The 113,141-nt window shown below is 67.0% G+C and carries 101 protein-coding genes and 8 tRNA genes (1 of these 109 running past the window's edge); 42 read left to right on the top strand and 67 right to left on the bottom strand.

The annotated features are described in order from the left end of the window. The 5 genes from map to G3A44_RS13585 all read left to right on the top strand — a co-directional run. Positions 1 to 549, top strand: partial view of a type I methionyl aminopeptidase gene (map, locus tag G3A44_RS13605; protein ID WP_163458064.1) — the 3' portion only. 261 nt of this gene lie to the left of the window's left edge; only the last 549 of its 810 coding nucleotides appear in the window; its start codon lies off the left edge, out of view; the stop codon is at positions 547 to 549. A gap of 73 nt (positions 550 to 622) precedes the next feature. Beyond that, on the top strand, positions 623 to 3,247 hold the full coding sequence (locus G3A44_RS13600; protein ID WP_163458063.1) for a [protein-PII] uridylyltransferase: 2,625 nt from the start codon (positions 623 to 625) through the stop codon (positions 3,245 to 3,247). Between the two features lie 172 nt (positions 3,248 to 3,419). Beyond that, positions 3,420 to 4,217 (top strand): DUF2189 domain-containing protein, encoded by a 798-nt coding sequence (locus tag G3A44_RS13595; protein ID WP_163458062.1) that lies wholly within the window; start codon positions 3,420 to 3,422, stop codon positions 4,215 to 4,217. A gap of 9 nt (positions 4,218 to 4,226) precedes the next feature. Then, the gene (locus tag G3A44_RS13590; RefSeq protein ID WP_163458061.1) at positions 4,227 to 4,442 is read left to right on the top strand and encodes a DUF2788 domain-containing protein; all 216 of its coding nucleotides are present in this window, start codon (positions 4,227 to 4,229) and stop codon (positions 4,440 to 4,442) included. Beyond that, positions 4,439 to 5,071, top strand: a complete 633-nt coding sequence (locus tag G3A44_RS13585) for a YitT family protein (RefSeq protein ID WP_163458060.1) — start codon at positions 4,439 to 4,441, stop codon at positions 5,069 to 5,071. Before G3A44_RS13590 ends, G3A44_RS13585 begins: the two co-directional genes overlap by 4 nt. Positions 5,072 to 5,166: 95 nt before the next feature. Here the strand turns inward: G3A44_RS13585 and phbB are convergent, their stop codons facing one another. The 3 genes from phbB to phaC form a co-directional block, all read right to left on the bottom strand. Continuing rightward, positions 5,167 to 5,904 carry an acetoacetyl-CoA reductase gene (gene phbB, locus G3A44_RS13580; protein WP_163458059.1) on the bottom strand — a complete coding sequence of 246 codons (738 nt, stop codon included), beginning with the start codon at positions 5,902 to 5,904 and terminating at the stop codon, positions 5,167 to 5,169. Between the two features lie 167 nt (positions 5,905 to 6,071). Next, entirely contained in the window at positions 6,072 to 7,250 is a 1,179-nt protein-coding gene (locus G3A44_RS13575; RefSeq protein WP_163458058.1) for an acetyl-CoA C-acetyltransferase, read from the bottom strand. An 83-nt stretch (positions 7,251 to 7,333) separates the two neighbouring features. Further along, positions 7,334 to 9,007 carry a class I poly(R)-hydroxyalkanoic acid synthase gene (gene phaC / locus G3A44_RS13570; RefSeq protein ID WP_375138661.1) on the bottom strand — a complete coding sequence of 558 codons (1,674 nt, stop codon included), beginning with the start codon at positions 9,005 to 9,007 and terminating at the stop codon, positions 7,334 to 7,336. 151 nt (positions 9,008 to 9,158) lie between these two features. On the opposite strand from phaC, the gene G3A44_RS13565 reads away from it, so the two are divergent. Beyond that, positions 9,159 to 9,458 carry a hypothetical protein gene (locus G3A44_RS13565; RefSeq protein ID WP_163458056.1) on the top strand — a complete coding sequence of 100 codons (300 nt, stop codon included), beginning with the start codon at positions 9,159 to 9,161 and terminating at the stop codon, positions 9,456 to 9,458. Here G3A44_RS13565 and pgeF read toward each other — a convergent pair. The 3 genes from pgeF to G3A44_RS13550 form a co-directional block, all read right to left on the bottom strand. Then, positions 9,387 to 10,193: a peptidoglycan editing factor PgeF gene (pgeF, locus tag G3A44_RS13560; protein ID WP_163458055.1), complete on the bottom strand. Its 807-nt coding sequence runs from the start codon at positions 10,191 to 10,193 to the stop codon at positions 9,387 to 9,389. The genes G3A44_RS13565 and pgeF overlap by 72 nt on opposite strands. Then, positions 10,183 to 10,815, bottom strand: coding sequence for a maleylacetoacetate isomerase (maiA, locus tag G3A44_RS13555; RefSeq protein WP_163458054.1), 633 nt, complete (start codon positions 10,813 to 10,815; stop codon positions 10,183 to 10,185). Before maiA ends, pgeF begins: the two co-directional genes overlap by 11 nt. Before the next feature lie 119 nt (positions 10,816 to 10,934). After that, positions 10,935 to 11,633 (bottom strand): fumarylacetoacetate hydrolase family protein, encoded by a 699-nt coding sequence (locus tag G3A44_RS13550; protein ID WP_163458053.1) that lies wholly within the window; start codon positions 11,631 to 11,633, stop codon positions 10,935 to 10,937. Between the two features lie 163 nt (positions 11,634 to 11,796). Here G3A44_RS13550 and G3A44_RS13545 point away from each other — a divergent pair, with 163 nt between their 5' ends. Continuing rightward, entirely contained in the window at positions 11,797 to 12,342 is a 546-nt protein-coding gene (locus G3A44_RS13545; protein ID WP_163458052.1) for an NUDIX hydrolase, read from the top strand. 62 nt (positions 12,343 to 12,404) lie between these two features. Here G3A44_RS13545 and G3A44_RS13540 read toward each other — a convergent pair whose 3' ends face one another. The 4 genes from G3A44_RS13540 to aceE all read right to left on the bottom strand — a co-directional run bounded on the left by G3A44_RS13540 (position 12,405) and on the right by aceE (position 20,822). After that, positions 12,405 to 14,270 carry an EAL domain-containing protein gene (locus G3A44_RS13540; protein ID WP_163458051.1) on the bottom strand — a complete coding sequence of 622 codons (1,866 nt, stop codon included), beginning with the start codon at positions 14,268 to 14,270 and terminating at the stop codon, positions 12,405 to 12,407. A gap of 249 nt (positions 14,271 to 14,519) precedes the next feature. Then, entirely contained in the window at positions 14,520 to 16,349 is a 1,830-nt protein-coding gene (lpdA, locus tag G3A44_RS13535) for a dihydrolipoyl dehydrogenase (RefSeq protein ID WP_163458050.1), read from the bottom strand. 16 nt (positions 16,350 to 16,365) lie between these two features. After that, the gene (aceF, locus tag G3A44_RS13530) at positions 16,366 to 18,021 is read right to left on the bottom strand and encodes a dihydrolipoyllysine-residue acetyltransferase (protein ID WP_163458049.1); all 1,656 of its coding nucleotides are present in this window, start codon (positions 18,019 to 18,021) and stop codon (positions 16,366 to 16,368) included. 95 nt (positions 18,022 to 18,116) lie between these two features. Then, the gene (gene aceE / locus G3A44_RS13525) at positions 18,117 to 20,822 is read right to left on the bottom strand and encodes a pyruvate dehydrogenase (acetyl-transferring), homodimeric type (RefSeq protein ID WP_163458048.1); all 2,706 of its coding nucleotides are present in this window, start codon (positions 20,820 to 20,822) and stop codon (positions 18,117 to 18,119) included. 173 nt (positions 20,823 to 20,995) lie between these two features. Here aceE and G3A44_RS13520 point away from each other — a divergent pair, with 173 nt between their 5' ends. The 5 genes from G3A44_RS13520 (at position 20,996) to G3A44_RS13500 (ending at position 27,924) form a co-directional block, all read left to right on the top strand. Continuing rightward, positions 20,996 to 23,560 (top strand): PAS domain-containing sensor histidine kinase, encoded by a 2,565-nt coding sequence (locus G3A44_RS13520; protein WP_163458047.1) that lies wholly within the window; start codon positions 20,996 to 20,998, stop codon positions 23,558 to 23,560. After that, positions 23,557 to 24,183, top strand: coding sequence for a response regulator transcription factor (locus G3A44_RS13515; RefSeq protein WP_163458046.1), 627 nt, complete (start codon positions 23,557 to 23,559; stop codon positions 24,181 to 24,183). The genes G3A44_RS13520 and G3A44_RS13515 overlap by 4 nt, the downstream gene beginning before the upstream one ends. Before the next feature lie 77 nt (positions 24,184 to 24,260). Next, the gene (folD, locus tag G3A44_RS13510) at positions 24,261 to 25,115 is read left to right on the top strand and encodes a bifunctional methylenetetrahydrofolate dehydrogenase/methenyltetrahydrofolate cyclohydrolase FolD (RefSeq protein ID WP_163458045.1); all 855 of its coding nucleotides are present in this window, start codon (positions 24,261 to 24,263) and stop codon (positions 25,113 to 25,115) included. A 49-nt stretch (positions 25,116 to 25,164) separates the two neighbouring features. Next, positions 25,165 to 27,189 (top strand): M3 family metallopeptidase, encoded by a 2,025-nt coding sequence (locus G3A44_RS13505; protein WP_163458044.1) that lies wholly within the window; start codon positions 25,165 to 25,167, stop codon positions 27,187 to 27,189. A gap of 96 nt (positions 27,190 to 27,285) precedes the next feature. Next, positions 27,286 to 27,924 carry a DUF4124 domain-containing protein gene (locus G3A44_RS13500; RefSeq protein WP_163458043.1) on the top strand — a complete coding sequence of 213 codons (639 nt, stop codon included), beginning with the start codon at positions 27,286 to 27,288 and terminating at the stop codon, positions 27,922 to 27,924. 97 nt (positions 27,925 to 28,021) lie between these two features. Here G3A44_RS13500 and G3A44_RS13495 read toward each other — a convergent pair whose 3' ends face one another. The 6 genes from G3A44_RS13495 to G3A44_RS13470 form a co-directional block, all read right to left on the bottom strand. Continuing rightward, the gene (locus G3A44_RS13495; RefSeq protein WP_163458042.1) at positions 28,022 to 29,305 is read right to left on the bottom strand and encodes a DNA recombination protein RmuC; all 1,284 of its coding nucleotides are present in this window, start codon (positions 29,303 to 29,305) and stop codon (positions 28,022 to 28,024) included. A 3-nt stretch (positions 29,306 to 29,308) separates the two neighbouring features. Beyond that, a complete protein-coding gene (locus G3A44_RS13490) occupies positions 29,309 to 30,343 on the bottom strand; it encodes a 2-hydroxyacid dehydrogenase (protein WP_163458041.1) in 1,035 nt (344 codons plus the stop codon). Positions 30,344 to 30,345: 2 nt separating this feature from the next. Then, positions 30,346 to 31,758 carry a sodium:proton antiporter gene (locus G3A44_RS13485; RefSeq protein ID WP_375138659.1) on the bottom strand — a complete coding sequence of 471 codons (1,413 nt, stop codon included), beginning with the start codon at positions 31,756 to 31,758 and terminating at the stop codon, positions 30,346 to 30,348. A gap of 99 nt (positions 31,759 to 31,857) precedes the next feature. Continuing rightward, entirely contained in the window at positions 31,858 to 32,556 is a 699-nt protein-coding gene (locus G3A44_RS13480; RefSeq protein ID WP_163458040.1) for a nitroreductase, read from the bottom strand. Positions 32,557 to 32,607: 51 nt separating this feature from the next. After that, a complete protein-coding gene (locus tag G3A44_RS13475) occupies positions 32,608 to 33,066 on the bottom strand; it encodes an acyl-CoA thioesterase (RefSeq protein ID WP_163458039.1) in 459 nt (152 codons plus the stop codon). A 95-nt stretch (positions 33,067 to 33,161) separates the two neighbouring features. Then, positions 33,162 to 34,130 carry a histone deacetylase family protein gene (locus tag G3A44_RS13470; protein WP_163458038.1) on the bottom strand — a complete coding sequence of 323 codons (969 nt, stop codon included), beginning with the start codon at positions 34,128 to 34,130 and terminating at the stop codon, positions 33,162 to 33,164. A gap of 253 nt (positions 34,131 to 34,383) precedes the next feature. Here G3A44_RS13470 and G3A44_RS13465 point away from each other — a divergent pair, with 253 nt between their 5' ends. The 8 genes from G3A44_RS13465 to G3A44_RS13430 all read left to right on the top strand — a co-directional run bounded on the left by G3A44_RS13465 (position 34,384) and on the right by G3A44_RS13430 (position 39,716). Continuing rightward, a complete protein-coding gene (locus G3A44_RS13465; RefSeq protein WP_163458037.1) occupies positions 34,384 to 34,926 on the top strand; it encodes a phasin family protein in 543 nt (180 codons plus the stop codon). Positions 34,927 to 35,209: 283 nt separating this feature from the next. Further along, positions 35,210 to 36,922 carry a nitrite/sulfite reductase gene (locus G3A44_RS13460; protein ID WP_163458083.1) on the top strand — a complete coding sequence of 571 codons (1,713 nt, stop codon included), beginning with the start codon at positions 35,210 to 35,212 and terminating at the stop codon, positions 36,920 to 36,922. A 20-nt stretch (positions 36,923 to 36,942) separates the two neighbouring features. Further along, on the top strand, positions 36,943 to 37,431 hold the full coding sequence (locus tag G3A44_RS13455) for a DUF934 domain-containing protein (protein WP_163458036.1): 489 nt from the start codon (positions 36,943 to 36,945) through the stop codon (positions 37,429 to 37,431). Further along, complete coding sequence (locus G3A44_RS13450) at positions 37,428 to 38,219, top strand: phosphoadenylyl-sulfate reductase (RefSeq protein WP_163458035.1); 792 nt, start codon at positions 37,428 to 37,430, stop codon at positions 38,217 to 38,219. The genes G3A44_RS13455 and G3A44_RS13450 overlap by 4 nt, the downstream gene beginning before the upstream one ends. 4 nt (positions 38,220 to 38,223) lie before the next feature. Then, entirely contained in the window at positions 38,224 to 38,991 is a 768-nt protein-coding gene (cobA, locus tag G3A44_RS13445) for a uroporphyrinogen-III C-methyltransferase (protein WP_239061870.1), read from the top strand. 96 nt (positions 38,992 to 39,087) lie between these two features. Next, a complete protein-coding gene (gene fdxA, locus G3A44_RS13440) occupies positions 39,088 to 39,411 on the top strand; it encodes a ferredoxin FdxA (RefSeq protein WP_163458033.1) in 324 nt (107 codons plus the stop codon). A gap of 93 nt (positions 39,412 to 39,504) precedes the next feature. Beyond that, a tRNA-Asn gene (locus tag G3A44_RS13435) sits at positions 39,505 to 39,580 on the top strand. Between the two features lie 60 nt (positions 39,581 to 39,640). Then, positions 39,641 to 39,716, top strand: a tRNA-Asn gene (locus G3A44_RS13430). A gap of 86 nt (positions 39,717 to 39,802) precedes the next feature. Here the strand turns inward: G3A44_RS13430 and G3A44_RS13425 are convergent. The 7 genes from G3A44_RS13425 to G3A44_RS13395 all read right to left on the bottom strand — a co-directional run bounded on the left by G3A44_RS13425 (position 39,803) and on the right by G3A44_RS13395 (position 46,283). Then, complete coding sequence (locus G3A44_RS13425) at positions 39,803 to 40,822, bottom strand: IS30 family transposase (RefSeq protein ID WP_375138658.1); 1,020 nt, start codon at positions 40,820 to 40,822, stop codon at positions 39,803 to 39,805. A gap of 144 nt (positions 40,823 to 40,966) precedes the next feature. Beyond that, positions 40,967 to 42,145 (bottom strand): ABC transporter substrate-binding protein, encoded by a 1,179-nt coding sequence (locus G3A44_RS13420; RefSeq protein WP_163458032.1) that lies wholly within the window; start codon positions 42,143 to 42,145, stop codon positions 40,967 to 40,969. A gap of 118 nt (positions 42,146 to 42,263) precedes the next feature. Beyond that, positions 42,264 to 42,866 (bottom strand): TetR/AcrR family transcriptional regulator, encoded by a 603-nt coding sequence (locus tag G3A44_RS13415; RefSeq protein ID WP_163458031.1) that lies wholly within the window; start codon positions 42,864 to 42,866, stop codon positions 42,264 to 42,266. Between the two features lie 23 nt (positions 42,867 to 42,889). Beyond that, positions 42,890 to 44,197 carry a phenylacetate--CoA ligase PaaK gene (paaK, locus tag G3A44_RS13410; protein ID WP_163458030.1) on the bottom strand — a complete coding sequence of 436 codons (1,308 nt, stop codon included), beginning with the start codon at positions 44,195 to 44,197 and terminating at the stop codon, positions 42,890 to 42,892. Between the two features lie 73 nt (positions 44,198 to 44,270). Continuing rightward, the gene (gene paaI, locus G3A44_RS13405; RefSeq protein WP_163458029.1) at positions 44,271 to 44,735 is read right to left on the bottom strand and encodes a hydroxyphenylacetyl-CoA thioesterase PaaI; all 465 of its coding nucleotides are present in this window, start codon (positions 44,733 to 44,735) and stop codon (positions 44,271 to 44,273) included. A 39-nt stretch (positions 44,736 to 44,774) separates the two neighbouring features. Further along, positions 44,775 to 45,620 (bottom strand): enoyl-CoA hydratase-related protein, encoded by an 846-nt coding sequence (locus G3A44_RS13400; RefSeq protein ID WP_163458028.1) that lies wholly within the window; start codon positions 45,618 to 45,620, stop codon positions 44,775 to 44,777. 210 nt (positions 45,621 to 45,830) lie between these two features. Next, positions 45,831 to 46,283: a c-type cytochrome gene (locus G3A44_RS13395; protein WP_163458027.1), complete on the bottom strand. Its 453-nt coding sequence runs from the start codon at positions 46,281 to 46,283 to the stop codon at positions 45,831 to 45,833. A 192-nt stretch (positions 46,284 to 46,475) separates the two neighbouring features. Here G3A44_RS13395 and G3A44_RS13390 point away from each other — a divergent pair, with 192 nt between their 5' ends. The 3 genes from G3A44_RS13390 to G3A44_RS13380 all read left to right on the top strand — a co-directional run bounded on the left by G3A44_RS13390 (position 46,476) and on the right by G3A44_RS13380 (position 48,718). Next, positions 46,476 to 47,183, top strand: coding sequence for a cytochrome b/b6 domain-containing protein (locus G3A44_RS13390; protein ID WP_163458026.1), 708 nt, complete (start codon positions 46,476 to 46,478; stop codon positions 47,181 to 47,183). 84 nt (positions 47,184 to 47,267) lie between these two features. Next, positions 47,268 to 47,756, top strand: a complete 489-nt coding sequence (locus tag G3A44_RS13385; RefSeq protein ID WP_163458025.1) for a GNAT family N-acetyltransferase — start codon at positions 47,268 to 47,270, stop codon at positions 47,754 to 47,756. Positions 47,757 to 47,788: 32 nt separating this feature from the next. Then, entirely contained in the window at positions 47,789 to 48,718 is a 930-nt protein-coding gene (locus G3A44_RS13380; protein WP_163458081.1) for a LysR substrate-binding domain-containing protein, read from the top strand. 9 nt (positions 48,719 to 48,727) lie between these two features. Here G3A44_RS13380 and G3A44_RS13375 read toward each other — a convergent pair whose 3' ends face one another. Continuing rightward, on the bottom strand, positions 48,728 to 49,291 hold the full coding sequence (locus G3A44_RS13375; protein WP_163458080.1) for a GspH/FimT family pseudopilin: 564 nt from the start codon (positions 49,289 to 49,291) through the stop codon (positions 48,728 to 48,730). Between the two features lie 245 nt (positions 49,292 to 49,536). Between G3A44_RS13375 and ribD the strand changes: the two genes are divergently transcribed. After that, positions 49,537 to 50,694: a bifunctional diaminohydroxyphosphoribosylaminopyrimidine deaminase/5-amino-6-(5-phosphoribosylamino)uracil reductase RibD gene (gene ribD / locus G3A44_RS13370; RefSeq protein ID WP_239061867.1), complete on the top strand. Its 1,158-nt coding sequence runs from the start codon at positions 49,537 to 49,539 to the stop codon at positions 50,692 to 50,694. A gap of 126 nt (positions 50,695 to 50,820) precedes the next feature. Then, positions 50,821 to 52,680: a dihydroxy-acid dehydratase gene (gene ilvD / locus G3A44_RS13365; RefSeq protein WP_163458024.1), complete on the top strand. Its 1,860-nt coding sequence runs from the start codon at positions 50,821 to 50,823 to the stop codon at positions 52,678 to 52,680. A gap of 10 nt (positions 52,681 to 52,690) precedes the next feature. Here the strand turns inward: ilvD and G3A44_RS13360 are convergent, their stop codons facing one another. Further along, complete coding sequence (locus G3A44_RS13360) at positions 52,691 to 52,978, bottom strand: TIGR04438 family Trp-rich protein (RefSeq protein WP_239061876.1); 288 nt, start codon at positions 52,976 to 52,978, stop codon at positions 52,691 to 52,693. A gap of 126 nt (positions 52,979 to 53,104) precedes the next feature. On the opposite strand from G3A44_RS13360, the gene G3A44_RS13355 reads away from it, so the two are divergent. Next, positions 53,105 to 53,404, top strand: coding sequence for a c-type cytochrome (locus G3A44_RS13355; RefSeq protein WP_163458022.1), 300 nt, complete (start codon positions 53,105 to 53,107; stop codon positions 53,402 to 53,404). A 225-nt stretch (positions 53,405 to 53,629) separates the two neighbouring features. On the opposite strand, the gene G3A44_RS13350 is transcribed toward G3A44_RS13355, so the two are convergent. The 3 genes from G3A44_RS13350 to G3A44_RS13340 form a co-directional block, all read right to left on the bottom strand. Then, complete coding sequence (locus G3A44_RS13350) at positions 53,630 to 54,772, bottom strand: branched-chain amino acid ABC transporter substrate-binding protein (RefSeq protein ID WP_163458021.1); 1,143 nt, start codon at positions 54,770 to 54,772, stop codon at positions 53,630 to 53,632. A gap of 247 nt (positions 54,773 to 55,019) precedes the next feature. Then, positions 55,020 to 55,466, bottom strand: coding sequence for a DNA polymerase III subunit chi (locus G3A44_RS13345; RefSeq protein WP_163458020.1), 447 nt, complete (start codon positions 55,464 to 55,466; stop codon positions 55,020 to 55,022). Between the two features lie 8 nt (positions 55,467 to 55,474). Continuing rightward, positions 55,475 to 56,944, bottom strand: a complete 1,470-nt coding sequence (locus G3A44_RS13340) for a leucyl aminopeptidase (RefSeq protein ID WP_163458019.1) — start codon at positions 56,942 to 56,944, stop codon at positions 55,475 to 55,477. Positions 56,945 to 56,974: 30 nt separating this feature from the next. Here G3A44_RS13340 and lptF point away from each other — a divergent pair, with 30 nt between their 5' ends. Genes lptF through G3A44_RS13315 form a run of 5 tightly spaced genes read left to right on the top strand, consistent with a single transcriptional unit; the run spans position 56,975 to position 61,757 of the window. Next, a complete protein-coding gene (gene lptF / locus G3A44_RS13335) occupies positions 56,975 to 58,117 on the top strand; it encodes an LPS export ABC transporter permease LptF (RefSeq protein WP_163458018.1) in 1,143 nt (380 codons plus the stop codon). Next, positions 58,114 to 59,250, top strand: coding sequence for an LPS export ABC transporter permease LptG (lptG, locus tag G3A44_RS13330; RefSeq protein ID WP_163458017.1), 1,137 nt, complete (start codon positions 58,114 to 58,116; stop codon positions 59,248 to 59,250). Before lptF ends, lptG begins: the two co-directional genes overlap by 4 nt. A 2-nt stretch (positions 59,251 to 59,252) precedes the next feature. Continuing rightward, entirely contained in the window at positions 59,253 to 59,645 is a 393-nt protein-coding gene (locus G3A44_RS13325) for a sirohydrochlorin chelatase (RefSeq protein WP_163458016.1), read from the top strand. Beyond that, entirely contained in the window at positions 59,642 to 60,586 is a 945-nt protein-coding gene (locus G3A44_RS13320) for a CysB family HTH-type transcriptional regulator (RefSeq protein WP_163458015.1), read from the top strand. The genes G3A44_RS13325 and G3A44_RS13320 overlap by 4 nt, the downstream gene beginning before the upstream one ends. Further along, complete coding sequence (locus G3A44_RS13315; protein ID WP_163458014.1) at positions 60,576 to 61,757, top strand: methionine aminotransferase; 1,182 nt, start codon at positions 60,576 to 60,578, stop codon at positions 61,755 to 61,757. Before G3A44_RS13320 ends, G3A44_RS13315 begins: the two co-directional genes overlap by 11 nt. 75 nt (positions 61,758 to 61,832) lie before the next feature. Here the strand turns inward: G3A44_RS13315 and hemN are convergent, their stop codons facing one another. Continuing rightward, positions 61,833 to 63,242 carry an oxygen-independent coproporphyrinogen III oxidase gene (hemN, locus tag G3A44_RS13310; protein WP_163458013.1) on the bottom strand — a complete coding sequence of 470 codons (1,410 nt, stop codon included), beginning with the start codon at positions 63,240 to 63,242 and terminating at the stop codon, positions 61,833 to 61,835. Positions 63,243 to 63,412: 170 nt separating this feature from the next. Between hemN and fnr the strand changes: the two genes are divergently transcribed. Further along, on the top strand, positions 63,413 to 64,147 hold the full coding sequence (fnr, locus tag G3A44_RS13305; protein ID WP_375138660.1) for a fumarate/nitrate reduction transcriptional regulator Fnr: 735 nt from the start codon (positions 63,413 to 63,415) through the stop codon (positions 64,145 to 64,147). Between the two features lie 126 nt (positions 64,148 to 64,273). Here fnr and G3A44_RS13300 read toward each other — a convergent pair whose 3' ends face one another. The 8 genes from G3A44_RS13300 to G3A44_RS13265 all read right to left on the bottom strand — a co-directional run bounded on the left by G3A44_RS13300 (position 64,274) and on the right by G3A44_RS13265 (position 71,869). After that, complete coding sequence (locus tag G3A44_RS13300; protein WP_203561410.1) at positions 64,274 to 64,522, bottom strand: hypothetical protein; 249 nt, start codon at positions 64,520 to 64,522, stop codon at positions 64,274 to 64,276. 68 nt (positions 64,523 to 64,590) lie between these two features. Further along, entirely contained in the window at positions 64,591 to 66,027 is a 1,437-nt protein-coding gene (gene ccoG / locus G3A44_RS13295; protein WP_163458012.1) for a cytochrome c oxidase accessory protein CcoG, read from the bottom strand. Between the two features lie 49 nt (positions 66,028 to 66,076). Beyond that, on the bottom strand, positions 66,077 to 66,991 hold the full coding sequence (gene ccoP / locus G3A44_RS13290; protein ID WP_163458011.1) for a cytochrome-c oxidase, cbb3-type subunit III: 915 nt from the start codon (positions 66,989 to 66,991) through the stop codon (positions 66,077 to 66,079). Between the two features lie 47 nt (positions 66,992 to 67,038). Further along, positions 67,039 to 67,230 carry a cbb3-type cytochrome oxidase subunit 3 gene (locus tag G3A44_RS13285; RefSeq protein ID WP_310734374.1) on the bottom strand — a complete coding sequence of 64 codons (192 nt, stop codon included), beginning with the start codon at positions 67,228 to 67,230 and terminating at the stop codon, positions 67,039 to 67,041. A gap of 18 nt (positions 67,231 to 67,248) precedes the next feature. Beyond that, complete coding sequence (gene ccoO, locus G3A44_RS13280) at positions 67,249 to 67,869, bottom strand: cytochrome-c oxidase, cbb3-type subunit II (protein ID WP_163458010.1); 621 nt, start codon at positions 67,867 to 67,869, stop codon at positions 67,249 to 67,251. A gap of 19 nt (positions 67,870 to 67,888) precedes the next feature. Then, positions 67,889 to 69,328, bottom strand: a complete 1,440-nt coding sequence (gene ccoN, locus G3A44_RS13275) for a cytochrome-c oxidase, cbb3-type subunit I (RefSeq protein WP_163458009.1) — start codon at positions 69,326 to 69,328, stop codon at positions 67,889 to 67,891. Then, positions 69,318 to 69,551: a cbb3-type cytochrome oxidase assembly protein CcoS gene (gene ccoS / locus G3A44_RS13270; protein ID WP_239061866.1), complete on the bottom strand. Its 234-nt coding sequence runs from the start codon at positions 69,549 to 69,551 to the stop codon at positions 69,318 to 69,320. Before ccoS ends, ccoN begins: the two co-directional genes overlap by 11 nt. 26 nt (positions 69,552 to 69,577) lie before the next feature. Next, positions 69,578 to 71,869 carry a heavy metal translocating P-type ATPase gene (locus G3A44_RS13265; protein WP_163458007.1) on the bottom strand — a complete coding sequence of 764 codons (2,292 nt, stop codon included), beginning with the start codon at positions 71,867 to 71,869 and terminating at the stop codon, positions 69,578 to 69,580. Between the two features lie 103 nt (positions 71,870 to 71,972). On the opposite strand from G3A44_RS13265, the gene G3A44_RS13260 reads away from it, so the two are divergent. Then, a complete protein-coding gene (locus G3A44_RS13260; protein ID WP_375138657.1) occupies positions 71,973 to 72,401 on the top strand; it encodes a DUF192 domain-containing protein in 429 nt (142 codons plus the stop codon). Positions 72,402 to 72,425: 24 nt separating this feature from the next. Here G3A44_RS13260 and G3A44_RS13255 read toward each other — a convergent pair whose 3' ends face one another. Both G3A44_RS13255 and G3A44_RS13250 read right to left on the bottom strand, forming a co-directional pair. Next, complete coding sequence (locus G3A44_RS13255) at positions 72,426 to 73,874, bottom strand: sensor histidine kinase (protein ID WP_163458005.1); 1,449 nt, start codon at positions 73,872 to 73,874, stop codon at positions 72,426 to 72,428. After that, positions 73,855 to 74,556: a response regulator gene (locus tag G3A44_RS13250; protein ID WP_163458004.1), complete on the bottom strand. Its 702-nt coding sequence runs from the start codon at positions 74,554 to 74,556 to the stop codon at positions 73,855 to 73,857. The genes G3A44_RS13255 and G3A44_RS13250 overlap by 20 nt, the downstream gene beginning before the upstream one ends. 238 nt (positions 74,557 to 74,794) lie before the next feature. Between G3A44_RS13250 and G3A44_RS13245 the strand changes: the two genes are divergently transcribed. Next, positions 74,795 to 77,212, top strand: a complete 2,418-nt coding sequence (locus G3A44_RS13245) for a methyl-accepting chemotaxis protein (RefSeq protein WP_163458003.1) — start codon at positions 74,795 to 74,797, stop codon at positions 77,210 to 77,212. An 8-nt stretch (positions 77,213 to 77,220) separates the two neighbouring features. Here the strand turns inward: G3A44_RS13245 and aroC are convergent, their stop codons facing one another. Beyond that, positions 77,221 to 78,330: a chorismate synthase gene (gene aroC, locus G3A44_RS13240; protein WP_163458002.1), complete on the bottom strand. Its 1,110-nt coding sequence runs from the start codon at positions 78,328 to 78,330 to the stop codon at positions 77,221 to 77,223. 163 nt (positions 78,331 to 78,493) lie between these two features. Beyond that, entirely contained in the window at positions 78,494 to 78,955 is a 462-nt protein-coding gene (locus tag G3A44_RS13235; protein WP_163458001.1) for a CBS domain-containing protein, read from the bottom strand. A gap of 90 nt (positions 78,956 to 79,045) precedes the next feature. Between G3A44_RS13235 and G3A44_RS13230 the strand changes: the two genes are divergently transcribed. After that, positions 79,046 to 80,362 (top strand): O-acetylhomoserine aminocarboxypropyltransferase, encoded by a 1,317-nt coding sequence (locus G3A44_RS13230; protein WP_163458075.1) that lies wholly within the window; start codon positions 79,046 to 79,048, stop codon positions 80,360 to 80,362. 2 nt (positions 80,363 to 80,364) lie between these two features. Next, positions 80,365 to 81,183, top strand: coding sequence for an alpha/beta fold hydrolase (locus G3A44_RS13225; protein WP_163458000.1), 819 nt, complete (start codon positions 80,365 to 80,367; stop codon positions 81,181 to 81,183). Between the two features lie 37 nt (positions 81,184 to 81,220). On the opposite strand, the gene G3A44_RS13220 is transcribed toward G3A44_RS13225, so the two are convergent. From G3A44_RS13220 to G3A44_RS13105, 24 genes are all read right to left on the bottom strand, one after another. Further along, complete coding sequence (locus G3A44_RS13220) at positions 81,221 to 82,537, bottom strand: 3-deoxy-D-manno-octulosonic acid transferase (protein WP_163457999.1); 1,317 nt, start codon at positions 82,535 to 82,537, stop codon at positions 81,221 to 81,223. Between the two features lie 18 nt (positions 82,538 to 82,555). After that, positions 82,556 to 83,944, bottom strand: a complete 1,389-nt coding sequence (locus G3A44_RS13215) for a phosphomannomutase/phosphoglucomutase (RefSeq protein WP_163457998.1) — start codon at positions 83,942 to 83,944, stop codon at positions 82,556 to 82,558. A gap of 165 nt (positions 83,945 to 84,109) precedes the next feature. Further along, positions 84,110 to 84,186 (bottom strand) — tRNA-Asp (locus G3A44_RS13210). Between the two features lie 73 nt (positions 84,187 to 84,259). Further along, positions 84,260 to 84,335 (bottom strand) — tRNA-Glu (locus G3A44_RS13205). Between the two features lie 7 nt (positions 84,336 to 84,342). Continuing rightward, positions 84,343 to 84,418: transfer RNA gene (locus G3A44_RS13200), tRNA-Ala, on the bottom strand. A 4-nt stretch (positions 84,419 to 84,422) separates the two neighbouring features. Then, positions 84,423 to 84,499: transfer RNA gene (locus G3A44_RS13195), tRNA-Asp, on the bottom strand. A 73-nt stretch (positions 84,500 to 84,572) separates the two neighbouring features. Next, positions 84,573 to 84,648 (bottom strand) — tRNA-Glu (locus tag G3A44_RS13190). A 28-nt stretch (positions 84,649 to 84,676) separates the two neighbouring features. Next, positions 84,677 to 84,752: transfer RNA gene (locus G3A44_RS13185), tRNA-Ala, on the bottom strand. A gap of 76 nt (positions 84,753 to 84,828) precedes the next feature. Then, complete coding sequence (gene gltX / locus G3A44_RS13180; protein WP_163457997.1) at positions 84,829 to 86,220, bottom strand: glutamate--tRNA ligase; 1,392 nt, start codon at positions 86,218 to 86,220, stop codon at positions 84,829 to 84,831. A 21-nt stretch (positions 86,221 to 86,241) separates the two neighbouring features. Continuing rightward, entirely contained in the window at positions 86,242 to 87,771 is a 1,530-nt protein-coding gene (gene purF, locus G3A44_RS13175; protein ID WP_163457996.1) for an amidophosphoribosyltransferase, read from the bottom strand. Positions 87,772 to 87,786: 15 nt separating this feature from the next. Beyond that, complete coding sequence (locus tag G3A44_RS13170) at positions 87,787 to 88,305, bottom strand: CvpA family protein (protein ID WP_163457995.1); 519 nt, start codon at positions 88,303 to 88,305, stop codon at positions 87,787 to 87,789. Continuing rightward, positions 88,302 to 89,243 (bottom strand): SPOR domain-containing protein, encoded by a 942-nt coding sequence (locus G3A44_RS13165; RefSeq protein ID WP_163457994.1) that lies wholly within the window; start codon positions 89,241 to 89,243, stop codon positions 88,302 to 88,304. Before G3A44_RS13165 ends, G3A44_RS13170 begins: the two co-directional genes overlap by 4 nt. A gap of 169 nt (positions 89,244 to 89,412) precedes the next feature. Beyond that, positions 89,413 to 90,711, bottom strand: a complete 1,299-nt coding sequence (folC, locus tag G3A44_RS13160) for a bifunctional tetrahydrofolate synthase/dihydrofolate synthase (RefSeq protein ID WP_163457993.1) — start codon at positions 90,709 to 90,711, stop codon at positions 89,413 to 89,415. 61 nt (positions 90,712 to 90,772) lie between these two features. Continuing rightward, positions 90,773 to 91,645 carry an acetyl-CoA carboxylase, carboxyltransferase subunit beta gene (accD, locus tag G3A44_RS13155; RefSeq protein WP_163457992.1) on the bottom strand — a complete coding sequence of 291 codons (873 nt, stop codon included), beginning with the start codon at positions 91,643 to 91,645 and terminating at the stop codon, positions 90,773 to 90,775. 62 nt (positions 91,646 to 91,707) lie between these two features. Next, the gene (trpA, locus tag G3A44_RS13150; protein WP_163457991.1) at positions 91,708 to 92,520 is read right to left on the bottom strand and encodes a tryptophan synthase subunit alpha; all 813 of its coding nucleotides are present in this window, start codon (positions 92,518 to 92,520) and stop codon (positions 91,708 to 91,710) included. Then, positions 92,517 to 93,791 carry a tryptophan synthase subunit beta gene (gene trpB, locus G3A44_RS13145; RefSeq protein WP_163457990.1) on the bottom strand — a complete coding sequence of 425 codons (1,275 nt, stop codon included), beginning with the start codon at positions 93,789 to 93,791 and terminating at the stop codon, positions 92,517 to 92,519. The genes trpA and trpB overlap by 4 nt, the downstream gene beginning before the upstream one ends. Positions 93,792 to 93,807: 16 nt before the next feature. Further along, the gene (locus G3A44_RS13140) at positions 93,808 to 94,464 is read right to left on the bottom strand and encodes a phosphoribosylanthranilate isomerase (RefSeq protein ID WP_163457989.1); all 657 of its coding nucleotides are present in this window, start codon (positions 94,462 to 94,464) and stop codon (positions 93,808 to 93,810) included. Between the two features lie 59 nt (positions 94,465 to 94,523). After that, on the bottom strand, positions 94,524 to 95,342 hold the full coding sequence (gene truA, locus G3A44_RS13135) for a tRNA pseudouridine(38-40) synthase TruA (RefSeq protein ID WP_163457988.1): 819 nt from the start codon (positions 95,340 to 95,342) through the stop codon (positions 94,524 to 94,526). Further along, positions 95,329 to 98,133 (bottom strand): motility hub landmark protein FimV, encoded by a 2,805-nt coding sequence (locus tag G3A44_RS13130; RefSeq protein WP_239061864.1) that lies wholly within the window; start codon positions 98,131 to 98,133, stop codon positions 95,329 to 95,331. The genes truA and G3A44_RS13130 overlap by 14 nt, the downstream gene beginning before the upstream one ends. A 255-nt stretch (positions 98,134 to 98,388) precedes the next feature. Beyond that, entirely contained in the window at positions 98,389 to 99,516 is a 1,128-nt protein-coding gene (asd, locus tag G3A44_RS13125; RefSeq protein WP_163457987.1) for an aspartate-semialdehyde dehydrogenase, read from the bottom strand. Between the two features lie 96 nt (positions 99,517 to 99,612). After that, complete coding sequence (leuB, locus tag G3A44_RS13120) at positions 99,613 to 100,701, bottom strand: 3-isopropylmalate dehydrogenase (RefSeq protein WP_163458073.1); 1,089 nt, start codon at positions 100,699 to 100,701, stop codon at positions 99,613 to 99,615. A gap of 86 nt (positions 100,702 to 100,787) precedes the next feature. Continuing rightward, entirely contained in the window at positions 100,788 to 101,438 is a 651-nt protein-coding gene (gene leuD, locus G3A44_RS13115) for a 3-isopropylmalate dehydratase small subunit (protein ID WP_163457986.1), read from the bottom strand. Between the two features lie 21 nt (positions 101,439 to 101,459). Continuing rightward, positions 101,460 to 102,884, bottom strand: a complete 1,425-nt coding sequence (gene leuC, locus G3A44_RS13110; RefSeq protein ID WP_163457985.1) for a 3-isopropylmalate dehydratase large subunit — start codon at positions 102,882 to 102,884, stop codon at positions 101,460 to 101,462. A 65-nt stretch (positions 102,885 to 102,949) separates the two neighbouring features. Then, on the bottom strand, positions 102,950 to 103,879 hold the full coding sequence (locus G3A44_RS13105) for a LysR family transcriptional regulator (protein WP_163457984.1): 930 nt from the start codon (positions 103,877 to 103,879) through the stop codon (positions 102,950 to 102,952). A gap of 353 nt (positions 103,880 to 104,232) precedes the next feature. Between G3A44_RS13105 and G3A44_RS13100 the strand changes: the two genes are divergently transcribed. The 6 genes from G3A44_RS13100 to G3A44_RS13075 all read left to right on the top strand — a co-directional run bounded on the left by G3A44_RS13100 (position 104,233) and on the right by G3A44_RS13075 (position 109,986). Continuing rightward, a complete protein-coding gene (locus G3A44_RS13100) occupies positions 104,233 to 104,700 on the top strand; it encodes a spore coat protein U domain-containing protein (protein WP_163457983.1) in 468 nt (155 codons plus the stop codon). 188 nt (positions 104,701 to 104,888) lie between these two features. Then, positions 104,889 to 105,347 (top strand): spore coat protein U domain-containing protein, encoded by a 459-nt coding sequence (locus G3A44_RS13095; protein ID WP_163457982.1) that lies wholly within the window; start codon positions 104,889 to 104,891, stop codon positions 105,345 to 105,347. A 181-nt stretch (positions 105,348 to 105,528) separates the two neighbouring features. Continuing rightward, complete coding sequence (locus G3A44_RS13090) at positions 105,529 to 106,233, top strand: fimbrial biogenesis chaperone (RefSeq protein WP_163457981.1); 705 nt, start codon at positions 105,529 to 105,531, stop codon at positions 106,231 to 106,233. Between the two features lie 347 nt (positions 106,234 to 106,580). Beyond that, entirely contained in the window at positions 106,581 to 108,872 is a 2,292-nt protein-coding gene (locus G3A44_RS13085; protein ID WP_163457980.1) for a fimbria/pilus outer membrane usher protein, read from the top strand. Further along, positions 108,853 to 109,341: a Csu type fimbrial protein gene (locus tag G3A44_RS13080; RefSeq protein ID WP_163457979.1), complete on the top strand. Its 489-nt coding sequence runs from the start codon at positions 108,853 to 108,855 to the stop codon at positions 109,339 to 109,341. The genes G3A44_RS13085 and G3A44_RS13080 overlap by 20 nt, the downstream gene beginning before the upstream one ends. A gap of 87 nt (positions 109,342 to 109,428) precedes the next feature. Then, entirely contained in the window at positions 109,429 to 109,986 is a 558-nt protein-coding gene (locus tag G3A44_RS13075; protein ID WP_163457978.1) for a spore coat protein U domain-containing protein, read from the top strand. Here G3A44_RS13075 and recD read toward each other — a convergent pair. Together recD and G3A44_RS13065 are read right to left on the bottom strand one after the other, a co-directional pair. Next, a complete protein-coding gene (recD, locus tag G3A44_RS13070) occupies positions 109,970 to 112,285 on the bottom strand; it encodes an exodeoxyribonuclease V subunit alpha (protein ID WP_163457977.1) in 2,316 nt (771 codons plus the stop codon). The genes G3A44_RS13075 and recD overlap by 17 nt on opposite strands. A gap of 2 nt (positions 112,286 to 112,287) precedes the next feature. Then, positions 112,288 to 113,141, bottom strand: an 854-nt coding sequence (locus tag G3A44_RS13065) for a PD-(D/E)XK nuclease family protein (RefSeq protein WP_203561408.1), incomplete at its 5' end; no start/stop codon positions are given.

Below are 113,141 nucleotides of genomic sequence, written 5' to 3'. Positions count from 1 at the left end.
AATGACCGGCCCCTGAAGAACGGCGACATCGTCAACATCGACGTCACGGTCATCAAGGACGGCTGGCATGGTGACTCCAGCCGCATGTATGTAGTGGGGGAAGGCTCCATCGCGGCCAAGCGCCTGTGCCAGGTCACCTACGAGGCCATGTGGAAGGGCATCCAGAAGGTGCGTCCCGGCGCGCGGCTGGGCGACATCGGCCACGTGATCCAGCAGTTTGCCGAAGCGCAGGGCTTCTCCATCGTGCGCGAGTTCTGCGGCCATGGCATTGGCCAGAAGTTCCACGAAGAGCCGCAGATCCTGCACTACGGCCGCCCGGGCACCGGCGAGGTGCTGCAGAAGGGCATGGTCTTCACCATTGAGCCGATGATCAACGCCGGGCGGCGCGAGATCAAGGAACTGGGCGACGGCTGGACCATCGTCACCAAGGACCGATCGCTCTCGGCCCAGTGGGAACACACCATCGTCGTGACCGACGACGGCTACGAGGTGCTGACGGTGTCGGCCGGCACGCCGCCCCCGCCGGCTTTTGTCACCGGCGCCGCCTGAATGGCGCCCCGGACCTGCCGCCCTCGCTGGCGGCGGGTCCGCTCCTCCGACACGCTCCCTGCCCCGCTCCGCCATGCTCGACCCCATCCAGCCCCCCGCACCGCCGACCGGCGTCGTGCCCATCACGGAGCTGCGGCAGCGGTTCCGGCAAGGCAAGCAGGCGCTGCTGGAGCGCTTCTCCGAGGCCCGCCCCACCGCCCCCAGCGCGGCGCGGCTGATGCGCGAGCTGGCACGCCATGTGGACAGCACCCTGGCGCAGCTGTGGCACCAGTGCGGCATGCCGGCCGACGGCGCCCTGGTGGCCGTCGGCGGCTACGGCCGCGGGGAACTCTTCCCCTACTCCGACGTGGACGTGCTGGTGCTGCTGCCCGGCGAGCAGACCGACGCGGCCCTGCAGGAGGTGGTGTCCTCCTTCATCACCGCCTGTTGGGACATCGGTCTGGAGATCGGCTCCTCGGTGCGCACCGTGCCCGAGTGCGTCACCGAGGCCCGCGGCGACGTGACGGTGCAGACAGCGCTGCTGGAGTCGCGCTTCCTCATCGGTCGCAAGCGGCTGTTCGCCCAGTTTGTGAAGGCCACGCAGGAGGCCATGGACCCGGTGGCCTTCCTGCGGGCCAAGACGCTGGAGATGCGCCAGCGCCACGTGAAATACGAGGACACGCCCTACTCGCTGGAGCCCAACAGCAAGGAGAGCCCCGGGGGGCTGCGTGACCTGCAGGTGGTGATGTGGGTGGCCCGCGCCGCCGGGCTGGGCAGGACCTGGAACGAGCTGGCCGCCAGCGGCCTCATCACGCCCTTCGAGGTCAACCAGCTGCATCGCCACGAAGGCACCCTGCGCCTGATCCGCTGCCGCCTGCACCAGGTTGCGGGCCGCCGCGAGGACCGCCTGGTCTTCGACCTGCAGACCGCCGTGGCCGAGAGCTTCGGCTACGTCAGCACCAAGGCACTGCGGGCCTCCGAAGTGCTGATGCACCGGTACTACTGGGCGGCCAAGGCGGTCACGCAGCTCAACCAGATCCTGATGCTCAACATCGAAGAGCGGATCAACGCCTCGGAGGACGCGCCGATGCGGCCGATCAACGGCCGCTTCTACGATCGCGGGGGCATGCTGGAAGTGGCCCACGACCACCTCTACCAGGAGAACCCGCACGCCATCCTGGAGACCTTCCTGGTCTACCAGCAGACCCCGGGCATCAAGGGCCTGTCGGCCCGCACGCTGCGTGCGCTCTACAACACCCGGCGGGTGATGAACGCGCATTTCCGCCAGGACCCGGCCAACCGCGAGATGTTCATGGACATCCTGCGTCAGCCCGAAGGCCAGACCCACGCCTTCCGGCTGATGAACCAGACCTCGGTGCTGGGCCGCTACCTCTGGGTGTTCCGGCGCATCGTCGGGCGCATGCAGCACGACCTGTTCCACGTGTACACCGTGGACCAGCACATCCTGATGGTGCTGCGCAACGTGCGCCGCTTCTTCATTCCCGAGCATGCCCATGAGTACCCCTTCTGCAGCCAGCTGGCCGCGCAGTGGGACAAGCCCTGGCTGCTCTACGTCGCCGCCCTTTTCCACGATGTGGCCAAGGGCCGTGGCGGCGACCACTCCGACCTGGGCGCCGTGGAGGTTCGGCGCTTCTGCCGCGACCACGGCCTGGCGCGGGACGAGGCCGCCTTGGTGGAGTTCCTGGTCAAGAACCACCTGCAGATGAGCCACGTGGCGCAGAAGGAGGACCTCTCGGACCCCGAGGTCATCGGCGCCTTCGCCCGCAAGATGGGTTCGGCCCGCTACCTCACCGGCCTGTACCTGCTGACGGTGGCCGACGTGCGGGGCACCAGTCCCAAGGTCTGGAACGCCTGGAAGGGCAAGCTGCTGGAGGACCTGTACCGCCAGACCCTGCGCGCGCTGGGAGGCACTCCGCCCAACGGCGACGCCGAGATTGAGGCCCGCCGCACGGAAGCCCGCCAGATCCTGGCCTTGCACTCGGCCTTGCCCGGCACGGAGGAGCCGCTGTGGAAAACCCTGGACGTCAGCTACTTCGCGCGGCATGACCCGACGGAGATCGCCTGGCACGCCCGGGTGCTGTGGCGCCACCTGCAAACCAGCGAGCCGGTGGTGCGGGTGCGCCCCTCCCCCATCGGCGAAGGCCTGCAGGTGCTGGTCTTCGCCCCGGACCGGCCCGATCTCTTCGCCCGCATCTGCGGCTACTTCGATGGCGCCGGCTTCTCCATTCAGGACGCCAGGGTGCACACCACGCGGGCGGGCTTCGCGCTGGACACCTTTCAGGTCGTCTCCAGTGTGGTGGAGGACCCCAGCGCCGCCGACTACCGCGACATGATCGTCATGGTGGAGACCCAGGCCGCCGCCGCCCTGGCCAGCCAAGGCCCGCTGCCGGAGCCCAGCCGCGGCCGCGTCTCGCGTCGGGTCAAGCACTTCCCGGTCAAGCCGCGCGTCTCGCTGCGGCCCGACGAAAAGGCGCAGCGCTGGCTGCTGTCGGTCAGCGCCAGCGACCGCTCCGGCCTGCTCTACGCGGTGGCGCGGGTGTTCGCCGCCCGTGGCATCAGCCTGCAGCTCGCCAAGATCACCACCCTGGGTGAGCGGGTGGAAGACACCTTCTTGGTCAGCGGTCCGGCCCTGCAACAGAACAAGCTGCAACTGCAAGTGGAGACGGAACTGCTGGACGTGCTGGGCGCTGGTGCCTGACAAGGCATCACGCCCCTTGCGCGCCCGCGGGATTGGCATCCACCCGGATTAGCAGCACTGCGGCCGCGGGGCATCATGGACCCGCCCGGAGACCGCCACGGCGGTGCCCGAGCCCACGCCGCTTGCGACTTGTCAGGTCCAGGCGCCCCTACCGCTGTCAGGATATCGCCCCATGTCGAACCGTCTGGCCGAGAAGGCTCTGCAGGACTCCCGCAGTTTCGGCGTTCGTCGCATCCCCTTGTTGCGCCCCGTGGGCTGGCTGGCCCGGGGCTGGTCGGATTTTCTGGCCTGCCCCCTGCCCGGACTGGTGCACGGCCTGCTGCTCGCGCTGTTCGGCGCCGGCCTGGCCTGGTTGTCGCGGGCCCATTTCTTCCTCATGGCGGGTGCGGTGTCGGCCTTTCTGCTGGTGGCGCCCATCCTGGTGACGGGCCTTTACGCCGTGAGCCGCAGCCTGGCGCGCGGTGAACCTGCCACCCTGGGGACCGCGGTGGCGGCCTGGAAGCCCAACGACACCCGGCTCGTGGTCTTTGGGGTGCTGCTGGCACTGGCGGGACTGGGTTGGGTGATGACCTCTGCCTCACTCATTGTGGGCTGGTCAGCGCAGCCGGTACGCACGCCCCTGGACTTCATCCGCCATGTGGTGCTCGCCCCGCACGGCATGCTCTTTGAATATTGGCTGGGACTGGGGGCCCTGCTGGCCGCCCCCGTGTTCGCGTCCACCGTGGTGGCCATTCCGCTGCTGGTGGACAGGCAGATCGGCGTCATGGGCGCCGTCTTCACCAGTTGGCGGGTGGTGCTGGAACATCCGGCGCCCATGGCCCTGTGGGCGGCCCTGATCCTGGGGCTGACCCTGGTGGGCATGGCCACCCTGATGGCCGGTTTGGTGGTGGTCGTGCCCTGGTTGGCCCATGCCAGCTGGCACGCTTACCGCGACACGGTGGACACCGCCGGGCTGGCGCAACGCAGTTGACAACTCAAGATGGATTTCACGGAAGAACAGATCGCCTGGTTCGGCATGACCTTCGGGGTCACGGCCTTCATGCTGTACATGGTGTTCATCATCCTGCAGCTGGCCCGTGAGTCCAAGGCTGGCAAGTTCGGCACCTTTGTGTTGCTGCTGGGGCTGGGTGTGGGGCTGCTGGGCTTTGCCGCCAAGGGACTGATCAAGTTCTTCATGGCAGGTATCGTGGAATGAGCGCGCCGACCGTGACCGCCCCACCGCAGGCCTCCCCGCAGCGCCACACTCTCTTCGAGGACCTGCAGGGATTGCTGACCGGCACGCTGTTCGTGGCCCTGGGCCTGCTGCTGTTCCGCCACGCCGGCCTGGTGACCGGCGGCACCGTGGGCCTGGCCTTCCTGGCGCACTATGCGTCGGGCCTGCCTTTCGGCGCCCTGTTCTTCGCGCTCAACCTGCCCTTCTACTGGCTGGCCTTCCGGCGCATGGGGGCGCGCTTCACCCTCAAGACCCTGGCCGCGGTGACCCTGCTGTCGGCCCTGACCGAAACCCTGCCGCGCTGGATGCACCTGGATGCCCTGAACCCGGTTTTTGCCGCCGTGGCGGGCGGTCTGCTGGTGGGCGCTGGCTTCATCATCCTGTTCCGTCATCGCGCCAGCCTGGGTGGGCTCAATGTGCTGGTGCTCTGGCTGCAAGACCGTTTCGGCTGGCGTGCGGGCGTCGTGCAATTCCTGTTCGACGCCACCATCCTGCTGGCCTCCGCCCCTTGGGTGGACCTGCAGCGCATGGCGCTCTCGGTGCTGGCCGCCGCGGCCATGAACTTCGCCCTGGCCGTCAACCACAAGCCCGGGCGCTACATCGCCTACTGAAATGCAAAAAGCCGGCATCGCCGGCTTTCTGACTCTACGGGCCGCCCTGGCGGACGGCCCCTAGCGGCCTGTGAGGGGCACTCCGCCCCAGGGCCTCAGCCCATGTGCAGGCCGCCGTTGCAGGAGAAGTTGGCGCCGGTGGTGAAACCGGAATCTTCACCGGCCAGCCAGCCGACGATGGAGCCGATCTCCTCCGGCGTGCCCAGGCGCTTGACCGGGATGGTGGCCACGATCTTCTCCAGGATCTCCGGCTTGATGGCGCGGACCATGTCGGTGCCGATGTAGCCCGGGCTCACGGTGTTGACCGTCACGCCCTTGCTGGCCAGCTCCTGGGCCAGGGCCATGGCAAAGCCGTGCATGCCGGCCTTGGCGGCCGAATAGTTGGTCTGGCCGGCCTGACCCTTCTCACCGTTGACCGACGAGATCTGGATGATGCGACCGAAGCCCCGCTCGGCCATGTCACCGACCACCTGCTTGGTGACGTTGAACATAGACGTCAGGTTGGTGGAGATCACCGCATCCCAGTCTTCCTTGGTCATCTTCAGGAACATGCGGTCCTTGGTGATGCCCGCGTTGTTCACCAGCACGTCAATCGGGCCATGCTCGGCCTTGGCCTTGGCAAAGGCCTCAACGGTGGAGTCCCAATCGGCCACATTGCCGACCGAGGCGTGGAAGCTGTAGCCCAGGGCCTTCTGCTCGTCCAGCCACTTCTGGAAGTCGCGGCTGGGGCCGCAGCCGGCGATGACCTTGAAGCCGTCCTTGTGCAGGCGCTGGCAGATGGCGGTACCGATGCCACCCATGCCGCCGGTGACGTAAGCAACTTTCTGGCTCATGGAATTGTTCTCCTCAAGTTCCATCGATGAAGTCATATGACCTGCTCATCATCAGGCTGGTGACCCCGGCCAACGCGACGGGCTAACCCTGCCGCGTTGCCCGCGGGCCACACTGGGGTTGAACCGGGCTTGGCGCCCGGCCCATGGGACGAAGGTTCGACGCGTGATCAGCGTTCGACGGTCAGGGCCACGCCCATGCCACCGCCGATGCACAGCGAGGCGATGCCCTTCTTGGCGTCGCGGCGCTGCATCTCGTGCAGCAGGGTCACCAGGATGCGGCAGCCGGAGGCACCGATCGGGTGGCCAATGGCAATGGCGCCCCCGTTGACGTTGACCTTGCTGGTGTCCCAGCCCATCTCCTTGTGCACGGCACAGGCCTGGGCGGCAAAGGCTTCGTTGATTTCCAGCAGGTCCAGGTCGGCGGCGGCCCAGCCGGCACGCTCCAGCGCCTTGCGGGCGGCGGGCACCGGGCCCATGCCCATGATGGACGGGTCCAGACCGGCGCTGGCGTAGCTGGCGATGCGGGCCAGGGGCTTGAGGCCCAGGGCCGCCGCCTTGGCGGCACTCATCACCATCACGGCGGCGGCACCGTCGTTGATGCCCGAGGCATTGCCGGCGGTGACCGAGCCGGCCTTGTCGAAGGCCGGACGCAGGCCGGCCAGGGCGTCGAGGTTGGTCTTGCGGTTGAGGAACTCGTCGGTGTTAAACACCAGCGCGTCGCCCTTCTTCTGCGGGATCACCACATCGACGATTTCGTCCTTGAACTTGCCGGCGTCCTGGGCAGCCGCGGCCTTCTGCTGCGAGGCCAGGGCCAGGGCGTCCTGGTCGGCACGGCTGATGCCGTACTGCTTGGCCACGTTCTCGGCGGTGATGCCCATGTGGTACTGGTTGTACACATCCCACAGGCCGTCGTTGATCATGGTGTCGACCAGCTTCCAGTCGCCCATGCGGGCGCCGTTGCGGCTGTTGGGCAGCACATGCGGGGAGGCGCTCATGTTCTCCTGGCCGCCGGCGATGACAATCTCGGAGTCGCCGTCGCGGATGGCCTGGGCAGCCAGCATCACGGCCTTCAGGCCCGAACCGCAGACCTTGTTGATGGTCATGGCCGGCACACCGGCGGGCAGGCCGGCCTTGATGACCGACTGGCGGGCAGGGTTCTGGCCAGAGCCGGCGGTCAGCACCTGGCCCAGGATGACCTCGCCGATCTGCTCACCCGACAGGCCGGTTTGGGCCATCAGGCCCTTGATGACGGTGGCGCCGAGCTCAGGGGCGGCCACACCGGCCAGAGAACCACCAAACTTGCCCACGGCGGTGCGGGCGGCGGCGACGATGACGATGTCGGTCATGAAATGAAGTCTCCTGTGCGAGGGCTGTGATGACGCCGGCACCGCCTCGTGGAGCGCCGGCCTGTTGGCAAAGGCGTTGAGGCTCAGGCCTTCTGCTTGACGTAGCGGCCCGGGGCCGGCTCGATGGCCGGATGCTGGCGGCTGCCGGGGGACTTGGGCGCGGTCACCTGACGGCCGGCATGGCCCTTGAGCCAGTCCGCCCAATCGGTCCACCAGCTGCCCGGCTTCTCGGTGGCGCCCGTCAGCCATTCGTCGGCGGTGGCGGGCAGCTGCTCGTTGACCCAATGGCTGCGCTTGCCGGCCTTGGGCGGGTTGATCACGCCGGCGATGTGGCCCGACGCCCCCAGCATGAACCGCTTGGGGCCCTTGAAGATGCGGGTGGACGCATAGGCTCCCTGCCACGGCACGATGTGGTCCTCGCGCGAGGCGTAGAGGTAAACCGGCGCCTCGATGCGCGAGAGGTCGAGCTTCTCGCCGCAGACGGTGAGCTTGCCCGGGACCTTGAGGTTGTTCTCCAGATAGGTGTTGCGCAGGTACCAGCAGTACATGGGACCCGGCAGGTTGGTGGAGTCCCCGTTCCAGTACAACAGGTCGAAAGGTGGCGGCGCCTCGCCCTTGAGGTAGTTGCCCACCACGTAGTTCCAGACCAGATCGTTCGGCCGCAGGAAGCTGAAGGTGGTGGCCAGCTCCTGGCCCTTGAGCATGCCGGGGCCACCGGGGGCCTGCGCACCGATGGTCATCTCGCGCACCTGGACCATGGTCTCGTCCACGAAGATGTCCAGGATGCCGGTGTCGGCGAAATCGACAAAGGTGGTCAGCAGCGTGACCGATGCGGCCGGCTGCTGGCCGCGCGCGGCCAGCACGCCCAGGGCGGTCGACAACAGGGTGCCACCCACGCAGAAGCCCAGGGTGTTGATCGTCTTGGCGCCGGCAATCTCCTGCACCACCCGGATGGCCTCGATCGGCCCCTGCTCGATGTAGTCGTCCCAGGTCTTGGCGACCAGGCTGTCGTCCGGATTGCGCCAGCTCACCACAAACATGCGGTGGCCTTGCTCCACGCAATAGCGGATGAGCGAGTTGCCCGGCTGCAGGTCCAGGATGTAGTACTTGTTGATGCAAGGCGGCACGAAGAGCATGGGCCGCTCGTGGACCTTGTCGGTCAGCGGCTTGTACTCGATGAGCTGGAACAGCTCGTTCTCGTGGACCACGGTGCCTTCGGTGGTGGCCACATTGCGACCCACCTCGAAGACGCTCTCGTCGGTCTGGGAGACATGGCCCTGCTGCAGGTCATGCATCAGCAGTTTCATGCCCTGCGCCAGGCTCTCGCCCTTGGTCTCCAACGCTTTGCGCTGGGCTTCCGGGTTGAGGGCCAGGAAGTTGCTGGGGCTCACTGCATCGACCCACTGCTGCACCGCAAAGCGCACCCGGGCCTTGGTCTTGGCATCACCCTGCACCGCCTCAGCCAACTGCATCAGCGTGCGGGCGTTGAGCAGATACATCTGCGCGGTGTAGACCGACTGCGGCTGGGCCAGCCAGTCCTTGCCTGCAAAACGCCGATCTCCGATCTTGGCGCCCTCGCCCGCGGTGGCGCCCTGCAGGGCGTCGTTCCAGATGCGCGTGGCCTCCTTGAGGTACTCCCCCTGCACCGCCGCCAGGGCGTTCTGCGGCACGTTCAGGCCGGAGAGGGACTTCAGGATGTCGCTCACGGCAGTGCCGAAAGCCTCGGCCTGGCCAAAAGGCGGCAGGGATTGGTTCATCATGTGGGCTGTCTCCTCAGGACGTCCTGGCCAGCGGGGCCAGGGCTGCGGCCGGCCAGCCGGCCGGATGCCTCGGGTTTGTATGTGGGTTAGCTTACCCGATGATGACTAATTTTTTCGTTAAGTGATATCAGATCTCATCATATAAAACATGCACGTCGTCCCTATCGCCTGGATGTTTGTCGTGGTGCTGATGACCGCGGCCGAGGCCACGTCCCCGCAGGGCACCCTGCTGGGGGCCCTGATCACCTTCTTGTTCTACGGGCTGCTGCCGCTGGCGGTGGTCATGTACATCCTGGGCACCCCGGCTCGGCGACGCGCCCGGGCCCGCGCCGCGCGGGCCGAGCAGGCCGCCGCCACGCCCACCGCCCCGTCGCCATCAGGCGCGCCGCCAGATGGCCGCGGCCTGCCGCCCGGTGACACGATCGCGCCGGAACGAAAAGAACCTTGAAGGGTGGCTCAGCGTGCACCACTGCCCGCCGCCCAGCCCTACCACCCCCACACCCGCCAGGCGCCAGCGCGCCAGTGCCGGCAGGTCTGCCCACCATTTGCCCGGCTGCCGTCCCGGTGCGAAGCAGGCCGCCGGCGCCGCGGCAAAGGCCTCGCGCACGTCCTCACCCACCTCAAAAGCCTGAGGCCCAATGCAGGCGCCCAGCCAGCCCTGTACCTCGGCACCCGGGTGGCCCGCCAGCTGGCGAAGGGCCTCGACAGTGGCCTCCAGCACGCCGCCCGCCAAGCCGCGCCAGCCCGCATGCGCGGCCCCCACCACCCGACCGTCGGCCGTCCACAACAGCACGGGCAGGCAGTCGGCCACCAAGGCCAGGCAGGCCACGCCGGGCTGATCGGTCACGCAGGCATCGGCGCGCTGTCCCTGCGCGGCGTCGACGTCCTCGGTCCGGCGTACCACCACCACCTCCCGGCCATGGACCTGGTCCAGCCAGACCGGACGCGCGCCCTGCAGCGCCGAGACAAAGCGCGCCTGATTGCGGCGCACATCGGCAGCGACGTCCAGGCCTGTGCCCGGCAACTCGGGCGGTCGCAGGTTCAGACCCGCCCAGGGCCCCTGGCTCACGCCGCCAGCCCGGGTGCTCATCACAGCGCCGATGCCTGGCGGCAGCCCCTCGGGCTGCAGCCAATCCGGGTGGGCACAGGCCTGGCCGTCGGCGGGGAGGTGGTCACTCGGCATCCGGGCACTTCTCCGGTCGGGTGGAATCGAAGGCCGGCAAGGCCATGCAGGCGTCAAAGACCCGCATCACCTGGGGCACATGGTCCAGCCGGCACTGAAAACGCTGGGCGTTGAAGATCTGGGGCACCAGCAGGCAATCGGCCATCGTGGGCCGCTCACCATGGCAGAAGGTCGACGGCTGCGCCGCCAGCTGGCGCTCCACCACCTCCAGCCCCGTCTCCACCCAGTGGCGATACCAGCGGTTCTTGGCCTCGTCGTCCACCCCCATGGGGCCCACCAGGTAGCGCAGCACGCGCAGGTTGTTGAGCGGATGGATCTCGCAGGCAATATCGAGCGCCAACGCACGCACGCGGGCCCGGCCCAGCGGATCGGCCGGCAGCAGCGGCGGCTCAGGATGGATCTCGTCGAGGTACTCCAGAATGGCCAGGGACTGGTGGACGCTGGCCTCCCCGTCCTGCAGCAGCGGCACCAGACGGGCAGGAGAAACGCTGCCGTAGCGCTCGGTGAGCTGCTCATTGCGGGCCAGGTGAACCGGCACGTAGTCGTAGGACAAGCCCTTGAGCGCCAGGGCGATGCGCACGCGGTAGGAGGCCGAGGAGCGGAAATAGTTGTAAAGCTGCATGTGTAGGGTGCCGGGGCGCCTGTACGGCGCCGGGCGGCAGGATGTCGGTTCGGTCGGTGGGTTCACCCGCACGCCGTGAGAGATGCGGACTCGGGTGTGAGGAATGGCAGCGGGCGGCTTCAGCCTGCCGGATCGATATCCAGCAGCAGCTCGCCCAGCCCCTCAATGGTGGCCGTGATCCGGTCACCCGGCACCACCGGCCCCACACCGGCCGGGGTCCCGGTGTAGATCAGGTCGCCGGGCGCCAAGGTCCAGCCGCGGCTGAGCTCGGCGATGGTCTCGGCCACGTTCCAGATCAGGTCGGACAGCTTGCCCGTCTGGCGCCGCTGTCCGTTGACGTCCAGCGTGATGGCCTGACCGGCCGGCGCAAAGTCGGTGGCCGGCACCAGCGGCCCCAAGGGCGCGGAGGCCTCGAAGGCCTTGCCAATGGCCCAAGGCCGCCCTTGCTTCTTCATGTCGTTCTGCAGATCGCGCCGGGTCATGTCCAGACCCACCGCATAGCCCCAGACCAGGTCCAGCGCCCGGGCCACGGGGATGTCACGGCCGCCCTGCCCCAACGCCACCACCAGCTCCACCTCGTGGTGGAGGTTGCGGGTGAGCCCCGGATAGGCCATGCGACCGGCGGCACCGGCCGCCACCGGCACCACGCAGTCGGCCGGCTTGAGGAAGAAGAACGGCGGCTCACGACCCGTGGCCCCCATCTCCACCGCATGCTCGGCGTAATTGCGTCCCACGCAGTAGACGCGGTGGACGGGAAAGCCGCGGCCATCGGCAGTGGGCACGACAACGGCGGGCGCAGGGGCGAAGACGGGAATCATGGTCTGTCGTTTCCAGAAGAAGATCTTGCCGAACCCGACCGTCAGCCCCCGCAGGGGGCCAGACGCCGGCGCTTGGCGGGAGTCTGATCCGGCCCATGATGCCACGCCGCCCGTGCCTGCCGTCCCCGGTATGCACCCGGACCAGTGGCTACACTTGCGCCCCATGCTGGACGACCGCACCATCCATTTCTGCCGCGCCTGTGGCACGGCGGTCCGCCACGAGATCCCGCCAGAGGACAACCGTCCCCGGGCGATGTGCCCGGCCTGCGGCACGATCCATTATGTGAACCCGCTCAACGTGGTGGGCACCCTGCCGGTGTGGGGCGATCAGGTGCTGCTGTGCAGGCGCAATATTGAGCCGCGCAAGGGGCTGTGGACCCTGCCGGCCGGCTTCATGGAATTGGGTGAGACCACCGCCGAAGGCGCGCTGCGAGAGACCGAGGAAGAAGCGGGCGCCCATGTGGCGCTGGAGGGCCTGTTGACCGTGCTGAACGTCGCACGGGTCGGCCAGGTGCACTTCTTCTACCGCGCCCGCATGCTGGACACCCACCTGGCACCCGGCCCGGAGACGCAGGAGGCCCGCCTGTTCAGCGAGGCCGAGATCCCCTGGGAGGAGCTGGCCTTCCGGACCGTGCGCGAGACGCTGCAGCACTATTTCCGGGTGCGCGGCCAAGGCGACACCGGCGTGCACTGCATCGACATCGCCTGACCCGCTGGCCTGGCCTCCAAGGCGCGCGCACAGGCGCCTGAGATCACGCCATCGGTGCAGGATCAAGCCGCGGTGACCAGCGGCCCGGTGATGCCATCCACCCCGCAGCGCCAGAGCGCGTCGGCGTCGGCCTGGGTGACCACGCCTTCGGCGTAAACCTTGACGCCAATGCCGCGCAGCATGTGAACCACACCATCCATGTGCTGGAGGCCGGCATGGTTGGCGGCCACCCCCTCGGTCAGGCTGGCGTCGAGCTTGACGAAATCGAGCCCCGTCTCCAGCAACTCCGCCACATGCTCCAGGTCCTCGCCGGCGTGCTCCAGGCCCACCAGTGCGCCATGGGTGTGGGCCAGGGCCACCAGCTCGCGCAGCGGCGTCAGGTGGCGGTAGGCACCGGCCTCGGGCAGTTCCAGCCACAGGCCCGGGGCGGCATCGGCATGGGCCTGCAGCAGGGCCCGCAGACCTGGGAGCAAGGCGCTGTTGTGCAGCGAGGCGATGGAGACGTTGACCGCGCGAGGATGGCCGTCGCGGGCGATGGCTTGCAGCGCCAGCTCGGCCACCGACAAATCGATGGGGCCGGTCAGGCCGGCGCGCCGGGCGCGCGGCAGCCATTCGGCTGCCGGCACCAATGGACCGCCTGGCTCCAGCTCCAGCCGCAGGGGACATTCCCAGTGGACGATCTGGCCCGCCGCATCCACCACGGGATAGCGCACCAGATGGAAGCGCCGGTGCTGCAGGGCAGCTTCAAGCCGTTGAGTCCAGCTGTCCTCGCCCAGGGTCAAGCCGTCGCCGCCATCGTCCATTTCCACCGCAAACGGTGCCCTTGCCTCGGCCCGGGCCAAGGCATGATCCGCCGCGGCCAGCAGGCCGGACACCGGCGCGCCATGCCACCAGCGCACCACGCTGACCACGGCCACGACGCCCTGGGGCTTGAGCACGGAGCGAAGGCGGGCCGAGATATCCACGGCAGGCTCGCGCAGCGCCTGCACATCGGGCAGCACCAAGGCGAAATCTGAACCGTTCAAGCGTCCGGCTTCATGACCTGGCCAGCGGGCAGCGCTCTCCAGCAGGCAGTCCGTGGTCTGGCGTAGCAAGCGGTCGGTGTTCAGGCGTCCGAGTTGACGGTTGAGGTTCTGTAGGTCACACAGGCGCACCAGTACCAAGGCACCGCCAGCGCTGCCGTCTTCGGAGCACAGCAGGCTTTTGAGCCGGCCCAGGAAGTGCGGTCGGTTGGACAGGCCGGTCAGCCCATCGCAATGGGCCAGGCGACGCAGGCTGTCGACCTGGGCGGTCTGCTCCTCGAACATGGTCTTCAGGCGCTCGACCATGCTGTTCATGGCGCGCGACATCTCGCGCCATTCCGGCAGGTTGGGCTCGGGGGCGAGGGTGAAACGCCGCTCCATCAGGGCCTGCGCCTGGTTGAGGATGCTTTGCAAGGGTCCACGGATGCGGGCCACCCACGCCCAGGTGAGCCAGGCCGAAAGCGCGCAGAACAGTGCCCAGCCCCCCGCCAGCGCACCGGCAAGCGACCACAACGGCGCCTGTGCGGTGGCGGTGTCCACCAGCACCTGCAAGCGCGCGGGCTGGCCCTGCCAGCGCACCGGCGCCTCCTGCAGGCGCGGGCCCCAGGCCAGGGCAGCGCTGAACCAGACAGGCACGGCCGGACCGGCTTCGGCGGGCTGTCCACCCAGCACCTGCCCCCGCTCGCCCACCACCCGCCAGCCCATGCCCTTCGCCGGCATCTCCAGCGCCAGCGGGGTACCGCTGGCTGCCTGCTGCTGCAGCAGGGCCAGGTGGGCGCGGGCCAGCACATCGGCCGCGTCTAGCGCCTGCAGGTTGGCCCGCCACAGGGTAACCCCGGCGGTGCCCAGGCCCAGCAGCAGGCAGGACAACGCCCAGAGCAGCCAAATGCGACGAATCAGACCCATGAAACCTCCTTGCAGCAGACCACGCCGGGCCGCGTGACCCGCCCGGCAGGTTAACCCAAGGCGCCCGCCGGTCAGCCGGGCCACCGGGACAGGCGTGCAGCCTGACGCCCCCAGTCCGTCGGCCGGGCGGCCGCCCCCGGCCTGGCCCCAAACAAAACGCCCCGGACAAGCCGGGGCGTGCAGTGCCCGCCCCACAGGGCGCGCGCGGGGTGTCAAGGCCTGGTGGCAGGCCATAACACCCCGATCCGCTTACTTCTTGCTGGGCGGCAGGTCCGTGCAGGAGCCATGCGCCACCTCAGCCGCCATGCCAATGCTCTCGCCCAGCGTGGGGTGCGGGTGGATGGTCTTGCCGATGTCCACCGCGTCAGCGCCCATCTCGATGGCCAGGGCGATCTCGCCGATCATGTCGCCGGCGTGGGTGCCCACGATGCCGCCGCCCAGGATCTTGCCGTGGCCGTGGGCCTCGGGCGAGTCGTCGAACAGCAGCTTGGTGAAGCCCTCGTCGCGACCATTGGCGATGGCGCGGCCGGAGGCCGTCCAGGGGAACAGGCCCTTCTTGACCTTGATGCCCTGCGCCTTGGCTTGGTCTTCGGTGAGGCCGACCCAGGCCACTTCGGGGTCGGTGTAGGCCACGCTGGGGATCACGCGGGCGTCGAACTGCGCCTTGGCCAGCTCAGCATTGCCCTTGAGCTCGCCAGCGATGACCTCGGCCGCCACGTGCGCCTCATGCACCGCCTTGTGCGCCAGCATGGGCTGGCCCACCAGGTCGCCGATGGCGAAGATGTGCGGCACGTTGGTGCGCATCTGCACGTCCACCGGGATGAAGCCGCGGTCGGTCACGGCCACGCCGGCCTTGTCCGCACCGATCTTGCCGCCGTTGGGCGTGCGGCCCACGGCCTGCAGCACCAGGTCGTACACGCCTTCGCTCTTGGTACCGTCCAGGCCCTCGAACTGCACCTTGATGCCCTCGGGCGTGGCTTCGGCGCCCACCGTCTTGGTCTTCAACATGATGTTGTCGAAGCGCGGGGCGTTCATCTTCTGCCACACCTTGACCAGGTCGCGGTCAGCGCCCTGCATCAGGCCGTCCATCATTTCCACCACGTCCAGGCGGGCGCCCAGGGTGCTGTAGACGGTGCCCATCTCCAGGCCGATGATGCCGCCGCCCACGATGAGCATCTTCTTGGGCACGGCCTTCAGCGCCAGTGCGCCGGTGCTGTCGACGATGCGCTCATCCTTCGGGAAGAAGGGCAGACGCACGGCCTGCGAGCCCGCCGCGATGATGCAGCGCTGGAACTTCACCACCTTGGTGGTGCCGGTCTGGTCCTGGCCGGTGCCGCTGGTCTCCTGCACCTGCAGGTGGTAGGGGTCCAGGAAGGTGCCCAGGCCGCGCACGGTGGTGACCTTGCGCATCTTGGCCATGGCGGCCAAGCCGCCGGTCAGCTTGCCGATGACCTTTTCCTTGTGGCCACGCAGCTTGTCGATGCTGATGGTGGGTGCGCCGAATTCGACGCCCAGATCACCCAGGTGCGAGACCTCGTCCATCACCGCCGCCACGTGCAGCAGCGCCTTGGACGGGATGCAGCCCACGTTCAGGCACACGCCGCCCAGGGTGGCGTAGCGCTCGACGATGACGGTCTTCAGACCCAGGTCGGCGGCGCGGAAGGCGGCGGAGTAGCCGCCGGGGCCGGCGCCCAGCACCAGCACCTCGCACTCCACGTCCACCGGGCCGCTGTAGCTGCCGGCCGGGCCGGCCACGGCCACCACGGGGGCGGCGGCGGGCGCGGCCACCGGGGCGGCGGCAGGTGTGGCGGCCGGCGCTGCCGCCGGTGCGGCACCGGCGCCCTCGCCTTCCAGCACCAGGATCAGGCTGCCCTGATTGACCTTGTCGCCCAGGGCGACCTTGAGCTCCTTGACCACGCCAGCGGCCGAGGACGGGATCTCCATGGAGGCCTTGTCGCTCTCCACGGTGATCAGGCTCTGCTCCACCTTCACGGTGTCGCCGGCCTTGACCAGGATCTCGATGATGCCCACGTCCTTGAAGTCGCCGATGTCCGGCACCTTCACTTCGATGATTGCCATGTCGTGTGCCTCCCGCTTACAACACGATGCGGCGGAAGTCCGCCAGCAGCGATGCGAAGTAGACGTTGAAGCGCGCGGCGGCGGCACCGTCGATGACGCGGTGGTCCCACGACAGCGACAGCGGCAGCATCAGGCGCGGCTGGAACTGCTTGCCGTCCCACTTCGGCTCGATCTGGCTCTTGCACACGCCCATGATCGCGACTTCCGGCGCGTTGATGATGGGGGTGAAGTAGCGGCCGCCGATGCCTCCCAGCGAGCTGATGCTGAAGCAGCCGCCGGTCATGTCGGCCGGGCCGAGCTTGCCGTCGCGGGCCTTCTTGGCCAGGGCCGACATCTCGGCGCTGATCTCGAAGATGCCCTTCTTGTCGCAGTCGCGGATGACCGGCACCACCAGGCCGTTGGGCGTGTCCGCCGCAAAGCCGATGTGGTAGTAGCCCTTCTGGACGATCTGGTCGCCGTCGAGCGAGGCGTTGAACTCGGGGAACTTCTTTAGGGCGGCCACGGCCGCCTTGATCATGAAGGCCAGCATCGTCACCTTGACGCCGGACTTCTCGTTCTCCTTGTTCAGCTGCACACGGAAGGCCTCCAGCTCGGTGATGTCCGCGTCGTCATGGTTGGTGACGTGCGGGATGACCACCCAGTTGCGGTGCAGGTTGGCGCCCGAGATCTTCTTGATGCGCGAGAGGTCCTTGCGCTCGACCGGGCCGAACTTGGCGAAGTCGACCTGCGGCCAGGGCAGCAGGCCGGGGAAGGCGCCACCGGCGGCGGCCGGGGCGGCGGCCGGGGCCTTGGCCTTCTGGGCGGCGGTCTGCACGTCGCCGGCCATCACGCCCTTGACGAAGCCCTGCACGTCGTTCTGGGTGATGCGACCCTTCAGGCCGGAACCCTTGACCTCGGCCAGCGGCACGCCCAGCTCGCGCGCCAGCTTGCGGATGCTGGGCGAGGCGTGCGGCAGACCCAGCACGGGAGCGCCCGGGTTGTGGGCCGGCGCGGCCACAGCCACTGCGGCAGCGGCCACCGGGGCCGGCGCGCTGACAGCCGCCGGCACGGGGGCCGCTGCCACCGGGGCGGCAGCGGTCGCTGCAGCAGGGGCGGTGCCCACGCCTTCGATCACTGCGATCAACGAGCCGATGTTGACCTTGTCACCCAGGGCGACCTTGAGTTCCTTGACCACGCCGGCATGCGACGAGGGGATCTCCATCGAGGCCTTGTCGGACTCCACGGTGATCAGGCTTTGTTCCACCTTCACGGTGTCGCCCACCTTGACCAGCAACTCAATGACGGCCACGTCCTTGAAGTCGCCAATGTCGGGCACCAGCACCTCGATGCGGCCGGCCGGAGCGGCAGCCACCGGGGCGGGGGCTGCCGCCGCCACGGGAGCCGGAGCTGCCGCAGGTGCGGGTGCGGGTGCGGGTGCGGTCGCAGCGGCATCGCCGGCCACTTCCAGCATCAACAGCAGCGAGCCTTCGCTCACCTTGTCGCCCAGCGCCACCTTGAGTTCCTTGACCACGCCAGCGTGGCTGCACGGGATCTCCATGGAGGCCTTGTCGCTCTCCACGGTGATCAGGCTCTGCTCGGCCTTGACGGTGTCACCCACCTTGACCAGCAGTTCGATGATGGCGACTTCCTTGAAGTCCCCGATGTCGGGGACTTTGACTTCAACCAATGCCATGTTGTGTGTCTCCAGTCGTGGAGCGGGTGCCGAAAGGCTCGGCCGCACACCGCCGTTGGGCAGCGCAGCGGCCGGGCCGGTTCGGCCCTCCCGCATCAGGCGTACAGCGGGTTGATCTTGTCGGTCTTCAGACCGTACTTGGCGATGGCCTCGGCCACCTTGGCCATCGGCACCGTGCCTTCGTCTGCCAGCGCCTTCAGCGCGGCCACCACGACGTAGTAGCGGTTGACCTCGAAGTGCTCACGCAGCTTGCTGCGGAAGTCCGAGCGGCCGAAACCGTCGGTGCCCAGCACCTTGTAAGTCCGGCCCTTCGGGATGAAGGCGCGCACCTGCTCGGCGTAGTTCTTCATGTAGTCGGTCGAGGCGATGACCGGGCCCGGGTGGCCGTCGAGCTGCTGGGCGATGAAGGGCACACGGGCCGCTTCGGTCGGGTGCAGCAGGTTGAAGCGCTCGCAGTCCTGGCCGTCACGGGCCAGTTCGTTGAAGCTCGGGCAGCTCCAGACGTTGGCGGCAACACCCCAGTCCTCTTCCAGCAGCTTCTTGGCGGCCATGGACTCGCGCAGGATGGTGCCGGAGCCCATCAGGTTGACGCGCGGCAGGATCTTGGCGCCCTCTTCCAGCAGGTACATGCCCTTGATGATCTCTTCCTCGGTGCCCGCCTTCAGGCCGGGCATCGGGTAGTTCTCGTTGAGCAGGGTCAGGTAGAAGAAGACGTTGTCCTGCTTCTCCACCATGCGCTTGAGGCCATGGTGCAGGATCACGCCCACTTCGTGCGCGAAGGTCGGGTCGTAGGACACGCAGTTCGGAATCGTGCCGGCCAGGATGTGGCTGTGGCCGTCTTCGTGCTGCAGGCCTTCACCGTTCAGCGTGGTCCGGCCGGACGTGCCACCCAGCAGGAAGCCACGGGCCTGCATGTCACCGGCGGCCCAGGCCAGGTCGCCGATACGCTGGAAGCCGAACATCGAGTAGTACACGTAGAACGGCACCATGATGCGGTTGCTGGTGCTGTAGCTGGTGGCCGCCGCGATCCAGCTCGACATGCCGCCGGCTTCGTTGATGCCTTCCTGCAGGATCTGGCCGGCCTTGTCCTCGCGGTAATACATCACCTGGTCCTTGTCGACCGGGGTGTATTGCTGGCCCAGCGGGTTGTAGATGCCCACTTGGCGGAACAGGCCTTCCATGCCGAAGGTCCGGGCTTCGTCCACCAGGATGGGCACCACGCGCGGGCCCAGGGCCTGGTCACGCAGCAGCTGGGTCAGGAAGCGCACATAGGCCTGGGTGGTGGAGATCTCACGGCCTTCGGCGGTGGGCTCCAGCACGGCCTTGAAGTTCTCCAGCGCGGGCACGGTGAAGCTCTCCTCGGCCTTGACGCGGCGCTGCGGCAGGTAGCCGCCCAGGGCCTTGCGGCGCTCGTGCAGATACTTCATTTCCGGCGTGTCATCGGCCGGCTTGTAGAACGGGATCTTGGGCAGATCGGCGTCCGACACTGGGATGTTGAAGCGATCGCGGAAGGCCTTGATGTCCTCGTCGGTCAGCTTCTTGGTCTGGTGGACCGTGTTCTTGCCTTCACCGACCTTGCCCATGCCGAAGCCCTTGACGGTCTTGACCAGCAGCACGGTCGGCTGACCCTTGTGCTTGACGGCGCGGTCGAACGCGGCAAACACCTTCTGGGGGTCGTGGCCGCCACGCTTGAGGGCCCAGATGTCGTCGTCGGACATCTTGGACACCATCTCCAGCGTCTTGGGGTCGCGGCCGAAGAAGTTCTTGCGCACATAGGCGCCGTCATTGGCCTTGAACGACTGGTAGTCGCCGTCCAGGGTGTCCATCATCAACTTGCGCAGGGCGCCATCCTTGTCGCGCGCCAGCAGCGGATCCCAGTTGCCGCCCCACAGCAGCTTGATCACGTTCCAGCCCGCACCGCGGAATTCGCCTTCGAGCTCCTGCACGATCTTGCCGTTGCCGCGCACCGGGCCATCCAGGCGCTGCAGGTTGCAGTTGATGACGAAGATCAGGTTATCCAGGTTCTCACGGGCGGCCAGGCCGATGGCGCCCAGGCTCTCGGGCTCGTCCATCTCACCGTCGCCGCAGAACACCCACACCTTGCGGTTCTCGGTGTTGGCAATGCCACGGGCATGCAGGTACTTCAGGAAACGGGCCTGGTAGATGGCCATCAAGGGGCCCAAGCCCATCGAGACGGTCGGGAACTGCCAGAAGCCCGGCATCAGCTTGGGGTGCGGGTAGCTTGACAGGCCCTTGCCGTCGACCTCCTGGCGGAAGTTCAGCAGCTGCTCCTCGGTCAAGCGGCCTTCCAGGTAGGCGCGTGCATACACGCCAGGCGACACATGGCCCTGGAAATAGATGCAGTCGCCGCCGTGGTCAGCCCCTTCGGCATGCCAGAAGTGGTTGAAGCCGGCACCAAACATGTGGGCCAGCGAGGCGAAGGAGCCGATGTGACCGCCCAGGTCGCCGCCGTCCTCGGGGTTGTGGCGGTTGGCCTTGACCACCATCGCCATGGCGTTCCAGCGCATGTAAGCGCGCAGGCGCTCCTCGATCTCGATGTTGCCCGGGCAGCGCTCTTCCTGCTCCGGCGGAATGGTGTTGACGTAGGCGGTCGTCGCCGAGAAAGGCATGTCCACGCCGTGTTGACGGGCGTCGGACAGCAGCTTCTCCAGCAGGAAGTGGGCGCGATCCGGACCCTCGGCTTCGATGACGGCACTCAGCGCGTCAAGCCATTCGCGGGTCTCCTGCGCATCGGCATCCAGCGCCTCGGCGCGCAGCAGGTTCGGGGGGGTGGCGGACATGGAACTTGTCTCCTCAGCAGATGGGGGTCCCAGAACGGGTTTCAGGACGGCGCGCAGTGTCCCACAGCTTTTCTCGTTTTTCAAATAGCGGTCAGTCATTTCATATTATGGAATATTGCCGCCTCAAACTGTCAGCGCAAGCGCTTGCGGCCGACGCCGATAATCCACAGGCCATGAGTTCCAGCCCACTTGTCTCGCAGACCTACAGCAACCGCCTCAGCCGCCTGGCGGGTCGGTGGTGGCGCCGCCAGTCCCCTTCGCGCCAGGACCGCTTCGCCACCATCGGGCCCCTGGTGTCGGTGCTGTTGTTCCTGGCGGCCATCACCGCGGCCTTTTGGTACCTGCGCAGCGAGGAGATCGAGCGCTCCTCTGGAGCGCTGCACCGCGACACCGAGGTGGCGCAACAGCAGATCCGGCTGCACCTCATCGAGAACCAGGAGCAGCTGGTGCGCATGGCGCGTGAGGTGGTCACCCGCGACATCGACGCAGAGGCCTTCCTGGCCCAGGCGGCCAGCTTCCAGGTCGAGCGTCCCGAGGTGAGGCTCATCGCCTGGGTCAACGGCAGCCGGCGGGTGCGTGCCCTGCACGACGCCCAGAACCCCAGCGCCGAGGGCGGCGACGAGTTGGCGGGTCCCCATCCATCGCTGCCCCGCGACGGGGCCAGCACCGAGGTGGAGGAAACCTTCATGGCCACGCGGCTGGGACGTCAGCCGGTGTATTCGCCCGCCTACCGCGGACGAGATGGTGAATGGGTGTTCCAGATTCAGGTGCCTCTGCTGGACCGCGGCAACTTCAGTGGTGCCCTGCTGGTGGAATATTCGGTCGAGGCCATGCTGCGCTATCTGGTGCCCGCTGAAGTGACCCGCCGGCACGCCATCGCCGTGCTCAACGGCGACCAGACCCTGGCCGGCACGGTCACCCCCATGCCCGGCCGCGACCGGCCGGCACCGGCGCTGGTCTACGAGCTGCCGCTCACGCCCGCGGCCAACGGCCTGGTGCTCAAGGGCCAGGGCTACCGCACCTCCATTGGCCTGATCGGCAACACCCTGTTCTGGATGGTGGTGGCGCTGAGCGTGCTCACGCTGTGGATGCTGCTGGGCACCTGGCGCCACGTGCGCCGGCGCACCCAGATCCAGAACGCCCTGGTGCAGGAGACCAACTTCCGCCGGGCGATGGAGAACTCCATGCTCACCGGCATGCGCGCCATGGACATGGACGGCCGGGTCACCTACGTCAACCCGGCCTTCTGCGCCATGACCGGCTACACCGAATCCGAACTGCTCAATGGCAAGCCGCCCTTTCCCTACTGGCCGCCGGACCGCATCGAGGAGAACTCCCGACTGCTGCAACAAGAGCTGCAAGGCCGCAGCCCGGCCGGCGGCATAGAGGTCAAGGTGATGCGCAAGGATGGCTCGGTCTTTGATGCGCGGATGTACGTCTCGCCCCTGATCGACCCCAAGGGTCACCAGACCGGCTGGATGACCTCGATGACCAACATCACCGAAGCCAAGCGCATCCGCGACCAGCTCAGCGCCTCACACGAACGCTTCACCACCGTGCTGGAAGGGCTGGAGGCGGCGGTCTCGGTGCTCTCGGTGCAGCAAGGTGAGCTGCTGTTCTGCAACCGTTCCTACCGCCTGTGGTTCGGCGCCGACGCCAAGGGGCACAGCCTGCTGGCCAACACCGCGCCGCCCACCAGTGGCACGGACGCCGAGGACCCGGTGGACACGCTCTCCGGCCTGCCGACCCAGGAGCTGACCGAAGCGGGTGGCCAGACCCGTGAGGTGTATGTGGAAGCGCTGCAGATGTGGTTTGACGTTCGTGGCCGCTACCTGCAATGGACCGACGGCCGCCTGGCCCACATGATCATCGCCACCGACATCACCACCCGGCTGCAGCTCGAGGAGCAGGCCCGGCAGCAGGAGGACCGCGCCCAGGTGGCCAGCCGCCTGATCACCATGGGCGAGATGGCCTCCTCGGTCGCCCACGAGCTCAACCAGCCGCTGACCGCCATCACCAACTACTGCAACGGCATGGTCAGCCGCGTGCGGGCCGGCAGCATCGGCCAGGAAGACTTGGTGGCGGCGCTGCAGAAGACGGCCAAGCAGGCCGAGCGGGCCGGGCAGGTCATCCACCGCATCCGCAACTTCGTCAAGCGCAGCGGACCCCAGCGGCAGTCGGTGCGGGTGCAGACCATCGTCGACGACGCCCTGGAACTGGCGTCCATCGAACTCAAGCGCCGCAAGGTGGCACTGCAGAACTATGTGGCGCAGCGCCTGCCCGAGTTGCATGTCGACCCCATCCTGATTGAGCAGGTGCTGCTCAACCTGCTCAAGAACGCCGCCGAGGCGATCGACATGGCCCAGATGCCGGCCTCGCGTCGCAACATCGAACTGCGCGTGGTGCCCCGCCACACCCCGGAGGACGGTGGCGCCATCGAGTTCAGCGTCACCGACATGGGCCCCGGCATGAGCGAGGAGGCGCTGGCCCGCCTGTTCGAGGCCTTCCACTCCACCAAGGCCGAGGGCATGGGCATAGGCCTGTCGTTGTGCCGATCCATCATCGAGTCTCACCAGGGCAGGATGAAGGCCCAGAACCTCTACAATGGATCGACCGTGGTCGGGTGTCGGATGACCTTCACCCTCCCGGTGGACCTGTCCCAGCGCGCCGACGTGCCGAACGTGCCCGAAGTGCCCGATGAGGCCGCCGCGTCCAACCCCAACGCCGCATCTTCATGAGCCTGATCCCGAAGAAAGGTACGGTCTATGTCGTCGATGACGACGAGGCCGTCCGTGATTCCTTGCAATGGTTGCTCGAAGGCAAGGATTACCGTGTCAAGTGCTTCGATTCGGCCGAGTCCTTCCTCTCCCGCTTCGACCCCCGCGAGGTCGCTTGCCTGATCGCCGACATCCGCATGGACGGCATGAGCGGCTTGGAACTCCAGGACCGACTGCTGGAGCGGCGCAGCCCGCTGCCCATCGTCTTCATCACCGGCCACGGGGACGTGCCCATGGCGGTCAACACGATGAAGAAGGGCGCGATGGACTTCATCGAGAAGCCCTTCAAGGAAGAGGAGCTTCTCGGACTGGTTGAGCGCATGCTGGACCAGGCCCGCGTCGCTTTCAGCCACCACCAGGAACAAGCCAGCCGCGACGCCCTGCTCTCGCGCCTGACCACCCGGGAGGCGCAGGTGCTCGAGCGCATCGTCGCCGGCCGCCTGAACAAGCAGATTGCCGACGACCTGGGCATCAGCATCAAGACGGTGGAGGCGCACCGCGCCAACATCATGGAGAAGCTCAACGCCAACACCGTGGCCGATCTGCTCAAGATCGCCCTCGGGGCCAATGGCGCCAAGGCCTGATCGGCCGACACCTCTTCCCCTCCCCCATCCAGGCCGCTGAGTTCAGCGGCCTTCTTGCTTTCAGAAAGGCCCATTGGATGACCGCACAACTGATCGATGGCAATGCCCTGTCCCAGCAACTGCGTGGCGAGGTCGCCCGCCGCGCCGCCGACCTCACCGCCAAGGGGCGGCAGCCGGGCCTGGCTGTGATCCTGGTGGGAGAGAACCCGGCCAGCCAGGTCTATGTGCGCAACAAGGTCAAGTCCTGCGGTGACGTGGGATTCCACTCGGTGCTGGAGAAGTACGACGCCTCTCTGACCGAGGCCGAGTTGCTGGCGCGCATCGAGGCCCTGAACCAAGACCCCAGCATCCACGGCATCCTGGTGCAGCTGCCCCTGCCTGCACACATCGACGACCATAAGGTGATCGAGGCCATCTCGCCAGCCAAGGACGTTGACGGCTTCCACGTCGCCAGCGCCGGCGCCCTGATGGTGGGCGAGGTGGGCTTCAAGGCCTGCACGCCCTATGGCTGCATGAAGATGCTCGAATCCATCGGCATGGCCGATCTGCGCGGCAAGCATGCCGTGGTCATCGGCCGCTCCAACATCGTGGGCAAGCCCATGGCCATGATGCTGCTGGCAGCCAACGCCACCGTCACCGTCTGCCACAGTGGCACCGCCGACCTGGCGCACCATACCCGCCAGGCCGACGTCATCGTCGCGGCGGTGGGCAAGCGCAATGTGCTGACGGCCGACATGGTCAAGCCCGGCGCCGTGGTGATCGACGTGGGCATGAACCGCAACGATGAGGGCAAGCTCTGCGGTGACGTGGACTTCGCCGGTATCCGTGACGTGGCCGGCTGGATCACCCCGGTGCCGGGTGGCGTGGGCCCCATGACCATCACCATGCTGCTGGTCAATACCCTGGAAGCGGCCGAACGCGCCGGCCTGTGACACCATCCCGACACCCGTCCACCGACGCCCTCCAGACGCCTTTGCCCGCATGAGCAACCCCCTGCTGCAGTTCGACTCGGCCATCGCCTTCGATGCCATCCGCCCCGAGCACATCACTCCCGCCCTGGACGAGCTGCTGACGCAGGCCCGCCAGGCGCTGGAGCAGGCCGTCGGGCCCGATGTGCCGGCCGACTATGACGCCCTGGCCGCTGTGCTGTCGGTGGCCACCGAGCGGCTGGGACGCGCCTGGGGGGTGGTGAACCACCTGGCCCATGTGGCCGACACGCCAGCACTGCGGGCCGCGCATACCGAGAACTTGCCCAAGATCACCGAGTTCTACACCCGCCTGGGCAGCGACGAGCGGCTCTACGCCAAGTACAAGGCGCTGGCCGCCAGCCCGGCAGCGCAGTCGCTGAGCCCGGCGCGGCGTCAGGCCCTGTCTCATTGGCTGCGCGATTTCCGCCTGGGGGGGGCCGACCTGCTAGGGGCCGCCAAAGAGCGCTTCGCGGCCCTGCAGGACCGCATGGCCGAGCTGGGCCACAGTTTCTCCCAGCACGTGATGGACGCCACCGACGCCTTCAAGCTCTACCTGCCGCCAGAGCGGCTGGCGGGGATGCCCGAGGACGTGGTGGCGGCCGCCCGCGCAGCCGCCCAGGCCGATGGCCAGCCCGGCTGTAAGCTCACCCTGCACATGCCGAGCTACCTGCCGGTGATGCAGTACGCAGCCGACCGCAGCTTGCGAGAGACGCTCTACCGCGCCTACGTCACCCGTGCCAGCGAACAGGGCCCCGCAGCCCTGGACAACGCCCCGGTGATGGCCGAGCTTCTCACCCTGCGCGCGGAGGAGGCCAACCTGCTGGGCTTCGGCAGCTACGCCGACGTCTCCCTGGCGACCAAGATGGCCGACAGCCCCGCCCAGGTGCTCGAGTTCCTGCGGGACTTGGCGCGACGTGCGCGCCCCAGCGCCGAAAAGGACCTGGCGGACCTGCGCCAGTTCGCCGCGGCCGAGTTGGGCATCGATACCCTGCAGCCTTGGGACACCGCCTACGTGGGCGAGAAGCTCAAGGAGGCCCGTTATGCCTTCAGCGAGCAGGAGGTCAAGGCCTACCTGCCCCTGCCCAAGGTGCTCAAGGGCCTGTTCGGCATCATCGAGACCCTGTTTGAGGTGGCCATCTGTCCGACGACCGCTCCCGTCTGGCATGAGACGGTGCAGTGCTTCCGCATCGAGCGGCACGGCGCGCTGGTGGGCGAGTTCTACCTGGATCCGCACGCCCGCGTGGGCAAGCGCCCGGGCGCCTGGATGGACAGCGCCCGCGACCGCTGGCAGCGGCCTGACACCGGCACCCTGCAGACGCCGGTGGCTTACCTGGTGTGCAACTTCGCGCCGCCGGTGGGGGCACGCCCGGCCCTGCTGACCCACGACGACGTGATCACCTTGTTCCATGAGTTCGGTCATGGCCTTCACCACCTGCTCACCCGGGTGGAGGAGCTCAGCGTCTCCGGCATCGGCGGGGTGGAGTGGGACGCGGTGGAACTGCCCAGCCAGTTCATGGAGAACTTCTGCTGGGAGTGGGAGGTGCTCCAGCACCTCAGCGGGCATGTGGACAGCGGCGAGCCGCTGCCGCGCGCGCTCTACGACAAGATGCTGGCGGCCAAGAATTTCCAGTCTGGTCTCCAGACGCTGCGCCAGGTGGAGTTCGGCCTGTTCGACATGCGCCTGCATGCCGAAGCAGGCAGTGCCACCCAGGTGCAGGCCATCGCACAGGAGGTGCGGCAGGAAGTGGCCCTGATCCAGCCGCCGCCCTACGCGCGGCCGGCCAACACCTTCTCCCACATCTTTGCGGGCGGCTATTCGGCCGGCTACTACAGCTACAAATGGGCGGAAGTGCTCTCAGCGGACGCCTGGAGCGCCTTTGAGGAGACGAGCGCGCTGGACGTGGCGACGGGCCGGCGTTACCGTCAGGAGATCTTGGAGGTGGGTGGCAGCCGGCCGGCGCTGGAGAGTTTCAAGGCCTTCCGAGGCCGTGAGCCCCGCATCGACGCGCTGCTGCGCCATCAGGGCATGGCCGCCTGAAGCAGGCGCCGGTGGCGCCGGCGCAGGTGGGCGGCGGCTCGCCGCTCCAGGAGCCGATCGCCACCTTCCCATCCCGCCACCCTGTTTTCGCCCTCCATGCGCCGCACCTCTCCCCTTGCGCGTTGTGGCGCCGGTCTTGCCGGCCTGCTGCTGCTCTTGTCCGCCTCGCCCTTGCTGGCCCAATACCGCATCGTCGGCCCGGATGGCAAGGTCACCTACAGCGACCAGCCACCGCCCCCCGGCAGCACCGGAACCACGTTGCGCCTGCCCACCGAAACCGGTGGCGGCGCGCCCTCCACCGCCAACCTGCCCAAGGCCTTGGCGGATGCGGTGCGGCAGTTCCCGGTCACGCTCTATGCCCGCAAGGACTGCCGCGCCTGCGACATGGGACGTGACTACCTGCGCAAGCGGGGCATCCCGTTCAAGGAACTGAGCGTGGAGACGGCGGCGGATGCCTTGGTGCTCAAACGCCTGACCGGCGAGCAGACACTGCCGGTGTTGCTGGTGGGCAAGCAGCAGAGCAAGGGCACGGGTCCGGACTGGGCCCAGTTGCTGGACGCGGCCGGGTATCCCGAGGAATCCCAGCTGCCCCGCAATTACCAAGCGCCGCCGGTGCGGCCGCTGGCACCGCCAGTGGCTACTGCCCCTGCCGCGTCGCAACCCCCGGAGGCTCCACCCGCGGCGCCTCCTGCACCGCCGGCCAATCCGGGCAATGCGCCGCGGATCGTGTTCTGAAACACCTCACCGACCCGGGCCCATGGCCAGCACCGCGCCAGCGGGTTTGGGGTGAAGAGGCCCAAGTCAAGGCTCAGACCGCGGCGCGGGCCGCTGCTCAGTCCGGGGCCTCAGCAGCCGGCGAGGCCTGACCCGGCAGGGCCTCCACGTCGCGCAGGCGCCGGGCCATGGCCCGCGTGCGCACCTCGGCAGACTCGATGCTCTGGCTGGCCTCTTCCAGTTTGCGGCGGGTCTTGGCCAGCACCTCCCCAAAACGGCCGAACTCGGCCTTGACCCCGCCCAGCACCTCCCAGACTTCCGTGCTGCGCTGCTCCAGCGCCAGCGTGCGGAAACCCATCTGCAGGCTGTTGAGCAATGCCAGCAGGGTGGTCGGCCCGGCCAGCACCACCTGATGCTCGCGCTGCAAGGCCTCCACCAGGCCCGGCCGGCGCAGGGCTTCGGCATACAAACCCTCGGTGGGGAGGAACAGCAGGGCGAAATCGGTGGTGTGGGGGCTGGCCACATACTTGTGGCGGATGGTCTTAGCCTCCGTCCGCAGTCGCTGCTCCAGCGCCCGGGCCGCCTGCTCGGCGGCCACAGCGTCCGCCGCGTCCTGGGCGGCCTGCAGACGCTCGTAGTCCTCGCGGGGAAACTTGGCGTCGATCGGCAGCCAGACCGGGCCCAGTCCCGGGCCCCGCCCTGGCAGCCGCAGGGCAAACTCCACCCGCGCCCCACTGCCCGGCACCGTCTCCACATTCGTGGCGTACTGCTCCGGCGCAAAGACCTGCTCCAGCAGACCTGCCAGCTGAAGCTCACCCAACACCCCACGGCTCTTGACGTTGCCCAGCACCCGGCTCAGAGAGCCCACGTCGCGGGCCAGCCCCTGCATCTCGCCGAGCCCCTGGTGCACCTGCTCCAACCGTTCAGCCACCTGGCGAAAGCTCTCGCCCAGGCGCTGCTCCAGGGTGGCGTGCAGTTTTTCGTCCACCGTGGCGCGCATTTGTTCAAGCTTGCGCTCGTTGCCATCTTGCAGGGCGGCCAAGCGCTGCTCCACCGCCAGCCTCAGCTCGGCCACGCGCCGATCCAGCCCCTCACTCAGGCTGCGCAATTGCGCCTGCTGGGTGCGACCCAGTTCAGCCCCCTGGGCCATCAAGGTGCGCTGCGCCACAGCCAGGCCCTGGTGCTGTTCCGCACGGCCCGCGCGGGCGTTGTCCTGGATCTCGTCGCGCAGCTCGCGCTCCAGACGCTCCAGCGTCTGCTGCTGGGCGCGGAGCGCCTCAGCCAGGTCGACCAGCGGCTGCGGTGGCGCCATGGCTGGCCGGCGCCAGGTCAAGACGACCAGCAGCGCCAAGTTCAGCAGCAGCAGGACCAACCCGACCACAGCCCACAGAGGCGTCTCCATGTCTCAGCCCGGCTGCCGAAGCGCCAGCACTTGCGGATTGAGCGCCGTGGGCGGTTCGCCCCCGGTCAGGGCCGCCACCAGGTTGTCGGCTGCCAGCAGCGCCATGGCACGGCGGGTAGCCAAACTGGCGCTGGCGATATGAGGCGTGAGCACCACGTTGGACAGCGCCAGCAATTCGGGATGCACCTGAGGCTCGCCTTCGAAGACGTCCAGACCCGCCGCGGCCAGCTGCCCTTGGCGCAAGGCCCGCGCCAGGGCGGCGTCGTCCACGACACCGCCACGGGCAATGTTGGTGAGAGTGGCCGTGGGTTTCATCCGGGCCAGCTCCGCGGCCCCCACCAGATGGTGGCTTTCCGGACCATACGGCACCACGATGACAAGGTGGTCCGCTTCGGCCATCAAGGCATCACGCTCGAGCCACTGCGCCCCCAGCGACGCCTCGGTGGGGGCGGGTAGCCGGCTGCGGTTGTGGTAGACCAGTCGCATGCCAAATCCCAGGACGCCGCGACGGGCGATCGCCTGCCCGATGCGGCCCATGCCCAGGATGCCCAGTGTGCTGCCGTGCACATCGGCGCCGGCAAACAGGTCGTAGCGCCAGGCTTTCCAATCCCCGCGGCGCAGAAAGTGCTCGGACTCGCTGAGGCGCCGCGCCGTGGCCATCATCAGCGCAAAGCCGAAGTCGGCGGTGGTTTCCGTCAACACGTCCGGGGCATTGCTGACCAGCACGCCCCGTGCGGTGCAGGCCTGCAGGTCGATGTTGTTGTAGCCGACGGCCATGCTGCAGACCGCCCGCAGCCGCGGACAGGCCTGCAGCAGCGCAGCGTCGATCTGCTCGACACCGGCGATGAAGACCCCCTCGCAGTCCTGCAGCGCGTGAGCCAGGGCGGGACCTTGCAGGGCCACGTCGCTGTCGTGGCTGCGCAGGTCGAAATGCTGGCCGAGCCGCTCGTGCACCTCGGCAAAGACCGGGCGGGCCACCAGCACCCGGGCCCGGGGTGCAGACCCGGTTGCAGCTTCCCTCAGGACATCGTTTGCCATGGTCAGAACCAGATCCAAGTCATCACCAGGAACAGCGGAATCAGAATGCCGCCGGACCAGAGCATGTAGCCGAAGAAACTGGGCATGCGCACGCCGCGCTCCTCGGCGATGGCCTTGACCATGAAGTTCGGGGCGTTGCCAATGTAGGTGTTGGCCCCCATGAACACCGAGCCCGCCGAGATCGCGGCCAGGGTGGTGGCCAGCGTGGTCATCAGCACCTGAGGATCACCGCCGGCCAGGTTGAAGAACACGAGGTAAGTCGGCGCGTTGTCCAGGAAGGAGCTGAGGGCCCCGCTGATCCAGAAGTAGGCCCAGGGCAGCGGCTGGCCGTCAGGTCCGGTCACCGCGCGGGTGACGGCGGCAAAGGCGCCCGCCTCCCCCGCCTTGAGCATGGCCAGCACCGGCACCATGGTCAGGAAGATGCCGATAAACAGCTTGCCCACCTCCTGCATGGGCCCCCAGGAGAACTGGTTGGCCTCGCGCACGCCTTTGGGGGTGATGGCCAGGGACAGGAAGGTCAGCGCCACCAGGCCCAGGTCACGCAGGACCTGCTCCAGCCCCACCTCCTGCCCCAGCAAGGGCACGGTGATGCCGGGCTTCCAGGTGCCGCTCATCAGCACCAGACCCACCACCCCAGCCAAAGGCAGGAAGTTGATGGCACCGTCCAAACCAAAGCGGTGGTCGTCCGGCGTCGGGTCGGCCGGCGTCACGCCTTCCTTGCGGTACCAGTAGCTGTCCACCACAAAGAACAGGGTCAGCAGCGCGCCGACCAGGAACAGTGTCTCCGGAAAGATGTGGCGGATCGTCCAGGTGAATTCCACACCCTTGAGGAAACCCAGGAACAGGGGCGGATCGCCCAGCGGCGTGAGGGAGCCGCCGGCGTTGCTGACGATGAAGATGAAGAACACCATGACATGGGTGACGTGGCGGCGGTTGTCATTGGCGCGGATCAGCGGTCGGATCAACAGCATGGAGGCGCCCGTGGTCCCCATCAGGCTGGCCAGTGCCGCCCCGCCCGCCAGCAGGCCGGTGTTGAGCAGCGGACTGCCGTGCAGGTTGCCGCGCACATAGATGCCGCCGGCCGCCGTGAACAACGCCGTCAGCAAAATGATGAAGGGCAGGTACTCGGCCACCAGGGTGTGGCTGACCAGTCCCACCGCAACGCCAGGCCCCTGCAAAACCGCAAACGGCAGCAAGAAAGCCAGCGACCAACCGGCGGCCACCTTGCCGAAATGGTGGTGCCAAAAGAACGGCACCAGCAATGGCATCAGCGCGATGGACAGCAGCATGCCCGCAAAGGGCACGCCCCACCAGGCGCCCAAGCTGGCGCCGTCAAGTTCAGCCGCACCGGCCCACATGGGCGCCAGTCCCAGCCCCAGGGCCCATCCCGCCCGCATCAGGCGCTTGCAGTTCATCGACGTCCTTCTTTCTTGCTCGCCCGCCCCCGGGCGGGGGGCTCAGGCGGGGCGCGATTCTAGGAAGCCGTCTCTGAAGATGGGTTGAATGCCCGCTGATCAGGCCTCCAGAAACCGGGTAAACCCCGAGACGGGTTCGCGCTCAGTGACCAGCGAGTTCTCCACCGCCGCCGGGTCGGCATGGCCCAGCGCCATGCCGCACACCACCATCTGGTCCGCGGCCAGCCCCAGTTCCTCCTGGATGAGCCGATGGAACTGCGTGAACGCCGCCTGCGGACAGGTGTCTAAGCCCCGCGCGCGGGCCGCCACCATCACGTTCTGCAGGAACATGCCGTAGTCCAGCCAACTGCCCTGCCCCATCAGGCGGTCGATCGTGAAGATCAACCCGACCGGCGCCCCGAAGAATTGAAAGTTGCGCGCATGCTGGGCATGCATACGCAGCTTGTCCGCCTTGCCGATGCCCAGCAGGCCGTACAGGTCCCACCCCACCTTGCGCCGGCGGTCGATGTAGGGCGACACCCATTGCCGGGGGTAATAGTCATATTCCTCGGCGTGCGCCTCCCGCTGGGCTGGGTCATCGAAGGCCTCGCCCAGACGTCGCGTGAAGCGCTGCAGCGCGGCACCGGTGAGCACATGCACCTGCCAGGGCTGGGTGTTGGTGCCCGAGGGGGCCCGGGCGGCCACCGCCAGGATGTCTTCTATCTGGGCCCGCGGCACCGGCGTGCTCAGGTAGGCCCGCATGGAATGGCGTCCGGTGATGGCCGCATCGACTGCGGCGATGGCGTCTGAGGGGTTCATGGGAAGCTGGTCCAAGAAGAGAAAGGCCGGAACACCGGCGGACTCACGGCCTCAGTTGCACAGAGGCTGGAGGGCCGTCTTGAGCGCCTGCGGCAAGGGCACCGGCCGCCGGCTCTGACGGTCCACATAGACATGGACAAAGTGGCCGGCCGCCGCGGTGGTGGACTCACCGTGCGCAAACAGGCCGATCTCGTAGCGCACGCTGGAGCTGCCCAGGTGCGCCACACGCAGACCCGCCTCGATGGACTGGGGAAAGGCCAGCGGGGCAAAGTAGTTGCACTGGGTCTCGATGACCAGGCCGATGGTGGCGCCGGCCTGGATGTCGAGGACCCCGGCGTCGATCAGGTAGCCGTTGACCGCCGTGTCGAAGTAGCTGTAGTACACGACGTTGTTGACATGCCCATAGACGTCGTTGTCCATCCATCGGGTGGCGATCGGACGGAAGGCTCGATAGGTGTCGCGGTGCTGGGGATGGGGCCGCGGCGCAGGGATGGTGGTCATGGCGGTCATGGCAGTCATGGTGGAAGGCGGACGGGCTCCCAAGGCGAGAGAAGCTGAAGAGGGGTTTGGCGTGGCGCAACGCCCTGGGGCGGTGGACCTCTGTCTCATGCGAGGGCCGATTGCACCGGCGAGGCACCGCGGGGGCCCGCCTGCCAGCGCACCCAATGCTCCCAGGCCAAGCAGAGGGTGCGGCATTGCAGCCCCACCGTGGTGGCAATGTCTCGTCCGTAGCCCCCGGCCATGCTCAAGGCCACCGGAATGCGCCGCGCGGCCAAGGCGTCCAGCACACGGCGGTCGCGCATCGCCAGTCCTTCGGCGCTGAGCTTGAGCCGGCCCAGGCGGTCGTCCTCATGCGGATCGGCCCCAGCCAAATAGAAGCACAACCCCACCGGTCGATCCTGCAACCGTTGCCAGACGCTGGACAGGGCCTCGTCCAGGGCTGAGAGGTAGGGCGCGTCCGTGCAACCGTCGGGCAACTCCACGTCCAGGTCAGAGGCCTCCTTGCGGAAGGGAAAGTTGCGGGCCCCATGCAGCGACAGGGTGAAGACCGAGGCATCCCCCTGGAAGATGGCCGCCGTGCCGTTGCCCTGGTGGACGTCCAAGTCGATCACCAGCACCTGCAGCGGCTCAGGCCGATGGCGGCGGTGCTCGGCCTGCATCAGGCGCGCCGCCACCGCCACGTCGTTGAACACGCAGTAGCCCGAGCCGCGGTCCGCGTAGGCATGGTGGGTCCCGCCCGCCAGGTTGGCGGCCACCCCTTCGCGCAACGCGGCCCGGGCCGCGGCCACGGTGGCCCCGACCGAGCGGCAGGAGCGCTCCGCCATCTGGGGGGACCAAGGAAAGCCGATCTCACGCGCCTGCTGTGGGCTCAGGGTCCCCTGTGCCACCGCCTGCACGTATTGCGGATGGTGCACCAGCGCCAATTCCCCCTCGCTGGCGGCGGGTGCAGGCGCCAGCCGCACGCCGGGCAACGCCTGCGCTACCCGCTCCCGGAGCATGGCGTACTTGGCCATCGGGAAACGGTGGCCCGGCGGCAGCGGCAGTTCGTGGTGGTCTGAGGTGTAGGCCAGCATGGCATGTGGAAGGAGGATCTGCCCCCATTCTTGGCCAGCCGCCGAGCACCAGCCTGTCTCCTGCGCGAAAGCCCCGCAAGGGCCGCCCCCGCGGCAAAACGCACACGCGCCGCAGCGGTGGATGAAACTTTTGTTGCGCTGCACAAAAAACACTTGCGCAGCAGTTCTCCGCCCCCCATACTGGGAACCATGTTGCAGCGCACAAAAGTCTGGCTGCCACAACTTCCCTCAACCGAGACTCCGGAGAAATGCCATGCTGACTGCTGAACAACTGGTCGCTGCCCAGAAGGCCAACGTCGAGACCCTGTTCGACCTCACCAACAAGGCCTTCGAAGGCGTGGAAAAGCTGGTCGAGCTGAACCTGCAAGTGGCCAAGGCCTCGCTGAGCGAAACCGCCGACTCCACCAAGGCGGCCCTGTCCGTGAAGGACGCCCAGGAACTGCTGGCCCTGCAAGCCGGCATGCTGCAGCCGTCCGCTGAGAAGGCCGCTGCCTACAGCCGCCAGCTGTACGACATCTTTGCCGCCACCAACGCCGAAGTGGTGAAGGCCGCCGAAGCCACCCTGACCGACGCCCAGAAGAAGTTCGCCGCTTCCTTCGACAGCGCCGTCAAGAACGCCCCTGCCGGCACTGAGAACGCCGTGGCCCTGGTGAAGTCGGCCATGGCCGCTGCCACCAACGCCTACGAGAGCGTGCAGAAGGCCGCCAAGCAAGCCGCCGAAGTGGCTGAAGCCAACTTCCAGGCCGTGACCGCCACCGCCGTCAAGGCTGCCCCCAAGACCACCCGCAAGGCCTGAGGGCCCTGAGGGTGTCGCGGCGAGCGCTTGGCGCACGCCGTTACGCTTGTCTCCTCGGTACCTTCGAACGCACACCGTTCCGGTACCCTTCAAGACCCGGCCATGGCCGGGTTCTTTTTTTTCGGAGGAGGTCGCAGCCACCGCTGACCGCTCCATCGGTCGGCTGCAGGACCTCTGTGCCGCGCTTTATTCCTCAGGAGAATAAAGAGATAAAAAAGAAGTCGTTCACAAGCATATGAGGAATCCGCAGAATGCCGCCTTGGCATCAGCTGCCCCGATCCCCATGTACCAGTACACCGACTTCGACCGCCAGTTCATCCGTCAACGCGCCGCGCAGTTCCGCGACCAGCTCGATCGCAACTTGGCCGGCGAGCTGGCCGACGACGACTTCCGTCCGTTGCGCCTCCAGAACGGCTGGTACATCCAGCGCCACGCCCCCATGCTGCGCGTGGCCATCCCCTACGGCGAACTGCACAGCCGCCAACTGCGCCAGCTGGCCGTGATCGCCCGCGACCTGGACCGCGGTTTCGGCCACTTCACCACTCGGCAAAACCTGCAGTACAACTGGATTGCGCTGCCCAAAGCCGCTGATGCCATGGACCTGCTGGCCGAGGTGGACATGCACGGCATCCAGACCAGCGGCAACTGCATCCGCAACATCACCACCGACTGCTTTGCTGGCATTGCCCCGGACGAGATCGTCGATCCGCGCCCGTACTGCGAGATCCTGCGCCAGTGGAGCACGCTGCACCCTGAGTTCGCCTTCCTGCCGCGCAAGTTCAAGATCGCGGTCAGTGGCGCCGCCGAAGACCGCGCCGCCATTGCCTGGCATGACGTCGGTCTGCAACTGCTCAAGAATGACGCCGGCGAGGTGGGCTTCAAGGTCTACGTGGGCGGCGGCATGGGCCGCACGCCCGTGATCGGTTCGGTGATCAACGCCTTCGTGCCCTGGCAGCAGATCCTGATTTATCTCGAGGCCATCGTCCGCGTCTACAACCGCTTCGGCCGCCGCGACAACGCCTACAAGGCCCGGATCAAGATCCTGGTCAAGGCCGAGGGCCAGAAGTACTTCGACGCCGTCAACGCCGAGTTCGACAAGATCCTCAACGTGGATGCAGGCGGCCGCGACCACCTCATCCCGGCCAGCGAACTGGACCGTGTGGCGGTGCACTTCCAGGATCCGGCGGGCGTCCGTCCGGCGGTGGGTGGTTTTGACCCGCACCGCACCGGCCAGGCCCCTGCCGCCTTCCTGCGCTGGCTGGAGCGCAACGTCCACGGCCACCGCGTCTCCGGCTACCGCGCCGTCACCCTGTCGCTCAAGCGCCCGGGCCAGGCCCCTGGCGATGTGACCAGCGAGCAGATGGAATTGGCCGCCACCATGGCCGACCGCTACTCGCTGGGTGAGCTGCGCGTGTCGCACGACCAAAACCTGGTGCTGCCCTGGGTGCGTGAGGCTGACCTGCTGGCGGTGTGGCATGCGGCCACGGACGCCGGCTTCGCGCTGCCCAACATCGGCCTGCTGACCGACATGATCGCCTGCCCTGGCGGTGATTTCTGTGCCCTGGCCAATGCCCGCTCCATCCCGATCGCCGCGGACATCACCGAACGTTTCGACGATCTCGACGCGCTCTACGACCTGGGCGACATTGACCTGCACATCAGCGGCTGCATGAACTCCTGCGGCCACCACCACACCGGGCACATCGGCATCCTCGGCGTCGACAAGGATGGCAAGGAGTGGTACCAGGTGTCGGTGGGGGGCTCCGACGGCTCCACGCTGAGCGGCGCCCCGCTGCCCGGCAAGGTGATCGGCCCGTCGTTTGCGGCGGAGGAAGTGGCTGACGTGGTCGAGGCGCTGATCGAGGTGTACCGCCGCGAGCGTCAGGCGGGCGAGCGCTTTGTGGACACCGTGCGCCGTGTGGGCGTGCCCCCGCTGCGCGCCGCCACCGATGCCGTGCGCCACGCGACCGCCCGTGACGAAGCCCTGACTGCCTGACCCCCCTCGGATCTCCTGCCATGCAATTCATCTCTTCGCACGACAACACCTGGCACACCGTGGGCGGTGAGGACGGTCCGCAGCCGCACCCCAAGCCCGTCGACCATGCCCTTCTGACCCTGGAACAGTGGCATGCGGTGCGCGACACCTGGCCCGCGGGCCTGGCCACCGGCGTGATCCTGGCCAACACCGCCGAAGTCGAGGAACTCGCTGCCGACCTGCCACGACTGGCCCTGGTGGTGCTGCAGTTCCCCAAGTGGACCGATGGCCGGGCCTACAGCCAGGCCCATGTGCTGCGTGCCCGCCTGCGTTACAGCGGCGAGGTGCGCGCCAGCGGCGACGTGCTGGTAGACATGGTGCCCCTGCTGGCCCGGACCGGCTTCAGCCAGGTGCGCCTGCGCCACGACCAGAACGAGGAGAGCGCCCGCCGCACCCTCACCCACATCCCGTCCCACTACCAGGGTGACGCCACCCAAGCGCGCCCCCTGTTCGCCAGGACCGCCGCATGACCACCTCCGCCGTCGAGTTCTCCGCCCTGCCCGACCTGGGCGGCTCCAGTGCCATCGGCCTGTATGCGCGCCACACCCCGGGCCATGAGGAGCGTGTGGCCCAGACTGTGGCTTGGCTGCATGAAGCGGCCGAGGCCCATCCCGGCCGCATTGTGCTGGCCAACAGCCTGGGCGCCGAGGACATGGTGCTCACGGACCTGATCGCCCGCCACCAACTGCCCATCGCCATCGGCACCTTGGAGACCGGTGCCCTGCACGCCGAAACCCTGGCCCTGGTGCCCCAGATCGAAGCGCGCTACGGCCTGAAGGTGGAGCTCTACCGCCCGCAGGCAGAGGCGGTGGTGCACTTCGTGCGCAAGCATGGCGAAAAGGCCATGTACGAGAGCATCGAGCTGCGCAAGGCCTGCTGCCAAGTCCGCAAGCTGGAGCCCCTGGGCCGCATGCTGGCCGACCGCAGCGCCTGGGTCACCGGCCTGCGTCGCGAGCAGTCGGCCAACCGCAGCACCATGACCGACCGCGAGACCGAACCCAATGGCCGCGTGAAGTTCAATCCGCTGCTGGAATGGACCTGGGCAGACATCTGGCACTACATTGCGCAGCATCAGGTCCCCCACAACGTGTTGCACGACCAGTTCATGCCCAGCATCGGCTGCGCCCCCTGCACCCGCGCCATCGCCGTGGGCGAGGAGTTCCGCGCCGGTCGCTGGTGGTGGGAAGACGAGAAGGCCAAGGAATGCGGCCTGCACGTGCGCCAGACCCAGCATGACGACACCTCCGTCGCCGCCTGATCCCTTGCCCGGCCCTGTCCCGGCGGGCTCTCCGGGGCGTGTCGTCTTCATCGGCGCCGGCCCGGGCAGCGCGGACCTCATCACCGTGCGGGGTGCCCGCGCCTTGGGTCAGGCCAGCGTGGTGCTCGCCGACGCCTTGGTGGACCCTGCGCTGCGCGAATATTGCCCCGATGCCCAGTGGATCCACGTGGGCAAGCGCGGCTTCCAGGACAGCACACCGCAGGCCGAGATCAACCGGCAGTTGGTGGCCCATGCCTTGGCGGGCCACCGTGTGGCCCGACTCAAGGGCGGAGACCCCAGCGTCTTTGGTCGCCTGGAGGAAGAAATCCAGGCCCTGTTGGCCGCCGCCATCGACTTCGAGGTCATCCCGGGGGTCACGGCGGCGCTGGCCGCTGCCGCAGCCGCCGGTCGCCCACTCACCCGCCGCGGGTCCGGCCGCAGCGTGAGCCTGACCACGGCGATGACCCGCGACTTTCTGATCCAGCCGCAGCGGGCCGGCGAGACGCAGGTCTTCTACATGGCCGGTCGACACCTGCCGGACCTGGCCCGGCACCTGCTGGCCCAGGGCTGGCCGCTGCAGACCCGCGTCTACACCGTCAGCCGCGCGGGCTGGCCGGATCAAAAAGCCAGCGAGCACGCGCTGGACGACCTGGAACGTGCCGCCGATTTGCATGCGGGTCGGCCCACCGTGGTCACCATCGGTGTGGGTGCCGCGCCGCTGTCTCCCTGCACGCTTGCGGATCATCACGCCAGCCCTGACGCCAACGCCTAAAATGTTGGGTTTTGCCGGGCGCCGCCAGCGGCCCCGCAGCCCTTCGCACCCCCTGGATCCCGGGGCCTATGGCCTCACCCTACTGACCTTGACCCCATGACCCACGTCGTCACCGAAGCCTGCGTCCGCTGCAAGTACACCGACTGCGTCGACGTCTGCCCCGTCGATTGCTTCCGCGAAGGCCCCAACTTCCTGGCCATCGATCCCGATGAGTGCATCGACTGCGCCGTCTGCATCCCCGAGTGCCCGGTCAACGCCATCCTGCCCGAAGAGGACGTGCCCGCCGACCAGCAGGTCTACATCCAGCTCAACGCCGATCTGGCCAAGTCCTGGCCCAGCATCACCAAGCGCAAGAGCCCGCTCCCGGACGCCGAGGAGTGGAAGGACCGCAAGAACAAGCTCAGCGAAATCGTTCGCTGAGACCCGGCAAGCCCGCCGCGAAACTTTTTTAGAGTGAATCGCAAAAAGGGCTTGCAAAGCTGAAAAGCTTGCCCCTATAATCATAGGCTCAGTTCCCCGATAGCTCAGTCGGTAGAGCGCCGGACTGTTAATCCGTAGGTCCCTGGTTCGAGCCCAGGTCGGGGAGCCAAAGAACTGAAGTTAAGACGCCAAGGTGCCACCGTTTGCCTTGGTCGACATACCAAACCCTTCCCCGATAGCTCAGTCGGTAGAGCGCCGGACTGTTAATCCGTAGGTCCCTGGTTCGAGCCCAGGTCGGGGAGCCAAGTTAAAAAGCCCGCTAAGCATGCTTAGCGGGCTTTTTTCTTGGCGTTCTCAAGTCTGAAATGCAACACCCCACCGGATTGCATCATCAATGAACCGCGGCCACGTCCTGTTCGGCAACGCGCTGCATCATCTCGCGGAAGGCCTGGATCGGGCTGCGCCAGCCCAGGGTCTGCCGCGGTCGGTTGTTGAGCAGGTCCGCGATCGCATCCAGCGCTTGCTGATCATGCACCGACAGGTCCGTGCCCTTGGGCAGCATCTGGCGCAGCAGCCCGTTGGTGTTCTCGCAGCTGCCGCGTTGCCACGGCTTGTACGGATCGCAGAAGTACACCCGAATCTTGGTGTTGAGCGCCAGCTCGCGGTGCCGAGCCATCTCCTTGCCCCGGTCGTACGTCAAGGTCTTGCGCATCGGTTCGGTGATCGAGTTCAGCTTGGCCGTGAAGCCCGCCAGCGCCGACTCCGCGGTCGCGTCGGGCATCCACGCCAGCAGCACCAGGCGCGTCGTGCGCTCCACCAGCACGCCCACGCAGGATTTGTTGCCCGCGCCCTTGATCAGGTCACCCTCCCAGTGGCCCGGCATCACGCGGTCTTCCACCTCGGGCGGGCGCACATGGATGCTCACCATGTCGGGCAACTGGCCGCGCCGGTCCTTGCCAGCCGAACGCGGCCTGCGCCCCGTCTGACCATGGCGCAGACACGCCAGCAGCTGCTTGCGCAGATCGCCTTTGGGGTACGCGTATATCGCGTTGTAGATCGTCTCGTGCGACACGTGCATCCCGGCATCATCAGGCCAAAGCTGGCGGAAGACCTTGGCGATCTGCTGTGGCGACCACAGGTTCATCAGCTGGTGCGCGACGATCGGCCACAGCGGGCCGCAGACATCCAGCTTGCGCGGCGAACGCGCGGCCACTCGGCGGGCTCGGCAGGCCGCGTCCGCCGCCTTCGACGTGTAGCCCGTGGCCGTCGAATTGCGCTTGAGCTCCCGGCTCAGACTGCCCGCACTGCGCCCGAGCACCTGCCCGATCTGCCGCAGGCTCTGACCCTGCTGCCGCAGCGCCGCCAACGTCACGCGCTCTTCGGCCTGCATCTGCTGGAATCGTCTCGTCATCTCCACACCTTACCGGATGGCGAGGTGTTGCATTTCAGACTTGAGAACGCCCTTGCTTGATCCTGGCCATCCGCAGAATCGGCGGGCCGGTTGACTTCGCCTGCAAGCAGCCCTGGCCGGGCCGTCCCGGCCAGGTGGTGGGGATCAGAGCCCGCCCTGGTACTTCCAAGCCCCGTTTTCGATCTTGACCATCACACGCGAGCGCTGGTCCAGGCCCAGGTGATCGCCCGGCGAGGTGGTGAAAATGCCGTGGGCGCCGGGAACTTCCTTGAGCTGCTCCAGGGCATCACGCAGGGCGGCCCGGAACTCGGGTGTGCCGGGCTTGGCCTTCTTGAGGGCTTGCGGCACGGCGGCGGTCATCATCAGCCCAGCATCCCAGGCATGGGCACCGAAGGTGGACACACTGCCCTTGCCGTGCGCCGCCTCGTACTTGGCCACATAGGCCAGGGCGCTCTTCTTGACAGGATGGTCCGCCGGCAACTGCTCAGCCACCAGCACCGGTCCCGCCGGCAGGAAGGTGCCTTCGACGTTCTTGCCCCCCACGCGCAGGAAGTCGTTGTTGGCCACGCCGTGGGTTTGGTAGACCTTGCCGGCATAGCCCCGCTCCACCAGCGCCGCCTGCGGCAGCGCGGCCGGCGTTCCGGAACCGGCGATCAGCACGGCATCGGGCTTGGCAGCCATCACCTTGAGCACCTGGGCCGTGACCGAGGTGTCGGTACGGTTATAGCGCTCGCTGGCCACGATCTGCAGGCCCTTGATGCCGGCGGCCTTGGTGAACTCGCCGTACCAGCCTTCACCGTAGGCGTCAGCAAAGCCAATGAAGGCTACCGTCTTCACCTTCTGTGCACTCATGTGGCTGACGATGGCCAGCGACATCATGATGTCGTTTTGCGGCGTCTTAAACACCCAGCGCCGCTTGGCGTCCATGGGCTCAATAATGCGCGCCGAGGCCGCCATGGAGATCATGGGCACCTGGGCTTCGGCCACAGCGTCGATCATGGCCAGGGAGTTGGGGGTGGTGGTGGAACCCAGGATCACGTCCACCCGATCCTCGGTAATCAGGCGACGGGTGTTGGCCACGGCCTTGGTGGTGTCCGAGGCATCGTCCAGCACGATGTAGTTCACCTTCTGGCCGGCGATGGTGGTCGGCATCAGCGCGATGGTGTTCTTCTCGGGGATGCCGAGCGAAGCGGCCGGCCCGGTGGCCGAGACGGTCACGCCGACGTTGATCTGCGCCCAGGCACTGCCGGCCAGGGCCGTCAGACTCGTAAGGGCGGCCACGGCCAGCGTCTTCAGGGGGTGGCGGGGCTTGAGAGGGGTCATCAGGCTTGTCTCCTTGGGGCTCCCCGGGGGAAGCATGCGATGCGGCCGGCACGGTGTGCCCGCCAGGGTTCGCGCCTGTTGGCAGGCGTCTTGGATGTCTCGTCGGTCTGGAGGCTCTTCATGCTGGGCAGCGCACCGCGCCCAGGCCACCCAAAAACAGGTCTGCCACCATCGGGGCCATCTGCTCGGGCGTCAGGGGCTCACCCGGACGGAACCAGGTGAACATCCAGTTGATCATCCCGAACAGCAGCATGGTCAGGGGTTTGTGGAGGTCGGCGGCGCGCAGCTCCGGCCGCAGGGCCGACAGCGCGTCAGCAAACGCACCGACGACCTGCCGCTCGATGCTCAGCACCCGCTCACGGGCGTCTTCTGCCAGGAGGTTGACGTCTTCGGTGAGTACGCGGTGCTCGTTGGCCGCGCCGGCATAGGCCTGCACAAAGCGGGTGATGAGGCTGCGCAGCCGGGGCTCCGGCGGCAAGCCCTGTCCCAGCACCTCCTCGACCAGGGCATGCAGACGGCGCACGTGCCCTTCCGCCACCCGGGCCAGCAGTTCGTGCTTGTCGCGGACGTAGTGATAGAGGGCGGCCTTGGTGACCCCGCAGGCCGCCGCCACCTGGTTCATCGAGGTAGCGGCATACCCTTGTGCCGCAAACAGCGTGGCCGCCTGCGCCAGGATCAGGTCGAGCTGGTCGTCGTAGGCGGCGGAGCGGGGTCGGGCCATAGGCAAAACAATGCAGGGGTGGATCAGCGGCGGCGATTGTCAATGACCCGTCGCGCCTTGCCGACCAGGGTGCGCTCGATGGTCTCGGGCAGCCCCACTTTCACCGCGGCGGACACGCCGATCAGTGTCTTGATGCGGTGCTGCAGGGTGCGGGCCATTTCGTCGAGGTCGGCCCCGGCCTGACCGGGCAGGACTTCGCAACGCACTTCCAGGGCGTCCAGCGTGCCCTCTCGGCTGACCACAAGCTGGTACTGGCCCGAAAGGCCCGGGGTCTGCAGCACCAGCTCCTCAACCTGGGTGGGAAATAGGTTGACGCCGCGGATGATGAGCATGTCGTCGCTGCGGCCCACGATCTTGCCCATGCGGCGCATGCTGCGCGAGGTGGGGGGCAGCAGGCGGGTCAGGTCACGGGTGCGGTAGCGGATGATCGGGAAGGCTTCCTTGGTGAGCGAGGTAAACACCAGTTCGCCCTCGCTGCCATCGGGCAGCACCTCGCCCGTCTCGGGGTCGATGATCTCGGGATAGAAGTGGTCTTCCCAGATGACCGGACCATCCTTGCTCTCCACGCACTCGCTGGCCACGCCGGGGCCCATCACCTCGGACAGGCCGTAGATGTCCACGGCGTCGATGCCGGCTGAGGCCTCGATGTCGGCGCGCATGGCTTCGGTCCATGGCTCGGCCCCGAAAATCCCCACCGACAAGCTCATCGCACGCGGGTCTTTGCCCTGGCGGCGGAACTCCTCCACGATCACCTGCATGTAGCTCGGGGTGACCATGATGATGTCGGGGCGGAAGTCCTCGATCAGCTGCACCTGCTTCTCGGTCTGGCCCCCGCTCATGGGGATGACGGTGCAGCCCAGGCGCTCGGCGCCGTAGTGGGCGCCCAGCCCCCCGGTGAACAGACCGTAGCCATAGGCCACATGCACGATGTCGCCGGCACGCCCGCCGGCTGCGCGGATGGAGCGCGCCACCAGTCCCGCCCATCGGTCAATGTCGCCCTGGGTGTAACCCACCACGGTGGGTTTGCCGGTGGTGCCGGAGGAGGCATGCACCCGTACCACCTGTTCACGGGGCACCGCAAACAGTCCGAAGGGGTAATTGGCGCGCAGATCCGCCTTGGTGGTGAACGGGAACTTGGCCAGATCGGCCAGCGACTGGCAGTCACTCGGGTGCACGCCCTTGGCCTCAAAGGCCGCGCGGTAGTGCGGCACGTGGTCATACACACGCTGCAGCGTGGCCTGCAGGCGGGCCAGTTGCAGGGCCTGGATCTCGTCGCGGCTGGCGGTCTCGATGGGCTCCAGATCGCCGGGAGCGGGATGGCGGACAGGCATGGGGCTCCTTGTGTATTGAGGTGCTGAAGTGCCGGAAGACAAGGGAGAAGCGCGTCTGCGGCGGGTGACGCTTTCAGCCACTGGCCTGCGGAAGCAGCGACCGGCCCTTGAAGGTGTGGCTGCGCCCGCGGAACTGCGCCACCACCCGGCCCTGCTGGTTGCACACCTCGATGTCATACAGGCCCGCACGCCCACCGCGGCTGACTTCGCGGGCGCTGGCGGTGAGCTCGTCGCCCAACTGGGCTGGGGCCAGCAATTCGATGCTGAAACCCGACGCGACCGTGACCTCGTTGTAGGCGTTGCAGGCGTAGGCAAAAGCGGAGTCGGCCAGCGTGGCGATCAACCCCCCATGGCAGATCGCATGGCCATTGACCATGTCCTCTCTCACGGTCATGGACACGGTGGCGCGGCCGGGTGCCACCTGCAACACGCGCAGACCCAGGGCCTGGCAGGCCCGGTCTCCGGCCCACATGGCGTCTCGGCAGGCCTCGGCCAGGGCTTGGGGGTCTGTGGGGATAGAAGGGTGGTAGTGGCTCATGGGGGAACGCAGGCCCTTGCCCGCGGACGGACGTAGGGGTCAGCGGTCGCGAAAGACGGGTGCACGCTTGGCGGTGAAGGCTTCCACGCCTTCGCGGAAGTCATGGGCCCGGCCAAGCTCCCGCTGCCAGTGGGCCTCCTGGTCCAGCGCCGCAGCCATGTCGAGCTGCACAGCCTGGTCCAAGCACTGGCGGGTGACCGCCAGGGCCCGGGTCGACATGGCGGCCAGGCGATGGGCCAAGGCGGTCACGGCTTCGTCGAGCTGGGCATCGTCCACACAACGCCAGATCAAACCCAGACGCTCGGCCTCCTCGGCCGGCAGTCTTTCGCCGGTGAGTGCCAAGCCCAGGGCGACCGCGCGCCCGGCCAGGCGCGGCAGCAGCCAAGTGCCGCCGCAGTCCGGGATCAGTCCGATCTTCGAGAAGGCCTGGATGAAACTGGCGCTGCGCCCGGCGACCACCATGTCGCAGCCCAACGCCAGGTTGGCCCCCGCCCCGGCCGCCACGCCCTGCACCCGCGCCAGCACCGGCACCGGCATGCGCCGCAGCAGCAGCGCCAAGGGTTTGTAGTGCGCCTCGATCACGGCACCGATGTCGACGGTGCCCTCGGGGCCCGGGGCCATGTCGGGGTCGTGGAGGTCTTGCCCGGCGCAAAAACCGCGGCCAGCACCAGTCAGTACCACGCAACGCACACCCGGATCCTGCGCCGCCGCCTCCAGCGCCTCACGCAGCTGGCGGTGGAGAGCGGCGGTGAAGCTGTTGAGCGCGGCCGGCCGGTTGAGGGTGAGGGTGCGCACCGCGCCGTCCTGATTGACCAGGACCAGAGGCTCAGTCGTCAAGCGTGTCTCCTGCCGGCTTGGCCGCCTGGGTCTGGAGGCCCAGGTCATTCGTTAACCAACCGGTCAGCGAATGGTAGGAAAGCCGGCCCTTTGACGCAAGACAACGACAGCCGGGGCTTACCCGTGCTTTCCCCAGCCCCATCCTCCTCCCGTGTCATCGCACTGCAGGCGGGTCAAGAGAACCATGAAAAAGGCCCGCCAAACGGCGGGCCTCCCATGAGCACGGACCATGGACCGCTTGCGCGGATTCAGGCCACCTCAGTCCTTCTTGAAGCTGTCGTGGCAGGCCTTGCAGCTCTTGCCGGTCGCGCCCAGGGCAGCTTTGAGCTGGTCTAGGTTGCCGGTCTTGGCGGCGGCCTGCAACTTGACCACCTCATCCTGATAGGCCTGGGAGGCCTGCTTGAACTTGTCGCCCTGGCTCCACACCTCGGGCTTGGCATCCGTGTTGCCTACGTTGGTCCCTTCCCCAAACGCCGACCAGGGCAGCGGGGCCAGCATGGCCACCAGGTTGGCATTGGCCTCGGCCAGCTTGGGGTCAAACGGCGCCTTGCCCTCAGCCATGGCGCGCAAGCGACTCATGTGCTGCGACGTGACGGTGAACACCGACTTGCGGTACTTCACGGCCTGTTCAGGCTTCTGGAACTGCGCCGCAGCCGGCATGGCCATCATCAGGCACAGGGGGGCCACGCAGGCCAGGATCAGACGTTTCATGCAACCTCCGGGGTGTGATGCGAAATGGCGCCGGAATCGCCCCAACGGGCGGTTCCACCGGCGCCGCCGTCCAGTGTACGCAGCCTCCACCAGGAACCACGCCCCACCAGGCCGGTCCTCCCGCGCGCCCGTCACCTCTGTATGCTGAGCACCCACACTCATCGCCGCACTGCGGCACCAGCCCGATCTAACATGTCCGCCCCTTCAGCTTCCGAACAGCGCGTACGCGTCTGGGACCTTCCCACCCGTCTCTTTCACTGGACCCTGCTGGTCGCCGTGGTCACCCTCGTGGTCACCGGCAACATTGGCGGCAATGCCATTGACATTCATGCCCGCGTCGGCATGGGCGTGCTGGCCCTTTTGGCCTTTCGCTGGATATGGGGCCTCATCGGTGGCCGCTGGTCACGCTTCTGGGTGTTCGTGCCCAGCCCGGCACGCCTGATCCGTTACCTCAGGGGCCGCGCCACGGCACAGGACCATCCACAGGCCGGCCACAACCCGATGGGCGCGTTCTCGGTGCTGGCCATGCTGGGCATCCTCAGCGCCCAAGCCCTGACCGGCCTGGTCATCGATGATGAGATCGCGTTCTCGGGGCCCTTGGTGTCGCTGGTCAGCGGCGGACTGGTTTCTGCCAGCTCCAGTTGGCACCGCGGCTGGGGTGCAGACCTGCTCCTGCTGCTCATCGGCCTGCATGTGTTGGCCATCGTGTTCTACCGCTTGGTCAAGCGCCGCCGCCTGGTCAAGGCCATGGTGACGGGCGATGAGGACCTGCCAACGGGTACGCCCGCGGCGCGCGATGATGCACTGACCCGCCTGCTGGCCGCCGTGGTGCTGGCCGCCTGCGGCGCCGGCGCCTGGTGGATCTGGCAATGGGGACAGTCCCAGTCGGCAGGCTTCTGACCGATAAGGGCAGGATTTTCCCGCTGCCGCGGGGCCGCAGGCCCCTTAGACTCCGGCGCTCCTTCGGCCCTCACCTGCACCTCCATGGTCCAGCACTGCCTGCAGATCCGCGCCCCACTGCCCGACGAAATGGACTCGGTGCGCGAGATTTTTGAAGAGTACGCCCGGGGGTTGGGCGTGGACCTGTGCTTCCAGAACTTCCAGCAGGAGCTGGCTGAGCTGCCGGGCGCCTATGCGGAGCCGGCCGGCCTGCTGCTGCTGGCCTGGGTGGACGGTCAGGTGGCCGCCTGTGGGGCTTTCCGTCCCTTGCCCGAGGCGGACGTGGCCAATGCCTGCGAGATGAAGCGACTGTACGTTCGCCCCGCCTTCCGCCGGCTGGGACTGGGCCGGCAGCTGGCGCAGGCCCTACTGGATGGCGCCACGCAGGCCGGCTACTCGGCCATGCTGCTCGACACGCTGGACGACATGGAGGCCGCCCGTGAGCTCTACGCCACGCTGGGCTTCCGGGAAGTCCCGCCCTACTACTACAACCCCCTGCCCGGTGCGCACTACCTGTGCGCCCACCTGGGCTGATGGACGGGCAGGCCAGGCGCCTCTCCGATGCGATGAACTTCAAGCAGCTCGAGTATTTCGTGACAGTGGCCGAACTCGGCAGCTTCAGCAAGGCCGCCGTCGCCCTGGACATCGCCCAGCCCGCCTTGAGCCGGCAGGTGCGTGCCCTGGAGGTGGAACTCCGCGAGACGCTGCTGCTGCGCAACGGCCGTGGGGTGAGCCTGACGGAAACCGGGGAGCAACTGTTTGAGCATGCCACCGCGATCCTGCGCCAGGTGGCGCTGGCCCGTGAGGACCTCGGAGCCAACCGGGAGGAACCGGTGGGCCGCATCACCCTGGGCCTGCCGCCCAGCATGAGTCGCCAGCTGACACTGCCGCTCATCGACACCTTTCAGCGCCAGCTGCCCAAGGCCCGGCTGGCCGTGGTCGAGGGCCTGTCTTCCCACATCGGCGAATGGATCACCTCCGGGCGGGTGGACATCGGACTGCTTTACAACCCGGAGGCCAACCCTGGGCTGGAGGTTTGTCCGCTGCTGCAGGAGCCGCTGTGCCTGGTTGAACGTGACGATGGGCGCCACGGTGCCCAGGACCTGGCGCCCCTACCCTTCAGTGCCTTGGCCGGCCGCCCCCTGGTCCTGCCGGAGCGCCAGCATGTGATACGCCGCCTGCTGGATAACCAGGCCACGCTGGTGGGCGTGCGCCTGGACATCGCCTGGGAGGTCTCAAGCGTGGCCTCCATCATCGACCTGGTCTGCGCCGGCTATGGCCACGCGGTGCTCACCGCCAGTGGCGTCGCGGCCTCAGGTCGCCAGGATGCACTGCGGGTGCGCCCGGTCATCTCCCCCAGTGTGCAGACCGTGCTGTGCCTGGCCACCTCCGCCCACCGCCGGTCCTCCAACCTCATGCGGCATGCCTGCGACCTGCTGCAAGGGCTGGTGGCGGGCCTGCCTCAGGGCTCGGCCGCCCAATCCCTGCCAGGCTGAACCGCCGCATCAGCCGCAACGCAGGCCCTGCGAGCGGCGCAAACGGCCCAGTTTGTTCACGCACAACAGGGTGTCGTGGGCCTCGGGCTGTTCGCCATGGAAGAAGCCAAAACGCGAGGCCGCGCTCATCGCCAGACCGTTGCGCCCGAACGTGATGCTGCGCACGGTGCCTCGGACCTGCGGGTCGCCCTTCAGCGGTTGCTGCACCAGCAGCAAGCGGTCACCCTCGTCGACCTGCCCGCGCTCCTCGCCATCGACGAACACCAGCCAGCCGCTCCAACGCTGCCCCGTCTGCGCACATTGGTGCGTTTCATCCCCCAGTGAGTCATCCCGGGCACAAAGGGTGACCCCCTGGCCGCGCAACGTGGCCTCGGTGCGCGCCAGCCGAAAGGCATCCTCCAACGCCTCCATCTGGCGCTGCACACTCTGGCGTTGCTGCAAGGCGGTGAAGCTGGGCAGCCCCACACCCACCAACACCGCTGCCACCGCCACCGTGGTCATGAGCTCCACCAAGGTCATGCCACACTGGCCAAGGCCAGCCCGCTTGGCCACACTGCTGCGCACCGCTTCCATGTCTGCTCTCCCCTGACGCCTGCCTTGAACCTGATACCCCGCACACCCCGCGGGGCGGCCTGATGGCACCGATCCCGGCACCACAGAATTGGATTGTTCGTAGGCCGAGGTGCGCAGGCATCGCCCCAAGGGGGCACCTCCGATGGGGGATCCCGCCCCCTCCCCAGCCCCCCTCTTTCGGGGGAAGGAGCACGGCTACACTGCCCGTCCTTCGGGCGCCTCTGACGCCCCCCCATGAGCACCCCATGACCGAAGTCCTCGCCGCCGCGCCGCCTGATCCGATGGCCCTGGCCCTGTCACTGGCCGAACAAGCCATCGGCCTGACGGACCCCAACCCGCGAGTCGGTTGCGTGCTGGTGTCGGCCGATGGCCGCTGGATCCTGGGTCAAGGTCATACCCAGCCGCCAGGGCAGGCGCATGCAGAGGTGATGGCGCTGCGCGATGCCCAGTCACGCGGCCACGACGTGCGGGGGGCGACCGCCTACGTGACCCTGGAGCCCTGTGCGCACCATGGTCGCACGCCCCCCTGCTGCGACGCGCTGGCTGCGGCCGGCGTGGGAAAGGTGGTCGCAGCCGCGCTGGACCCCAATCCCCAGGTCAATGGACAAGGCATGGCGCGCCTGCAGGCCGCAGGCATTTGCACCGAATGGTCCCAGGCCCATGCCACGGCCGCCCGGGAACTCAACATCGGCTTCTTCCAGCGCATGGCCTTGGGCCGACCCTGGGTGCGCCTCAAGGCGGCTTCATCAGCCGATGGCCAGGCGGCACTGGGCAACGGCCGGAGCCAATGGATCACGCAGGAGCCTGCGCGGCGGGATGGTCACGCCTGGCGGCGGCGGGCGGGGGTGGTGCTGACCGGTATCGGCACGGCCCGGCACGACAATCCGCGGCTGGATGTCCGACTGGTGCCCACCGCCCGCCAGCCCCGACGGGCCCTGGTGGATGCACGATTGGAGCTGCCGCTAGAGGCCGCTCTGCTGGATGGCCCTGACGCATTGATCGTCTACCACGCCAACTCAGCGCCAGCAGACCGCGCTCGCACCCTGCAGGCCCGCGGCGCCGAGCTGGTGGCGCTGCCAGCCGACACCACCGGACGCCTGATTCCCGCTGACGTGCTGGCCGACCTGGCAGGCCGGCAGTTCAACGAGATCCACCTTGAGGCCGGCCCGGCCCTCAATGGGGCCTGGCTGGCCGCAGGCCTGGTCGATGAGATCCTGCTCTACCTGGCTCCGGCACTGTTGGGCGCCGGCCTGCCATGGGCCCGCCTGGGCCCTTGGGAGACGCTTGAAGAAGCCCTGCGCTGGCAATGGCATGAACACACAGCCGTCGGTGCCGACTTGCGCCTACGCCTGCGTCCGAGCCCCCCGGCTCACCGGGCCGATTCAAGCCCCGCCAGCGCCTGAGGACGGACGGCGGCGGGCGCCCGCGTTCAGCGACAATTCCGCGGCGCCGCCTTCGGCCTCTGCGGGAGGTGGCCACCTCAGACAACGCAGGACCGGATCCACCGGTTCCGAGACTAGGTACACGTCATGCCCGCCTACCGTTCCAAGACCTCCACCGCCGGCCGCAACATGGCAGGCGCCCGCTCCCTGTGGCGCGCCACCGGCATGAAGGACGATGACTTCAGCAAGCCGATCATCGCGATCGCCAACAGCTTCACCCAGTTCGTGCCGGGCCACGTCCACCTGAAGGACCTGGGCCAGTTGGTTGCACGCGAGATCGAGCGCGCCGGCGGCGTGGCCAAGGAGTTCAACACCATCGCAGTGGACGACGGCATCGCCATGGGCCATGACGGCATGCTGTACTCGCTGCCCAGCCGCGACATCATCGCGGACTCGGTCGAGTACATGGTCAACGCGCACTGCGCCGACGCCATCGTCTGCATCAGCAACTGCGACAAGATCACCCCGGGCATGCTGATGGCCGCGATGCGCCTGAACATCCCGGTGGTCTTCGTCTCGGGCGGCCCGATGGAGGCAGGCAAGGTCAAGCTGGCAGTGCCCGGCACCTCGACCATCCAGATCAAGAAGCTCGACCTGATCGACGCCATGGTCATGGCCGCCGATAGCAAGGTCAGCGACGCCGAGGTGGCCGAGGTCGAGCGCTCGGCCTGCCCCACCTGCGGCAGCTGCTCGGGCATGTTCACCGCCAACTCGATGAACTGCCTGACCGAGGCCCTGGGCCTGTCCCTGCCGGGCAACGGCACCGTGGTGGCCACCCACGCCGACCGCGAGCAGCTGTTCCTGCGCGCCGGCCGCTTGGCGGTCGAGCTGTGCCAGCGCTACTACGAGCAGGGCGACGAGTCGGTGCTGCCACGCAGCATCGGCAAGAAGGCCTTCGAGAACGCGATGACGCTGGACATCGCGATGGGTGGCTCGACCAACACCATCCTGCACATCCTGGCCGCGGCCCAGGAAGCCGGCATCGACTTCGACATGACGGACATCGACCGCCTGTCGCGCGAGGTGCCGCAGCTGTGCAAGGTGGCGCCCAACACCAACAAGTACCACATCGAGGACGTGCACCGCGCCGGCGGCATCATGGCCATCCTGGGCGAGCTGGCCCGCGCCGGCAAGCTGCACACCGACGCCCCGACCATCCACTCCGGCACCATGGGCCAGGCCCTGGCCCAGTGGGACATCGCCGTCACCCAGGACGAGGCGGTCAAGACCTTCTACATGGCCGGCCCCGCGGGCATCCCCACCCAGGTCGCCTTCAGCCAGAACACCCGCTGGCCCAGCCTGGACACCGACCGCGCCGAAGGCTGCATCCGCTCCTACGAGCACGCCTTCAGCAAGGAAGGCGGCCTGGCCGTGCTGCGCGGCAACATCGCCCTGGACGGCTGCGTGGTCAAGACCGCCGGCGTGGACGACAGCCTGCTGGTCTTCGAAGGCCCGGCCCACGTGGTCGAGAGCCAAGACGAGGCCGTGGCCCACATCCTGGACGACCAGGTCAAGGCCGGTGACGTGGTGGTGGTGCGCTACGAGGGCCCCAAGGGCGGTCCCGGCATGCAGGAAATGCTGTATCCCACCAGCTACATCAAGTCCAAGGGCCTGGGCAAGGCCTGCGCGCTGCTGACCGACGGCCGCTTCTCGGGCGGCACCTCGGGCCTGTCGATCGGCCACTGCTCGCCCGAAGCCGCCGCCGGTGGCGCGATCGGTCTGGTGCGCAACGGCGACCGCATCCGCATCGACATCCCGAACCGCACTATCGATGTGCTGCTGAGCGACGAAGAACTGGCCAAGCGCCGCGCCGAACAGGATGCCAAGGGCTGGAAGCCGGCCCAGGCGCGCCCGCGCAAGGTCAGCGCCGCCCTGAAGGCCTATGCGCTGTTGGCCACTTCAGCCGACAAGGGCGCGGTGCGCGACCTCTCCAAGCTGGAAGACTGAAACCCGTCGGTCAAAGGGGACCGCGGCGGTCCCCTTTGCGACGGTCGTCCTGGGGTGTCATGCCCAGCGCTTCCACACTCTTTCGGCGGCGGTCCCGCTTGCGGCGTTCCTCTTTTTCCATTTCCCGGCGCTTGGTCAGGCCAGAAGAATCGGCAAAACCCCACCAAAGCAGCGCCAGGAAGAATGGCAGGACAAACTTCCAGAGGTCACCGTCAATTTCCCAATTCCATTTGGCCATCGGGCCCCAGCCCGAAAAATGCAGGACCAACTGGATCACGCCATACACCACAAATCCCATGGTCACGCTCCGTTTTCCGTGGATGAGTGAGAACGAGCAAGTCCCCCGTCAACCGTCGCTTGTACACTGCGTTGAGGTGACTGTAACTGGTCCTTCACCTGTCCCTCAACCAACTGGAAACCGCACATGAAGACCCTGATCGCTGTTGCTCTGGCCGTTGTCGCATCGTCGCCCGCCCTGGCCAACCAGGAACTGGCCACCAAGAAGAACTGCATGGCCTGTCATGCGGTGGACAAGAAGGTCGTGGGCCCGGCCTACAAGGACGTGGCCGCCAAGTACAAGGGCGACAAGGCCATGGTGGCCAAGCTGGCGGAAAAGATTCAAAAGGGTGGCGCTGGCGTGTGGGGCAACGTGCCGATGCCGGCCAACAATGTCACGCCTGACGAAGCCAAGACCCTGGCTACCTGGGTGCTCGGCATGAAGTGAACGGGCCTGGCGGCCCAGGCCGCACAGCAGTGAAAAGCCTCGGATGCCTCCGAGGCTTTTTTGTTTCTGCCCTTCGGCGCACCCCACCCCATGTCACCCAAAAATGCGGTGGGGCTGCTGGCCAGAAAACAAAAAGGGCCACGCGGGCCCTCTTTTGGATGGTGCAGCTTACTTGGCACCACTGCCATCACGACCTGACCCCGATGAAGGGTCAGACGCTTGGCATCAACGCACCACGGCGATCTGCTCGCGGTTGCCACCCTTGTAGGTGAACAGGGTCAGGGCGCCGTTGCGGATGTCACCCTTCTCGTCGAAACCGATGGTGCCGGTCACGCCCTTGTAGCCTTCAGTCTTGGCCAGCACCGGCAGGTACTTGGCCGGGTCGGACGAGCCGGCCTTGACCATGGCGGCCACCATCACGTTGACCGAGTCGTAGACGTAGGGAGCGTAGATCTGGACGTCGGCGTTGAACTTCTTCTTGAAGTCAGCCTTGAACTTGTCCATGCCTTCCTTGGCCTTGCCTTCAACGCCACCGGCCTCGGCACAGACGACCTGGCCATCTTCCATGGCGCCGCCGGACAGCTTGGGCAGCTCACCCGAGCAGATGCCGTCGCCACCCATGAACTTGGCCTTGATACCCAGCAACTTGGCTTGACGGATCAGCGGACCCGCCACGGCTTCCATACCACCGTAGAAAATGATGTCCGGCTTGGCGCCCTTGATGGCGGTCAGGATGGCCTGGAAGTCGGTGGCCTTGTCGTTGGTGAACTCGCGCTTGACGATCTTGCCGCCCTTGGCCTTCACGCCCTTCTCGAACTCATCGGCCACACCTTGGCCATAGGCGGTGCGGTCGTCGATGACGGCGATGGACTTGCCCTTCAGGGTATCCACGGCGTAGCGGCCCAGGGTGCCACCCAGGTGCACGTCGTCAGCCACCACGCGGAAGGTGGTCTTGAAGCCCTGACGGGTGTAGGTCGGGTTGGTGGCCGAGGGAGAGATTTGCGGAATGCCCGCGTCGCTGTACACCTTGGAGGCCGGGATGGAGGTGCCGGAGTTCAGGTGGCCCACCACGCCGTTCACGCGCGAATCCACCAGCTTCTGGGCAGCGGCCGTGCCCTGCTTGGGATCGCCACCGTCGTCTTCAGCCAGCAACTCGAACTTGGCCTTCTTGCCGCCGATGGTCACGCCACGGGCGTTCAGTTCGTCCACGGCCATGCGAGCGCCGTTTTCGTTGTCCTTGCCCAGGTGAGCGATGCCACCGCTGGTGGGGCCGACGTGGCCGATCTTGACCACCAGCTCCTGCGCCTGCAGGGAACCCGCCATCAGGGCCGCGGCGGCGGCAACGATCACATTGAACTTGACTTGCATAAAGACAAACCTCCAGATGAGGGATGAAGGGTCAGATATGACCACGGGTAAAGCTCGACGGCACCGACGATATCCGATTCCAGTATGCCCAGACATGGCGCTTTCGTGGTTTTGGCCACGCTGCAAACCCGCAGATCCGGGAATCCTGTCGACGGATTCACGATGGAACCAAACCTCCTTGGCAAGGTGCATGCCAACCCGGGTTGTCCCTGGTTTGAGGCCCTCATGCCCCCATTTGGCCCGGCTTTCAGGCGCTGACCGTCCCGCTCCAGGGGTGGTGCACCGGTTTGAACCCCAGTTCTTCGTATGCACGCCAGCGCCGCCGGCCGGAAATCCGTTCCTCGTCCGAATGACCGACGAGTTCGGCCACCCGCCCGTGCCGGGCCAGCGCCTCTGGCTCCACCCCGCCCAGATGGATCAGCGAGGCACAAGCCCACTGGGGATCCGGCGCCTCTGCCAACCAGACGGGCGTGCGCTGCAGCAGCTGCGGCACCGGCGCCCCCGCCCGCCAGCGCAGGTGAGGCAGGAAAGACTGCGGTCCCTCGGACCAGAGGAGCAGGTCTAGGCGAAACAGTTCTGCAGGCGGCGCCAACACCGCCATCCGCTCTGATTGCCGATACTTTTGCCGCACCAGCCGGCAGGCGAACTCCAACCGGTTGGGCAAACCGGTGAAGAAGTGAATGTCGGCTGCCATGCCCGCCCTCAGGCCTGCTCCAAGCTCAGCAGGTAATGCATCAGCAAGGCCACCGGACGCCCAGTGGCGCCCTTCTGGGGCCCGCTGCGGTGGCTCACCCCGGCGATGTCCAGGTGGGCCCAGGGATAGGCACTGGCGAAACGCTGCAGGAACTTGGCCGCCGTGATCGCGCCACCGGCGCGCGGGCCGACATTGGCCATGTCCGCAAAATTGCTCTTGAGGTTGTCGTCGTATTCCTCATCCAGGGGCATACGCCAGCAGGTGTCGGCGGAGCGTGCAGACGCCGCCAGCAATTGACCGGCCAAGCCGTCATCGGGCGAGAACAGGCCCGCATGCTGATGTCCCAGTGCCACCACGCATGCCCCGGTCAACGTGGCAATGTCGATGACGGCACGGGGCTTGAATCGTTCCGCATAGGTCAGCGCATCGCAAAGGATGAGGCGACCCTCGGCATCGGTGTTGAGGATCTCAATGGTCTTGCCCGACATGCTCTTGACGACGTCGCCAGGCCGTGTGGCCCGCCCGCTGGGCATGTTCTCGCAGGTGGGAATCAGGCCGATGACGTTCAGGTCCGGCTGCAGCGCCTGCAGGGCGCGGAAGACACCCAGCACAGACGCCGCACCGCACATGTCGAACTTCATCTCATCCATCTCGGCGGCCGGCTTGAGGGAGATGCCCCCCGTGTCGAAGGTGATGCCCTTGCCCACCAGCACCACGGGTGCCAAGTCCTTGCCTGCCCCCTGGTAGCGCAACACGATGAACCGCGGCGGGGTGTCGGCGCCCTGCGCGACCGACAGGAAGGAACCCATGCCCAGCTTTTCGATGGCCTCGCGGTCCAGCACCTCCACCGACAGCGCCTTGCCAGCCGCCAGGGCCATTGCCTGTTCGCCCAGATAGCTCGGGGTGCACACATTGGCGGGCAGGTTGCCCAGCTGACGGGTGAAGGACATGCCGGCGGCGATGCCTTGACCCAAGGCCACGCCGGACTTCACCGCCGCATGCTCGGCCTTGGGGGCCAGCAGGCTGACCTTGACTTCTCCCGCAGACGGTTGATCCTTGTCGCTGGCGGACGCGCCCGGAACCTGGTACTGGTAGGCAGCCTGTTCCAACCCCACGACCACAGCCTCGGCCAGTGTGTCCTGCCAGGCTCCTGTACCCAAGGTGAGCGAGAGCTTGCGCACCGGCCGGCCCTTGAGCTGGCCCCAGGCGGCCTGCGCTGCTGCGCGCACGGCCTTGAAGTCGCCGCGGGCCGCCACCGACAGCACCAGCCGCTTGGTCTTGAACCCCTCCGGAAGCGGCAAGGCCACAACTTCGCCAGCCTTGCCCCGGTAGTCGCCGCTGTCCTGCAAACGCTTGATCAGGCCCGCCAAGGCCTCGTCTCCCACCGGTCCACCCTGTGCCGACAGGATCACCACCAGCGCATCCGCCGCCACCTGGGCGAGCCCTCCGGTCGGGGCGGCATTGACACGAAAGTCCATAATCTTCCTCGAAGCAAAGCCAAGCTCTTGATGTTATTCCATCGATCCATCCGCCTTGAACTCGCCCGGGTACTGAGCGCCACCCTGGTGGTGCTGCTGACCATCGTGCTGACCATGATGCTGATCCGTACCCTGGGACTGGCCGCCCGCGGCTCGGTGGGCCTGCAGGACGTGGCGCTGGTCCTGGTCTACACCGCCCTCAGCCACGTGCCCACCCTCATCGGTCTGGCCCTGTTCGTGGCCGTCGTCGTGGGCATGGGACGCATGTACCGGGACAGCGAAATGGCCGTCTGGTTCAGCTCCGGGGTGAGCCTGTTCCAGTTCTTGCGGCCGGTCTACCGCATGGCCTGGCCGGTGATGTTGGTGGGCTGTGGCCTGGCGCTGTTCGGCTGGCCCTGGTTCAATCAGGAGTTGGCAGAGATACGGCAGCGCTTCGCGCAACGGTCCGATCTTGACCGAATCGCCCCCGGCTCCTTCCAGCAGTCAGCGGACGGCCAGCGGGTGTACTTCGTCGACCGGGCGGAAGGACAGGACGAGAACGGCCACAGCGTCTTCCTGCTGCAACGCGACGCGCAAGCGTGGTCGGTGACCACTGCGCGCACCGGCAAGCTCAGCCTTGGCGCCGAGGATGGGGCGCAATCGGTGGAACTGCGCGCAGGCCACCGTCATGAGCGCGACCTGGCCGATGGCAGCTCGACCCATGTGGAGTTCGGCCGCTTCACCACGGTGGTCAATCCGTCCGGGCCTGGCCGCAGTCCACAGGCCTCACCCAAGACGCGACAGGCATGGCAACTGCTTGAAGACGCCACCCCTGCCGCCTGGGGCGAGCTGGTCTGGCGCACCGGTATGGTCTTGTCCATCCTGCTGATGCCCGTCCTGGCCCTGGCCCTTTCAGCCACCAACCCGCGCCGCTCCAGCAACTGGAACCTGATCCTGGCGCTGTTGAGTTTTGTCGTGTATTTCAACCTCATCAACCTCAGCCAGGCCTGGGTCGCCGCCGGGCGCTTGGCACCCGCCGCCGGCCTGCTGCTCATCCATGGCGGCGTGCTGGTCGGCTCGCTGGCCTTACTGGCCTGGCGCGAGAACGCGGTGAGTTGGACCCTACGGTGGACCCGCTCCGGCACCGGTCCCGCCGCGACCTGCACGGGTCGTGCCGGAAAGGCGTCCACATGAGAACTGTCCGACGCCTGGTGTTCGGGGATGTCGCCGGCGCCGTCCTCTTCGTCGCCCTGGCCTTCTTGGCCCTGTTCCTCTTCATCGACGTGCTCGATGAGCTGGACGGCATTGCTCGCGCATCGGGCAGCACCGGCGCCGCCTTCAAGCTGGCCCTCGTCCAGGTGCCGGGGCGGCTGTACGAACTGATGCCCATCGCGGTGCTGATCGGCTCCATTTATGCGCTCTCCCGCATGGCACAGTCCTCGGAATTCACCATTTTGCGGACCGCCGGCCTGGGCCCGGGTCGGGCCCTGCTGCTGCTGTTGCAGCTTGCGCTGCTCTTCACGGCCACCACGTTGGCCCTGGGCGAGGAGATCGCTCCCCGGGCGCAGCTGCTCTATGCCAAGTGGCGCAGCGAGGCCCGCGGGACGAACACCCTGGGCGGCAAGGGAGCTTGGCTGCGGGAGAGCGTGCCTGGTGCAGATCCAGCGACGCTGGCCGGTGACGGCCCTACAGCGATCTCCATCCGTGTGGGTCGGGCCAATGCCGTCGACGGGTGGATGACCGATGTGATGATTCTTGAGCACGGGCAGAACGGGCGCCTGCTGCGGGAACTGCATGCGGCACGGGCCACGGTCAGCGATGCCGGCGACGGCACCTTGTGGCAGTTGGAGGACCTCCGTGTGGTGCGGTGGCCCCTTGCCGCGGGCGAGGCGGTGCAGCAGACCCACCAAGATCAGCTGTCCTGGCGCACCGGCCTGCGCCCGGAGGTGGTGGCCGCAGCCGTCTCTCCTATCGACAGCATGTCGACGCTGGAGCTATGGCGCTACAGCCGCCACCTGCAGCGCCAGCAGCAGGACTCCCAACGTTATGAGCTCCAGTTCTGGAAGAGGGTGGCCTACCCCTTCGCCTGCATCGTGATGGTGATGCTCGCCCTGCCCTTCGCCTATCTCCATGCCCGCCAAGGCGGCATCAGCCTGAAGGTGTTTGGCGGCATCATGATCGGCATCGTCTTCATCCTGCTCAACAACGTGGCAGGCCACCTGGGACTGCTGCACGGCTGGACGCCCTGGCTGACTGCTCTGGCCCCCAGCCTGCTCTTCTTGCTCATCTCACTGGCCACCTTCGCCTGGCTGGTGCGCTACCGCTGACCATGAACGACACTGACGCTCTGCTCCTGCTTTGTCACGGTGCCCGCGATCCCGCCTGGGCGCGGCCCTTCGAGGCCATCCTGTCGCGCCTGCAGGCCGACGGCCGCTGGCGTCCACAAGCCGTTCGACTGTCCTACCTCGAGTTCATGGCACCGTCGCTGGTGCAGGCCGGTCAAGAACTGGCGACGCTGCAGCCCCGTGTGGTGCATGTTGTGCCGCTCTTCCTGGGAACAGGGGGACATGTGCGCAAGGACGTACCCGTGCTGATGGCCCAACTGCAGGCAGCGCATCCGGACATCGCCTGGCGGCTCCACCCCAGCCTGGGTGAATCCGACGCCGTCGTCGGCGCCATCGCCGACTGGGCCTGCAGCCTGAGCGCGGCCCCTGCCGCATGAACCTGCACCAATTCCGATTTGTGCAGGAAGCGGTGCGCCGCGACCTGAACCTGACCGAGACCGCCAAGGCCCTCCACACCTCCCAGCCCGGGGTGTCCAAAGCCATCCTGGAGCTCGAAGAGGAGCTCGGCGTGGCGCTTTTCATGCGCCATGGCAAGCGCCTTAAACGCATGACGGCGCCCGGCCAGCAGGCTCTGCGCTCGATCGACATCATCCTGCGCGAGGTGGCCAACCTGCGGCGTATCGGAGAGGAGTTCTCGCGCCAGGACACGGGCCGTTTGTCCATCGCCGCCACGCACACCCAGGCCAAGTACATCCTGCCGGAGCCGGTGGCCGAGCTCAGGCAGCGCTACCCCAAGGTCACGGTCAGCCTGCACCAGGGCACGCCGGAGCAGGTGGCCCAGCTGCTGCTGAGCGACGGGGCAGACGTCGGACTGGCGACCGAATCCCTGGCCGGATTTGACGAACTGGTCACCCTGCCCTGCTACGAGTGGCAGCACCTGCTGGTCATGAAGAGGGACCATCCGCTGGCTACCGTGGATCGCCCCACGCTGGAGCAGCTGGCCCAGCATCCCCTGATCTCCTACCACCCCTCCTTCACCGGCCGGACCAGGATCGACCAGGCATTCGCCCTGCGCCGGCTCCAGCCCACCATCGCACTGGAGGCGATCGATTCGGACGTCATCAAGACCTATGTACGCAGCGGTTTGGGAGTAGGCATCCTGGCGGAAATGGCCATGCGCGACGAACCTTCGACCTCGGAACTGGTGGCCAAGCCTGCCGCCCACCTCTTCGGCAGCAACACCAGCCGCATCGCCTTTCGCAAGGGCGTGTTCCTCAAATCCTATGTCATCACCTTCGCAGAGCTGATCTCGCGACGCCTGACCCGGTCCCTGATCGAGCAGGCCATGTCCGGTGTGGGAGACAACTATGAACTCTGAAGCCTCGCCCGTCCTGCCGCCCAGCCGCCTGCCTGGCGTGGGGACCACCATCTTCACCGTCATGTCCAAGCTGGCCAGCGACCACGGCGCCATCAATCTGGGCCAGGGCTTTCCGGACTTTCCACCGGCCCCGTCCCTGGCAGAGGCGGTCAATCAGGCCATGGCCGCCGGGCACCATCAATACGCGCCCATGGCCGGCGTGCCGCAGCTGAGACAGCGGCTGGCCGAAAAGATCCAGCGCCTCTACGGCCGCCTGTACGACGCGGAAACGGAGATCACGATCACCGCAGGTGCGACTCAAGCGATCCTGACGGCCGTGCTGGCCCTGGTACCGGCGGGCGACGACGCGATCATCCTGGAGCCGGCGTATGACAGCTACGCCCCCGCACTGGCCATGGCCGGCGCCCGGGCTGTGCGGGTGTCACTGGATCCGGTCACCTTCCGCCCCGACTTCGAGCGCATCGCGCAAGCGATCGGCCCTCGTACGCGCGCCATCCTCATCAACTCGCCACACAACCCGTCAGGCGTCGTCTGGACACGCGAGGAGATGCAGGCCTTGGCTGACCTGGCGCAGCGCCACGGGTTGTTCGTGATCTCCGACGAGGTCTACGAACACATGGTGTATGACGGACGCCCGCACATCAGCGCCTCCAGCCTGACGGCGCTGGCCGAGCGCAGTATCGTCATCTCCAGCTTCGGCAAAACCTACCATGTCACGGGTTGGAAGATTGGCCATGTGGTCGCCCCTGCGGCACTGATGGCAGAGTTCCGCAAAGTGCACCAGTTCAACGTGTTCTGTGTGAACACGCCCATGCAGCATGCCCTGGCCCAGGTGCTGCAGGACGATGCCCCCTGGCGTGATCTGGCGGACTTCTATGCAAGCAAGCGTTCAAGGTTTGCGCAGGGACTGGCCGCCTCGGGACTCGAGCCGATTGCCTGCGAGGGCACGTACTTCCAGTGCGTGCGGTACGGCCACCTGTCCGATCAGTCTGATCTTGACTTCGCCCGTTGGCTGACCGCCGAAGTGGGCGTGGCCGCCGTGCCCTTGTCACCCTTCTATGCCCAGGCCCCCGGGCTACAGGTGGTGCGATTCTGCTTCGCCAAGCAAGATGCCACGCTGGATTCCGCCTTGGAAAGGCTCGCCACCCTGCCCCGGCGCCTGTCGCGCTGAGCTGCGAGCTGCGGCGCATGGGGTGAAACGGCAGCGTTCGGCCGACGCCAAACCTGCCGCCGGCGTTGGTGGCGGTCAGATGATCTTGGAGAAGCGCCCGCGTACCCGGTCGGCCTGGAGGTGACGGTCAAAGCACATCGCAATGGCCCGTACAAAGTACCAACCCTGGGCGGTGACCTGCAAAGCCCCGGGCTCCAAGGTGACCAACCCCATCTCCACAAATGGCGCCAAGCCGCTGAGCTCGGACTGGAAGTAGTCCTGCACATTGACCAGATGCGCCAGCTCAATGGATTCGAAATCCAGGCGCCCCTGGCACATGATGGCCATGATCACAGCCCGTCGAACCAGATCGTCACGGGTAAGCGCGATGCCCCGCACCACGGGCAATCGGCGTTGCGCCAGCGCGTCGTAGTACTCCTCCAGCGTCTTGGCGTTCTGGCTGTAGACCGCGCCCATCTTGCCAATGGAGGACACCCCCAGCCCAATCAAGTCGCAGTCCGGCTGCGTGCTGTAGCCCTGGAAATTTCGCTGCAGTCGGCCTTGCCGCTTGGCCGCCGCCAGCGAGTCTCCCGGCAAGGCGAAGTGATCCATGCCGATGTAGGTGTAGCCAAAGCCCAGGAAACCCGCGATGGCGGCCGAAAGCATCTGCACCCGATGCGAGGCCGGCGGCAGATCTTCGGCATGGATGCGCCGCTGAGGCTTGAACCGCTGCGGAAGATGCGCGTAGGAATACAGCGCAATGCGGTCCGGGCGCAATTCACCCACGCGACGTATCGTTTGGGCAAACGAGTCCGGTGTCTGCTTGGGCAGTCCATAGATCAGGTCCACATTGGTGGACTCAAAGCCCAGCTCACGGCCAGCCACCAGCAGGTCGCGCACCTGCTCGAATGGCTGCACCCGATGCACAGCCACCTGGACCTGCGGATCAAAGTCTTGCACACCGAAGCTGATGCGGTTGAAGCCCATGTCACGCAAGCGCCCCAGACGCTCGGAGGACGCCGTGCGCGGATCCACCTCGATCGAGATCTCCGCCCCCGGCACCACCCGGAAGGCCTCGCGCAGACACCCCATCAGATCGCCCAGCTCGGCGTCGCTCAGGAAAGTGGGGGAGCCACCGCCAAAATGGACCTGGGTGACGGCCTGGCCCCTGCCCATCTGCTCCACATGAAGGTCGATCTCCCGGCCCAGAGCCCTGACGTATTCCGCCCCCTTCTCATGGTGCTTGGTGATCACCTTGTTGCAGGCGCAGTAATAGCACACCGACTCACAGAAGGGGATGTGCAGATACAGCGACAAGGGCTTTTTGCCGCCCACCGTCGCACCTTCAGCCCGCTGACGCAGGGCCTGAACATAGTCATCCTGGGTGAACGCTTCCACAAACCGATCCGCGGTGGGATAGGAGGTGTAACGCGGCCCAGGTACGTCAAACTGGTTCAGCAAGTGCGCGGGCAGGCCCACCACAGCATCAGGATGGCTCGTCGTCATGAAGGCATGGTGCCACCGGCTCCGCCCACGATCTTGATGCGGATCAAGACCGCTACGCACCACACCTCCAAAAATGCGACGACTACTTGAGAACCATCATGCTGAATCCGAAGACCCAGGAACAGGAATTGACCCCAAACAACTCCTGCTCGCGCGCCATAATGCAGGACATGACGGATACCCAACGCCTGCGCGCGGACGCCTTCAAGGTCGCATGCTCCAGCTGCAACCTGCGTGAGCTTTGCCTGCCCGTGGGGCTCTCCCGCCCGGATCTGGAAAGGCTGGACAGCCTGGTGGCCACACGCCGCACGGTGCCGCGGGGTGACACCCTGTTTCGGGCAGGAGACGAATTTCAGTCTCTCTATGCCGTACGCACTGGATTCTTCAAAACCTGCGTCTCCTCTGAAGACGGGCGTGATCAGGTCACGGGTTTTCAAATGGCCGGCGAACTGCTCGGGCTGGATGGCATCAGCAACGATCGCCATTCCTGCGATGCGGTGGCACTGGAAGATTCCCAGGTCTGCGTCATCCCCTATGACCACCTGGAACATCTGAGCCGCGAATTCACGGACCTCCAGCACCAGTTCCACAAAATCATGAGCCGCGAGATCGTGCGCGACCATGGCGTGATGCTGTTGCTCGGCAGCATGCGGGCCGAGGAGCGGCTGGCGGCTTTCCTGCTTAATCTAACCCAACGGCTTCAGGCGCGCGGCTTCTCCGCCTCTTCCCTGATCTTGCGCATGACCCGCGAAGAAATCGGCAGCTACCTGGGCCTCAAGCTCGAAACAGTCAGCCGCACGTTCTCTCGCTTCCAGGACGAAGGCATCTTGGAGGTCAAGCAGCGTCACATCCGGATCATCGACCAAGCCGGATTGCAGCAATTGGTGAACGGCGCAGCCTGCTGAAGACCGTCCTCTTCAGACCCGCAAAAAAGTGGGAGCCATCAGGCTCCCCTTTTTATTTTTGGCAGCGCAGCTGTAGGGTTGCGCACCACCCCAGTGAAACGGGCCCATCAGGCCCGATGGCAGACTTCACTTGGCCGTGGCCGCATGGTTGCGGGCCTGCATGGCGGGCGTGTTGGCGTCAACGCCGCTTTGCCGCAGCTCCGCCGGCGTCAACCGCTCCTCCTGAGTGAGCACCGGGTCGGCCCCCTTGATGGCGATGACCGCCGTTGAGATGCCGGCCACCACCACCACAAGCGGCCCCCCGACCACCAGCCACATGATCTTGTAGCGCCACCAGGGAAGAGAGGGCTTGTGTGCGGTATCTGCTGCATTCATGGCTGCGCGTTCTGATGGCTGAAATGGTGACAGGGCAGAGCCAGATCATGGTCAGCCCCGCGGCAAGTTTATCGGGGAACAACGAAGGTTGACTTTTCGCGGATGTCCACGGCCTGACCCCGGTCTTGCGGCGCCCGGCGCGACACGGTGAACTCGATGGGATGCACACCCGGGCCCGCCTGCTGCGCCACCTCAAACGGCACCTGGACCCCAACGGTGACCCAACGCGCCTGTGCGGCCCCTACCACCACCTCTGCCCGTAGATCCCACGACATCTCGGGCAGGCCGTCCACGCGCAGCACATAGGTCTGCTCGGCCTCGGCTGCATTCATGATCTGCAGACGATAGACGTTTTCCACCCGTCCATCCTCGACGATCCTGGCCAGGGATGCACGGTCTCGCACCACATCCACCCGGTACGGCGCACGCGCTGCGATGCTCCAGGCAAAGGCCAAGCAAATCACGATCATGATGAGCGAATAGACCAGCACACGCGGACGAAGAATGCGACGCAGCATCTGCCCCCGCCCCCAGTGCTCAGCCAAGCCATTCTGGGTGGCATAGCGCACCAGCCCCCGCGGGTAGCCCATCTTGTCCATGACTTCGTCGCAGACATCGATGCAGGCTGCACACCCGATGCACTCGTACTGTAGACCGTTGCGGATATCGATGCCGGTCGGGCAGACCTGGCTGCAAAGACCGCAGTCGATGCAGCTGCCCAAGCCCAGTTGGGAAGGATCGGCCTTCTTGGAACGAGAACCACGCGGCTCGCCGCGCTCCCGGTCATACGAGATGATCAGGGTGTCCTTGTCGAACATGGCGCTCTGAAAACGCGCGTAAGGACACATGTACTTGCACACCTGCTCACGCATATATCCTGCGTTGCCATAGGTGGCAAAACCATAGAACAGGACCCAAAACCATTCCCAGGGACCGAAACCGAGGCTCAACGCCTCCTCGGCCAGGGTTTTGATGGGGGTGAAATATCCGACAAAGGTAAAGCCAGTGAAGAGTCCGAAAAGGATCCAGGCCAGTTGCTTCCCCGCCTTTCGTCGAATCCATTCAGTCGTCCAAGGCTTCTGGTCCAGTTTCATCCGCTTTTGACGGTCACCCTCGAAAAACTTCTCCATCCAGAGATAGATTTCCGTATACACCGTCTGCGGACAGGCATAACCGCACCAAAGGCGCCCCGCCACCGCCGTGAAGAGGAACAAACCGTAGGCGCTCAGCATGAGCAATCCGGAGAGATAGATCAGGTCCTGAGGATACAGCACCAAACCGAAGACATAGAACCGTCGGCTGGTGAGATCAAACAAAACGGCCTGCCGGCCGTTCCAACTCAGCCAAGGCAGACCGTAGAAAACCAGTTGAGTCAGCCAGACAAAAACCCAACGCCACTTCACGAAGAATCCCGTGACGGAGCGTGGGTAGATCTTGCCTTGCTTCTGGTAGAGAGATACCAGCGCCTGGGAATCAGGCAGGTCGGTGGTGCTGTCAGACTTCATGATAGGACCCAATAGGCATGGGGGTATGCCTTTTGAATCCTATTCTGACTTAATTGGCCGCGACCTTTGTGCTCTGGGACAAATTCCAGACGTAGGCCGTCAACACCTTCACCTGCTCAGGCGTCAGGCGCGAAGCTTGCGGGGGCATCACGTTGGTCTTGCCGTGGTTGACCATGGCAATGACCGCGGCCTCACCCCAGCCGTGCAGCCAAACCTTGTCGGTCAGGTTGGGCGCGCCCACGGCCTGGTTACCCTTGCCATCCGGACCGTGGCAGGCTGCGCAGGCGCCGAACTTTTCCTTGCCCAGTTGAGCCGCCACGGAATTGTGCGGGCTGCCCGAAAGGCTCAGGACGTAGTTGGCCACGTTCTTGACATCGTCGGCGGAACCCACCGCGGCGGCCATCGGGGGCATCATGCCCTGACGACCTTCCTTGATGGTCTTCTCGATGTATTCAGGACCCGTGCCACCGAGCCAATCGCCATCGGTCAGGTTGGGGAAGCTCTTGCTGCCTCGACCATCGGCGCCGTGGCACTGCGCGCAGTTGTTGACGAACAGACGTTCGCCAATGGCCATGGCCTGCGGGTTCTTGCCCAGATCCTCGGCGGAGGCGTTGGCAAAAGCGGCGTACACCGGCGCCATCGTCTCGCGGGCCTTGGCGTGCTCGGCCTGCAACTGGCCGGCGCTGGACCAGGACAGCGAGCCGTTGTAGATGCCCAGACCCGGATACAGGAACAGGTAGAGCACAGCGAACACCACGGTGACGACGAACAGACCCATCCACCAACGCGGCAGGGGATTGTTCATCTCGCGCAAGTCTTCATCCCACACGTGACCGGTACTGCCATCCGCCGCCATGGGGCGGTGCTTGCTGGCACCGATCAGCACGAAGACGCAGTACACGAGCGAGGCCACGACGATCCCGGCCACGTACAGCGCCCATCCACTACTTACAAAGTCGCTCATTGTTTTCTCCACTTGACGCTGCCGGACAACCGTCCGGCAGCCTCAGGTCAATTGCGGGTGGCGGCGGCACGGACGCCGGCATCGGAGGCCAGGGGCTCCTCCTCCACCAGGGGCAGCTGGGCTGCCTCGTCATAGGCCGGCTGCTGACTGCGGCGCCAGGTCCAGACCACGAGCGCCACGAAGAGCACCATGGACACCACCGTGACCACGCTGCGCCAGAAGTTCAGGTCATTCCACACCTTGCCACCTCGTTTGCATCACTTGCGGGCAGTGCCCAGCACTTGGAGGTAAGCCACCACGGCGTCGAGCTCGGACTTGCCCTTGACCTCTTCGGCCGCCTTGGCGATCTCGTCGTCCGTATAGGGCACGCCCACCAGACGCAGCGCCTTCATCTTGGGCGCCATGTCCGCCGGGTTCACCTGCCCCGCGGCCAGCCAGGGATAGGCAGGCATGTTGGACTCGGGCACCACGTCACGCGGATTGTTCAGGTGCACACGATGCCATTCGTCGCTGTAGCGGCCGCCCACGCGATGCAGGTCCGGACCCGTGCGCTTCGAACCCCACTGGAAGGGATGGTCGTACACGAATTCACCCGCCAGCGAGTGCGGGCCGTAGCGCAGCGTCTCGGCGCGGAAGGGGCGCACCATCTGCGAATGGCAGTTGTAGCAGCCCTCACGGATGTACACGTCGCGACCGGCCAGCTGCAGCGCGGTGTAGGGCTTGAGGCCTTCGACCGGCTGGGTGGTGGAGCGCTGGAAGAAAAGCGGCACGATTTCGAGCAGCCCCCCGACCGACACGGCCAGCAGGATCAGCACGATCATCAGGAAGTTGCTGGTCTCAATCCGCTCGTGGCCGGAGACCTTTTGGTTGTGAGCCATGTGTTTCTCCTTGTCTCACTCAGGCGTGGGCGTGGACGGCCGGAATCGCCACGGGTTCGACCTTGCCGTTGCGGATGGTCATGATCACGTTCCAGAACATGATGACCATGCCGGTGAGGTACAGGGCACCACCGATCACACGGATGACATAGAACGGATAGGTGGCCTTCACGCCTTCGACGAAGCTGTACACCAGCGTGCCATCAGGGTTCACGGCGCGCCACATCAGGCCCTGCATGACACCGGCAATCCACATCGCGGCGATGTAGAGCACGATGCCGATGGTGGCGACCCAGAAGTGCAGTTCGATGGCACGCGTGGAGTGCATCGAGGTGCGGCCGAACATCCGCGGAATCAGGTGGTAGAGGGAGCCGATCGACACCAGACCCACCCAGCCCAGGGCGCCCGAGTGCACATGGCCGACAGTCCAGTCGGTGTAGTGAGACAGGGCGTTCACGGTCTTGATGGACATCATCGGACCTTCAAAGGTCGACATGCCATAGAACGACAGGGAGACGATCAGGAACTTCAGGATCGGATCGTCACGCAGCTTGTGCCAGGCACCCGACAGGGTCATGATGCCGTTGATCATGCCGCCCCAGGAGGGAGCCAGCAGGATCAGCGAGAAGATCATGCCCACCGACTGCGTCCAATCCGGCAGTGCGGTGTAGTGCAGGTGGTGGGGGCCCGCCCACATGTAAGTGAAGATCAGGGCCCAGAAGTGCACGATCGACAAGCGATAGGAGTACACCGGGCGGGCGGCCTGCTTGGGGATGTAGTAGTACATCATGCCCAGGAAGGCTGCGGTCAGGAAGAAGCCCACCGCATTGTGGCCGTACCACCACTGGATCATGGCGTCTTGCACGCCCGCGTAGGCCGAGTAGCTCTTGGTGAGGCTGACCGGCACGGCGGCGCTGTTGACGATGTGCAGCAAGGCCACCGCCAGGATGAAGGCGCCGAAGAACCAGTTGGCCACATAGATGTGGCGCACCTTGCGGGTGCCCACCGTGCCGAAGAACACGATGGCGTAGGCCACCCAGGTGACCGCGATCAGCAGGTCAATCGGCCACTCGAGCTCGGCGTACTCCTTGCCGGAGGTGATGCCCAGCGGCAGGGTGATCACTGCCAGCACGATGGTCAGGTTCCAGCCGAGGAACGTGAACCAGGCCAGACCGGGCGCGAACAGCTTGGTCTGGCAGGTGCGCTGCACGACGTGGTAGCTGGTGGCAAACAGCACGCAACCACCAAATGCGAAGATCACCGCATTGGTGTGCAGCGGACGCAGACGGCCGTAGGTGATGTAGGGAATTCCAAAGTTGAGTTCGGGCCACGCCAGCTGCGCCGCCACGATCACACCCACCAGCATCCCCACGATGCCGTACAACACGGCTACGACAGAAAACCATCTGCCGACCGAGTCGTAGTAAGCCGGCTGCGCCGGCGCGGAACTATTTGCCATTCAAGGCCTCCTTCTTCTCGGGACTCGCTAACACACACATAGAAGATTGTTTTGTAACGACCTGACTCGCCGCTTGATCGGCATCAACCGTGGCCGGGTCGTGTTGCAGGATGCGCTCACCCTCGCGCTCCAGGTCGTCAAACTGCCCCTTGTTCAGCGCCCATCCGAAGACGGCGATGATGAGCAGCACCAAGACGGCCGACAGCGGGATGAGCAGGTACATGATTTCCATGGTCCGGTCTCCGGGGCTCAGGCGTGACGGGACAGTCGTGCCGAATTGGCCACGACGAAGACGGAGCTGAGCGCCATGCCCAGCCCCGCGGCCCAAGGCGGTAGCCATCCCGCCAAGGCCAGGGGAATGCACGAGAAGTTGTAGACCGCAGCCCAAAGCAGGTTGGTCCTGATGGTGGACATCACCCGAGCAGCCAGGCCACGTGCCCAGGTCACGTCGGACAGCCGCCCGGACACGATGACCGCATCGGCCGCGGCGCGCGCGATCAAGGCCCCCTGCCCCATGGCGAAGGACACATCGGCCTGGGCCAGCACCGGGGCGTCATTGACCCCATCACCCACCATGCCGACGACCTTGCCTTGCGCCTGCGCGTGTCGCAAGCGAGCAAGCTTGCCCTCCGGGCTGGCAGCAGCGGTCAGGTCGGTGATCCCCAGGGAGCCGGCCACCTCAGCGCTGCGGGCCAAACCGTCACCGGTAAGGACAGCCAGTTCGATACCCGAGGCCTGCAACGCCTGCACCGCCTGCGCAGCGTCCTCACGGAGGACCTCACCCAGATCCAGTCGAAGCATGGGTCTGCCCGCACGGGAGAGCCAAGTGGAACGCATGCCCGCTTCAGGCATCGGCAGACTGGCCGCGACGGAATCCTCGAGTTCCGGGCAGGCCCAGCTCAGCGTCCCCAGACGCCAGAGACCGCCCTGCTCATCCACGCCACTCACGCCGGCACCGGAACTCTCCTGCAGATCCGCCAAGACAGGCAGGACAGACAGGCCAAGCGTTTGCGCTTCACGCACGATGGCCTGGGACACCGGGTGCTGGGACCAGCCCGCCAAGGCGGCGGCGATGGCAAAAGCCGGGCCGGCGTCCTGCTCCGAGAGCCCGGACAGCGCCTGCTTGCGCTGCAGCTGCAACTCGTTGCGGGTGAGGGTCCCCGTCTTGTCCATCAGCAGGGTGTCCAGACGCGCCAGTGCCTCCAGGGCATCCAGGCGACGGAGCATCACGCCCCGGCGCGCCAAGGCGCGCGCACCGCCGACCAAGGCGGTAGGCGCTGCCAGCGACAGCGCGCAAGGGCAGGTCACGATGAGCACCGACACCGCCACCCAAACGGCACGCGAGGGCTCGATCCAGCTCCAGGCCAGGTAGCCCAGCGCCGCCAGACCCAACACACCCCAGAGGAACGGACCTGCCCAGCGGTCGGCCTTGCCGGCCAGGGCTGGCCGCTGGGTCAGCGCATCGCGCATCAGGGCCACGATGGCCTCGTGACGGGTGTCCGCTCCCACACGCTGGACCGTCATCTCCACCGGCGCCCCAACGTTGGTGGCGCCCCCCACCAGGGGGTCGCCTACCCGCTTGGGTACCGGCTCCGCCTCTCCGGTCAGCAGGGACTCATCGGCCGCCGTGGCACCCTCCACCAACTCGCCATCGGCTGGGAAAGCCTGCCCCAGCGGCACACGCACCCGATCCCCGACGCAAAGCCGCTGCAAGCTCACCGTTTCCACACGACCGTCCGGCAGCACGCGCTGGGCGTGGACCGGCATGGCGTTGGCCGCGGCCTCCAGCGCTTCGGCCGCCCGGTGGCGGACCGTCATCTCGAGGAAGCGCCCCCCCAGCAGAAAGCTGATGAACATGGTGAAGGAGTCGAAGTAGACCTCCTCGCCAAAGGGCCCATGAGGGTCGAAGGTGGCGCCGGTGCTGACCAGGAAGGTGGCCAGGATGCCCAGGGCAACGGGAACATCCATGCTGATGCGTCGCGCCCGAACACTGTGCCAAGCGCGTGACAGGAAGGGCCCCGCCGCAAACACCAGTACGGGAATGGAGACAAACCAGCTGGCCCAGTTCAGCAGCTGCCGCTGGTCCATTTCCAACTCACCCGGTCCGGCCACATAGCTGGGCGTGGCAAACATCATGACCTGCATGGCGCAGAAACTGGCCACGAACAGCCGCCAGAGCAACTTGCGCCGTTCGGCGCGGCGAAGCTCCCGCGCGTGGGCCGCGCTGTCCGGAGTGGCGTCGTAACCCGCCGCCCGGATGGCAGCCACCAGCGCCGAGGGCTGGACTTGGCTGGGGTCCCAGACGACACGGGCCCGCTCAGCCGCCGCACTCACTCGGGCCTCCTGCACGCCCGGCACGGCCTCAAGCGCCGCCTCGATCGTGCCCGAGCAGGCCGCACAATACATGCCGGCGATCTGGAACGAGGATTCACCGAGAGCTGCGCCGTCGGAGGACTTGCGCCACACCGTGAAACGGCGCTGCTCGACGGCATCGTCCAGAATGCTCAGTTCGAGGGGCGAGGATGTGCTTGCAGCGCTCATGGGACATCGATCCGCGGGCAACCGCCGCCTTCTGGACCACCCAGTAATCTACTGTCAAACCCGCACGCGGCGCATGACAAATATCAAGACTCAAACCATCCTCATGTCGTTGTTGGCTGCGTGCCTGGCGCCCCTGGCCCATGCCCAGGAGGGCGGCACCGCGCAGCGTCTTCCCACCATGCAGTTGCAGGCCGGCATGCACAACATTCAGGCCCAGGTGGCCAACACCCCCGAGCAGCGGCAGATCGGACTGATGTTCCGGCGCGACATGCCGGCCCAGGAGGGCATGCTTTTCGTCTTCGAGCAGGCGGCCACGCAGTGCTTCTGGATGAAGAACACGCTCCTGCCCCTGTCGGCCGCGTTCCTTGCAGATGACGGCACGGTGGTCAATATTGTGGACATGGCGCCCCAGACCCTGGAATCCCACTGCTCCGCCAAGCCGGTGCGCCTGGTGCTGGAAATGAACCAGGGGTGGTTCGCCAAGCGTGGCATCAAGGCGGGCAGCAAGCTGCGCGGCGCCGCCTTCCGCTAGGCGCTTTCGGGCGCCAGGACCACCTCAGCCGGGCAACACCACCTCAAAACGCAGACCGTTGACTTCCGGACGGCTGAACGCCTCGATGCTGCCGCCCATGCGCACCAAGATCTCCCGGGCAATCGTCAGGCCCAGGCCGGTGCCGCCGTCGTTGCGGGTATCGGCGCGCTCGCCGCGCCAGAATGGCTCGAAGAGGTGCCGCAACTGGTCCTGCGCCACCCCCGCGCCATCGTCCTCCAGCACCACCACGGCACCACCGCCCACGGCGTTGCGCACCCGTATGGAGATGTGGGCACCGCCATAGCGCAAGGCGTTGTCGAGGATGTTCTTCACCACCTCACCCAACCAGATCGGATGGGCCCTGGCCACCACACCCTGCGACGGCGCATCCAGCGCCAGCGTCTTGCCCGCCCGCAAGGCGGCGTCGAGCAGTGGCTCGGCACTCTCGCGCACGACGGCCACGATGTCGGCCACTGGCAAATCGGCCTCCTGCGCCAACGCCGTCTCTGAACGCGCCAGGCTCAGCAGCTGACCGATCAATCGGGCCATGCGTTCCGCGGCCTTGTCCAGCTGGGCCGCCAGTGGCCGGCTTTGTCCCAGGTGGGCCTGCAGTGAGGGCTCCAGCGATTCGAGCTCGCTGGCCAAGGTCTGCGCCAGCACCCGGATGCCCGCCACAGGGGTCCGCAGCTGGTGCGCGGCATCGGCCACAAACCGCCTCTGCAATTCGATGGACTGCTCCATGTCCGCCAGGAGGTGGTTGATGCGCTCGATGAGAGGCACCGCTTCGCGCGGCACGGTGGACAGCGGCAAAGGCCGCCAGTCGCGCATGTCACGGCGCGCCACCTCGGCGGCCACATAGGTCAGCGGCCTCAGGCCGCGACGTATGCCCCATCCCAGCATCGAAAAGGTGATGATGCCCATGATGAAGGCTGGGAAGACGATGGAGAGCTGGAGGTCGCGCAGGATGCGGTTGCGCTTCTTCTTGGTCTCCACCACGATCAGCGAGATGGTGCGGTCCAGCATAGGCGAGGACACCGAGAACACCGCCCCCCGCACCGACTCCCCCATCAGCACCTGGTCGAACAGGGTGGGCTGTTGCAGGGCCCAGCGCAGCACCTCGGGCTCGGGAACCGGCACGGTGGAATCGCCCGCCAGCGGATTGCCCTCGACATCCACCATCACGAAGCCGTTGCGGTCCTCCCGGTCCCAGCCCAGCAACTCCATGGTCTGGGTGCTGATGTCCAGGAGCGGACCACGGTCAGACCATTCAATTCGGGCGGCCAGCGCCCTCACCTCATCCTGCAAACCCCGGTCGAAGGCGGCATTGACGCTGACGCGGGCCATCAGGTAGGCCCCAAGGACCGCCCCGGCCAATCCGACCAGCCACACCCACAGCATCGGCTTGAAGAGCTGGTCCCGGATGCTGGGGCCGGAGACCACCGGCCGTGCCCGTTCAGGACGTCGCCGCGGCACCCGCATCTCCGCCCGACTCCTGGAGCTCCAGCACGTAGCCGAAGCCCCGCACCGTGCGAATGGCCACGCCCAGCGGTGCGAAGTGCTTGCGCAATCGATGGATGTAGACCTCCACCGAGTTTTCGCTGAAGTCGGCCTCCCAGGTGGACATGCGGGACACGATCGACTCCTTGGTCACTACCTTGCCCGCCTTCTGCATGAGGACCTCCGTCAAGGCCCATTCACGGGGGCTCAGCGCCACCCGCGCCTCGCCATGGCGAAGCTCCTTGTGCGCGAGGTCCAGCGTCAGCGGCCCCAGGCGCAAGACCTCCTCCACCCGGCCATCCGCCCGGCGCTTGAGCGCCCTGACACGGGCCAGCAGCTCCGGCAAGTCAAAAGGCTTGACCAGATAGTCATCGGCCCCGGCGTCGAGGCCGCGCACGCGGTCAGACAGCTCGTCGCGTGCGGTCAGCAGCAGCACCGCTGCTTTCAAGCCCTGCGCACGCCAATGCCGCAGCACCTCCATGCCGTCACGGCGGGGCAGCCCCAGGTCCAGGATGCACAAGTCAAAACCGCCCTGCAGGCCCCCCGACATGGCCTGTTCCCCGTCGGAAAGCACATCCACCTGCCACCCCTCCCGCTCCAGCCCCCGGGCCACACCCAGGCGCAGTGCCGCGTCGTCCTCAACCAAAAGAATTCTCACCAGCTGCCCTCTCGCCTTGCATGCGCCCGGGCACCTGGCCGCTGCAAGTGCCAGCGGGCCGCCCGGCAACCCGCACATTCTGCAGGCTCCCCCCTCTGCCGCGCCAGTGGTGACTTCAGCCCTTGCAGCCACCAGCCGATAAGCAGACGAGTGAGACAGGAAGGTCCGAAAGGGCCGCGGCGCTGGCGCCTGCCCTCACACCCAGAGCAAGAACCACGAGAGACAAGGAAGTCGTCCCATGTCGCGTTATCCAGCCCTTGTCCTCAGGCCCGGCATCCTGCTGATGCAGCGCCTGAGGATGCCCACCAAGCTGCTTCTGGTCGGGTTGGCGCTGCTGCTGCCGGCCGTCCTGCAGTTCGGCCTGCTGCAGCGCGACGGCCTGGCCGAGCAGGCGGTGCTGGACCGTGAGTTGCGCGGTGTTGTGGTCGTGAACCGTATTTCCCGACTGGCCACAGAGCTGCAGAGGCTGCGTGCCCTGTCAATGCAGGCAGGCGGCGCTGAAAAGGCGGCACAGGAGCGAGGCAAGGCCACCGAACACCTGCAGCAACTCCGGACGGACGTGGCACGTATCGCTCCCGGCCTGGAGACCGAAGGCGACTGGCAGGACATGCTGCGCAAGGTGACCCCTCTGGTGGAAGGTCAGGTCACCACGCGCCGTAACGAGGCCTTTGACGCCTACGGTGAGGGCGTCGACGGACTGCGGCAAGCCCTGGTACGCACCGCCGAAGCTTCCGGCCTGCTCTTCGACTCCGGTGCCGACACCTACCTGCTGATGGACCAGCTGGTCGAGCGCATGCTGCCGTGGTCGGAGTCGGTGGCACGGCTGCACGCCCGCCTGCTGGTGTTGCTGGAACGCGGCGAAGCCAGCCGTAACGACCGCACCACCATCCTGCAACTTGCCCACGAACTGGAGCGGACCACCGCAGAGGTGGCCTTCCGTTGGAAGGCCATGCAGCGTGCGGGACTGGAGATGCCCCCCAGCGCCACGGCAGCGGTCGCGGCCGTGGCGGATTTGGTCAAACTCTCCCGTGAGCGCATGCAAAGTGAGGTCCTGGACGAGACACCCGGACCGTTGCAGAGCAGCAGCGATCAAGCCATGACCCAGATCGGCCTGCTCAGCGAGGACATCGGGACCGCCTTGGCCACCCGGCTGGAGCACCGGCATGCGCTGCTGCAATGGCAAAACCTCCTGACCTTGGTCATGGGCGTGTCCGGCCTGAGCGTGGCCATCTACCTGGCCGCCTGCCTGTACGCCAGCTTTCGCGCGGGCATCGCCCAGGTCCAGGCCGCCGTGGAAGGGCTGGCCCGGGGCGACCTGTCCCACCAGCTGAAGCTGCCCGGGCGCGACGAGTTGGCGGACATCGGCCGCACGATCGAACAGATGAGTGCCCACCTCTCGGCGATGGTGGCGGACATCCGCAGCAGTGCGGTACGTGTGGGCCTGAGTGGCCAGCAGTCGGCCAGCAGCGCCGACGCCTTGGCCAGCCGCACCACCAGCCAAGCCCAGAGCCTGAGCTCCACGCTCTCCACACTGTCCCAGCTGGAGGAAAGTGTGCGTGACAACGCTCAGGCGGCACAGGAGCTGGACCAGGTGACGCGCACCGTGCGGGCGCATGCTGAACAGGGCGGCGAGGTCATGGGGACCGCACTGGGCGCAGTGACTCAGCTGGAGCACGGCTCCGCCCGCATGTCCGAGATCATCGGTGTCATCGATGGGATCGCCTTCCAGACCAACATCCTTGCCCTGAACGCGGCCGTGGAAGCAGCCCGGGCCGGCGAAGCCGGCAGGGGCTTTGCCGTGGTGGCCGCCGAAGTGCGGCAATTGGCGCAGCGCAGCGCCGCCTCTGCCGCCGAGATCCGTCAGCTGATCCGCCAGTCCGGCGAACAGGTCTCCAGCTCGGTGGTCCGCATCCAGGAGGTGGGCCAGACTTTGCAGACCATCGTGGAAGGTGTTCGGGAGGTGTCGTCACGTCTGGCGGACATCGCCGGCGCCAACGCCCGTCAACGTGAGGACCTCAGCACCATCACCGCCCGTGCCAATGAGTTGGGCGCTCTCGCCGATCAGAACCGGGAGATGGTGGACGAATCGTCACAGGCCGCCGCGGAGCTGGTCGCCCGATCCAGCACCCTGAGCGAGGCGGTGGCGGGCTTCAGGCTGCGCCAGGGCAGCGCCGACGAGGCCCGTCAGTTGGTGCACCGCGCCATGGACCTGGTACGAAGCGCCGGCCTGCCCGCAGCCAGCCAGCAGTTCGGCCGAGCCGACGGCGGGTTCAGGGACAGAGACCTCTACATCTTCGTGGTCGACCGGGAGGGCCGCTACCGCGTCCACGGTGCGCGACCGGACATGGTGGGGCGCCGAGTTCACGAAGTCCCGGGCATCGACGGCGACCGCTTCGTTCGGGAGGCCTGGGCTGCCACCGAGGGGAGTCACTGGGTGGAATACGACATCGTCAACCCGGAGTCCGGTCAGGTGCAGCCCAAGGCCAGCTATGTGGTGGCGCTGGACCGTCAATGCTTCCTGGGTTGCGGCATCTACCGCTCCATAGACAAGCTGAGCGCCAAGAGCCTCCGACGCGCACCCTCGGCGGAACCGACAACCCAGGGCAGCCGCCAAAGCCTGTCGGCCGCCCGGCAACGCCAGGCATCTGCCGCCTGAGCGCCGCCTCAGCCCTGGTCGTCGGGCTGGGCCGGCAGCCTGGGTGTCGGCACCGACACATCTGCGCACTGGGCGCGATGCTGCAGGGCATGGTCCACCAACACCAAAGCGAGCATGGCCTCGGCAATCGGCGTGGCACGGATGCCCACGCAGGGATCATGACGACCATGGGTCTCCACGGTCACCGGCTGGCCCTCGACGTCAATGGAGCGGCGCGGCAGCCGGATGGAGCTGGTGGGCTTGATGGCCAGGTGCACCTGCACATCCTGACCGGTGGAAATGCCCCCCAGCACGCCCCCCGCGTGGTTGGAGGCGAAGCCCTGCGGAAGGAGTTCGTCGCCATGGACAGATCCACGCTGGCGCACCACCCCAAAGCCGTCCCCGATCTCCACCCCCTTGACCGCATTGATTCCCATCATCGCGTAGGCAATGTCAGCGTCGAGCTTGTCGAACAGAGGCGCCCCCCACCCCACCGGCACACCACGCGCCTCGACATACAGGCGCGCGCCCACCGAGTCACCAGACTTGCGCAGTGCGTCCATGTAGGCCTCCAGCGCCTGGGTGTGCCGCGCGGTGGCAGCGAAGAACGGGTTCTGGTGAACCTGGCTCCAATCCTCACGGGGCAGGTCCACGTCCCCGAGCGCCGTCATGCAGCCCCGAATCTCGATGCCGTGCCGGCTGGACAGCCACTTGCGGGCCACGGCCCCGGCCGCCACCATGGGGGCCGTCAACCGCGCCGACGAACGGCCCCCGCCACGAGGATCCCGCACCCCGTAGCGGTGCCAGTAGGTGTAATCCGCATGCCCGGGGCGGAAGGTCATGGTCAGGTTGCCATAGTCCTTGCTGCGCTGATCGGTGTTGCGGATGAGCAGGCAGATGGGCGTGCCCGTGGTCACCCCCTGGTAGACGCCGGAGAGGATCTCCACCGCATCGGGTTCATTGCGCTGGGTCACATGGCGCGAAGTGCCAGGTCGGCGACGGTCCAGATCGGGCTGGATGTCAGCCTCGGAAAGCGGCAGCCCCGGCGGGCAGCCATCGATGACGCAGCCAATGGCCGGTCCATGGCTTTCGCCGAAGTTCGTGACTTGGAACAGGGTGCCGAAAGTATTGCCAGACATGGGATGACCCGAGAAGCTCGCCGCCAGCCGCGGCAAAGCCGCGCGATACCCTTGGGGGCTGGAAGCGCGGCCGAAATGAATACGCCCCTCCAACAGGGAGGGGCGTGTCACATTTTATCGCCTGGGCCGGCGCCTAGCGCCCACCCGACTCTGGTCAGGGGCCTCAGGCTGGCTTGACCTGCGGCTCAGTTTCCTCGGGCCAATCCCGGATATAGGCCTTCAGCATCCGATTCTCAAAGTCCTGCGCCTCCACGACCGTCTTGGCCACGTCGTAGAAAGAGATGACCCCCATCAGCGTCCGGCCATTGAGCACCGGCATGTAACGGGCATGGCGTCCCAGCATCATCCGCCGGACTTCATCAATTTCCGTTTCGGGTGTGCAGGTCAGCGGGGCGTCGTCCATCACGGTACGCACGATGCGCTGGCCGATCTCCATTTCGTTGCCCACGATGGCCTGGATGACCTCACGGAAGGTCAACATGCCCACCAGATCACCATGCTCCATGACCACCAAGGAGCCGATGTCCTGCTCGGCCATGGTGCGCACGGCATCGGCCAGAGGTTGTTCGGGCGTGACGGTGAAGAGGGTGTTGCCCTTGACCCTGAGTATGTCCACGACTTTCATGAGCGACTCTCCTTCTCTGGTAATTTGCGCGACAGGCTCCGGGGATTCAACATAGCACAATCAATCAGGATTCCCCTAGAGGTTGTGCCCATGGCTGGCTATTCAGATCCTGGATTCGATACCCTGGCCTTACATGCCGGCGCCGGCCCCGACCCGGCCACTGGCGCCAGGGTAACACCCCTGCACTTGAGCACCTCCTTCGTGTTCGAGTCCGCCGAGCACGCCGCGTCACTGTTCAACATGGAACGCAGCGGCCATGTCTACAGCCGCCTGTCCAACCCCACGACCGCCGTCTTTGAGGAGCGCATGGCCGCCCTGGAAGGCGGCGTGGGCGCGATCGCCACGGCCAGCGGGCAGGCGGCCTTGCACCTGGCCATCACCACACTGGCAGGCCTGGGTGCACACATCGTCGCCAGCGCGGCCTTGTACGGCGGCTCACACAGCCTGCTGAGACACACCCTGCCCCGCTTCGGCATCCAGACAAGCTTTGTCGCACCTAACGACCTGCAGGGCTGGCGCGAGGCGGTGAAGCCCAACACCGTCCTGTTTTTCGGGGAGACGCTGGGCAACCCCGGTCTGGACGTGCTTGACATTCCCGGCGTGGCCGCCATTGCCCATGAAGCCGGACTGCCCTTGTTGGTGGATGCCACGTTCACCCCTCCGCCCTTGATGCGCCCGCTGGCACTGGGCGCCGACCTCGTGCTCCACTCCGCCACCAAGTTCCTTGGGGGCCATGGCACGGTCGTCGGCGGCGTGGTCATCGACGGGGGCCACTTCGATTGGCAAGCGGCCCATGACCGACATGGTCGGTTTTCCACCCTGTGTGAGCCTTACGCGGGATTTCACGACATGGTCTTCGCCGAGGAGAGCACCGTCGGCGCCTTTTTGCTTCGTGCGCGCCGCGAGGGCCTGCGTGACCTGGGGGCGTGCATGAGCCCGCACACGGCTTGGCTCCTGCTGCAGGGCCTGGAAACCTTGCCCCTGCGCATGGCGCGGCATGTGGACAACGCTCGCCAAGTGGTCGACTTTCTGGCAAACCAACCCGGCGTGACGCATGTCCGTTGGCCCGAGCGGCCAGATCACCCCAGTGCCGCGCTGTGCAGACAATTGCTTCCCAAGGGCTGCGGGGCCGTCTTCAGCTTCGATTTGGCCGGCGGTCGCGCCGCCGGCCAGGCCTTCATCGAGGCACTTCGCCTTTTCTCCCATCTGGCGAATGTCGGCGACTGCCGATCGTTGGTGATCCACCCCGCCACCACCACCCATTCGAGACTCGATGACGCCGCCCTGGCTCTTGCAGGCATTGGTCCCGGCACCATCCGGCTGTCCGTCGGCCTCGAAGATCCCGCCGACCTGCTGGACGACCTGAGCCGTGGCCTCAAGGCTGCTGGCCGCAGCCGGAAAGCCTGACCATGCGCATCACTGTCCGCCACCGCACCGCCTATGCCTATACCGGCGGGGCTACGTTCGATGCCAGCTTGCCCTGCGTGGTGTTCCTTCACGGGGCCCTGCATGACCACAGCGTGTGGACACTGGCCGCGCGCTGGTTCGCCCATCACGGCCACGCCGTCCTGGCCTTGGACCTCCCTGGCCATGGGCGCAGCGAAGGCTCGGCCCTCTCCAGCGTGGAGGACCTGGCCGACTGGGTTGGGGCATGCCTGTCAACTGTGTCGGTGGAACAGGCCGCCGTGGTAGGGCACAGCATGGGCTCGCTGATCGCCCTGGAGATGGCTGCTCGCCATCCCGGCCTGACCACCAAACTGGTCTTGTTGGGCACCGCTTTTCCGATGCGGGTATCGGACAGCCTGCTCGAGCAGTCGCTGACCCAGCCGGATCAAGCCCTGAAATTGGTGAACGCACTGAGTCACTCCAGTCTCGGGGCCAAACCGTCAGACCCTGGCCCGGGCACCTGGCTGCACGGGGCTAATCTGGCCCTGATGCGGCGCAACATGGACCGCTCTCCGAATGGAGCGGCCCTCTTCCACCATGATTTCAGCTTGTGCAACCGCTATCAGAACGGCTGGGCAGCCACGGCGCAAGTTCAATGTTCCGTGACAGTGGTGGCCGGCGCGCGCGACCAGATGACGCCCCCCAAGGCCGCGCGCCTTCTGGCCGACGCCCTGAAAGCACCTGTCGTCATGGTCGAAGCGGGACATGCGCTCATGCAAGAAGCTCCGGACTCGACGCTTGCGGCGCTTCAGCACGCACTGCGCACCACGCAGCCCGGCTGACGAAGGCATTCGCCGCCCAAGTCACGACACCTGCAGGTCAAACCTGAAGATCGCCTTGGGCAGACAGCAGAGCGGAAATGCGCCCTGCCATCCTGGCCGCCGCCCCACGGTGGGCCAGGGCAAAGGCCTCGGCACGCAGGGCGCGGTCCTCACGCGCTTGCGGATGGTCCAGGAGGTCCAGGGCTGCGGACACGGCACTTGCCATATCGCCGCGTTGAACCACCGCCCCGGCGGCCAGCGCCGCCTCGGCAGCTGCAGCAAAGTTGAACACGGACGGACCCAACACCATCGGGCAGCCGCAGGCCAGAGACTCGATCAGGTTGTGCCCCCCCAGGGGCTCGAAGCTCCCCCCCAAGAGCGCCACATCGGCCATGCCGTAGTAAAGACTCAACTCACCCAGGCTATCCCCCAGCCACACATCCGCCGACCAGGCTGCAGCCTCTGGCGCCAGAGACGAACTGCGCCGCCAAAGCTGCAGGCCGTGCAGACGGATGAGATCCGCCACCTCGTCGAAACGTTGAGGGTGACGCGGCACGATGAGCAGCAGCGGGCGATCCGAACGGGCTGCCACCATTTCCGGCCAGATGCCCAGCAAGGTGCGCTCCTCGCCCGGCCTTGAATTGGCCAATACCACCACGGGCCGGCCACAGGCGACTCGCCAGCCGCGCCCCTGCGCCATCAACGGCCCGGACGGCGCCAGGTCAAACTTGAGGTTGCCGCTCACCTCCACCTGACCCGCACCGGCCTCGCGCAAGCGGGCAGCATCCTCGTCGCTTTGCGCCAACACCAGATTCAAGGCTCGGGCGGCAGGCCCCAGCAGGGTGACAAAACGTCGGCCCCTGCGTGCACTGCGCTCACTCAGGCGGGCATTGGCCAGCACCATCGGAACGCCCGCTCGACGCGCCTGGTCCAGCAATACCGGCCACACCTCGGTTTCCATGAGGATGCCCACGGCAGGCCGGTAAGCACGCAAAAAGCGCCGCACTGCCCCTGGCGTGTCATAGGGCAACCAGGTCTGCAGGTCCCCAGCCGCCAGCAGCTCCGCTCCGGTGTGCCGGCCTGTGGCCGTCGTGTGGGTCAGCAGCACCGCATGACCCGGACATTGCCGCCTCAACGCCTCCACCAGCGGCCGGGCCGCCTTGGCCTCCCCGAGCGAGACAGCATGGCACCAAATCAGCGGCCGATCCACCGGCCGCGGAAGGCCCCAACCCAGGCGAGTCCACCAGGCCGAGCGATAGACAGGCTCTGACCGGCCTCGCCACCAGATACGCAGCAGGTACGCAGGTGTCGCCAGCCGCAGCAACAAGGCATACAGCCATAGCGCCAGACGCTCGCGCCCGGAAACGACCACCACCGCCTCAGCCCCTGCCGCTCAGTGGGCAGACTCGGCAAATGATGCGTCTGGCTTGATCTGTCGCAGCAAGGCCATCATTTGATTCTGGATCCGATCCAGGGCCGCCGCATCATGCCCCTCAAAACGGAGGACCAGGACAGGGGTCGTGTTGGAGGCGCGAATCAAGCCGAAACCGTCCGGGAAATCAACCCGCAAGCCATCCGTTGTCGTCACCTCCGCGCCCGGAAACGCCGCCGCGTCCAGCAGCCGAGCGATCACAGCATGCGGCTCTCCTTCGGCACAAGGCACATTCAACTCCGGCGTGCTGTGGCTGAACGGCAGTCCGTTGAGCACCGCACTCGGATCATCGAAACGGGAAAGGACTTCAAGCAAGCGACCCGCGGTGTACATCGCATCGTCGAATCCATACCAGCGCTCCGCAAAGAAGATGTGCCCGCTCATCTCGCCGGCGATGGGAGCACCCGTCTCCTTGAGCTTGGCCTTGACCAGGGAATGGCCGGTCTTCCACATCAGGGGCACACCACCGGCAGCCCGCACCTCAGGCGCGAGCCGCTGGGAGCACTTGACGTCATAGATGATGGTGCCGCCTGGCACACGGGACAAGATGTCGCGGGCAAAGAGAATGAGTTGGCGGTCCGGGTAGATGATCTGCCCGTCCCGGGTCACGACGCCAAGCCGGTCGCCATCGCCATCAAAGGCCAACCCCAGCTCTGCCTCCGTGGCGTGCACCACTTTGATCAAGTCCGCCAAGTTGGCGGGCTTGGAAGGATCCGGATGGTGATTGGGGAAATCGCCATCCACCCGGCTGTAGAGATCAATCACCTCACACCCCAGCGAACGCAGGATCCCGGGCGCGGTCGCCCCAGGAATGCCGTTGCCCGAATCAACTACGACCTTCATCCGGCGAGCCAGCCGGCAGTCGCCCACGATGCGCGCCTCGTATTCCGCCGCGATGTCCATAGTCGCCGTGCGTCCCCGGCCCTTGCGATAGTCCTCGGCTTCCATGCGCCGGCGCAGCGCCTGAATCTCTTCGCCGTGGATGGCCCGTCCCGCTAGAACCATCTTGAAACCGTTCCAGTCCTTCGGGTTGTGACTGCCCGTCACCTGGATCCCGCTGCGGCAGCCGTACTCCGCCCGGGTTGCGGCCACGTAATAGACCATAGGCGTGGTCACGGCACCCAGATCCACGACGTCCAACCCGGTGGAGGCCAGTCCACGAATCAGCGCCGATACCAACTCGGGGCCGGAAACACGTCCGTCGCGCCCCACGACCACCGCCTTTTCGCCCGCGCGTCGCGCCTCGGTACCAAAGGCCCGACCCAAATGCTCGGCAAACTGGGCATCCAGTGTGCGACCCACCACACCGCGGATGTCGTAGGCCTTGAAAACCGAAGGATTCACTTGCATTGCCGTCGCGTCCCAACCGTTGAAAGCCAAACTAGATTGTAGGGAAAAGATCTCTAAAACCTCGTCCGCTACCGCTAACACTCGGCCCAAACAAGCCAGACCTGACCCCGCCGCACCGGCTTGAAATGGACAAAAAAAAACCCACCAAAGGTGGGATTTTTCTTGTGGCGGAGTGGACGGGACTCGAACCCGCGACCCCCGGCGTGACAGGCCGGTATTCTAACCAACTGAACTACCACTCCGCGTGGCGTCATCTTCGAAGCGATGCGCTTCCAGGCTCAGACTGCCTGTACCAAATCTGCCGAAACAGAAAATTGGTATCCCCTAGGGGATTCGAACCCCTGTTACAACCGTGAAAGGGTCGTGTCCTAGGCCTCTAGACGAAGGGGACTAGATCTTGGTGGAGGTAAGCGGGATCGAACCGCTGACCTCTTGCATGCCATGCAAGCGCTCTCCCAGCTGAGCTATACCCCCAAGGTGGCGGAGTGGACGGGACTCGAACCCGCGACCCCCGGCGTGACAGGCCGGTATTCTAACCAACTGAACTACCACTCCGCGTGGCGTCATCTTCGAAGCGATACGCTTCCAGGCTCAGACCGCCTGTACCAAATCTGCCGAAACAGAAAATTGGTATCCCCTAGGGGATTCGAACCCCTGTTACAACCGTGAAAGGGTCGTGTCCTAGGCCTCTAGACGAAGGGGACAAATCTTTCAACACACCGCCTGGCCATGTGGTGGAGGTAAGCGGGATCGAACCGCTGACCTCTTGCATGCCATGCAAGCGCTCTCCCAGCTGAGCTATACCCCCCTTGACCGCTTGACATTTCTGTCTTGCCGCCTGCAGGCAGTGCCGTTGAGCGAAGACCATGACTATAACGCGATTCTCAGAAGGATTGCAAGCGGTCTGTGACGATTTTTCTATCGAAAAGTGAAATGACTGCATCCAAGGATGGCGTTTGGGCCCGGCCACACACCAAGACACGCACAGGCATCGCCAGTTGCGGCATCTTCAGCTTGAACTCGGTCAGGGTGTCCTTCAAGGCTTGCTGGATGGCAGCCTTGTCCCACTCCGCCACCTCCAGGCGCGCTGCCAGGGCCTTAAGCGCAGGCCGAACGGCCTCGCTCAAGTGCTGTGCACGCTCTGGCTCGCTGGCTTGCACCGTCGGCGAGAAGTACATCGCCAACTCATCTGCCAGCTCCGCAACCGTGCTGCAACGGTCCTTAAAAAGCATGCACATGGCAGGCAGGCGATCCGCCTGCACCTGCCATCCACGCTGAGCCAGGTGCGGCAACACAAGCGCCGACAAGCGATCGCCATCGGCCTGCTTCAGGTAGTGGGCGTTGACCCAGGTGAGCTTGGCCGCATCCCACTGGGCGGGACTCTTGTTGAGGTGCGTGCCATCGAACCAGGCCAGCAGCTGCTCTCGGCTGAAGAGTTCGTCGTCACCGTGGCTCCAGCCCAGGCGGGCCAAGTAGTTCAACATCGCCTCGGGCAGGTAACCAGCCTCCTCGTAGTTCGACACTGCGACCGCACCGCGACGCTTGGACAGCTTCAGCCCGTCATCGCCAAGGATGACCGGAAGGTGACCGAACTGAGGCAGCTTGGCACCCAGCGCCTGGTAGATGTTGATCTGCCACGGCGTGTTGTTGATGTGCTCATCACCACGGAAGACATGGGTGATGGCCATGTCCCAATCGTCAACCACCACCGCGAAGTTGTAAGTCGGCACCCCATCCGCGCGCTGGATGATCAGATCGTCGAACTCCCTGTTGGCGATGACGATCTCGCCTTTGACGAGATCGTTCCACCGGACCTCGCCGTCTTTGGGGTTCCTGAACCGGATGACCGGCTGCACACCCGCCGGAACCTCGGGCAGCAACTTACCAGGCTCGGGGCGCCAGCGACCGTCGTAGCCCGTCTTCTCCCCCCGGGCCTTCTGCTGTTCGCGCAGCGCGTCCAACTCCGCTGGCGTGGTGTAGCAGCGGTAAGCCGTACCCGCAGCCAGCATCTGATCGACCACCGCCTGATACCGGTCCAGCCGCTGCATCTGATAGATCGGGCCTTCGTCGTAGTCCAGACCCAGCCAATGCATGGACTGCAGGATCTGATCCACCGAATCCTGGGTGGATCGTGCGACGTCAGTGTCCTCGATCCGGAGGACGAACTTGCCACCGTGGTGCCGCGCAAAAGCCCAGGAGTAAAGGGCAGTGCGGGCAGTACCCAAGTGGAGGAAGCCAGTGGGGGACGGGGCGATCCGGGTGCGGATGTTACTCATGGCGGAAGCTCTCAATCAGACTCAGTGGGAGGTGCCCTGGGCGGACTGCAGCGCCAGGCGGCTGCGATCGGCCCCCTCCTCCTCTTCCGTCACTTGCGCAACACGTTGGGCGCGAATGGCGGCGAAATCGGCCACGGACACGTCACCCGTCACATACTGCCCATCGAAACAGGACGCCTCAAAGCCTTGCAGCGCGGGCTGCAGGGCCGAGACCACACGCTTCATCCCCTCCAAGTCTTGGTAGATCAGCGCATCGGCACCGATGAACTGACGGATTTCCTCCATGCTGCGGTTGTGCGCAATGAGTTCCTCCATCGTCGGCATGTCGATGCCGTACACGTTCGGATAGCGTACCGGCGGCGCGGCAGAGGCCATGTAGACCTTGTTGGCCCCGGCCTCTCGGGCCATCTGCACAATCTCCTTGGAGGTCGTGCCTCGCACGATCGAGTCGTCGACCAGCAGCACATTGCGGCCCTTGAACTCGACGCCGATGGCATTGAGCTTCTGGCGAACGCTTTTCTTGCGTACAGACTGGCCCGGCATGATGAAGGTTCGGCCCACGTACCGGTTCTTCACAAAACCTTCCCGATATGGCTTGCCCAGCTTCTGGGCCAATTGCATGGCAGCAGGACGGCTGGACTCGGGAATAGGAATCACCACATCGATCTCCGAAGGCGGCATGGTGGAAATCACTCGCTGGGCCAAGGTCTCACCCATGTTCAGACGCGCCTGATAGACGGAGATGCCATCGATGACCGAGTCAGGACGCGCCAGGTAGACGAATTCGAACATGCACGGATTGAGGCTGGACCGTTCCGCGCACTGCTGCGCATGCACCTGGCCGGCCAGGTCCACAAAGACGGCCTCGCCGGGGGCAATATCCCGCACGAAACGATGCCCCGTCCCCTCCATGGCCACCGACTCGCTGGCCACCATGTAGTCCTTGCCGCCTTCGGTGGGCATCTCGCCCAGACACAACGGACGGATGCCGTAGGGATCACGGAAGGCCAGCAAGCCGTAGCCGGCGATCAAGGCCACCACGGCATAGGAACCCTTGATCCGGCGGTGCACCGCCGCCACCGCCTTGAAGACTTCCTCCGGGGTCAGCGGCAGATCGCGTGCCGCCAACTCCAGCTCGTGCGCCAGGATGTTGATCAGGACTTCGGTATCGCTCTCGGTGTTGATGTGGCGACGATCGACTGCGAAGAGCTCCTGCTTGAGGGTCTGGGCATTGGTCAGGTTGCCGTTATGGACCAGCACGATGCCGAACGGCGCGTTCACGTAAAAGGGCTGCGCCTCTTCCTCGCTGTAGGCATTGCCAGCAGTGGGATAGCGGACCTGTCCGAGTCCGACATTGCCAGGCAGTGCACGCATGTTGCGGGTCCGGAAGACGTCACGCACCATGCCGCGTGCCTTGTGCATGAAGCACTTCGTGCCCTGCATGGTGACGATGCCCGCTGCATCCTGACCCCGATGCTGCAGCAGCAGCAAAGCGTCATAGATGAGTTGGTTGACCGGAGATTGGGAGATCACGCCGACGATGCCGCACATGTGAGCAAGTCCGTTTCAAGAAACAAGATAACCAAGATGTCCAAGAACGGTGGCCGACTGGCGCTTGCGCCAGGCCTCCACCGCCCAGGGGGCCACACGCTGGTGGACCCCTTCCAGCCAGACTGCGCCGGCAGATTCCTTCCATATCGGCTGCGTCGCCAGCGGGGTCAGCCGCGCCAGGGCCACCAGCAGCAGCAGCACCAGCAAACCGCGCAGCAACCCGAATACCGCACCGCCCAGCCGGTCGACGAGCCAAAAAGGCGTCAGCCCCAACGCGGCTTTGAGCAAACGCCCCAATAGGCCCGCCACCAACAACGTGGCCACAAAGACCAGCACAAAGGCAAGCAGGGCATCCCAGCCGCCAGAGACCTGCATGCCCGCCAGCCCAGCCAACCGCTCGCTGTGGCTCGACGCCAACCACCACGCCAGCACCCAAGCTGCCAGGCTCACCAACTCCAGCACCAGGCCGCGCATGGCGCCCAGCACGGCGGAAAAACACAGTACACCGCCCAGAAACAAGTCCAGGCCGGTCACAACGACAGCACCGCGGCACCCTGCCCCGCCGCCTTGAGACGGGCCGCCGCCTTTTCCGCCTCGGCACGGGTCACGAAGGGACCGACGCGAACGCGGACACGACGACCGGAAGCGGACTCAATCACCTGCGTGTAGGTCTTGAACCCCAGACTCTCGACTTTGCCTCGGGCGTCCCTGGCACCCTGCGCATCGGCATAGGCCCCAACCTGGACCACATACCGCCCCTTGTCCGCCGCAGCGGAAGGCGCCTGTTCACGGACTGGCTCACGCGCCGTTTCCCGGCTGACCTCGCGTGCAGGCTCCCGCACTGACTCACGGGCGACAGGGGCAGGCTCCGCACGCACCGCCACCGCCGGCGGTCGGGGTTTGGAGGCCGGCGCTGCCACCGGCAAGGCCTGAGTCACCGGAGCCGCCGAGGCGACGGGCCGCGCGGCCGGCGGCGCAGCCAGCGCCACCGGAGGAGCCGGTGAAACTGCCCCTGGCGCCGGCACCTCAGCAACCGGCGTCCCCCTCAGGACAGGCAGTGGCGGCAAGCCCTGGACCACGGCGGCAGGTGAAGAGCCCGCCACCCGCCCTGACAACGCCAAGGCCGCACGGCCTTGTTCATCCAGGGCCTGCTCATCCAGCGGCGCAGGGGCCTCCACAGGCGCCGCATCGGCAGGGCGGCTCCGGGCCGAATCGTTGGTGCCACCGGCCCACCAGATCGGCACGCCCGAAGACAGGGGCCGGGGCTGCGTCTCAAAGAGCAGGGCGAATGCCACGATGCCCCCAAGCAACAGGAGGCTGGCGCCCACCAACCGGTTTCGTGCCCGCGTCCTCAGCTGCTCAAGCTCCTCCGCAGACACCGTCGGCGCCGGCGCGTTAGGCTTACGGCGCCCCTTGGCCGCGGGAGCTTCACGGCGCAGCAGTGAACGGGCTTTGTCGAAGATTCCCATCATGGACGCGGTCATTGGGGTCAGAAGTGTCCAGCAGGGCCATGCTGGACGCTGGCCAAGTCGGACGCTTGGGCCACACAGCGTGCGTGGATACCATATGGGCCCCGCAGGCCCCACAGGGCGCTGCGGCCGCTTGGATTCCCGGTACAGTCTGCCAGAGGAGACCGAAGACTCAGACCCCCTGGATGCTGCCGCGCGAAGGGAGCCCCCCGGCCAAGACGCCACCCACCGTGTAAAAGGATCCGAAAACCACGATTCTATCAGTGGGGTCAGCCGCCCTTAGGGCTTCCACCAAGGCCTGCTGGGGTGTGGCGTGGCACGCGGCACGCGCGGCAGGAACGCCGGCGCCACGCGGTGCCGCCTCGACGAGCCCCGCCAAGTCAGCCGCCTTGGCCGCCCGGGCCAGGGGAAGATCGGTCAGGTGCCAATGGTCCACCAGCGGGGCCATGCGTTGCACCAGGGCACCCAGGTCCTTGTCATGCATGGCGCCGAAGACCGCATGGGTACGCGGGGCAAACCCCAACTCATCCAAGTTACGCGCCAACGCCGCCACGGATTGGTCGTTGTGGGCCACGTCCAAGATGATGGTGGGCTGACCCGGAAGTACCTGGAAACGGCCAGCCAACTCCACCAGGGCCAGGCCCTGGCGCACCGCCTGTGCGGTCACAGGCACGCGGTCCTGCAGACACTCCAGGGCCGCAAGCGCCGTGGACGCGTTCAGCAGTTGCGCCGACCCGCGGAGTGCCGGCGGCGCCATGCCATGCAGGCGACGTTGACGCCCGGTCCACGACCATTGCTGGCGATCGCCGGAGAACGAGAAATCCCGTCCGGCCAGCCTCAGGTCAGCGCCAACTTCGCGCGCCACTTCCAGCACCGAGGCCGGCACGGACAAGTCTCCCACCACGGCAGGCCGTCCGGACCTGAAGATACCGGCCTTTTCCCGACCGATCGATTCACGGTCTGGCCCCAGGAATGCGACATGGTCAATGTCGATGCCGGTGATCACCGCGCAGTCAGCATCGATCACGTTGACGGCGTCAAGCCGCCCCCCCAGCCCCACCTCCAGGACTACCAGATCCAGCCGAGCCTGTGACAGCGCGCGGATGATGGCGAGGGTGGTGAATTCGAAGTAGGTCAGCGTCACCCCTTGGCGTGCCGCCTCCACCGCCTCGAAATGCGGCACCAGGGCCTCGGCAGCGATCATCTCGCCGTCCAGCCTGCAGCGCTCCTCGAAATGGACCAGATGCGGCTTGCTGTACAGGCCCACGCGCCATCCCGCGGCACGGGCCATGCTGTCAAGCATGGCGCAGGTGGAGCCCTTGCCATTGGTGCCGGCCACGGAGATCACCGGGCAGTCAAATCGGAGGTCCAGCCTCGCCTTGACCTCGCGTACCCGGTCCAGGCTCATGTCGATGGCAGTAGGGTGAAGCTGCTCGCAATGGGCGAGCCAGTCCTGCAAGGTCTTGGGCATGGCGCAAACAAAAGGCCCCGGCAGACCTGAAGGCCAGCCGGGGCACCGGTGAGGAAAATGATCAGGCGACGGCGTCAGCGCTCTGCCGCTGCAGGATGGCCAATTGGCTGGCGATGACCTGCCGCAGGTTGCGACGATCCTGAATCATGTCGATCGCCCCCTTACCCAGCAGGAACTCCGCCCGTTGGAAACCTTCCGGCAGCTTTTCCCGCACGGTGTTCTCGATGACCCGAGGACCGGCAAAACCGATGAGCGCGCCCGGCTCAGCGATGACCACATCTCCCACGAAGGCGAAACTGGCCGACACGCCGCCCATGGTGGGATCGGTCAACACGCTGATGTAGGGCAGCCGCGCCTTGGCCAAGCGGGTCAGGGACGCGTTGGTCTTGGCCATCTGCAACAGGCTGAACAGGCCCTCTTGCATACGGGCACCGCCCGTGGCCGTGAAGCTGATGAACGGCACCTTCTGCTCCAGCGCCGTCTCCACCCCCCGCACGAAACGCTCTCCCACCACCGAGCCCATGGATCCCCCCATGAACTCGAATTCGAAGCACGCCGCCACGCAGGGCATGCTCATGACCGCACCGCCGATCACAATCAGCGCATCGGTCTCCCCGGTGGCTTCCAATGCGGACTTCAGCCGCTCCGGATACTTCTTGCTGTCCTTGAACTTCAGCGCGTCCACCGGCAACACCTCGTGGCCGATCTCGTAGCGCCCTTCAGCATCCAGGAATGCATTGAGGCGCTCACGCGCGCCGATGCGGTGGTGGTGGCTGCACTTGGGGCAGACGTTCTGGTTCTGCTGAAGATCGGCCTTGTAGAGGACCGAATCGCAGGCCGGACACTTGACCCAGAGCCCTTCAGGCACGGAGCGCCGCTCACTCGGATCGGTGTGCTGGATCTTCGGGGGCAGCAGTTTCTCAAGCCAGCTCATGCTTAGCACTCCATCTCAAAGTCAGGTCCCGGGCAACGCCGCCCGCAGTCAGCCCACCAGGCTCACAGCGCGTCGAGCGCGTGGCGGATCTCAGCCATGAAGGCCTTGGCGGCAGTCGTCACATTGTCGCGCGACTCAGCCTCCAGAATCTGGATGAGGCGTGAGCCGATCACCACGCCGTCTGACACCCGACCCACCGCCTGGGCCGACGACGCGTCACGGATGCCAAAACCTACCCCGACCGGCACCTTCACATGCGCGCGAATACGCGGCACCGCACGGGCCACCGCTTCGGTATCAAGATGCCCGGCTCCCGTGACCCCCTTGAGGGACACGTAGTAGACATAGCCGGTGGCGATTTCACCCACCTTGCGCATGCGCTCGTCGGTCGAAGTCGGCGCCAGCAGGAAGATGAGGTCCATCTGGCGCGACCGCAGCCGCGCCGCGAAGTCCGCACACTCCTCCGGCGGGTAATCCACGATCAGCACCCCATCCACCCCCGCCGCAGCGGCCGCGTCGACGAAGGCTCCACTCCCGTGGCGTTGGTCGAAACGCTCCACCGGGTTGGCATAACCCATCAGCACGACGGGCGTCTGGGGATGGGTCTGACGAAAAGCAGCCACCATGTCGAGAACTTGGGCCATGCCCACGCCATGGTGGAGCGCGCGCTCCGCCGCGCGCTGGATCACCGGACCGTCGGCCATGGGATCCGAGAATGGAATACCCAACTCGATCACGTCGGCGCCGCCGTCGGCCAGCGCCCGCATGATCTCAGGGGTGAGATCAGGGTAAGGGTCCCCTGCGCACACGTAGGGAATCAGGGCGCGGCGCCCTTGTGCCTGCAAGCGGGCGAAAGTGTCCTGAATGCGGCTCATCGTGCAGCTCCCTGGGCGATCATCATCACGGCGTCGCCACCCTTGACTGACTGTCCGCGGCACGAAGGACGGCAGAAAAATTCAGCCCCGGAGAGGTCCGCCACAGTGCCGATGTCCTTGTCGCCCCGCCCTGAGAGGTTCACGAGCAGGTGCTGGTCAGAACGCATCTCCGCAGCCAGCTTCATGGCGTGCGCCACAGCATGGCTGGACTCCAGCGCGGGAATGATGCCCTCCGTACGGCAGAGCCGGTGAAAGGCCGCCAGTGCCTCGTCGTCACGGATGCCTACGTATTCCGCACGGCCGATGTCGTGCAGATAAGCGTGCTCAGGGCCGACTCCAGGATAGTCCAAGCCAGCCGAAACGGAGTGCGTCTCGATCACCTGCCCTTGATCGTCCTGCAGCAAATAGGTACGGTTGCCGTGCAAGACGCCCGGCGAACCTGCTGAGATGCTGGCCGCGTGACGTCCGGACTCCAGCCCCTGCCCGGCCGCCTCCACACCAATAAGGCGAACGCCCTCGTGGCGGATGTACGGATAGAAAATGCCCATCGCGTTGGATCCGCCGCCCACCGCCGCGATCACGGCATCAGGCTGGCGACCAATCATGTCCGGCATCTGCACCAAGCATTCGTCCCCGATGACTCGCTGGAAATCACGGACCATTTCCGGATACGGCGCCGGCCCGGCCACCGTCCCGATGATGTAGAACGTGTTCTCCACGTTCGTGACCCAATCCCGCAGCGCCTCGTTGAGCGCATCTTTGAGGGTCTTGCTGCCACTCTCCACCGGCACCACCCGGGCGCCCAGCAGGTGCATGCGATAGACGTTCGGGCTTTGGCGCTTGACGTCTTCGGAGCCCATGTAGACCACGCACTCCAGCCCGTAGCGCGCGCAAATGGTGGCCGTGGCCACGCCATGTTGCCCCGCACCGGTCTCCGCGATCACGCGCGGCTTGCCCATGCGCTTGGCCAGCAGCGCCTGGCCAATCGTGTTGTTGACCTTGTGCGCGCCCGTGTGGTTGAGGTCCTCACGCTTGAGATAGATCTGTGCGCCACCGAGCTCCCGCGACAAACGCGCCGCGTGATAGATGGGGCTCGGACGACCCACGAAGTGAGCGAGTTCGCGGCGGAACTCCGCTTGGAACTCCGCGTCGTGGCGGTAGTGCTCGTAGGCGGCTTTCAACTCGTCCAGCGCATGGACGAGTGTCTCGGAAACGAAACTGCCACCGTAGGGGCCGAAATGGCCAGTGGCGTCGGGTTGCTGGTAATCCATGTCAGGAAATGGGGTCTCAGGTGATGGCATCCGCCAGTCGACCATCCGCCTCGCGGACAGCCTCACAGAAACGGCGCATCAGGCCGGCATCCTTGATGCCCTTGGCCTGCTCCACGCCGGAGCTCACGTCAACGGCCCAGGGCCGGACGGCCATCACCCCATCGATCACGTTTGCAGGATTCAACCCACCAGACAAAACGAGCGGACGGGACACGCCTGCGGGTACGAGAGACCAATCGAACACCTTTCCACCCCCGCCATAGCCTTCTACGTGTGCATCCAAGAGGATGCCCTGAGCATCGGGGTGCTGGTGGGCGAAGTCTAGCAAATCGAAGCCAGGTCGCATCCTGGCCGCCCGCAGATAGGGCCGGCCGAAGGCCTGACACGCCTGAGGCGACTCATCACCATGGAACTGGATCAAGGCCTGCGGCAGCTGTTCGGTCACGGTGCGAAGCTCAGCCGCGCTGGCGTTGACGACCAAACCCACCACCTGCACGAACGGAGGCAAGCGCCTGGCCAATACCTGTGCACGTTCCAGCGACACATGGCGCGGACTGAGCGGATAGAGCACCAAACCAATGGCGTCAGCGCCCGCCTCGACAGCGGCATCCACGTCGGCCTCGCGGGTCAAGCCACAGATCTTGATCCGCGTGCGGTGGAGATCGGATCGCATCGTTTCACCTCGGTCATTCAGGGTCTGCCGCACGTGGCCGGCAGGCAGGGAGCAAGGCCTCAGGGCAACCAGCTTTGGGCCGGAGACAGCTCCGGCAAGCCCCAGTGCGGCTCATAACAGGGCCCTAGGAAATACAGGCCATCGGGCGCAAAGGTGGGTGCCGCCGCATCACGGGAACGGGCCGCGATCACCTCGGACAACCAAAGCGGCGGCCGAGATCCCGTGCCCACGGCCACCAGACAACCCATGATGTTGCGAACCATGTGGTGCAGGAACGCACTGGCCTCAAAGTCGAAACACCAGAGATGGCCAGACCGTCGGATGTCGACCCGACGCATCTCCTTGACCGGCGACTTGGCCTGGCATTCCGCCGACCGGAAGGAGCTGAAGTCCTGCACCCCCAGCAGCCGCGCGGCCGCCGCACGCATGGCCTCGCCATCCAGCGGCCGGAACGTCCATCCGCACCGCCCCGCCTCCAAGCTGGGGCGAACGGCTGACTCCAGCAGCACATACCGATAGCGCCGGCCTACGGCACTGAATCGAGCGTGGAAAGCGTCCGGCACGGGACAAGCCCATTGCACCGCCATGTCTGCCGGGAGGTAGCGGTTGGTGCCACGTACCCAGGAAAAGTCGGCGCGCTGCACCGGAGCATCGAAATGCACGACCTGCAGGGTGGCATGGACACCGGTGTCGGTACGCCCGGCACACACCGTGTGCACTGGCTGGGCGGCGAACACACTCAGGGCCTCCTCCAAGGCGCCCTGCACGGTTCGCCCCTGGGGTTGGCGCTGCCAACCGTGGTAGCCCTGTCCAGCGTAACTCAAGCCCAGCGCGATCCGTCGGCCGGAGCCGGCAGCTCCCGCGTCAGGCAAGATCATCCAGCATGGCCTGCGCGCGCGCCTTCAGGCCCGCGGAACCCTTGGCAATCACCTCTTCGAGCAATTCCCTGGCCCCGTCGAGATCACCAATGCGCCGGAACTCATCGGCCAGCTCGACCTTGCGCTGCAGGGGGTCACCGCCATCGGCCTCGTCCTCCAGCTCGAAGGACAGAGATTCCGCCCCTTCAAACGAAGGCAGCAGGGGCTCGGACTGCCCGACGTCCGCAGACGAGGACGCAGACGGTCCACCCGTCAACGGGGTATCCAGATCCAGGGTCAAGTCGCCAAAGTCGAACTCCATCGGCGACGAGGCGGGCGCTGATCGCTGATCGCTGATCTCGTCAAGTTCGGCAAGATCCCCCAGCGGCTGCATGCCCGTAGGCTCCAGCTCGGGGAAGCCTTCCGCGGCGGCGACATCAAACTCCGAATTCGGCAGTTCCGAGAGCACGCTCGGTGCCTGCAACATGGTCCCCGGGCGGGTCTCTTCCAAGCCGACGAGCTTGGATCCGGCGTCAAGGTCGATGTCCAGATCCAGGTCATCCGGCTGCACCGGCGCATCCGCAGACCAATCCGCATCAAAACTCGAGGGGGTCGTGTCCAGCGACAGCGGAGATTCTTGCGCGGCCGCAGCCACCGCAGCACCCGTCGCCAAGGCCGCGGCTCCCACTACAGCCACCGGCGCCATGCCACGGGGAACATCGTCATCCAGCATGCCGTCGGCCGGATCGGTGGACGTGTCGATGTCGACGCTTGCCGAATCTGCGGCGGTGTAGAGTGGGTTCCCAGGGTCGACCTGCCGGCCAAGTTCCTGGGCACGTTGCCATTCTTCACCCATGCCGCCGGTCAAGCTTTGCACCTGCCGGGCCTCCGACTCGAGAGCCGCCAGATCCGAGCGCTTGGCATAGACCTCCAGAAGCTTGGTATGGATGGCCACCCGATCCGGAGAAGTTTTCAGGGCCTCCTTGAGGATCTCTTCGGCTTGGAGGTCGCGACCGTAAGCCAGGTACACATCGGCCTCAGCCACTGGATCCACATCACCGATCGCATCGAGCTGGCTCAAGGAGTAGCTGAGGGAACTGGATGAAGGTGCGCCGGCACCGTCACGGGTATCCACCCGCTGCCCACCGCTGACACCAAAGAAGGAATCCGCCTGCAGCTTGCTCTCCATGAAGGAGGTCTCGGTGCCGGCGTCATTGCCGCGGCGGCGCAGGCGCATCACGCCAAGTCCGGCCAACAGGGCCACCAAGCCCACCGCGCCAGGCAGCACGAAAGGATTGGAGGTCAGGGAATCGAGGAAGCTCTCCTCCTGCACGGGCGCAGGCACCGGCATGGCGGGGCGAGGCTTGGAGGGCGCGCTGGCCGGCTTGACCACGGCACTGGCCGCAGCGACAGGCTGCGAGGCGGCCACCGGAGCCGACGGCACACCGGACACCAGCGACGGCGCTGCCGGGGCAGAAGCCGCGGGCGCGGCCACAGGGGCAGGCTTGGCTGCCGCGGAGGGCGGCGTGGCAGGCGCGGCAGGCGCGGCAGGCTTGCTGGCGACGGGCGCCGGCATGGCCGGCACCGGCAAAGCCGGCGCTGCGGGTTTGGCTGCCGAGGCGGCTGCGGCCGCACCTGGCTTGTCCTGAGAAATCTTGCGCAGCTCCTCGACGTTTCGGGTGAGCTCCGCCACCCGCGTCTCGGCAGCCTTTTTCTCCGTTTCGCGGGACACCCGGGCCTCGGGCGTGCTGGCGGCCTTGGCGGGCGCACGCGACAGACTGAGCTGGTCGGCCGGCGCAGCCCCTGCACCTTGCCGCCTGTCCTGGACCGCAGCCTCCACCTTGCCACTGGCCACACGCGGCGCGCGATCTGCCGACACCTCGGGCGCAGCACCCGACAGACGCTGACGGAAGGCTCCGAAATCGGCACTGTGGGCGCGGATCACACGCTGCGCCTGGTCGGCGGGCATGGCACGCGCTTCGTCTGCCGACGGCAGATTGAGCACCGCTCCGCTGCGCAGGCGGTTCATGTTGCCGCCAATGAAAGCGCCTTCATTCTGCTGGTACAGGGCCACAACCATCTGGTCGAGGGAAACACCCGAACTCAGCTGACTGCGCGCGATTCCTCCCAAGGTGTCGCCAGGCCGCACGGTGACAGTGCCCGCAGGTGCGGCGGCCGCAGGACGGGATGAAGCCGGCGCAGCGGCGGTTTGACGAGGCGCCGGTGGCAGGGATGCGGGCGCCCGAGGCGCAGGCGCTGCGGCAGGCGCAGGCGTCACAGCGGCAGCGGGCGGCGCCACCGGGGTGGCGGGCGCTGCAGGCGCCGCCGGTGCGGCGGGGGCCGCACCGAGGGCCACCGGCGCCGCCACAGGGGCGGCCGCCGGCGCCTGCCCACGAATTGGTGGATCGATCAGCAGGGTGTAGGAACGCTGCAGACGGCCGCCCGACCAGGAGAAGTCGAGGATGAGGTCCAGGAAGGGCTCTGCGACGGTGCGATCACCGGTCACGCGGATGAACGCCTCGCCGCTGGGTCTGCGCAACAGGGCAGCCTGCGCGCCCAACAGCACCGCGTTGTAGTCGACCCCGGCGGCCCGATAGGCATCCGGGGAGGCTACGGCGGTCTTGAGGGACACCCCCTCCTCCGTCGTGAGCGAGGTGACGTCGATCTCCGCCACCAAGGGCTCACCCAAGGCGGACTGCACGGTCAGCCGACCCAGCGTCAAGGCGGACGCATGCGGAAGACAGGAGAGCAAGGCGGCCGCGGCAACGGCAGATAGCAGGTGACGAGCGGCCATGGGCGTGTCGTTTTTCAAGGCGTCTCCAAACGCGTCCGGCGCGCGCCCATGGGCGCCGCCGCCAAGCTTCCCCCCCTCCCGGACTTCACTGTGGCCGAAGAAACAGAAAAGACGGGGAAAGCACCACTTTATCAAGCATATAGCTTGCCTAGCTCATCCATTACCTGACGTGAGCGAGGGACCGCCCTATCCTATCTCGCGAATTGCGGCCAAGTTGCCCCTGGACAACATCCGTGGCCGCCATTAACGATTGGAAGCAGTTCCGCCTGTCAATCAAGCGTCCAGCAGGATGCGCAGCATGCGGCGCAGGGGTTCGGCAGCGCCCCAGAGCAGCTGGTCACCGATGGTGAAGGCCCCCACGTACTCCGGTCCCATCGCCAGCTTGCGGATGCGGCCCACGGGGATGGTCAGCGTGCCGGTGGTGGCCACGGGCGTCAGATCTTGAATGGTGGCCTCGCGCGTGTTGGGCACCACCTTCACCCACTCGTTGTCCGCCGCGATCATGGCCTCCAGGTCCGCCACGGGCACGTCCTTCTTGAGCTTGAAGGTCAGCGCTTGCGAGTGGCAGCGCATGGCGCCGATGCGCACGCAGAAACCATCCACGGGGATGGCGGCCGAGCCGAAGCCCTCGCCCAGACCCAGGATCTTGTTGGTCTCGGCCATGCCCTTCCACTCTTCGCGCGACTGGCCGTTACCCAGGTCCTTGTCGATCCAGGGGATGAGCGAGCCGCCCAGCGGCACGCCGAAGTTGGCGGTCTCACCCGCGCTCAGGGTGCGCTGCTTGCCGATGATCTTGCGGTCGATCTCCAGGATGGCGCTCTTGGGGTCGGCCAGCAGGTCCTTGACCTCGGCATTCAGCGTGCCGAACTGGGTCAGCAGCTCGCGCATGTGCTGGGCGCCACCGCCGGAAGCGGCCTGGTAGGTCTGGGAGCTCATCCACTCGACCAGGCCGGCCTTGTACAGCGCGCCCACGCCCATCAGCATGCAGGAGACGGTGCAGTTGCCACCGATCCAGTCCTTGCCGCCCTTGGCCAGCGCGTCCTTGATGACGGGCATGTTCACCGGATCGAGCACGATCACGGCGTTGTCCTTCATGCGCAGCGACGAGGCGGCATCGATCCAGTGGCCGTTCCAGCCGGCAGCGCGCAGCTTGGCATACACCTCGGTGGTGTAGTCACCGCCCTGGCAGGTCAGGATGATGTCGCAGCGCTTGAGGGCGTCGATGTTGAACGCGTCCTGCAGCGTGGTTTCGTTCTTCGCCTGGGCCGGGGCGGCGCCGCCGGCGTTGGAGGTGGAGAAGAACAGGGGTTCGAAGTGCGCAAAGTCGCCTTCGGCCTGCATGCGATCCATCAGGACCGAGCCGACCATGCCGCGCCATCCGACCAGACCTACGAGTGCCATTTCCAGATTCCTTGTGATGCGTGATTCCCGGACCCCAGCTTCCCCGGCTCGCGTCGCCGGGGTCCAGGAGTGGGGGCGAGACGAAACCGAGCTGGGTCAGCTCTTAATGGTTTTGCCGGTGATGGCCGCAACCACGGCATCACCCATCTCGCGCGTGCTCACCTTCTGGGTGCCCTCGCTCCAGATGTCGGCGGTGCGGTAGCCCGCCGCCAGCACAGCACGCACAGCCGACTCGATCCGGTCGGCGGCTTCAGGCTGTTGGAGTGAGAAACGGAGCATCATGGCAGCGGACAGGATTGTAGCCAGAGGATTGGCAATGCCTTTGCCTGCGATGTCCGGCGCGCTGCCGTGGCTGGGTTCGTACAGGCCCTGGCCCTTGGCGTTCAGGCTGGCCGAGGGCAGCATGCCGATGGAGCCGGTCAGCATCGCAGCCTCATCGCTCAGGATGTCGCCGAACATGTTGCCGGTGAACAGCACGTCGAACTTCTTGGGCGCCTTCACCAGCTGCATGGCAGCGTTGTCCACGTACATGTGCTCCAGTTCGACGTCCGGGTACTCCTTGTGGACCTCGGTCACCACGTCCTTCCAGAACTGGAAGGTTTCCAGCACGTTGGCCTTGTCCACCGAGGTGACCTTCTTGCTGCGCTTGCGTGCGGCCTGGAAGGCGACGTGGGCGATGCGCTCAATTTCCGGCTTGGAATAGCGCATGGTGTCGAAGGCTTCCTCGGCACCGGGGAAGTGGCCATCGGTGGCGATGCGGCGACCGCGCGGCTGGCCGAAGTAGATGTCGCCCGTCAGCTCTCGGATGATGAGGATGTCCAGGCCGGCCACCAGCTCGGGCTTCAGGCTCGAAGCGTGGGTGAGCTGCTCGTAGCACAGCGCCGGGCGGAAGTTGGCGAACAGGCCCAGCGCCTTGCGCAGGCCCAGGATGGCCTGCTCGGGGCGCAGCGGGCGATCCAGCTTGTCGTACTTCCAGTCGCCCACAGCGCCGAACAGGATGGCGTCGGACGCTTGCGCCAGCTTCAAGGTGGCGGGTGGCAGCGGGTGGCCGTGCGCCTCATAGGCGGCACCACCCACCAGGGCCTCCTCCATCTCGAAGGGCAGGTCCAGCACGTTCAGCACACGCACGGCCTCGGCCACGATCTCGGTACCAATGCCGTCGCCCGGCAACACGGCAATCTTCATGCTCATGGGGTTCTCGTTTCTTCAGAATGCAAAAGGCAGAACGGCGCTGGCGGCTTCGTGAAGCCTTCCAGCGCGGCAACAGCAGGTCAGCCGGCCATCGAATGGTTGAGCCAAGGCATCTTGGCCAGGCGCTCGGCCTCATACGACTTGATCTTGTCGGCGTGGCGCAGCGTCAGGCCGATGTCGTCAAAGCCGTTCACCAGGCAGTATTTGCGGAACGGTTGCACGTCAAACGGCAGCTCGGTGCTGTCCGGCTTGACGATGACCTGGCGCGGCAAATCGATGGTGAGCGAGTAGCCCGGGAAAGCGAACACTTCATCGAACAGCCTGGCCACTTGGCTTTCCGGCAGCACGATGGGCAGCACGCCGTTCTTGAAGCAGTTGTTGAAGAAGATGTCGGCAAAGCTCGGCGCGATGAGGGCGCGAAAGCCATACTGCTCCAGCGCCCAGGGCGCGTGCTCGCGGCTGGAGCCGCAACCGAAGTTGTGGCGCGCGATCAGCACCGAAGCGCCTTGGTAGCGCGGCTGGTTCAGCACGAAATCCGGGTTGGGCTTGCGGCTGGCCGGGTCTTGGCCCGGCTCGCCCTGGTCGAGGTAGCGCCACTCGTCAAACAGGTTCGGGCCGAAGCCGGTGCGCTTGATGGACTTGAGGAATTGCTTGGGGATGATCGCGTCGGTATCGACGTTTTCGCGATCCATCGGGGCCACCAGGCCCTTGTGCAGGGTGAATGCTTGCATGGCTTGTGATCCGGGTGAAGTTCAGGAAACGCGGCGCACGTCCACGAAATGGCCGGCCATGGCGGCGGCGGCGGCCATCGCGGGGCTCACCAAGTGGGTACGCCCGCCGTTGCCTTGGCGACCTTCGAAGTTGCGGTTGCTGGTGGAAGCGCAGCGCTCGCCTGGCTCCAGGCGGTCGGCGTTCATCGCCAGGCACATCGAGCAGCCCGGTTCGCGCCATTCAAAGCCGGCGGCCTTGAAGATCTTGTCCAGCCCTTCGGCTTCGGCCTGCGCCTTCACCAGGCCCGAGCCCGGCACGGCCAGTGCCAGCTTCACATTGCTGGCGATGCGCCCGCCCACGCGCTGGATCACGGCGGCGGCTTCGCGCATGTCTTCAATGCGGCTGTTGGTGCAGGAGCCGATGAACACCTTGTCGATGCGGATGTCGTTGATCGCCTTGTTGGGCTCCAGGCCCATGTAGGTCAGCGCGCGTTCCATGGCGCCGCGCTTGACGGCGTCCTTTTCCTTGTCGGGATCGGGCACGCGGTCTTCGATCGAGAGCACCATCTCGGGGCTGGTGCCCCAGGTGACCTGCGGGCGGATCTGCGCGGCGTCCAATTCGACAATCTTGTCGAAGTGCGCGCCCTCATCGGTGTGCAGGGTGCGCCAGTAGGCCACGGCCTGATCCCATTCCACGCCTTGCGGCGCGAAGGGGCGGCCCTTCACGTAGGCCAGGGTCTTCTCATCCACAGCGACGAGGCCAGCGCGGGCGCCGCCTTCAATCGCCATGTTGCACACCGTCATGCGGCCTTCCATGCTCAAGGCGCGGATGGCCGAGCCGCCGAACTCGATGGTGTAGCCGGTACCGCCGGCGGTACCGATCTTGCCGATGATGGCCAGCACGATGTCCTTGGCGGTCACCCCCTTGGGTGCCACGCCATCCACGCGCACCAGCATGTTCTTGGCCTTCTTGGCCAACAGGGTCTGCGTGGCCATCACGTGTTCGACCTCCGAGGTGCCGATGCCGTGCGCCAGCGCACCAAAGGCGCCGTGGGTGGAGGTGTGGCTGTCGCCGCACACCACGGTCATGCCCGGCAGAGTGGCGCCGTTTTCCGGCCCCATGACGTGCACGATGCCCTGGCGCTGGCTCATGAACGGGAAGTAGGCCGCCGCGCCAAACGCCTGGATGTTGGCGTCCAGGGTGACGATCTGCTCCTTGGAGATCGGGTCCTTGATGCCGTCGTAGCCCTGGTCCCAGTCGGTGGTGGGCGTGTTGTGGTCGGCAGTGGCCACCACCGAGCTGACGCGCCAGAGCTTGCGCCCGGCCACGCGCAGGCCTTCGAACGCCTGGGGACTGGTGACTTCGTGCACCAGATGGCGGTCGATGTACAGCACGGCGGTGCCGTCTTCCTCGGTGTGGACGACGTGGTCATCCCAGAGCTTGTCGTAGAGGGTGCGAGCGGTCATGTGTGGCTCTCTTGCAGGGGTCTGGCAGGGCATGGCGCCCCGGGCTGGATTGTCGGAGATTCAGTTCAAGGACTGCGGCCGGCAGGACCCGCCGCCACCGCGGCCCCTGGCCCGCAGGCCAGGGCATCGATGAAGCGTTGCACGGCGGCCGGCTGCACCGGTTGGTCCGGCGCCACCAATTGGTAGGTCCGGCGGGCCCAGTCCTCGGCCAATGGCCGGACCGTGATGGCGAAGACTCGGGCAAAGCGTTCAGCGACCGCCTGCGGCAACAGCGCCACGCCCAAGCCGGCCTCGACCAGCTGGGCAATGGCGTCAAAGCCGCGTACCTGCAGGCGCGCCGGCAGCGCGCGACCGGAGGCCCAGGCCCGCTGCAGCATCAGCTCGTGCACCGACGCCCCCGGGGGCAGGCCGACGATGTCGTAGTCCAGCAGGACCTCAAAGCTCAAGGCACCGCTGGTGGCCTGCAGGGGATGGTGGCGCGGCAGCACCACGGCCAACCCCCCCTCCCGGTAAGGCCAGGCCCTCAGGCGCTCGTCACGTGCCGGCGGCGCGACCACGCCCACATCGGCCCGACCTTCGGCCACGGCAGCCTGCACTTCGGCACTGTTGAGGTCTTCCAGGCTGATGCGGATGTGCGGATGCTCGCGGGAGAACTCCGCCAGATCCCGCGGCAGGCACTCGGCAATGGCCGCTGCGTTGGCGGCCACACGCAGATGCCCCTTGATGCCGTGGCTGAACTCGACCACCTCGCGCTCCAGCGCATTCAGCGAGGCATGCAGGCCCCGGATGTGCCGCACCAGCGCGCGCCCCGCCTCGGTCAACTCCACGCCGCGGGCGCGTCTCAGGAACAGCTCCACCCCCAATCGCGTCTCCAGATCGCGGATGCGTTTGGAGGCGGCTGCCAGGGCCAGATGCTCACGCGCCGCGGCGCGGCTGATCGCACCGGTCTCAGCTACGGCCAGCACCAGGTTGAGGGTGATGAGGTCAAAGCGCATGAAGGACGAACCGCCAGCGGCAAATGGCCCGCCGGCGTGTAACGGAACGCATCATGCACCAGCCAGCCCTGACTCCGGTGACGAAAGCTAGCCAGATTCGGCAATCAAGCCTACGCCACACACGAAACCTCAGCAGTCTCTATCGCCGGTCCAGAGCGCCACTGCCCCCATTGGGCGATGCAAACGCGCAGCGCTTTTTTCACAATTTGTAAACGATCAAGTATCAGGTTGTAAAAGTTAGAAATTCATGACAGGATCGCCTCAGGGCGTTGGACATGCAGCTGTGATTCGGCCCTCGTGTCCACGCTAGGTTTTGGCGCCCCTGGGGTGCCCTTTGTTGAAAGGCTTCATCCATGCGTGCTTCCTTCCGTTCCGCCGCTCGACTCCTGGTTGCCGCCGGTCTGGCCGCTCCGCTGCTGGCCTCGGCCGCTGACACCGCCACCGTGCCGGTCACCGCCACCGTTCAGGGCGTCTGCAAGTTCACCAGCGCCGGCGCCATCGCTTTTGGCACCCTGGATCCCTCGACCACCGCGACCAGCGTGTCGGCCACGGTGACCCAGCCGGCCTTCTGGTGCACCAAGGGCACCAGCTACACCGTGACCGACAGCGGCACCGCCGGCTCGGCCAACATGGCGCTGGGCGGCACCTCCACCACCGAGCTGATCGCCTACAGCTTCTCCTACACCGCCACTGGCAGCGGCAACGGCGTGACCGGTACCGCCCTGAACATGGGCCTGAGCGCCACGGTGGCCAAGACGGCGTTCCAGAACGCTGCGGCTGGCAGCTACAGCGGCAACCTGGTGTTGACCATCAACCCGTGAGCTGAGACCTGAGGCCTCAAGCCCAGCCCGGTGGAATGCCCCCCTGGGCCTGCAAACGGCCTTCGGTGGGGCTGGCATCTGCCGGCTGCCGCGGGCCGGTGGCGTATCGAGCCTTGGCTGAAATGGACCGTCTACCCCGCCCTCCGCGCTGTCCGCCGCAGGGGCCGCCACACACCTTGCGGCTGGCGATGGCCTTGCTGACAGGCCTGCTGCTGGCGCCGCTGGCTGGCGCCGCTGGCTCCTCCACGGTGCCGGTGACGGCCACGGTCCCCAGCAAGAATATCTGCCAGTTCCGGGGAAGCACCGTGGCTGCCCTGCCCTTTGGCACGTTGTCCGCCGGCGGAGCCAACGCCGTGGTGTCGGCCGGGCTCACGCTGCGCTGCATGGGCAGCGCGCCAATTGCCACCTTCCTGATCACCGCCGACGACGGCCTGCATGCCGCCTCGGTGGGACGGCGCCGCATGGTCAACGCCAGCGTGTCCACCGCCTTCCTGGCCTACGACCTGGCGGTCACCCCCAGCTCAGCCAGTGTGGCCAAGAATGTCGACCTGGCCATCACGGTCACCGGCACGGTGACCGCCGCCTACCTGGAGAACGTCGAGGCAGGCAGCTACGCGGACCAGGTGACCCTGACCCTGAGCCCTTGAGCCCGCTCCGGCCCTGCCCGCCCCCGCCGGCGGGTGGCAAGGAGACGGCGGCCGCATCCGCAGCGTGTCATGTTCTACTGAAATGATGCCTTGCTTCCCAGCCCTCCGTTGGCCCATCCCGGCCCTGTGCCGCCGGCGCCCCCCTTTCGCGGCCGCCCTCCTGGGCACCGCCCTTGCGTCCGTGCTGCCCACCCCCCCCGGCGTCGCCGCGACCCTGGGCGTCAGCCCCTTGATCGTGGAGCTTGACGGGGCCCAGCGCCGTTCCGGTTCGGTCAACGTGAGCAACGATGAGGGGCTGGTCAACCGGGTTCAGGTCAAGCTCACCCGCTGGACCCAGGATGCCGACGGCCAGGACGTGTTGGAGGACAGCGAGCAGCTGCTCTACCACCCGCGCCTGATGAACGTGGACCCCGGCACCCAGCGGCTGGTCCGCCTGGGCCTGCGCCGCCCTCCCGGGGAAGTGGAGGAGGCTTACCGGCTGTTTGTGGAGGAACTGCCTTCGCCGCTGAGTGCCAACGCCGGTGGCGGCAGCCAGGTGGCGGTCAGCGTGCGCTTTGCGGTGCCGGTCTTTGTGCGGCCTGCCGAGGTCCGCCCCGGGCTCCGGCTGAGCCTGTTGCCGGCGGGCAGGCCCGACGAGGCCCAGATCCAGCTGCAGAACACCGGCAATGTCCACGTCCGCGCCACCACGCTGACCTTGCGCGGCACGGTGGGCCAGGAGGTGCGCACCGAAGGCTGGTATGTGCTGGCGGGGGCCACGCGGCGGTTCACGGTCAAGCGCCCGGGCTGGGCCTGCGGGCTGCGCGGCAACCTCCAGGTGCTGATCGACACCCCGCAGGGGCCGCAGCAGCAGCCCATCGAGGTCTCACCGGAGCTGTGCCAGAAGTGAGGCGGCGGTCGGCCGGCCCACGGCGATCCCGCCTGCCACCCGGCTGGTGGCTGGCCGCATTGGCAGCGGACTGGCCGGGCCTGGCCATTGCCCCCGAACTGCCCTGGCCCCGCCATGCCGTGGGCGAACCGCTGCTGGCAGCAACGCCCGCCCCCACGCCAGCGCCCCCCCGCCGGGCCGGCAAGACGCCGGCGGCGATCGCGCCCTCAACCCTCCCGGACGCACCGCCGCCAGCGAACTCTGCGACAGCCGCCCCGGCCGCGCTGCCCCCTGTCGCGGCGGCCGCCCCCCCGCCCCAGACGCAACCCGAAGCGCCCCAGGCCGGGCCGGGGGCCGCACCGCTGCGGGTGGAAGAAGCCCCCCCCGTCGGACCGCTGATCGTCGAGCTGGTCGTCAACGGCGTGCCGCGAGGCAGCCAGGAGGTGGTGGCCCAGGCCGACGGCGATTTCCTGGTGTCGCTGGACACCTTGCGTGGCCTGGGGCTGGCGCGGCTGCCCGGCACCTTCCTCATGCAGCAGGGCCTGCCCTATGCCTCGCTGCGCGGCATGGGGGTGCAGGAGATGCGCCTGGACCTCCAGAGCCTGACCCTGCACGTCACGCTGGATCCGAGCTGGCTGCCCCCACAGCAGCTGGCCATGGACCCGGGACGGGCCCGTCTGCCGCCGCAGCGCGGCACAGGCACCGGCTGGCTCAACTACCAGATCTCCTCCAACGGCATGCCGGATCGCGACGAGGCGCCTTGGCAAGGCCAGCTCAGCACCGAGCTGGGTCTGCACCTGCCCCAAGGACTGCTGCTCAACGAAACCCTGCACAACCGCGGCGAGGGCGGACGGCTGGACTACCGGGCGGCCACCCGCTGGGTGCTGGACCAGCCCGACTTGCTGCGCCGCTGGACCCTGGGGGATCACACCAGCTCGTCGCTGTCGCTGGGCGACCAGCGGCCACTGCTGGGCCTGGGCGTCCAGACGGTCGCCGGCATCGATCCTTACCAGCAGCGCCAGCCCAGCGTGAGCATCCGCAGCGCGGTGGCGTCGGCCGCGCAGATGGAGGTCTACCTCGACGGCGTGCGGGTACGCACCGAGCAGGTGGGCGCCGGCCCGGTGGTGCTCAGCAACCTGAGCACCTATTCCGGCCTGCACGACGTCACCCTGGTGCTGCGGGACGCCCTGGGGCGGGAAACCGTGGTGCGCCAGTCCAGCTACACCGACGCCCGCCAGCTGCGGGCCGGCCTCTCCGAGTATGGCTACCACCTGGGCGTGGCCCAGGACCGGGTGGGCGACGAAGGGCCCCGCTACCGGGGCGCGCTGGCCTCGGGTTTCCACCGCTGGGGGCTGGACGACCGGTTGACCCTGGGCTGGATGGGCCAGTGGGGCCGTGACCGCCACCACCTGGGCCCCGAGGTGGACTGGACGCTGGGCCGCTGGGGGGCGATCAACCTGGCCTGGGCGCAGGGCCGCCACCAGGGCCAGGCCGACCGGGCGGCCCAGGCCGGCTACCAGTTCGGCCACCGGGACTGGCAGCTTCGGGCCCAGTGGCGCGAAGTGTTCGAGGACGACACCATCGACGGCCTGCTGCCCTGGCGGCGGCTGGTCGGCCAGGCCAGCGTGCGCCTGCCGGCGGTGGGCCAGCTCAGCATGGCCTGGCAGCGGCAGGCGTGGCGCCCCAGCGACGTCACCCCCGCACGCCAGCAGCTGGAGCTGGGCTGGAACCGTGCCTTGGCGCCCGAGCTGCTGGCCGGCCTCAGCCTGTCGCGACCACTGGCCGGGGCCGGCACGACCCAGTGGCTGCTCACCCTGAGCTGGCTGCCCCGGGACCGACCCAGCGCCACGCTGAGTCAGAGCCGCGAGGACGGGGCCCGCACCAGCGCCCTGCAGCTGAGCGCCCAGCCCCAACTGGGCGAGGGCCTGTCCTGGCAGCTGCGCGCTGAACACCAGCGGCCGGACGACGGCGGCGAGGCCCAGCGGCTGAGCGCCGGCGCGCTGTGGAACCTGCCCTACGGCCAGGCCTTCGCCCAAGCCCGCCACGACCGCAGCGCCTCCGGGTCCACCAGCTTTGTGCCCACCCTGGGCTGGGCGGGGTCCCTGGTGTGGATCGCCCAGCGCTGGGCGGTCAGCCGCCCGGTGCAGGACGCCTACGGGCTGGTGAGCCTGCCCGACAGCCCCGGCGTGCGGGTGCGGCTGAACCAGACCGACGTGGGCCGCACCAATGCCCAGGGCGAGATCTTCCTGCCCCAGCTGGGCTCCTATGTGCAGAGTCAGGTCAGCTTCGAGGAGCGCGACCTGTCGCTCAACCGCATCAGCGACAGCAGCCAGCGCCTGGTGCGCCCAGGCTACCGGGCGGGGCTGGACCTGCGCTTTGAGGTACGGGCCTGGCAGGTGCACCAGGGCCGCCTGCGGGTGCAGACCCCGGCGGGCTGGCGCCCGGCCCCGTATGCCGACCTCACCGTGCGGGTGGGCGACAGGGTGCTGCAGAGCCCCACCGGCGCCCAGGGCGAATTCTTCCTGGACGGTTTGAGCCCGGGCCGCCACCTCGCCGTGCTGGTGATGCCCGACCGACGCTGCGAATTCATCCTGGAGGTGCCCGCCTCCACCGACCCCGAGGTGAACCTGGGAGAGCTCCATGCCTGTCCGACACCGTGAGTGCCGCGCCCTGCTGGGTGTCCTGCTGCTGACCGCCGCCCAGGCTGCCCCCGCCGCCATCGCCTGCAACCTGGGCGCCGCCAGCCTGAGCTTCGGCGCCTACGACGTCTCGTCCTACGCCCCCACCGACATGACCGGCACGCTGGAAATGACCTGCCTGCGCATCCTCTCCGGCTCCAGCCTCACCGTCACCCTGACCCTGAGTGGCGGCCAGAGCGGCAACCCCTACGCCCGGCAGCTGCGCGCCGGCGGAAACGACCGCCTGAACTACCAGATCTACCGCGACGCCGCGCGCACCCTGCCCTGGGGCAGCACCGCCGGCGCCGACGCCGCCACGGTCACCGTGAGCCTGACCCAGATCATCCAGTTGCGCACCTACAGCCTGAATCTCTATGGCCGCCTGCCGCCGCGCCAAGACGTGGCGCCCGGCAGCTACAGCGACCAGCTGGTGGTGACGCTGACCCCCTGAGACGGCAGAGCCACCCCGTCCTCAAGCGCGGGCGGGCATCGTCCGATATGCGGGTGACAGGCAGGTCTTTTCTGCCCGTCACCCACAATGAGCCAGCCGATCCCTTCTCTGCGCGCCCTGCGGCCCCTGCCACGCGGCCCGTCCGGCCCCCGCGGCCGGCCGCGCCCGGCGGCACGCCGCTGGGCACTGGCCTTGCTGGCCGCAGCGCTGGCGCTGGGCACCTCGCCGGTGCGGCCGGAGACCGCCAGCGTGCGGGTCACGGCCGTGGTGCTGCCCCGCGACCGCTGCACCTGGACCAGCGCCTCCTCCGGCCTGGACTTCGGGCCCCTGCAACCCCAGGCCGCCGCCGCCACGGCCACCGCCACCTTGCGCCTGCAGTGCCAAGGCAGCTCGCCAGTGGCCCGCTACGCGGTCAGCGCCGACACCGGCGAGAACGCCCCGTCCAGCAGCGGCACGCCCCAGCTGCGCCATGTGGAGAACGGCGCCCTGCTGCCCTACCGGGTGGAGGTGGAGCCGGCCGAGGCCACGATCGCCCGCCACAGCGAGCAGACGATCACCCTGCGGGCGCGCATGGCCGGGCAGGACCTGAGCAAGGCACCCGCCGGCACCTATCAGGACCGGCTGGTCATCACGCTGATGCCTTGAACGCCAGTGCTGCGGCCAGGCCGCTGGCCCGCCGCGTCGGCCGTGCCAGCGCCTCCTCCAGCGTGCCGGCCTGCGCCGCCACCAGGGTGAAAGCGGTGCGCGCCCGGGTGATGCCGGTGTAGACCAGCTCGCGGCCGGCCACCGCGCCGCCGCCCGGTGGCAGCACCAGCACCGTGTGGGCAAATTCCGATCCCTGGCTCTTGTGCACCGTCATGGCATAGGCGGTCTCCACATGGGCCAGACGGCTGGCGGCGACGCTGCGCAGCTGCTCACCCTCCAGCAGCCAGACCTTGAGCCGATGGGCGCCCTGGCCGGCGGCCGGCCCGGCGGGCAGGGTCAGGCCGATGTCGCCGTTGAAGACGCCCAGCGCCGCGTCGTTGCGGGTGACCATGACCGGGCGGCCCACATACCAGCCGCCCTCCGGTCTGAAGCCGGTGGTCGGCCCCAGGGCGCTGGCCAGGTGCTGGGCGATGAGGCGGTTGAGCCCGGCCACCCCCCACTCGCCCTCACGCACCGCGGTGAGCACCCGAAACCGGTCAAAGGCCCGCAGCACCGACTTCACCCAGGCCTCGTAGGCGGACAGGCCCGCCGCGCCGGCCGGCATCTGGCCCAGCAGGTCCACATACGGCCGGTAACCGCCGCCACCACCGGGCTCCAGCGCCCCCGGGCGGCCATGCAGCGCCAGGGCGGCCACGGCCGCCGGCATGGCCGGCTCCCGCAGCGCCAGCGGCGGCTGCGGGCCGGCCGACCCCTGGCGCAGCACCGCACGGGCACGCGTGGCCTCGCCGGCATTGACGGCCAGGGCCAGCTGACCGATGGCCCCCTCGAAGCGCCGGCTGCGGCGCAGCATCACCGTTTGCTGGGCCAGGTCCGGGCCCGCCTCGTCGCCCCACACCGGCGGCAAGCGCTGGCCGGTGGCCGCGGCGGCAAAGGCCGCGGTCTCCTGCCGGTAGCGGCCCTGGGCAGCGTCGCGGCACAAGTCACCCATCACCGCCCCGGCCTCCACCGAGGCCAGCTGGTCGCGATCGCCCAGCAGGATCAAACGCGCCTGTGGCGGCAGGGCCACCAACAGGGCGCTCATCATCTCCAGGTGGATCATTGACGCCTCGTCCACGATCAGCACGTCCAGCGGCAGCGGATGCAGCGCATCGTGGCGGAACTGGCGGCTGTCGGGCCGGGCGCCCAGCAGGGCATGCAGGGTGCGCGCCGGGCCGATGCGGGCGGTGAGCAGGCGCAGGTCCGGCGCCTGCTCACCCTCCATCTGCCGCTCGAGTTCGGCCAGGGCGGTGTCAATGGCCTGCTTGAGCCGCGCGGCGGCCTTGCCAGTGGGCGCGGCCAAGGCCACCCGCAGTCGAGAAGGGTCGGGGGCGGTGGCCAGCAGCAGGGCCAGCAGGCGTGCGGCGGTGTAAGTCTTGCCGGTGCCGGGGCCGCCGGTGATCACGCCCAGCCGGCCACGCCAGGCCACCGCGCAGGCCAGCTTCTGCCAGTCCGGCTCGGCGTCGGCAGGATCCGGCCCTGCGGGCGGCGCCGGAAAAAAGCGGTCCAGCCAGTGGCGCACCCGGGCCAGCGCCGGCGCAGACGGCGCCCCAGGTCCCGCATCGGCCGCAGCGCAGCGGGCCTGCAGGGCCGCGGCCACCGCCTGCTCATGTTGCCAGTAGCGCCGCAGGTACAGGCGGCCGGGGCCCTGCGGGCCCGGGGGCACCCAGACCAGCGGGGGCGTGCCGCCCGCGCCGGCCAGCCCCCCGGTCCTGGCAGACGCCTCGGGCGCCTCGGGCCGCTCAGTCCCCTTCTGCGCCCCAGCTCCCTCCACCGCCACACAACGGCTGCGCGCCAGCGTCCGCAGCCAGTGAGCGCCCTCGGCCTGCGGTGCCTGCGCCAGCAGCGCGCCCAGGCCGGGCCGCGCGGCTGCAGGCCAGCCCAGCTGGGCGCCCCAGGCCTCGGCCCGGCTGGCGGCGCTGCCCTCCAGCAAGGCGGGCTCCAGCACCAGGCAGGTGTGGCCCTGGCCCTCCAGGCAGGACAGCCAGGCGGCCAGCAGCCCCAGCGCCGGCGGCGCCTGCGGGTCGTGGGCCAGGAGGAAACGGGCCAGCGCCAGGTCCAGAGGCCGCAGCCAGCCCGCGGCCACCCAGTCGGCCAGGGTCTGGAGCACGGTCGCCGGCGCGGGCTCGGCCGGCGGCCCGTCGCCTGCGGGGGCAGGCGTGGGCAGGGACGCGGCCTCGTCCTGCAGGGCAAACAGCGGCAGGGTGTGGGGATCGCCGGCCGGCGGCCGGGACCGCCCGCGGACGGGACGTTCTGGGTTCATGGTCAGCGGTCCGGCAAGAAGGTATCGGGGGCTGCGGCAGGCGCGGCCGCCAGCGGGTCCGGCGAGGACGCCGGGGGGACGTCGAAGGCCCGCTCCAGCGCCTCCAGCAAAGGCAGCGACGGCGGCAGCACGCACACGCCGCCACTGGGCCCATCCAGACCCCGCAGAAAAAGGTACACCGCCCCGCCCAGCTGGGCCTGCGGCCGGTAGGCCGCCCCCAGGCGCTGGCGCAGCAGCCGGTGCAGGGCCAGCAGGTAGAGCGCGGCCTGCACGTCGTAGCGGTGCTGACCCATGGCCGCGGCCAGGGCGTCGTCGGTGTAGGCGGCCGGCCCGCTGCCCAGCTGGTTGCTCTTGTAGTCCAGCACCCACCAGCGGCCCTCGTGCTCGAACACCAGGTCGGCAAAACCCATCATCAGCCCGTGCAGGGTGCGGGCGCCCAGGGCCGGCCGCTCCAGCGCCGGGCGCCCGGGCCACAGGTGCTGCCGGCACAGGGCGTCCACCTGCGGCGCGTCCAGGTGGGCCACCGGCAGCCAGAACTCCATTTCGGCCAGCACCGCCCCGCGCTGCCCCAGGACGGTCAGGGTGGTGTCCGGCCCCTGGCCCAGCGGGCCAGCCAGCGGCTGCACCAGCACCCGGCGCAGCCAGGCCAGCACCGCCGCGGCCTGGGCGTCGCCGCGTCCGGCGCGCTCGCAACGCGCCAGCAGGCGGCGCGCCAGGGCCGAGGGGGTGGGGTCGCCGGACGCGGCCCCTGGTGGCGGGTCGGCCCGGTCCGGTGCCGCCTGCGGCGCATCGTCCAGGGCAAACCCTTCGCCCGCCAGCCATTCCAGTTGATCGTGCAGGAAGTTGCCGGCCAAGG

The sequence above is a fragment of the Ideonella livida genome (assembly GCF_010499455.1).
Classification (GTDB): Bacteria; Pseudomonadota; Gammaproteobacteria; order Burkholderiales; family Burkholderiaceae_C; genus Ideonella; species Ideonella livida.
Note: the sequence above shows the minus strand (reverse complement) of the source record. Positions and strands in the feature narration are given on the sequence as shown.

Bases quoted from the DNA above. Each gene is read 5' to 3' on its own strand.
- G3A44_RS13600 (WP_163458063.1), top strand. From the start codon at position 623: ATGCTCGACCCCATCCAGCCCCCCGCACCGCCGACCGGCGTCGTGCCC.
- G3A44_RS13595 (WP_163458062.1), top strand. From the start codon at position 3,420: ATGTCGAACCGTCTGGCCGAGAAGGCTCTGCAGGACTCCCGCAGTTTC.
- G3A44_RS13590 (WP_163458061.1), top strand. From the start codon at position 4,227: ATGGATTTCACGGAAGAACAGATCGCCTGGTTCGGCATGACCTTCGGG.
- G3A44_RS13585 (WP_163458060.1), top strand. From the start codon at position 4,439: ATGAGCGCGCCGACCGTGACCGCCCCACCGCAGGCCTCCCCGCAGCGC.
- phbB (WP_163458059.1), bottom strand. From the start codon at position 5,904: ATGAGCCAGAAAGTTGCTTACGTCACCGGCGGCATGGGTGGCATCGGT.
- G3A44_RS13575 (WP_163458058.1), bottom strand. From the start codon at position 7,250: ATGACCGACATCGTCATCGTCGCCGCCGCCCGCACCGCCGTGGGCAAG.
- phaC (WP_375138661.1), bottom strand. From the start codon at position 9,007: ATGAACCAATCCCTGCCGCCTTTTGGCCAGGCCGAGGCTTTCGGCACT.
- G3A44_RS13565 (WP_163458056.1), top strand. From the start codon at position 9,159: ATGCACGTCGTCCCTATCGCCTGGATGTTTGTCGTGGTGCTGATGACC.
- pgeF (WP_163458055.1), bottom strand. From the start codon at position 10,193: ATGCCGAGTGACCACCTCCCCGCCGACGGCCAGGCCTGTGCCCACCCG.
- maiA (WP_163458054.1), bottom strand. From the start codon at position 10,815: ATGCAGCTTTACAACTATTTCCGCTCCTCGGCCTCCTACCGCGTGCGC.
- G3A44_RS13550 (WP_163458053.1), bottom strand. From the start codon at position 11,633: ATGATTCCCGTCTTCGCCCCTGCGCCCGCCGTTGTCGTGCCCACTGCC.
- G3A44_RS13545 (WP_163458052.1), top strand. From the start codon at position 11,797: ATGCTGGACGACCGCACCATCCATTTCTGCCGCGCCTGTGGCACGGCG.
- G3A44_RS13540 (WP_163458051.1), bottom strand. From the start codon at position 14,270: ATGGGTCTGATTCGTCGCATTTGGCTGCTCTGGGCGTTGTCCTGCCTG.
- lpdA (WP_163458050.1), bottom strand. From the start codon at position 16,349: ATGGCAATCATCGAAGTGAAGGTGCCGGACATCGGCGACTTCAAGGAC.
- aceF (WP_163458049.1), bottom strand. From the start codon at position 18,021: ATGGCATTGGTTGAAGTCAAAGTCCCCGACATCGGGGACTTCAAGGAA.
- aceE (WP_163458048.1), bottom strand. From the start codon at position 20,822: ATGTCCGCCACCCCCCCGAACCTGCTGCGCGCCGAGGCGCTGGATGCC.
- G3A44_RS13520 (WP_163458047.1), top strand. From the start codon at position 20,996: ATGAGTTCCAGCCCACTTGTCTCGCAGACCTACAGCAACCGCCTCAGC.
- G3A44_RS13515 (WP_163458046.1), top strand. From the start codon at position 23,557: ATGAGCCTGATCCCGAAGAAAGGTACGGTCTATGTCGTCGATGACGAC.
- folD (WP_163458045.1), top strand. From the start codon at position 24,261: ATGACCGCACAACTGATCGATGGCAATGCCCTGTCCCAGCAACTGCGT.
- G3A44_RS13505 (WP_163458044.1), top strand. From the start codon at position 25,165: ATGAGCAACCCCCTGCTGCAGTTCGACTCGGCCATCGCCTTCGATGCC.
- G3A44_RS13500 (WP_163458043.1), top strand. From the start codon at position 27,286: ATGCGCCGCACCTCTCCCCTTGCGCGTTGTGGCGCCGGTCTTGCCGGC.
- G3A44_RS13495 (WP_163458042.1), bottom strand. From the start codon at position 29,305: ATGGAGACGCCTCTGTGGGCTGTGGTCGGGTTGGTCCTGCTGCTGCTG.
- G3A44_RS13490 (WP_163458041.1), bottom strand. From the start codon at position 30,343: ATGGCAAACGATGTCCTGAGGGAAGCTGCAACCGGGTCTGCACCCCGG.
- G3A44_RS13485 (WP_375138659.1), bottom strand. From the start codon at position 31,758: ATGAACTGCAAGCGCCTGATGCGGGCGGGATGGGCCCTGGGGCTGGGA.
- G3A44_RS13480 (WP_163458040.1), bottom strand. From the start codon at position 32,556: ATGAACCCCTCAGACGCCATCGCCGCAGTCGATGCGGCCATCACCGGA.
- G3A44_RS13475 (WP_163458039.1), bottom strand. From the start codon at position 33,066: ATGACCGCCATGACCACCATCCCTGCGCCGCGGCCCCATCCCCAGCAC.
- G3A44_RS13470 (WP_163458038.1), bottom strand. From the start codon at position 34,130: ATGCTGGCCTACACCTCAGACCACCACGAACTGCCGCTGCCGCCGGGC.
- G3A44_RS13465 (WP_163458037.1), top strand. From the start codon at position 34,384: ATGCTGACTGCTGAACAACTGGTCGCTGCCCAGAAGGCCAACGTCGAG.
- G3A44_RS13460 (WP_163458083.1), top strand. From the start codon at position 35,210: ATGTACCAGTACACCGACTTCGACCGCCAGTTCATCCGTCAACGCGCC.
- G3A44_RS13455 (WP_163458036.1), top strand. From the start codon at position 36,943: ATGCAATTCATCTCTTCGCACGACAACACCTGGCACACCGTGGGCGGT.
- G3A44_RS13450 (WP_163458035.1), top strand. From the start codon at position 37,428: ATGACCACCTCCGCCGTCGAGTTCTCCGCCCTGCCCGACCTGGGCGGC.
- fdxA (WP_163458033.1), top strand. From the start codon at position 39,088: ATGACCCACGTCGTCACCGAAGCCTGCGTCCGCTGCAAGTACACCGAC.
- G3A44_RS13425 (WP_375138658.1), bottom strand. From the start codon at position 40,822: ATGACGAGACGATTCCAGCAGATGCAGGCCGAAGAGCGCGTGACGTTG.
- G3A44_RS13420 (WP_163458032.1), bottom strand. From the start codon at position 42,145: ATGACCCCTCTCAAGCCCCGCCACCCCCTGAAGACGCTGGCCGTGGCC.
- G3A44_RS13415 (WP_163458031.1), bottom strand. From the start codon at position 42,866: ATGGCCCGACCCCGCTCCGCCGCCTACGACGACCAGCTCGACCTGATC.
- paaK (WP_163458030.1), bottom strand. From the start codon at position 44,197: ATGCCTGTCCGCCATCCCGCTCCCGGCGATCTGGAGCCCATCGAGACC.
- paaI (WP_163458029.1), bottom strand. From the start codon at position 44,735: ATGAGCCACTACCACCCTTCTATCCCCACAGACCCCCAAGCCCTGGCC.
- G3A44_RS13400 (WP_163458028.1), bottom strand. From the start codon at position 45,620: ATGACCTGGGCCTCCAGACCCAGGCGGCCAAGCCGGCAGGAGACACGC.
- G3A44_RS13395 (WP_163458027.1), bottom strand. From the start codon at position 46,283: ATGAAACGTCTGATCCTGGCCTGCGTGGCCCCCCTGTGCCTGATGATG.
- G3A44_RS13390 (WP_163458026.1), top strand. From the start codon at position 46,476: ATGTCCGCCCCTTCAGCTTCCGAACAGCGCGTACGCGTCTGGGACCTT.
- G3A44_RS13385 (WP_163458025.1), top strand. From the start codon at position 47,268: ATGGTCCAGCACTGCCTGCAGATCCGCGCCCCACTGCCCGACGAAATG.
- G3A44_RS13380 (WP_163458081.1), top strand. From the start codon at position 47,789: ATGAACTTCAAGCAGCTCGAGTATTTCGTGACAGTGGCCGAACTCGGC.
- G3A44_RS13375 (WP_163458080.1), bottom strand. From the start codon at position 49,291: ATGGAAGCGGTGCGCAGCAGTGTGGCCAAGCGGGCTGGCCTTGGCCAG.
- ribD (WP_239061867.1), top strand. From the start codon at position 49,537: ATGACCGAAGTCCTCGCCGCCGCGCCGCCTGATCCGATGGCCCTGGCC.
- ilvD (WP_163458024.1), top strand. From the start codon at position 50,821: ATGCCCGCCTACCGTTCCAAGACCTCCACCGCCGGCCGCAACATGGCA.
- G3A44_RS13360 (WP_239061876.1), bottom strand. From the start codon at position 52,978: ATGGGATTTGTGGTGTATGGCGTGATCCAGTTGGTCCTGCATTTTTCG.
- G3A44_RS13355 (WP_163458022.1), top strand. From the start codon at position 53,105: ATGAAGACCCTGATCGCTGTTGCTCTGGCCGTTGTCGCATCGTCGCCC.
- G3A44_RS13350 (WP_163458021.1), bottom strand. From the start codon at position 54,772: ATGCAAGTCAAGTTCAATGTGATCGTTGCCGCCGCCGCGGCCCTGATG.
- G3A44_RS13345 (WP_163458020.1), bottom strand. From the start codon at position 55,466: ATGGCAGCCGACATTCACTTCTTCACCGGTTTGCCCAACCGGTTGGAG.
- G3A44_RS13340 (WP_163458019.1), bottom strand. From the start codon at position 56,944: ATGGACTTTCGTGTCAATGCCGCCCCGACCGGAGGGCTCGCCCAGGTG.
- lptF (WP_163458018.1), top strand. From the start codon at position 56,975: ATGTTATTCCATCGATCCATCCGCCTTGAACTCGCCCGGGTACTGAGC.
- lptG (WP_163458017.1), top strand. From the start codon at position 58,114: ATGAGAACTGTCCGACGCCTGGTGTTCGGGGATGTCGCCGGCGCCGTC.
- G3A44_RS13325 (WP_163458016.1), top strand. From the start codon at position 59,253: ATGAACGACACTGACGCTCTGCTCCTGCTTTGTCACGGTGCCCGCGAT.
- G3A44_RS13320 (WP_163458015.1), top strand. From the start codon at position 59,642: ATGAACCTGCACCAATTCCGATTTGTGCAGGAAGCGGTGCGCCGCGAC.
- G3A44_RS13315 (WP_163458014.1), top strand. From the start codon at position 60,576: ATGAACTCTGAAGCCTCGCCCGTCCTGCCGCCCAGCCGCCTGCCTGGC.
- hemN (WP_163458013.1), bottom strand. From the start codon at position 63,242: ATGACGACGAGCCATCCTGATGCTGTGGTGGGCCTGCCCGCGCACTTG.
- fnr (WP_375138660.1), top strand. From the start codon at position 63,413: ATGACGGATACCCAACGCCTGCGCGCGGACGCCTTCAAGGTCGCATGC.
- G3A44_RS13300 (WP_203561410.1), bottom strand. From the start codon at position 64,522: ATGAATGCAGCAGATACCGCACACAAGCCCTCTCTTCCCTGGTGGCGC.
- ccoG (WP_163458012.1), bottom strand. From the start codon at position 66,027: ATGAAGTCTGACAGCACCACCGACCTGCCTGATTCCCAGGCGCTGGTA.
- ccoP (WP_163458011.1), bottom strand. From the start codon at position 66,991: ATGAGCGACTTTGTAAGTAGTGGATGGGCGCTGTACGTGGCCGGGATC.
- ccoO (WP_163458010.1), bottom strand. From the start codon at position 67,869: ATGGCTCACAACCAAAAGGTCTCCGGCCACGAGCGGATTGAGACCAGC.
- ccoN (WP_163458009.1), bottom strand. From the start codon at position 69,328: ATGGCAAATAGTTCCGCGCCGGCGCAGCCGGCTTACTACGACTCGGTC.
- ccoS (WP_239061866.1), bottom strand. From the start codon at position 69,551: ATGTACCTGCTCATCCCGCTGTCGGCCGTCTTGGTGCTGCTCATCATC.
- G3A44_RS13265 (WP_163458007.1), bottom strand. From the start codon at position 71,869: ATGAGCGCTGCAAGCACATCCTCGCCCCTCGAACTGAGCATTCTGGAC.
- G3A44_RS13260 (WP_375138657.1), top strand. From the start codon at position 71,973: ATGTCGTTGTTGGCTGCGTGCCTGGCGCCCCTGGCCCATGCCCAGGAG.
- G3A44_RS13245 (WP_163458003.1), top strand. From the start codon at position 74,795: ATGTCGCGTTATCCAGCCCTTGTCCTCAGGCCCGGCATCCTGCTGATG.
- aroC (WP_163458002.1), bottom strand. From the start codon at position 78,330: ATGTCTGGCAATACTTTCGGCACCCTGTTCCAAGTCACGAACTTCGGC.
- G3A44_RS13235 (WP_163458001.1), bottom strand. From the start codon at position 78,955: ATGAAAGTCGTGGACATACTCAGGGTCAAGGGCAACACCCTCTTCACC.
- G3A44_RS13230 (WP_163458075.1), top strand. From the start codon at position 79,046: ATGGCTGGCTATTCAGATCCTGGATTCGATACCCTGGCCTTACATGCC.
- G3A44_RS13225 (WP_163458000.1), top strand. From the start codon at position 80,365: ATGCGCATCACTGTCCGCCACCGCACCGCCTATGCCTATACCGGCGGG.
- G3A44_RS13215 (WP_163457998.1), bottom strand. From the start codon at position 83,944: ATGCAAGTGAATCCTTCGGTTTTCAAGGCCTACGACATCCGCGGTGTG.
- gltX (WP_163457997.1), bottom strand. From the start codon at position 86,220: ATGAGTAACATCCGCACCCGGATCGCCCCGTCCCCCACTGGCTTCCTC.
- purF (WP_163457996.1), bottom strand. From the start codon at position 87,771: ATGTGCGGCATCGTCGGCGTGATCTCCCAATCTCCGGTCAACCAACTC.
- G3A44_RS13165 (WP_163457994.1), bottom strand. From the start codon at position 89,243: ATGATGGGAATCTTCGACAAAGCCCGTTCACTGCTGCGCCGTGAAGCT.
- folC (WP_163457993.1), bottom strand. From the start codon at position 90,711: ATGCCCAAGACCTTGCAGGACTGGCTCGCCCATTGCGAGCAGCTTCAC.
- accD (WP_163457992.1), bottom strand. From the start codon at position 91,645: ATGAGCTGGCTTGAGAAACTGCTGCCCCCGAAGATCCAGCACACCGAT.
- trpA (WP_163457991.1), bottom strand. From the start codon at position 92,520: ATGAGCCGCATTCAGGACACTTTCGCCCGCTTGCAGGCACAAGGGCGC.
- trpB (WP_163457990.1), bottom strand. From the start codon at position 93,791: ATGGATTACCAGCAACCCGACGCCACTGGCCATTTCGGCCCCTACGGT.
- G3A44_RS13140 (WP_163457989.1), bottom strand. From the start codon at position 94,464: ATGCGATCCGATCTCCACCGCACGCGGATCAAGATCTGTGGCTTGACC.
- truA (WP_163457988.1), bottom strand. From the start codon at position 95,342: ATGATCTTGCCTGACGCGGGAGCTGCCGGCTCCGGCCGACGGATCGCG.
- asd (WP_163457987.1), bottom strand. From the start codon at position 99,516: ATGGCACTCGTAGGTCTGGTCGGATGGCGCGGCATGGTCGGCTCGGTC.
- leuB (WP_163458073.1), bottom strand. From the start codon at position 100,701: ATGAAGATTGCCGTGTTGCCGGGCGACGGCATTGGTACCGAGATCGTG.
- leuD (WP_163457986.1), bottom strand. From the start codon at position 101,438: ATGCAAGCATTCACCCTGCACAAGGGCCTGGTGGCCCCGATGGATCGC.
- leuC (WP_163457985.1), bottom strand. From the start codon at position 102,884: ATGACCGCTCGCACCCTCTACGACAAGCTCTGGGATGACCACGTCGTC.
- G3A44_RS13105 (WP_163457984.1), bottom strand. From the start codon at position 103,879: ATGCGCTTTGACCTCATCACCCTCAACCTGGTGCTGGCCGTAGCTGAG.
- G3A44_RS13100 (WP_163457983.1), top strand. From the start codon at position 104,233: ATGCGTGCTTCCTTCCGTTCCGCCGCTCGACTCCTGGTTGCCGCCGGT.
- G3A44_RS13095 (WP_163457982.1), top strand. From the start codon at position 104,889: ATGGCCTTGCTGACAGGCCTGCTGCTGGCGCCGCTGGCTGGCGCCGCT.
- G3A44_RS13080 (WP_163457979.1), top strand. From the start codon at position 108,853: ATGCCTGTCCGACACCGTGAGTGCCGCGCCCTGCTGGGTGTCCTGCTG.
- G3A44_RS13075 (WP_163457978.1), top strand. From the start codon at position 109,429: ATGAGCCAGCCGATCCCTTCTCTGCGCGCCCTGCGGCCCCTGCCACGC.
- recD (WP_163457977.1), bottom strand. From the start codon at position 112,285: ATGAACCCAGAACGTCCCGTCCGCGGGCGGTCCCGGCCGCCGGCCGGC.